At 58.6% G+C, this 113,894-nt stretch carries 106 protein-coding genes, 5 tRNA genes and 1 other RNA gene (1 of these 112 running past the window's edge); 83 read left to right on the top strand and 29 right to left on the bottom strand.

The genetic code is table 11. The features are described 5' to 3' along the window. The 9 genes in view from gspG to bamD are tightly spaced (at most 33 nt apart) and all read left to right on the top strand, a layout consistent with a single transcriptional unit that may run on beyond the window. On the top strand, positions 1–247 hold the 3' portion of the coding sequence (gene gspG / locus FZE95_RS08605) for a type II secretion system major pseudopilin GspG (protein WP_163983127.1). 209 nt of this gene lie to the left of the window's left edge; 247 of the gene's 456 nt are visible here — the last part of the coding sequence; its start codon lies beyond the left edge, outside the window; its stop codon occupies positions 245–247. Positions 248–249: 2 nt separating this feature from the next. Next, positions 250–792: a GspH/FimT family protein gene (locus tag FZE95_RS08600; RefSeq protein ID WP_150300451.1), complete on the top strand. Its 543-nt coding sequence runs from the start codon at positions 250–252 to the stop codon at positions 790–792. Then, positions 773–1,165, top strand: a complete 393-nt coding sequence (gspI, locus tag FZE95_RS08595; protein WP_150300450.1) for a type II secretion system minor pseudopilin GspI — start codon at positions 773–775, stop codon at positions 1,163–1,165. Before FZE95_RS08600 ends, gspI begins: the two co-directional genes overlap by 20 nt. After that, complete coding sequence (gspJ, locus tag FZE95_RS08590; protein WP_150300449.1) at positions 1,162–1,788, top strand: type II secretion system minor pseudopilin GspJ; 627 nt, start codon at positions 1,162–1,164, stop codon at positions 1,786–1,788. The genes gspI and gspJ overlap by 4 nt, the downstream gene beginning before the upstream one ends. Beyond that, a complete protein-coding gene (locus tag FZE95_RS08585; RefSeq protein ID WP_150300448.1) occupies positions 1,785–2,588 on the top strand; it encodes a type II secretion system minor pseudopilin in 804 nt (267 codons plus the stop codon). Before gspJ ends, FZE95_RS08585 begins: the two co-directional genes overlap by 4 nt. A gap of 18 nt (positions 2,589–2,606) precedes the next feature. Further along, the gene (gspL, locus tag FZE95_RS08580) at positions 2,607–3,842 is read left to right on the top strand and encodes a type II secretion system protein GspL (RefSeq protein ID WP_150300447.1); all 1,236 of its coding nucleotides are present in this window, start codon (positions 2,607–2,609) and stop codon (positions 3,840–3,842) included. Continuing rightward, complete coding sequence (gene gspM / locus FZE95_RS08575) at positions 3,839–4,321, top strand: type II secretion system protein GspM (RefSeq protein WP_150300446.1); 483 nt, start codon at positions 3,839–3,841, stop codon at positions 4,319–4,321. The genes gspL and gspM overlap by 4 nt, the downstream gene beginning before the upstream one ends. Further along, the gene (locus FZE95_RS08570; RefSeq protein WP_150300445.1) at positions 4,321–5,076 is read left to right on the top strand and encodes a type II secretion system protein N; all 756 of its coding nucleotides are present in this window, start codon (positions 4,321–4,323) and stop codon (positions 5,074–5,076) included. Before gspM ends, FZE95_RS08570 begins: the two co-directional genes overlap by 1 nt. Before the next feature lie 33 nt (positions 5,077–5,109). Beyond that, complete coding sequence (gene bamD / locus FZE95_RS08565) at positions 5,110–5,727, top strand: outer membrane protein assembly factor BamD (protein ID WP_150300444.1); 618 nt, start codon at positions 5,110–5,112, stop codon at positions 5,725–5,727. A 306-nt stretch (positions 5,728–6,033) separates the two neighbouring features. Here the strand turns inward: bamD and rdgC are convergent, their stop codons facing one another. Further along, a complete protein-coding gene (gene rdgC / locus FZE95_RS08560; RefSeq protein WP_150300443.1) occupies positions 6,034–6,951 on the bottom strand; it encodes a recombination-associated protein RdgC in 918 nt (305 codons plus the stop codon). A 208-nt stretch (positions 6,952–7,159) separates the two neighbouring features. Here rdgC and FZE95_RS08555 point away from each other — a divergent pair. From FZE95_RS08555 to FZE95_RS08545, 3 genes are all read left to right on the top strand, one after another. Next, positions 7,160–7,235, top strand: a tRNA-Val gene (locus tag FZE95_RS08555). Positions 7,236–7,248: 13 nt separating this feature from the next. After that, positions 7,249–7,325 (top strand) — tRNA-Asp (locus FZE95_RS08550). Between the two features lie 146 nt (positions 7,326–7,471). Further along, positions 7,472–8,227 carry an FKBP-type peptidyl-prolyl cis-trans isomerase gene (locus tag FZE95_RS08545; protein WP_150300442.1) on the top strand — a complete coding sequence of 252 codons (756 nt, stop codon included), beginning with the start codon at positions 7,472–7,474 and terminating at the stop codon, positions 8,225–8,227. Between the two features lie 722 nt (positions 8,228–8,949). Here FZE95_RS08545 and FZE95_RS08540 read toward each other — a convergent pair. After that, positions 8,950–11,058, bottom strand: coding sequence for a carboxy terminal-processing peptidase (locus FZE95_RS08540; protein WP_150300441.1), 2,109 nt, complete (start codon positions 11,056–11,058; stop codon positions 8,950–8,952). Between the two features lie 104 nt (positions 11,059–11,162). On the opposite strand from FZE95_RS08540, the gene FZE95_RS08535 reads away from it, so the two are divergent. Beyond that, positions 11,163–12,113, top strand: coding sequence for an NAD(P)H-quinone oxidoreductase (locus FZE95_RS08535; RefSeq protein WP_150300440.1), 951 nt, complete (start codon positions 11,163–11,165; stop codon positions 12,111–12,113). 45 nt (positions 12,114–12,158) lie between these two features. On the opposite strand, the gene FZE95_RS08530 is transcribed toward FZE95_RS08535, so the two are convergent. The 5 genes from FZE95_RS08530 to minC form a co-directional block, all read right to left on the bottom strand. Beyond that, a complete protein-coding gene (locus tag FZE95_RS08530; RefSeq protein WP_150300439.1) occupies positions 12,159–13,454 on the bottom strand; it encodes a M18 family aminopeptidase in 1,296 nt (431 codons plus the stop codon). Between the two features lie 42 nt (positions 13,455–13,496). Continuing rightward, a complete protein-coding gene (locus FZE95_RS08525; protein WP_150300438.1) occupies positions 13,497–14,132 on the bottom strand; it encodes an RluA family pseudouridine synthase in 636 nt (211 codons plus the stop codon). A gap of 41 nt (positions 14,133–14,173) precedes the next feature. Continuing rightward, complete coding sequence (gene minE / locus FZE95_RS08520) at positions 14,174–14,434, bottom strand: cell division topological specificity factor MinE (RefSeq protein ID WP_150300437.1); 261 nt, start codon at positions 14,432–14,434, stop codon at positions 14,174–14,176. Beyond that, on the bottom strand, positions 14,434–15,243 hold the full coding sequence (gene minD / locus FZE95_RS08515) for a septum site-determining protein MinD (RefSeq protein WP_150300436.1): 810 nt from the start codon (positions 15,241–15,243) through the stop codon (positions 14,434–14,436). The genes minE and minD overlap by 1 nt, the downstream gene beginning before the upstream one ends. Before the next feature lie 145 nt (positions 15,244–15,388). After that, complete coding sequence (gene minC / locus FZE95_RS08510; protein ID WP_150300435.1) at positions 15,389–16,156, bottom strand: septum site-determining protein MinC; 768 nt, start codon at positions 16,154–16,156, stop codon at positions 15,389–15,391. 110 nt (positions 16,157–16,266) lie between these two features. Between minC and FZE95_RS08505 the strand changes: the two genes are divergently transcribed. Next, positions 16,267–17,235 carry a lipid A biosynthesis lauroyl acyltransferase gene (locus FZE95_RS08505; protein WP_150300434.1) on the top strand — a complete coding sequence of 323 codons (969 nt, stop codon included), beginning with the start codon at positions 16,267–16,269 and terminating at the stop codon, positions 17,233–17,235. Next, entirely contained in the window at positions 17,232–18,416 is a 1,185-nt protein-coding gene (locus FZE95_RS08500) for a patatin-like phospholipase family protein (protein ID WP_150300433.1), read from the top strand. The genes FZE95_RS08505 and FZE95_RS08500 overlap by 4 nt, the downstream gene beginning before the upstream one ends. A 40-nt stretch (positions 18,417–18,456) precedes the next feature. Here the strand turns inward: FZE95_RS08500 and rapA are convergent, their stop codons facing one another. After that, positions 18,457–21,297 (bottom strand): RNA polymerase-associated protein RapA, encoded by a 2,841-nt coding sequence (gene rapA, locus FZE95_RS08495; protein WP_150300432.1) that lies wholly within the window; start codon positions 21,295–21,297, stop codon positions 18,457–18,459. A gap of 364 nt (positions 21,298–21,661) precedes the next feature. On the opposite strand from rapA, the gene FZE95_RS08490 reads away from it, so the two are divergent. The 18 genes from FZE95_RS08490 (at position 21,662) to FZE95_RS08405 (ending at position 39,760) form a co-directional block, all read left to right on the top strand. Next, a complete protein-coding gene (locus tag FZE95_RS08490) occupies positions 21,662–21,934 on the top strand; it encodes a hypothetical protein (protein ID WP_190324535.1) in 273 nt (90 codons plus the stop codon). A 325-nt stretch (positions 21,935–22,259) separates the two neighbouring features. Then, a complete protein-coding gene (ccoM, locus tag FZE95_RS19910; RefSeq protein ID WP_256669792.1) occupies positions 22,260–22,388 on the top strand; it encodes a cytochrome c oxidase subunit CcoM in 129 nt (42 codons plus the stop codon). Between the two features lie 158 nt (positions 22,389–22,546). Beyond that, positions 22,547–23,629 (top strand): PA0069 family radical SAM protein, encoded by a 1,083-nt coding sequence (locus FZE95_RS08480; protein ID WP_150300429.1) that lies wholly within the window; start codon positions 22,547–22,549, stop codon positions 23,627–23,629. A gap of 48 nt (positions 23,630–23,677) precedes the next feature. Next, positions 23,678–24,301 carry a tRNA-uridine aminocarboxypropyltransferase gene (locus FZE95_RS08475; protein ID WP_150300428.1) on the top strand — a complete coding sequence of 208 codons (624 nt, stop codon included), beginning with the start codon at positions 23,678–23,680 and terminating at the stop codon, positions 24,299–24,301. A gap of 164 nt (positions 24,302–24,465) precedes the next feature. Beyond that, positions 24,466–25,281 carry an SDR family oxidoreductase gene (locus FZE95_RS08470; RefSeq protein WP_150300427.1) on the top strand — a complete coding sequence of 272 codons (816 nt, stop codon included), beginning with the start codon at positions 24,466–24,468 and terminating at the stop codon, positions 25,279–25,281. A 155-nt stretch (positions 25,282–25,436) separates the two neighbouring features. After that, positions 25,437–26,420 (top strand): GlxA family transcriptional regulator, encoded by a 984-nt coding sequence (locus tag FZE95_RS08465; RefSeq protein ID WP_190324534.1) that lies wholly within the window; start codon positions 25,437–25,439, stop codon positions 26,418–26,420. 80 nt (positions 26,421–26,500) lie between these two features. Beyond that, entirely contained in the window at positions 26,501–27,715 is a 1,215-nt protein-coding gene (locus tag FZE95_RS08460; RefSeq protein ID WP_150300426.1) for an aspartate aminotransferase family protein, read from the top strand. 15 nt (positions 27,716–27,730) lie between these two features. Then, positions 27,731–28,753, top strand: a complete 1,023-nt coding sequence (locus FZE95_RS08455; RefSeq protein WP_150300425.1) for an arginine N-succinyltransferase — start codon at positions 27,731–27,733, stop codon at positions 28,751–28,753. 1 nt (position 28,754) lies between these two features. Beyond that, positions 28,755–29,774 carry an arginine N-succinyltransferase gene (gene astA, locus FZE95_RS08450; protein WP_150300424.1) on the top strand — a complete coding sequence of 340 codons (1,020 nt, stop codon included), beginning with the start codon at positions 28,755–28,757 and terminating at the stop codon, positions 29,772–29,774. Positions 29,775–29,957: 183 nt separating this feature from the next. Beyond that, on the top strand, positions 29,958–32,579 hold the full coding sequence (gene alaS, locus FZE95_RS08445) for an alanine--tRNA ligase (protein WP_150300423.1): 2,622 nt from the start codon (positions 29,958–29,960) through the stop codon (positions 32,577–32,579). An 81-nt stretch (positions 32,580–32,660) separates the two neighbouring features. Beyond that, positions 32,661–33,902 (top strand): aspartate kinase, encoded by a 1,242-nt coding sequence (locus tag FZE95_RS08440; protein ID WP_150300422.1) that lies wholly within the window; start codon positions 32,661–32,663, stop codon positions 33,900–33,902. A 224-nt stretch (positions 33,903–34,126) separates the two neighbouring features. After that, the gene (gene csrA / locus FZE95_RS08435; RefSeq protein WP_150300421.1) at positions 34,127–34,312 is read left to right on the top strand and encodes a carbon storage regulator CsrA; all 186 of its coding nucleotides are present in this window, start codon (positions 34,127–34,129) and stop codon (positions 34,310–34,312) included. A 59-nt stretch (positions 34,313–34,371) separates the two neighbouring features. Continuing rightward, positions 34,372–34,462: transfer RNA gene (locus tag FZE95_RS08430), tRNA-Ser, on the top strand. A 97-nt stretch (positions 34,463–34,559) separates the two neighbouring features. Next, positions 34,560–34,636, top strand: a tRNA-Arg gene (locus FZE95_RS08425). 176 nt (positions 34,637–34,812) lie between these two features. Further along, positions 34,813–36,234, top strand: a complete 1,422-nt coding sequence (gene mgtE, locus FZE95_RS08420; protein WP_150300420.1) for a magnesium transporter — start codon at positions 34,813–34,815, stop codon at positions 36,232–36,234. A gap of 283 nt (positions 36,235–36,517) precedes the next feature. Then, positions 36,518–36,769: an OadG family protein gene (locus tag FZE95_RS08415; protein ID WP_150300419.1), complete on the top strand. Its 252-nt coding sequence runs from the start codon at positions 36,518–36,520 to the stop codon at positions 36,767–36,769. A gap of 48 nt (positions 36,770–36,817) precedes the next feature. Beyond that, positions 36,818–38,611: a sodium-extruding oxaloacetate decarboxylase subunit alpha gene (oadA, locus tag FZE95_RS08410; RefSeq protein ID WP_150300418.1), complete on the top strand. Its 1,794-nt coding sequence runs from the start codon at positions 36,818–36,820 to the stop codon at positions 38,609–38,611. A 12-nt stretch (positions 38,612–38,623) separates the two neighbouring features. After that, the gene (locus FZE95_RS08405) at positions 38,624–39,760 is read left to right on the top strand and encodes a sodium ion-translocating decarboxylase subunit beta (RefSeq protein ID WP_150300417.1); all 1,137 of its coding nucleotides are present in this window, start codon (positions 38,624–38,626) and stop codon (positions 39,758–39,760) included. A gap of 54 nt (positions 39,761–39,814) precedes the next feature. Here FZE95_RS08405 and FZE95_RS08400 read toward each other — a convergent pair whose 3' ends face one another. Continuing rightward, positions 39,815–40,132, bottom strand: a complete 318-nt coding sequence (locus FZE95_RS08400) for an Arc family DNA-binding protein (RefSeq protein ID WP_150300416.1) — start codon at positions 40,130–40,132, stop codon at positions 39,815–39,817. A gap of 314 nt (positions 40,133–40,446) precedes the next feature. On the opposite strand from FZE95_RS08400, the gene FZE95_RS08395 reads away from it, so the two are divergent. From FZE95_RS08395 to FZE95_RS08315, 17 genes are all read left to right on the top strand, one after another. Then, positions 40,447–40,523, top strand: a tRNA-Arg gene (locus FZE95_RS08395). Between the two features lie 157 nt (positions 40,524–40,680). Then, positions 40,681–41,526: an IclR family transcriptional regulator gene (locus tag FZE95_RS08390; protein WP_150300415.1), complete on the top strand. Its 846-nt coding sequence runs from the start codon at positions 40,681–40,683 to the stop codon at positions 41,524–41,526. 302 nt (positions 41,527–41,828) lie between these two features. Beyond that, the gene (locus tag FZE95_RS08385) at positions 41,829–42,779 is read left to right on the top strand and encodes an AraC family transcriptional regulator (RefSeq protein ID WP_150300606.1); all 951 of its coding nucleotides are present in this window, start codon (positions 41,829–41,831) and stop codon (positions 42,777–42,779) included. Positions 42,780–43,003: 224 nt separating this feature from the next. Beyond that, positions 43,004–44,365 (top strand): benzoate 1,2-dioxygenase large subunit, encoded by a 1,362-nt coding sequence (gene benA, locus FZE95_RS08380; RefSeq protein WP_150300414.1) that lies wholly within the window; start codon positions 43,004–43,006, stop codon positions 44,363–44,365. Beyond that, a complete protein-coding gene (benB, locus tag FZE95_RS08375; protein ID WP_150300413.1) occupies positions 44,365–44,853 on the top strand; it encodes a benzoate 1,2-dioxygenase small subunit in 489 nt (162 codons plus the stop codon). The genes benA and benB overlap by 1 nt, the downstream gene beginning before the upstream one ends. Positions 44,854–44,863: 10 nt before the next feature. Continuing rightward, positions 44,864–45,874 carry a benzoate 1,2-dioxygenase electron transfer component BenC gene (gene benC / locus FZE95_RS08370; RefSeq protein WP_150300412.1) on the top strand — a complete coding sequence of 337 codons (1,011 nt, stop codon included), beginning with the start codon at positions 44,864–44,866 and terminating at the stop codon, positions 45,872–45,874. 38 nt (positions 45,875–45,912) lie between these two features. Then, positions 45,913–46,692: a 1,6-dihydroxycyclohexa-2,4-diene-1-carboxylate dehydrogenase gene (locus FZE95_RS08365; protein ID WP_150300411.1), complete on the top strand. Its 780-nt coding sequence runs from the start codon at positions 45,913–45,915 to the stop codon at positions 46,690–46,692. A 79-nt stretch (positions 46,693–46,771) separates the two neighbouring features. Beyond that, a complete protein-coding gene (locus FZE95_RS08360; RefSeq protein ID WP_150300410.1) occupies positions 46,772–48,100 on the top strand; it encodes an MFS transporter in 1,329 nt (442 codons plus the stop codon). A gap of 31 nt (positions 48,101–48,131) precedes the next feature. Beyond that, complete coding sequence (locus tag FZE95_RS08355; protein WP_150300409.1) at positions 48,132–49,253, top strand: muconate cycloisomerase family protein; 1,122 nt, start codon at positions 48,132–48,134, stop codon at positions 49,251–49,253. Between the two features lie 25 nt (positions 49,254–49,278). Next, the gene (gene catC / locus FZE95_RS08350; RefSeq protein ID WP_150300408.1) at positions 49,279–49,569 is read left to right on the top strand and encodes a muconolactone Delta-isomerase; all 291 of its coding nucleotides are present in this window, start codon (positions 49,279–49,281) and stop codon (positions 49,567–49,569) included. Positions 49,570–49,598: 29 nt separating this feature from the next. Then, complete coding sequence (gene catA / locus FZE95_RS08345) at positions 49,599–50,531, top strand: catechol 1,2-dioxygenase (protein WP_150300407.1); 933 nt, start codon at positions 49,599–49,601, stop codon at positions 50,529–50,531. A gap of 198 nt (positions 50,532–50,729) precedes the next feature. Continuing rightward, the gene (locus FZE95_RS08340; RefSeq protein WP_150300406.1) at positions 50,730–51,938 is read left to right on the top strand and encodes a benzoate/H(+) symporter BenE family transporter; all 1,209 of its coding nucleotides are present in this window, start codon (positions 50,730–50,732) and stop codon (positions 51,936–51,938) included. A 328-nt stretch (positions 51,939–52,266) separates the two neighbouring features. Further along, on the top strand, positions 52,267–53,124 hold the full coding sequence (locus tag FZE95_RS08335; RefSeq protein ID WP_150300405.1) for a CoA transferase subunit A: 858 nt from the start codon (positions 52,267–52,269) through the stop codon (positions 53,122–53,124). Next, on the top strand, positions 53,124–53,906 hold the full coding sequence (locus FZE95_RS08330) for a CoA-transferase subunit beta (RefSeq protein ID WP_150300404.1): 783 nt from the start codon (positions 53,124–53,126) through the stop codon (positions 53,904–53,906). The genes FZE95_RS08335 and FZE95_RS08330 overlap by 1 nt, the downstream gene beginning before the upstream one ends. Further along, positions 53,903–55,108 (top strand): 3-oxoadipyl-CoA thiolase, encoded by a 1,206-nt coding sequence (gene pcaF, locus FZE95_RS08325; protein WP_150300403.1) that lies wholly within the window; start codon positions 53,903–53,905, stop codon positions 55,106–55,108. Before FZE95_RS08330 ends, pcaF begins: the two co-directional genes overlap by 4 nt. A 135-nt stretch (positions 55,109–55,243) precedes the next feature. After that, positions 55,244–56,032: a 3-oxoadipate enol-lactonase gene (gene pcaD / locus FZE95_RS08320; RefSeq protein WP_150300402.1), complete on the top strand. Its 789-nt coding sequence runs from the start codon at positions 55,244–55,246 to the stop codon at positions 56,030–56,032. A gap of 393 nt (positions 56,033–56,425) precedes the next feature. Then, the gene (locus FZE95_RS08315; protein ID WP_150300401.1) at positions 56,426–57,745 is read left to right on the top strand and encodes an MFS transporter; all 1,320 of its coding nucleotides are present in this window, start codon (positions 56,426–56,428) and stop codon (positions 57,743–57,745) included. Positions 57,746–58,044: 299 nt separating this feature from the next. On the opposite strand, the gene FZE95_RS08310 is transcribed toward FZE95_RS08315, so the two are convergent. From FZE95_RS08310 to flgA, 4 genes are all read right to left on the bottom strand, one after another. Beyond that, the gene (locus tag FZE95_RS08310; protein ID WP_150300400.1) at positions 58,045–58,791 is read right to left on the bottom strand and encodes a flagellar brake protein; all 747 of its coding nucleotides are present in this window, start codon (positions 58,789–58,791) and stop codon (positions 58,045–58,047) included. A gap of 116 nt (positions 58,792–58,907) precedes the next feature. Next, positions 58,908–59,366 (bottom strand): flagella synthesis protein FlgN, encoded by a 459-nt coding sequence (locus tag FZE95_RS08305; protein WP_150300399.1) that lies wholly within the window; start codon positions 59,364–59,366, stop codon positions 58,908–58,910. A gap of 26 nt (positions 59,367–59,392) precedes the next feature. Continuing rightward, a complete protein-coding gene (gene flgM, locus FZE95_RS08300; RefSeq protein WP_150300398.1) occupies positions 59,393–59,713 on the bottom strand; it encodes a flagellar biosynthesis anti-sigma factor FlgM in 321 nt (106 codons plus the stop codon). A gap of 141 nt (positions 59,714–59,854) precedes the next feature. Further along, positions 59,855–60,565 carry a flagellar basal body P-ring formation chaperone FlgA gene (gene flgA / locus FZE95_RS08295; protein WP_150300397.1) on the bottom strand — a complete coding sequence of 237 codons (711 nt, stop codon included), beginning with the start codon at positions 60,563–60,565 and terminating at the stop codon, positions 59,855–59,857. 124 nt (positions 60,566–60,689) lie between these two features. On the opposite strand from flgA, the gene FZE95_RS08290 reads away from it, so the two are divergent. From FZE95_RS08290 to flgL, 14 genes are all read left to right on the top strand, one after another. Next, positions 60,690–61,628, top strand: coding sequence for a chemotaxis protein CheV (locus FZE95_RS08290; RefSeq protein WP_150300396.1), 939 nt, complete (start codon positions 60,690–60,692; stop codon positions 61,626–61,628). Positions 61,629–61,661: 33 nt separating this feature from the next. Continuing rightward, complete coding sequence (locus tag FZE95_RS08285; protein ID WP_150300395.1) at positions 61,662–62,489, top strand: CheR family methyltransferase; 828 nt, start codon at positions 61,662–61,664, stop codon at positions 62,487–62,489. A 114-nt stretch (positions 62,490–62,603) separates the two neighbouring features. After that, positions 62,604–62,822 (top strand): hypothetical protein, encoded by a 219-nt coding sequence (locus FZE95_RS08280; protein WP_150300394.1) that lies wholly within the window; start codon positions 62,604–62,606, stop codon positions 62,820–62,822. 10 nt (positions 62,823–62,832) lie between these two features. Continuing rightward, positions 62,833–63,237, top strand: a complete 405-nt coding sequence (gene flgB / locus FZE95_RS08275) for a flagellar basal body rod protein FlgB (protein WP_150300393.1) — start codon at positions 62,833–62,835, stop codon at positions 63,235–63,237. A 2-nt stretch (positions 63,238–63,239) separates the two neighbouring features. Then, the gene (gene flgC / locus FZE95_RS08270; RefSeq protein ID WP_150300392.1) at positions 63,240–63,680 is read left to right on the top strand and encodes a flagellar basal body rod protein FlgC; all 441 of its coding nucleotides are present in this window, start codon (positions 63,240–63,242) and stop codon (positions 63,678–63,680) included. A 13-nt stretch (positions 63,681–63,693) separates the two neighbouring features. Next, positions 63,694–64,380 (top strand): flagellar hook assembly protein FlgD, encoded by a 687-nt coding sequence (gene flgD, locus FZE95_RS08265; protein WP_150300391.1) that lies wholly within the window; start codon positions 63,694–63,696, stop codon positions 64,378–64,380. Between the two features lie 32 nt (positions 64,381–64,412). Then, positions 64,413–65,624, top strand: coding sequence for a flagellar hook protein FlgE (flgE, locus tag FZE95_RS08260; protein WP_150300390.1), 1,212 nt, complete (start codon positions 64,413–64,415; stop codon positions 65,622–65,624). 219 nt (positions 65,625–65,843) lie between these two features. Further along, on the top strand, positions 65,844–66,584 hold the full coding sequence (gene flgF, locus FZE95_RS08255) for a flagellar basal-body rod protein FlgF (RefSeq protein ID WP_150300389.1): 741 nt from the start codon (positions 65,844–65,846) through the stop codon (positions 66,582–66,584). A gap of 53 nt (positions 66,585–66,637) precedes the next feature. Further along, positions 66,638–67,423, top strand: coding sequence for a flagellar basal-body rod protein FlgG (gene flgG / locus FZE95_RS08250; protein ID WP_150300388.1), 786 nt, complete (start codon positions 66,638–66,640; stop codon positions 67,421–67,423). 16 nt (positions 67,424–67,439) lie between these two features. Beyond that, positions 67,440–68,117: a flagellar basal body L-ring protein FlgH gene (gene flgH, locus FZE95_RS08245; protein WP_150300387.1), complete on the top strand. Its 678-nt coding sequence runs from the start codon at positions 67,440–67,442 to the stop codon at positions 68,115–68,117. Between the two features lie 10 nt (positions 68,118–68,127). Further along, positions 68,128–69,228, top strand: a complete 1,101-nt coding sequence (locus tag FZE95_RS08240) for a flagellar basal body P-ring protein FlgI (RefSeq protein WP_150300386.1) — start codon at positions 68,128–68,130, stop codon at positions 69,226–69,228. 12 nt (positions 69,229–69,240) lie between these two features. Next, on the top strand, positions 69,241–70,332 hold the full coding sequence (gene flgJ, locus FZE95_RS08235) for a flagellar assembly peptidoglycan hydrolase FlgJ (protein ID WP_150300385.1): 1,092 nt from the start codon (positions 69,241–69,243) through the stop codon (positions 70,330–70,332). Positions 70,333–70,335: 3 nt separating this feature from the next. Next, positions 70,336–72,261, top strand: coding sequence for a flagellar hook-associated protein FlgK (gene flgK, locus FZE95_RS08230; protein ID WP_150300384.1), 1,926 nt, complete (start codon positions 70,336–70,338; stop codon positions 72,259–72,261). 13 nt (positions 72,262–72,274) lie between these two features. Then, positions 72,275–73,549: a flagellar hook-associated protein FlgL gene (gene flgL / locus FZE95_RS08225; RefSeq protein WP_150300383.1), complete on the top strand. Its 1,275-nt coding sequence runs from the start codon at positions 72,275–72,277 to the stop codon at positions 73,547–73,549. Between the two features lie 444 nt (positions 73,550–73,993). Here flgL and cueR read toward each other — a convergent pair whose 3' ends face one another. Next, a complete protein-coding gene (gene cueR, locus FZE95_RS08220) occupies positions 73,994–74,401 on the bottom strand; it encodes a Cu(I)-responsive transcriptional regulator (RefSeq protein ID WP_150300382.1) in 408 nt (135 codons plus the stop codon). Continuing rightward, positions 74,398–76,782, bottom strand: coding sequence for a heavy metal translocating P-type ATPase (locus FZE95_RS08215; RefSeq protein ID WP_150300381.1), 2,385 nt, complete (start codon positions 76,780–76,782; stop codon positions 74,398–74,400). The genes cueR and FZE95_RS08215 overlap by 4 nt, the downstream gene beginning before the upstream one ends. A gap of 351 nt (positions 76,783–77,133) precedes the next feature. On the opposite strand from FZE95_RS08215, the gene FZE95_RS08210 reads away from it, so the two are divergent. From FZE95_RS08210 to FZE95_RS08190, 5 genes are all read left to right on the top strand, one after another. After that, positions 77,134–78,090 (top strand): XdhC family protein, encoded by a 957-nt coding sequence (locus FZE95_RS08210; RefSeq protein WP_150300380.1) that lies wholly within the window; start codon positions 77,134–77,136, stop codon positions 78,088–78,090. After that, positions 78,083–78,748 (top strand): nucleotidyltransferase family protein, encoded by a 666-nt coding sequence (locus tag FZE95_RS08205; RefSeq protein ID WP_150300379.1) that lies wholly within the window; start codon positions 78,083–78,085, stop codon positions 78,746–78,748. Before FZE95_RS08210 ends, FZE95_RS08205 begins: the two co-directional genes overlap by 8 nt. Before the next feature lie 86 nt (positions 78,749–78,834). After that, complete coding sequence (locus FZE95_RS08200) at positions 78,835–79,404, top strand: (2Fe-2S)-binding protein (protein WP_150300378.1); 570 nt, start codon at positions 78,835–78,837, stop codon at positions 79,402–79,404. Then, complete coding sequence (locus FZE95_RS08195) at positions 79,401–80,387, top strand: FAD binding domain-containing protein (protein WP_150300377.1); 987 nt, start codon at positions 79,401–79,403, stop codon at positions 80,385–80,387. Before FZE95_RS08200 ends, FZE95_RS08195 begins: the two co-directional genes overlap by 4 nt. After that, complete coding sequence (locus FZE95_RS08190) at positions 80,384–82,597, top strand: xanthine dehydrogenase family protein molybdopterin-binding subunit (protein ID WP_150300376.1); 2,214 nt, start codon at positions 80,384–80,386, stop codon at positions 82,595–82,597. The genes FZE95_RS08195 and FZE95_RS08190 overlap by 4 nt, the downstream gene beginning before the upstream one ends. A gap of 42 nt (positions 82,598–82,639) precedes the next feature. Here FZE95_RS08190 and FZE95_RS08185 read toward each other — a convergent pair whose 3' ends face one another. Then, positions 82,640–84,385 (bottom strand): potassium/proton antiporter, encoded by a 1,746-nt coding sequence (locus FZE95_RS08185; RefSeq protein ID WP_150300375.1) that lies wholly within the window; start codon positions 84,383–84,385, stop codon positions 82,640–82,642. A 159-nt stretch (positions 84,386–84,544) separates the two neighbouring features. Here FZE95_RS08185 and FZE95_RS08180 point away from each other — a divergent pair, with 159 nt between their 5' ends. Together FZE95_RS08180 and FZE95_RS08175 are read left to right on the top strand one after the other, a co-directional pair. After that, positions 84,545–85,198 carry a thiopurine S-methyltransferase gene (locus tag FZE95_RS08180; protein WP_150300374.1) on the top strand — a complete coding sequence of 218 codons (654 nt, stop codon included), beginning with the start codon at positions 84,545–84,547 and terminating at the stop codon, positions 85,196–85,198. A gap of 8 nt (positions 85,199–85,206) precedes the next feature. Beyond that, positions 85,207–86,124: an AEC family transporter gene (locus FZE95_RS08175; protein WP_150300604.1), complete on the top strand. Its 918-nt coding sequence runs from the start codon at positions 85,207–85,209 to the stop codon at positions 86,122–86,124. Positions 86,125–86,254: 130 nt separating this feature from the next. Here FZE95_RS08175 and FZE95_RS08170 read toward each other — a convergent pair whose 3' ends face one another. Both FZE95_RS08170 and algB read right to left on the bottom strand, forming a co-directional pair. After that, positions 86,255–88,027, bottom strand: a complete 1,773-nt coding sequence (locus FZE95_RS08170) for an ATP-binding protein (protein WP_150300373.1) — start codon at positions 88,025–88,027, stop codon at positions 86,255–86,257. Then, positions 88,024–89,370: a sigma-54-dependent response regulator transcription factor AlgB gene (algB, locus tag FZE95_RS08165; RefSeq protein WP_150300372.1), complete on the bottom strand. Its 1,347-nt coding sequence runs from the start codon at positions 89,368–89,370 to the stop codon at positions 88,024–88,026. The genes FZE95_RS08170 and algB overlap by 4 nt, the downstream gene beginning before the upstream one ends. Positions 89,371–89,807: 437 nt before the next feature. Here algB and FZE95_RS08160 point away from each other — a divergent pair, with 437 nt between their 5' ends. Beyond that, positions 89,808–90,014, top strand: a complete 207-nt coding sequence (locus tag FZE95_RS08160; protein WP_150300371.1) for a hypothetical protein — start codon at positions 89,808–89,810, stop codon at positions 90,012–90,014. 74 nt (positions 90,015–90,088) lie between these two features. Continuing rightward, complete coding sequence (locus FZE95_RS08155; protein WP_150300370.1) at positions 90,089–90,253, top strand: DUF1328 domain-containing protein; 165 nt, start codon at positions 90,089–90,091, stop codon at positions 90,251–90,253. 4 nt (positions 90,254–90,257) lie between these two features. On the opposite strand, the gene FZE95_RS08150 is transcribed toward FZE95_RS08155, so the two are convergent. Next, positions 90,258–92,465 carry a glycosyltransferase gene (locus FZE95_RS08150; protein WP_150300369.1) on the bottom strand — a complete coding sequence of 736 codons (2,208 nt, stop codon included), beginning with the start codon at positions 92,463–92,465 and terminating at the stop codon, positions 90,258–90,260. Then, the gene (locus FZE95_RS08145) at positions 92,462–93,517 is read right to left on the bottom strand and encodes a lysylphosphatidylglycerol synthase transmembrane domain-containing protein (RefSeq protein WP_150300368.1); all 1,056 of its coding nucleotides are present in this window, start codon (positions 93,515–93,517) and stop codon (positions 92,462–92,464) included. Before FZE95_RS08145 ends, FZE95_RS08150 begins: the two co-directional genes overlap by 4 nt. 256 nt (positions 93,518–93,773) lie before the next feature. Between FZE95_RS08145 and ffs the strand changes: the two genes are divergently transcribed. The 5 genes from ffs (at position 93,774) to recR (ending at position 99,547) form a co-directional block, all read left to right on the top strand. Beyond that, an RNA gene (ffs, locus tag FZE95_RS08140) (signal recognition particle sRNA small type) lies at positions 93,774–93,870 on the top strand. 360 nt (positions 93,871–94,230) lie between these two features. Then, positions 94,231–96,192, top strand: coding sequence for an acyltransferase family protein (locus FZE95_RS08135; RefSeq protein ID WP_190324533.1), 1,962 nt, complete (start codon positions 94,231–94,233; stop codon positions 96,190–96,192). 127 nt (positions 96,193–96,319) lie between these two features. Continuing rightward, positions 96,320–98,338 (top strand): DNA polymerase III subunit gamma/tau, encoded by a 2,019-nt coding sequence (gene dnaX, locus FZE95_RS08130; protein ID WP_150300366.1) that lies wholly within the window; start codon positions 96,320–96,322, stop codon positions 98,336–98,338. 262 nt (positions 98,339–98,600) lie between these two features. Further along, complete coding sequence (locus FZE95_RS08120) at positions 98,601–98,927, top strand: YbaB/EbfC family nucleoid-associated protein (protein ID WP_150300365.1); 327 nt, start codon at positions 98,601–98,603, stop codon at positions 98,925–98,927. Between the two features lie 20 nt (positions 98,928–98,947). After that, the gene (gene recR, locus FZE95_RS08115) at positions 98,948–99,547 is read left to right on the top strand and encodes a recombination mediator RecR (protein ID WP_150300364.1); all 600 of its coding nucleotides are present in this window, start codon (positions 98,948–98,950) and stop codon (positions 99,545–99,547) included. A 7-nt stretch (positions 99,548–99,554) separates the two neighbouring features. On the opposite strand, the gene FZE95_RS08110 is transcribed toward recR, so the two are convergent. The 4 genes from FZE95_RS08110 to FZE95_RS08095 all read right to left on the bottom strand — a co-directional run bounded on the left by FZE95_RS08110 (position 99,555) and on the right by FZE95_RS08095 (position 102,449). Next, positions 99,555–100,406 carry a pirin family protein gene (locus FZE95_RS08110; protein WP_150300363.1) on the bottom strand — a complete coding sequence of 284 codons (852 nt, stop codon included), beginning with the start codon at positions 100,404–100,406 and terminating at the stop codon, positions 99,555–99,557. A 94-nt stretch (positions 100,407–100,500) separates the two neighbouring features. Next, positions 100,501–100,782, bottom strand: coding sequence for a hypothetical protein (locus FZE95_RS08105; RefSeq protein WP_150300362.1), 282 nt, complete (start codon positions 100,780–100,782; stop codon positions 100,501–100,503). Positions 100,783–100,887: 105 nt separating this feature from the next. Further along, positions 100,888–101,232, bottom strand: coding sequence for a hypothetical protein (locus FZE95_RS08100; protein WP_150300361.1), 345 nt, complete (start codon positions 101,230–101,232; stop codon positions 100,888–100,890). Positions 101,233–101,360: 128 nt separating this feature from the next. Then, positions 101,361–102,449, bottom strand: a complete 1,089-nt coding sequence (locus tag FZE95_RS08095; protein WP_150300360.1) for an NADH:flavin oxidoreductase/NADH oxidase — start codon at positions 102,447–102,449, stop codon at positions 101,361–101,363. Positions 102,450–102,550: 101 nt separating this feature from the next. Here FZE95_RS08095 and FZE95_RS08090 point away from each other — a divergent pair, with 101 nt between their 5' ends. Then, positions 102,551–102,850, top strand: coding sequence for an ArsR/SmtB family transcription factor (locus FZE95_RS08090; protein ID WP_150300359.1), 300 nt, complete (start codon positions 102,551–102,553; stop codon positions 102,848–102,850). A 26-nt stretch (positions 102,851–102,876) separates the two neighbouring features. Here FZE95_RS08090 and FZE95_RS08085 read toward each other — a convergent pair whose 3' ends face one another. After that, a complete protein-coding gene (locus FZE95_RS08085) occupies positions 102,877–104,085 on the bottom strand; it encodes a YbfB/YjiJ family MFS transporter (RefSeq protein ID WP_150300358.1) in 1,209 nt (402 codons plus the stop codon). Positions 104,086–104,238: 153 nt separating this feature from the next. Between FZE95_RS08085 and FZE95_RS08080 the strand changes: the two genes are divergently transcribed. After that, a complete protein-coding gene (locus FZE95_RS08080; RefSeq protein ID WP_150300357.1) occupies positions 104,239–105,774 on the top strand; it encodes a catalase in 1,536 nt (511 codons plus the stop codon). Between the two features lie 54 nt (positions 105,775–105,828). Here FZE95_RS08080 and FZE95_RS08075 read toward each other — a convergent pair whose 3' ends face one another. Further along, positions 105,829–106,248: a hypothetical protein gene (locus FZE95_RS08075; protein WP_150300356.1), complete on the bottom strand. Its 420-nt coding sequence runs from the start codon at positions 106,246–106,248 to the stop codon at positions 105,829–105,831. Positions 106,249–106,257: 9 nt separating this feature from the next. Beyond that, positions 106,258–107,709: a GMC oxidoreductase gene (locus tag FZE95_RS08070; protein ID WP_150300355.1), complete on the bottom strand. Its 1,452-nt coding sequence runs from the start codon at positions 107,707–107,709 to the stop codon at positions 106,258–106,260. Between the two features lie 316 nt (positions 107,710–108,025). On the opposite strand from FZE95_RS08070, the gene FZE95_RS08065 reads away from it, so the two are divergent. After that, positions 108,026–109,354 carry an aspartate aminotransferase family protein gene (locus FZE95_RS08065; protein ID WP_150300354.1) on the top strand — a complete coding sequence of 443 codons (1,329 nt, stop codon included), beginning with the start codon at positions 108,026–108,028 and terminating at the stop codon, positions 109,352–109,354. Between the two features lie 8 nt (positions 109,355–109,362). Further along, positions 109,363–109,926, top strand: coding sequence for a carboxymuconolactone decarboxylase family protein (locus FZE95_RS08060; protein WP_150300353.1), 564 nt, complete (start codon positions 109,363–109,365; stop codon positions 109,924–109,926). Positions 109,927–109,955: 29 nt separating this feature from the next. Here FZE95_RS08060 and FZE95_RS08055 read toward each other — a convergent pair whose 3' ends face one another. Further along, positions 109,956–110,192, bottom strand: coding sequence for a YheU family protein (locus FZE95_RS08055; RefSeq protein WP_150300352.1), 237 nt, complete (start codon positions 110,190–110,192; stop codon positions 109,956–109,958). Between the two features lie 200 nt (positions 110,193–110,392). Here FZE95_RS08055 and FZE95_RS08050 point away from each other — a divergent pair, with 200 nt between their 5' ends. After that, the gene (locus FZE95_RS08050; RefSeq protein ID WP_150300351.1) at positions 110,393–111,151 is read left to right on the top strand and encodes a sulfite exporter TauE/SafE family protein; all 759 of its coding nucleotides are present in this window, start codon (positions 110,393–110,395) and stop codon (positions 111,149–111,151) included. A gap of 6 nt (positions 111,152–111,157) precedes the next feature. On the opposite strand, the gene mnmC is transcribed toward FZE95_RS08050, so the two are convergent. Continuing rightward, positions 111,158–113,158 (bottom strand): bifunctional tRNA (5-methylaminomethyl-2-thiouridine)(34)-methyltransferase MnmD/FAD-dependent 5-carboxymethylaminomethyl-2-thiouridine(34) oxidoreductase MnmC, encoded by a 2,001-nt coding sequence (mnmC, locus tag FZE95_RS08045; protein WP_150300350.1) that lies wholly within the window; start codon positions 113,156–113,158, stop codon positions 111,158–111,160. Positions 113,159–113,894: the final 736 nt, after the last annotated feature.

The following is a 113,894-nucleotide window of genomic DNA, read 5'->3' as shown; positions in this document are numbered from 1 at the left end:
CGAGCAGGGCCTGAATGCGTTGGTAACCCGGCCATCAGGTGACGCGACCGCACGAAACTGGCGTACAGGTGGCTACATCGACCGTTTGCAGAAGGATCCGTGGGGTCGTGAATACCAGTATCGTCGCCCAGGTCGTGGCGACCGGGAGTACGATCTGTTCAGTCTCGGCGCAGACGGCCGCCCCGGGGGTGAAGACTCCAACGCTGACATCGGGAACTGGGATCCCGAACAGGACGAGCGGCGCTGAACATGTACCAACACCGGCATTCTTGGCGGCAAAGGCAGTACGGCTTTACCTTGATGGAATTGCTGGTTGTGCTGGTGCTGGTCGGGGTTGTAGCCAGCCTGGCGACGCTCTCGGTGGGTGATGGCGCGGAGCGCAAACTGCGAACCGAGGCCGAGCGACTTGCCGGGGCGTTGCGGCTGGCGCGCGATGAATTGTTGATAACAGGGGAGGCGGACCGGGCGTTAGGCCTTCGTCATGATGCATACAGCTTTCTTGAGCTGATGATTCTGGACGATGCCACGCGCGAGTGGCAGCCGGTGCGGGACCCTCAGCTCGGCCCTCGGCAACTGGAGCAAGGATTGATCGAGTTGGACCTTGAGATCGAAGGTGAACGGCGGGGGCTGCGTCAGACCAATGGCTGGGAGCCCCATATACGGCTAGGCGCAACGGGTGAGATGACGCCCGCGATCATTACTTTGAGGATTCCCGGCAACCAACTGGAGCGGTATATCAGAGTGGGCCTGGAAGGCAGCGTCGAGGTGCTTAATGAGCTCGAGGAAGAGTAATCGCGGCTTCACCCTGCTGGAGGTACTGGTTGCGCTGGCGATTCTCGGGGTTGCCCTGGGTGCGTTGGTGAAGGGCGGTGCGGACCATGCGCGCAATACGGCATACCTTCAGGAACGGACGCTTGCCCATTGGGCCGGCCAGAATCTCTTGGCTGAATATGAAACGGGCATGCGACCGCTGTCCGACAGCAAACGCTCGGGCGAGGTAGAAATGGGGCCCTATCAATTCGCGTACAAGATAGAAATTGGTGCATTCACACCAGATTCTCCTATCCCCTTGCCCCCGGTTCAGCGTATCGACATCCGTCTGTGGTTGGCGGAGCGGGGGGAGACGCATCAGCGTGCCTCAGTCAGCGGATTTGTACTGCCATGAATGGCCGGCGAAGCGAGGGTGGTTTCACCCTGCTCGAGATGCTCATCGCCATGGTCGTGTTTGCGATCATGAGCCTGGTTGCATACCAAGGCTTGCGCGCTGTTCTTGATGCCGATCACATCACTCGAATCCAGGCGCAAAAACTGGCGGATCTACAGGTTACATTGAGCGTACTGGAGCGTGATCTGGCGCAGTTGGTCGACATCGAATCGCGCGATGAATTTGGGGATCGGCTGCCGCCACTTCGCTTGCGACCAGGTGGTGACGAGACATTGCTCGAGCTGGTCCGGGCCGGCGCGGGAGGCGATCATCGGCTGCGCCGTACTGCCTGGGAGATAACTGAGCGCGGGCTGGAACGCCGCATGTGGGATGGTCTGGACGTAGTCGATCCTGACAGCATGCGCACCCGGCCATTTGCCGAGCTGGTGGGCGAAGACGAAAGGCTCGGCGTGGAGAGTGGATTTCTGTTCGTGGTGCGCACGCCTTCGGGGCTGGAGCGACTCGAGTCCTGGCCGCCGGCCGATGCAGACGAAGAAAGTAGCGCATTACCCATGGCTGTCGAAGTGGTGATCGACCTCCCCGGTCTGGGCGTGATTCGTCGATTGATGGCGGTGGGGCTATGAGGTCCCGGGCGGATCAGCAAGGGGTCGCGTTGATCACTGCGCTGTTGGTGGTGGCCCTGTCGGTCACCGCGGCCGTGGCAATGGCCTTGCGCAGCCAGGCGGATATCCGCCGTACCAGCGCTGTATTCGAGCGCGACCTGTCGCGGCATATCACCATGGGCGCTGAGAAAATGGTGCTGCAGCTGCTGGAACAAACCGAGGGGCCGGACGAACTCCTATGGGAGACGTGCCTGTCACCGGTACTGCCCTTCGAAGTCGATGGAATTCGCATGCTGGCAACGTTGGACAACATGCAGTGCCGTTACAACATAAACGCATTGGCGGGGGCTGACGAAGTTGAGCAAGGCTTTTTCGCCCGCCTGGTTGACAGGGTCTCTCAGGAAAGTGGTGTGACGATGCCATCCGGTGCCGAGCTGGCCCTGGCGGTAAGCGACTGGATGAATCCGGAAACGGATGACCCGGTATATCGCTTGGCCAAGCCGGCTCGGGTGTCTGGCAATCGGAGCATGCTGCTGGCTTCGGAATTAACAGCCGTTTCCGGCATGACTGATGAAGCCTGGCACGCGCTGGCTCCTTACGTTACGGCTTATCCCGGCACCGCCAGCCCTATCGACATGGAACGCAGTGCGGAGCTGATGCAGGAAGTCTTCGCCGAGCGTGGGGCTTCCGCTGAGGCGCCGTGGTTCATGCGGCTTCAGCTGACTGCGGAATTCGGCGAACGCCGGTTTTATCAATGCACGACGCTGGATGCTGCCAGCGGCACTGTCATCCTGCGCGAACAAACGGCCTGCGAGCCCTGAAGAAAAGCGGATCTGATCATGTTGATAGTCTTGTTACCAGAACACCTGCAGCCTGACAGTCCGGGCCCGGTTCGAATGCATTGGTGGCATACCGACCGTGACGGAAGTCTGGTTGATGCAGGGCATGACACGCTCGAGGCGTTGCATGACCAGTACCCGACGGAACGGATGCGCGCCTTGGTGCCGCCGTCCGCAGTGACGCTGTACCGGGTGAGAATTCCCGTGCGCAAGGCCTCTGCAGTCAGGGCGGCGTTGCCGTTCGCCCTGGAAGACTTCCTCAGTCAGGAGCTTGATGAGCTGCACTTTGCCGCCGGGCCGCGCCGGCCGGATGACCGTGTTGCGGCGGCGGTGGTCGAGCATTCCAACATGGTGTTCTGGCAGGAGCTGTTCGAGCAGGCAGGCTGGCGGCTTGAAGCCTTGATGCCGCTGTCGGAACTGCATGCGGAATTGCCACCGGCCGGGGTTTTGCGCGTTCAGCACTCTCCCTGGCCGACCGATATGCCGCTGGTCATCGTAACCGCTGCTGATCAGGAACCGGTGATGATGGAGGAGAGCCTGCTTGGTTTCTGGCTCCAGCGCCGCCTGGCTGATCGTGACCCGGAAGACCGCATTCTCGAGTTGTATGGAGTTGGGGCGGGTGCGTTGAATCAGGGCGGGGATACACAGGTTATTACTGGCCCGGATTTAAGGCCGGAATTGCTTGAGCCAGCGCTGCGCCGTGCCACTGATACGCGTCCGGTATTCAATTTACTGACGGGCCCTTACGCCTCGAGTATGGCCGCGCCCCCGTGGCGCAAGATGCGCACCACCATGATTGCTGCCGGGGTGCTGCTGGCCGTGCTGGCGACGCAGTTCGGTCTTGAAACCTGGACGCTGGTGCGCGAACGGGATCGTCTGCAGGCCGAGATCAACAGCCTGTTCGATACGACACTGCCCACCAGTCGCCGGGTGGATCCGGTCACGCAATTTCGCGAGGCGCTGGAAGGCGGCGGAAGTAGCGGCAACGGTGGCATGGGTGGGTTGTTATATGAAGTGCTGGCGGCAAGCAGCAAGGACGGCAAGGCAGAGATTCGTGAATTCAGGGCCACACCAGTGGACATGGAAATAGAGTTGCATGTGGCCTCGTTCGCCGAGCTCGAAACTATCCGGGCGAACCTCGCTGCCAAGCCAGCGCTGCGTGAGACCCTACAGGGCGCTGACTCCGGCACCGAAGGCGTCACGGCGCGTCTCAAGGTTGAAAGGAGCGAATCATGAAAGCTTGGTGGGCAGGACTGGTCCCACGCGAACAGCGCATAGTGCTGGCAGGACTGGTAGCGCTGGTGGTGCTGTTTCTGTGGTTGGGGGTATGGGAGCCTCTGGCCTCGAACCGTGCCGAGTTGCGCTCGGAGGTCGGCGCACTCTCAACTGACCTGGCGTGGATGCAGCAAGTATCTGATCAGGTTCGGCGCCGCGGGGCGCAGCAGCGTAGTCAACCCTCAGCGGGGGCGGGCGGTTCAGTACTCACGTTGATAGAAGTCTCTGCCAACGCGGCAGGCATCAAGCAAGCGCTCGGGCGTGTCCAGCCGGAAGGAAGCGGGGCGAGGCTTTCTTTTGAAGAGGTCGGGTTTGATTCGCTGGTCGGCTGGCTGAATGACCTCGAAAATCGTCACGGTTTACAGATAAGCCAGTTGGCGGTGGATGTAAGCAGCAGCCCTGGAATGGTTTCCGCGCGTTTGATGGTGGAGCCACGCTAATGCTGAAGTGGCTGACCCTGAAGAATACCTTGATCGCGGCTGTGGTCATTTATCTGCTGAGTCTTCTCTGGAACTTGCCGGCAGCCTTCGTCTGGAACCGTATATCCAATCAGCTACCTGCCGAGGTGACGCTGCATGGCCTCTCAGGGACCTTGTGGTCTGGCCATGTGCAGCGCATGGAAGTGAGCGGCATAGATCAGGGCGCGCTTTACTGGGACTGGAAGCCCGGACATATGTTGACCGGACGCATTGCGCTGGATCTGATCTGGCAACCTCGGAACGGGCATGTCGATGCGACCATGAAGCTCGGCTTTGGATCGGTCAGACTTGAACAGGTAAACGGCCGACTGGATGCTGCAAGCATGGCGGCTATCAACAAGGCGCCCTTTGTCTTGCGTGGAACCTGGCTGCTTGATGTGCCGGTGCTCGAGCTCAAGGATTTCGAGAATGTTGGTCGGGCGGAGGGCCAGCTGGTTTGGCAGAACGCCGCCGGTGGCTTGCCCAGACCGATGGAACTCGGGGATCTGACGGCAGCGTTGTCCGGCGAAGACGATTGGCTGGTCTTCAATCTGGGCGATCAGGGCGGGCCGCTTGGACTGCGCGGTGACGCCCGCTGGCGCCCCGGACAAGCAATGCAGATAGATTCACGCCTTCAGGCTCGCGCAAGCGCGGAGGACGCGCTAGCAGGCGGTCTGGGGATGCTTGGGAAACCCGACGCACAGGGCTGGATTGGCTGGCGTGCCCAGTTGCAATAGCGAATATTCGCGTTAATCCGAGGAGTAAATATAGTGAGTCGTAAATTCATGATGGTGTTACTGCTGGCTACTCTGACGGGTTGCTCGAGCATGAGCCAGAAAGATAGCCAGCGCGCCGAAGCAATTGCCGACGCCAGAGCGAAGCTGAGCATGGGGCGCTGCAGCATGGCGCTTGCTCGCCAGGTGGTCGACGTCAAGGAGCCTGCACTGGAGCAGGAGACAGCCTTTCTTTGTTTGCAACAAGGCGATCTGGACGCTGTGAAACACTTGTTGAGCGACTATGACTCGCGGCATGTCGATCCGCCGTTTCCGGATTATTCCGCCTATCTACTCGCGTTAACCGACTTTGTGCGATTCGAGTCCTCCGCAGGGGATGCGCAACAACGCTTGGCACTGGGCCGCCAGGCACATAATCATATGGCGCGTTTCGTACGGGCTTACCCCGAGTCACCCTATCGCCATGAGATTGCTCCACGGCTGGAACAACTGCATGAAGGGATGGCGCGGGCGGAATATCAGTTGGCGCAGAATGCGATAGAGGCGAATGACCTCGAGACGGGCGAGTCCCGTTTACGCTACGTGGTCAAGACCTATCCTCGCAGCGCGGCCGCCAAGGATGCCGCGCGCTGGCTGGAACATAATCGCCGGTGATGGTGGCGACATGTTGGAATGGTCTGCCCAGGCAGGTAGGCACCCAGGCCGGCATTTCAGCGCTTTTTCTGATGCGTGAGGGTTGACATTGTGCACAGCGGGATAATGAGTCGGAGTTATAGACAGGAAAAGACTTATAACGGTAGTAAATTGACTTGATATTTGTAACTTGTTGATTTTAATGAATAAAATCACTGGTTAATTTTTGATCATTCTAACTCGGTCTCCCGCCTTCTGTGCATTGGGAAGGGTTATTGAGAAGCTACCCACAGAGTTGTCCACAGAATCTGTGGATAGCTTTTCTGTTCAGATTCCCTGTGGAATATCTTCGCCGCCCAGCGCCGTTGTCAGCGCCGGTATCAGTTCGCTGAGCGTTTTCGACATGATGATGAACGTAGCGTCCAGCTGACTAGCCATATCATCTCCGCCCTGGTCGTCTACTTCATCCCGTAACAATTCTTCGAAACGCAGGCGTTTCACCGTCAGCTTGTCATCAAGCGTCAGGACGAGCTTGTCATGCCAGGCCATGGTCAGCTGGCTGACTTGCTTGCCAACGGTGAGGTGCTGTTGAATTTCGTCGCTCGCCAGATCCTGGCGCTTGCAGCGAATCACGCCACCGTCTTCGCCGGTGTCGCGCAACTCGCATTCATCAAGTACTACCAACCCTTCAGGCGCTTCGCCGTTCTTCACCCAGTCGGTCATGGCCGCGGCAGGGGCCATCTTCACGTTCATGGGTCGTACGGGAAGGCTTCCGGTGCACTCACGCAGCAGACTGAGCAGGTCCTCGGCGCGCTTGCTACTCGAACTATCGACTGCAATCCAGCCCTCGGCAGGTGCAATGCAGGCAAGCGTAGTCTGGGTACGGGTGAAGGCGCGGGGAAGCAACGACATGACAATCTCGTCCTTCAGCGTGTCGCGCTCCTTCTTGTAGATTTTGCGCGCGTCTCGTGCTTCGATCTCCTCAACCTTCTCTGCCAGCGCATCCTTGACGACGCTGCCTGGCAAAATGCGCTCTTCCTTGCGCATGGCGATCAACCAGTAGCCCTCTGCGACTTGTAGAAGGTTCTCGGAGTGTCTGCCGAAGGGAGTGGTCCAACCTAGCGTGTGCGTCTCCTGACTGGCGCAGGGACGAGCGGGGCGCTGTTCAAGCGCCGTCAGTAATTCGGCTTCGCCAAAGGGAATATTCTGGCTGAAGCGGTAGAGAAGAAGATTACGAAACCACATTATGCAGTCCTTGATTACCTGTACGTTTGGCCGACGGGGCATATGCACCGGGGCACGAAGCCGGGCAATATTGCCTGACAGCGCGGCTGGCGACCAGTCTTCTCGGGGGCTGCGAGTAAGATATTGAAAAAGAGTGAATTTATTTTCGAAAAAGGTGTTGCCAGAAGATAAAAACCTGCCTAGAATGCGCCCCACTTCGAGAGCAAACGGGTGATTAGCTCAGCTGGGAGAGCATCTGCCTTACAAGCAGAGGGTCGGCGGTTCGATCCCGTCATCACCCACCACTCGAGGTTACGCGCAGCGGTAGTTCAGTTGGTTAGAATACCGGCCTGTCACGCCGGGGGTCGCGGGTTCGAGTCCCGTCCGCTGCGCCATTTTTTACCTCCCCCTTGTTATATCCGTTCAATATTACCTTCCTCTTTGCTCAAACTTTGCCAGCCAGCTGGTAGATTGGGTTGTATTCCCCTGTTAAGCTTCCTGCTTTATTTCCGCCCTATGGGGCTTGTCAATTGAGGTAAGCATGAAGCGTAATCTGCTGGCAGCAGGTGTTGCCCTGAGTATTCTCACTCTTGTTGGTTGTGGCGGCGACAAGGAAACGGAAGTCGACATCAGTACCCCAATTCAGCAAGCGTCCTATGGTATCGGCCTGAACATGGGCGAGAGCCTGTTGCAGGACGGTCTCGACGACATTGATCCCAATGCGCTTGCCCTGGGTATGCAGGACGCTCTCTCCAAACAACCACCTCGCGTTGGCGAAGAAGAACTTCGGGCCGCTTTCACGGAGCTGCAGAGCCGCGCTGAAGAGCGGGCTACCGCCCTGGTTTCCGAAACGCGCGAAGCCAACGAAGAGTATCTTGCCGAGAACGCTGAAAAGGACGAGGTCACTACTACCGAGTCTGGCCTGCAATACGAGGTTCTCGAGTCTGGTCCGGAGGATGCCCCTCAGCCTGACGCAACCGATACGGTATCGGTGCACTACGAAGGCAAATTACTCGATGGCACGGTATTCGATAGCTCCATCAGCCGTGGCGAACCAGTCGATCTGCCTGTGAGCGGTGTGATTCCTGGTTGGGTGGAAGCGCTGCAGATGATGCGCGTGGGTGATAAATGGCGTGTGACCATTCCGAGCGATCTGGCATATGGCGAGCGTAGCCCGAGCCCGGTCATTCCTCCGAACTCGATTCTGGTGTTCGAGATGGAACTGCTGGGCATTGACGAAGCCGGTGCGGAATCCGACGGCGAAACTCAAGCCAACGAAACGGCTCCCGCCGAGTAATATCAAAGTAACACTTCCAAGCCCCAGCGCAGACGTATCGGGGCTTGGGTTGTTACCGTTATGCACATTCCTCCGTAACACTCAAGCACGTTTCCCTCCCAATCTCCTGTTTCCAGACGAACTGTAAATCACTGATTTATAAAGCTTTTTGTTTGATCAAAATTCACTCATTTCGACCTGAGCCTAGTTTAAACGGGCGTTTGCCACAGTTTCCCATACCTTGTTCACAGACTTATCCACAGAATATGTGGGTAACCCGTCACGTTTCCCATAACCCTGAATCGAGGGTGGAGGAACCAGCTATATCTGTGAGCCGAAACGCCAGGTATCCACATGAAATCGGAGAAGGGTTGAACGCTAAGACACAGGGGCTCGAGCTCAGTCAAACCTGGATTCAATCTAATCAGTAGTCGGTCAGGTCGCGTCCTGTTTCAGAAGGTCGGAGCAGATCGCCCACCGCCTGCCAGTCTTACGCAAGACGCCGTGAACCCGTCCCTGGGGCTTGGTGACATCCCTGTTTTCAACACTTGCTCCAGCCTTACAGCCGGCGAGCTTACAGGGACGTACTTGCAGCGTGTCGGCGCGGCCCTGCCGGCTCGCGGCAGCTGCCTCTGGCGTATAAGCCCAACAAAGGGTTGCAAGGTTTCTGACAGCTAATGCAAAACCGCCAGCGACCCTGGGGAGTCGCTGGCGGTCAGGTTGCGTGTGTTGCAGTTGTTATATCAGCTCGCGGCTGCGACCTGTTCGCGAAGACGTAGCAAGTCGATCAGAATGTGACCTGTTTCGGCGAGGAAAGGGTCGGTCTCATCGTCTTCTTCGTCCTGCTCTGCGGTCAGCGCAGAAATACCCTGTTCAAGCAGCGGATCATCTTCTTCGAGAGAGGTGATCAATTCTTCTCCACGCGCCGCCCGCCGTTTGTTTTCCAGCTCAAGCAGTTGTTTCTCGAACTTGTCCTTCTGCTCGCGTCGCTTGGTTTCATTCAGGGGCAGGAACTGCTGTTCCTTCATCGTGCGATTCAGCTCGACACGCGCCATGGTGTAGGCGAAATCGGGATCTTTTGCCGCACGCTTCTGATGTTGCTCGTTCAAGGGTTCAAGCAGTGGCGTAAGTTGACCAGCCATACGGTAGCGAGCCGGGGGGATGGTATCCCAGGGCAGTGCGCGGGGCAGGTTGCTTTCGCCAATCTCCGCGGTTTCCATCAGCGAGGGAAACTGGATATCAGGGATGACACCGCGGTTTTGTGTACTCTGACCCGAAACACGATAGAACTTGGCGAGCGTAAGCTTTAGTTCGCCGTGATTAAGCGGCTGAATGGATTGCACCGTGCCCTTGCCAAAGGTCGGTTCACCGATCACCACGGCACGACCGTAATCCTGCATGGCACCTGCAAAAATTTCGGAAGCTGATGCAGACAACCGGTTAACCATCACCGCTAGTGGGCCGGTATAGGTCGAGCCGGTTTCCGGGTCATCCAGAACCTGTACCTGTCCCTGCGCATCGCGCACCAGCACGGTCGGTCCCTGATCAATAAACAGCCCGGTCAGTTCGGTGGCCTCCTGCAGGGACCCACCGCCATTGTTGCGAAGATCCAGCACGATGCCATCGACCTTTTGTTCCTCGAGCTCGCCCAGCAGTCTGCGGACGTCCCGGGTGGTGCTGCGGTAATCCGGATCGCCACGGCGGTAGGCTTTGAAATCGATATAGAAGCCGGGGACTTCGATGACACCGATGCGGTAGTCCTTGCTGCCTTCACGAACGTCCAGCACCTCCGCATTGGCTGCCTGGTCTTCCAGCTTCACGGCTTCGCGGGTTAGCTTGACCTGGCGACTGGTGAGATCGGTGGTCGGATTGCTTGCCGGTATCACTTCAAGCGTGATGCTGGAGCCTTTCGGTCCACGGATCAGTTTGACTACCTCGTCCAGACGCCATCCCACCACATCGATCATTTCGCCTTTTTCCTGGGCGACGCCGACGATCCGGTCGGCAGGTGCAAGTTGTTTGCTCTTCTCGGCAGGGCCGGCCGGCACCAGCCGAACGATCTTGGTGAATTCGTCATCACTTTGCAGAACAGCACCGATCCCTTCCAGTGACAGACTCATATTGATATCGAAGTTTTCGGCATTCTCGGGCGACATGTACTGCGTGTGCGGATCGAACACCTGGGCGAATGCGTTGATGTAATTCTGGAAGATATCTTCGCTACGGGTTTGAGACAGCCGGGTCTGCTGACTCTTGTAGCGCTTTTCGAGCAGCTCTGCGATAGCGTCGGTGTCGCGTCCTGCGAGTTTCAGTCGAAGAACTTCATCCTTGAGCTGGCGGTACCAGAGCTCCTCGAGCGCATCCCGGTCAGCGACCCAATCGGCATCCTCGCGGTCCAGACGGATCTGCTGGTCGCTCTCGAAATCCATGTCTTCAAGTCCTTGGTGTAGCAGGCTCAAAGCGTAAATCACGCGCTCGTTGGCGCGCTGGATTTGCGTACGGTGGATATCAAAGCCAACGCTCAGATCACCGCTGAGGAGGAGGTCGTCGAGATTCAGTCGATGCTTTTCGAACTCCTGAATATCCTTCGCAGTAAACAGGCTGCGTTGCGGATCAAGCTGCTTCAGATAGGTGTCGAATATCTCGCTGGACAGTGCATCATCAAGCTCGATCTTGTTGTAATGATGGCGACGGAGCAGCTCGACCGTGTTCAGGCTGGCGATGCGTTGCTCGCGTGTGGATTGCAGGCTCTCCACGTCAAGAACCGGGAGTTTCTCGGCCGCGTATACACCGCCGCCGAGGGTCAGCAGTGCAACCAGGCAGGTATTGCGCAGGGATGGAGGGAGTCTCATGTAGGTATCGTGTCCGGAGAGATAGATAGGAAGTATGCTGTTAGGTCTTATAAGGGATCATGGGTTCCCTTTTCAACGGTTGACAAATGCACTATGGAGTCACTATGAGAGGATTGCAAGCCGGGGCGAAGTCCCTAACCTGGGGTGAACAGCCCGTTGCAGAGCTGTCGGATGGTCAGATACGGATCCGCGTCAAGGCCGCCGGACTGAATCGTGCCGATTTGTTGCAGAAGGCCGGGATGTACCCGCCGCCACCGGGTGTGACTGACATTCTTGGGCTGGAATGCGCGGGCGAAGTGGTCGAAGTAAAGGGCGAAAGTCGCTGGAAAGCAGGCGACCGGGTCTGTGCGCTGCTGGCCGGGGGCGGCATGGCTGATGAGGTGATTGTTGATGGCCGGCACGCGTTGCCGGTGCCTGACGGGTTCGATTGGGCTCAGGCTGCAGCGATACCGGAGGTATTCAGCACTGCCTGGTTAAACGTCTTCGAGCTGGGCGCCGCTCAGCCAGGCGAGAAGGTTCTGATTCACGCCGGTGCCAGTGGGGTTGGCACTGCAGCGATCCAGTTGTGCAAGGCCATGGGTAATCCCTGCTGGGTTACGCTTGGTAGCGAGGAAAAGCTGAAGGCGTGTCAGGAGCTCGGTGCAAGCGGTGGCGCGTTGCGTCAGAACGGGATCAACAGCCTCAAGGAGAATGGGCCATTCAATGTGGCACTGGATCCGGTTGGCGCAAACTACGCCAAGGATCATCTCGATCTGCTGGCGGTGGATGGGCGTTGGGTGCTGATCGGACTTATGGGCGGCCGCGAGGCAACCCTGGATCTGGCCAAGGTGCTGGCCAAGCGCATCAAATTGATTGGCTCGACCCTGCGTAGCAGAGATGCTGACTTCAAGGCCGGGCTGTTGAGTCGTATGGAGCAGCGCCTGTGGCCGTTGTTTGCCACGGGTGAGCTCAAGCCTCTGGTGGCGAAAACGTTCAGCTTTGAGGAAGCGGAAGCGGCCTTCGCCGAACTGGCATCCGATAAGGTAATCGGTAAGGTCATTCTGGTTAACGAGTAAGCAATCGGCCCGATCCTTGATCGGGCCTTGGTCCCGTTGGGTGCTCTAGATCAGCTGTTCGCTATCATAGAAGCGGGTCAGCACTGTTGTCAGGTACGCCGCATCCCGGCTGCCGGCCAGCTCGCGAATGGAATGCATGGCGAACGTGGGGACGCCCACATCCACCGTCCGTACGCCGAGCCGGCTGGCGGTAATCGGGCCGATAGTGCTCCCGCAACCCATATCGCTACGCACCACAAAGCTCTGCACCGGCACCTCGGCCTCGTTACACAGATTGCGGAAAAACGCAGCAGTCTCGCTGCTGGTTGCGTAGCGCTGGTTACTGTTGATCTTGATTACCGGTCCGGCATTGAGTCTGGGGCCATGGTTGGTATCGTGACGGTCAGCGAAGTTCGGATGCACGGCGTGGGCGTTGTCTGCCGAGACCATAACCGATCGCTGGATCACCTGGATGCGTTTGCTCGCATCGGGTATTACCCGGCTCAACACATCTTCCAGGAAGGGGCCGTCAGCGCCGCAGGCCGAGGTCGAGCCTACTTCTTCATGGTCGGTACATATCAGGAGCGAAGGCTGCTGGCCACTGCTGGCCAGCAACGCCTGCAGCCCAGCGTGGCAGGACAGCAGGTTGTCCAGACGCGCCGAGGCGAAAAAGTCGTCTTCCAGGCCGATGGTGGAGGGTGGTTGTGTGTCGAAGAAGGACAGCTCGTAATCGAGTACCTGATCCGCCTGGCAGTCGGGGTGCTCCTGAGCCAGCTGGGCACCGAGCAGCGCACGAAAGTTGCGCTGTGGCTCCAGCGCCATCGCAAGGATCGGCGGCAGATCGGTCTGCGCATTGATGGCCAGGCCATCATTAACACCGCGATTGAGGTGGATCGCCAGGCTTGGTATCACTGCTATAGGGCGTTCAAAATTGATCAGACGGCTGTCGAGTTTGCCTTCGCGGGTGCGGAAGGTAACTCTTCCGGCAATGGATAGATCACGGTCAAACCAGGGCGCCAACAGGGCGCCTCCATACACTTCAATCGCCAGTTGCCAGAGCCCTTGCTGGTTCAATTCAGGTTGCGGTTTGACGCGCAGGCAAGGGCTGTCGGTATGGGCACCGACCATCCGTATGCCTTGATCAACTGCGCCGCTGGCGCCCATGTGGAATGCAATCAGAGAAGAGCCGTTGCGGGTGACCAGGTACTTGCCAGCGGGCTGTAGGGCCCATTCATCACGTTCGTCCAGCTGCTCGTATCCGTTCGCAAGCAAGCGCTGAGTCAGGTTCCCGGTAGCATGGAAGGGAGTTGGCGAAGCCTGAATAAAATCTGCAAGGGCTTGATTGACTGAAGGTTGAGGCATGAAAAACTCCTGTAAAGAATCCTGCTGCTTAGGCTGCGGCGGTCAGAAGGGTGCTGGGGTGTCGAACACCATGCGCTCGCCGCTCTCTGGATGTTTCAATCCCAAACGGGCCGCATGCAGTGCCAGCCGTGGACAGGCTGCAAGCGCGTCGGCCTGGGCGTAGAGCCTGTCGCCAAGCAGGGGATGGCCGATGGCGAGCATGTGCACCCGCAATTGGTGCGACCGACCCGTAATGGGCGTCAGCTCAACACGGCAATAATCGCCCAGGCGTTCAAGCACGCGCCAGAAAGTCTGCGCTGATTTCCCCAGTTCATGATCGACGATATGTCGCGGTTTGTTCGGGGGATCATAACGCAGAGGCAGATCGATATGCCCCGAGTCAGTTTCAGGTTGCCCCCAGCACAGGGCGATGTAAGTCTTTTCGGTTTCCCGGTCATGAAACTGCCGCGACAGCTCGCGGTGGCTGTCCGGATTTCGGGCGATTACCAGCAATCCCGAGGTTTCCCAGTCGAGACGGTGCACGATGCGGGCTTCCGGGTAGCCATTATCCTGGAGACGGGTGATCAGGCAATCCTTGTTGTCCTCCGCGCGGCCAGGGACGGAAAGCAACAGGCTGGGCTTGTTGACGATTAGAAAGGTCGGATCCTCATGAAGGATGCCGATGTCGGTAAGTGGCATTCGGGTTCCATGGCACCCCCGGGACAGGGGCGCCGATCAGGTCAGGGCCGTTCGGGCAGCGTGACGTTCAGTTCAAGGATGGAGCAATCGTTCTGGTTATCCAGCGCGACATGCACCTGATCCCGGTCGATCTGGACGTACTTGCTGATCACATCGATGATTTCCTGCTGCAATTGCGGCAGGTAATCGGGCTGGGAGCGTTGGCCGCGTTCATGGGCGACGATGATCTGTAGACGCTCTTTCGCGACCGACGCCGTTTTGGCGGGCTTTTTCCGGTCTCGGAAATAGTCGAACAGGCTCATTATCGACCTCCGAACAGTCGCTGCAGCAGTGATTTCTTCTGAGCTTCGAGGAAACGGTGCGGTTTGGTTTCACCAAGCAGGCGATCTACGGCGTCGCCATAGGCCTGACCCGCGTCACTGATTTCATCCATGATCACAGGTACGCCCTGGTTGGAAGCCTTGAGCACGGCCTGCGATTCAGGAATGACGCCCAGTAGCGGAATTGAGAGGATATCCTCCACATCGCTGACGGTGAGCATTTCGCCCAGCTCTGCCCGAGCGGGGTTGTACCGTGTCAGCAGCAGGTGCTCCTTGATACGTTCGCCGCTTTCCGCACGACGGGACTTGCTTGAGAGCAACCCCAGGATGCGGTCGGAGTCTCGAACCGAAGACACTTCAGGGTTGGTCACGACGACTGCTTCGTCGGCAAAATACATTGCCAGGTGAGCGCCTTTCTCGATACCGGCCGGTGAGTCGCACACGATGTAGTCAAAAGTCTGCTTCAGCTCTTCCAGTACCTTTTCCACGCCTTCCTGGGTGAGTGCATCCTTGTCCCGGGTCTGGGAGGCGGGAAGGATGTACAAGTTGTCAGAGCGCTTGTCTTTGATCAGGGTCTGATTGAGGTTCGAATCACCGTTGATAAGGTTCACGAAGTCGTAAACCACACGGCGTTCGCAGCCCATGATCAGATCAAGATTTCGCAGGCCGACGTCAAAGTCGACGATCACTGTTTTGAACCCACGCAGAGCGAGCCCGGTACCGATGGCAGCGCTGGTAGTTGTCTTGCCAACGCCGCCTTTGCCTGATGTGATGACTATGATCTTTGCCAAGATGACCTTCCCGTCGGAGCGCGAATGAGTAAAAAAGAACACTCCGGGAGTGAATTCCGGCGTATTCGAGACCTAATTATTGAGGAGCCTGAAATGGCCATAGACCACGAAAATCGGGCTTCCTCGGATGGTTGAACAGTATCGGTTAAAGGGGGACTATCTTCAAGCTATCCCCGTCAAGGCTGATTTGTGTGGACTCTTTCCAAAGATGGCGACGCAGATCCTCCGCAACCTTGTACTGTCCAGCAATCGACACCAGTTCCGCTTCCAGCGACTGGCAGAAGATACGTGCCTCGGTATTCCCCCTTACACCTGCCAAGGCACGACCACGTAACGGGCCATAAACATGGATGTTGCCATCGGCAAGAAGTTCCGACCCGGGGCTTACCGAAGCCAGCACCACCAAGTCGCCACCGCGCGCGTAAACCTGCTGGCCGGAGCGAACCGGTTGGGTAATTACCTTGCTGGGCATGCTCTCGGCGGCAGCTGCTGCGGGTGCCTCGCGTCTGGCCGGCTCTGGTTTTTTCGGTGGTGGCGACGCTCGCCGCTCACCTTCACCGCTCTTGTCGCGTACGCGGCCCGGCAGCATCAGTACAAGCCCGCAATGTTGTGCCAGCGATCGGAAGGATTCGTTTCCGCGCAGGGCCATGGGCTGCATACCACTGTCGCGGCAGATCTGCAGTAGTTCGGCAAGTGTGGTGGCGTCCAGCTTGTCGCCCAGCTTGTCCAGACTGAAGACGACAGGGGTGTCCTTGAAGAAATTCGGCGCCTGCCTGACCTTTTCCGCCAGTTGACGGGCAAAACGTTCAGGCTCCTGCCGTATGAGTTCAATCACGGTCATGGTCAGCATGCCGCCCTTCAGATTGAACGCGAGATCATTATCGAGCTTGTCGGAGTGAGTTTCAGCAGTCATGTAGGATCCAGGAGCACAGTTTAGTGGGCACACTTATATAGATTGGCTGCGTTGATCGCAAGCCGCGCCCGGCTTCGGTAGAATGCGGTTTTTACCGTTATGGTTGGTGTATGCAACGTCCTGGTTTCAGCAGCGCCATGCTGCACCCCCGTTACTGGTTGCTATGGATGGGCATGGGCCTGTTATGGCTGCTGGTTCAACTTCCCTATCGGACCATTCTCTCAGTTGGGCGGCTGGTAGGTCGAGCCATGTATCACCTGATGCCCGAGCGCCGGCTGATTGCCGCGACCAATCTTGAGCTGTGTTTCCCCGACTGGTCCAACGAGCGACGCGAACAGGTACTGCGGGAAAACTTTGCTTCAAACGGCATAGCGCTGTTTGAAATGGCCATGGCCTGGTGGTGGCCGCCGCGCAGGCTGGCGAAACTCGCTACCATCGAAGGGCTGGAACATCTGCAGAATGCTGCCGCAGAGGGCAAGGGTGTCTTGCTTATGTCGATGCACTTCACCACGCTGGAAATCGGTGCAGCGCTGCTCGGTCAGCAGGCAACGATTGACGGGATGTACCGTGAGCATGCCAATCCCACCTTTGATTTCATTCAGCGCCGCGGGCGTGAGCGACATAATGCCGATGCGCTGGCTGTGGAGCGTGAAGACGTGCGCAGCATGCTCAAGTCGATGCGATCAGGCCGCGCCATCTGGTATGCACCGGACCAGGATTATGGCCGCAAGGCGAGCGTGTTTGTGCCTTTTTTTGGCGTGCCGGCCGCCACCGTTACCGCGACCGCCACCTTTGCGCGTTTGGGTAAAGCGAAGGTCGTGCCTTTTACCCAGACCCGCTTACCTGACGCCCAGGGTTACCGTCTGACGATCCACCCCCCGCTGGAAGGCTTTCCGGTGGGCGACGAAGAGGCCGATGCTTTACGCATCAATCAGTGGGTGGAGCAGGCGATCCTCAAGCAGCCCGAGCAATATATGTGGGTCCATCGCCGTTTCAAGACGCGTCCGGAAGGGGAGGAGCGGCCGTATCCGAAACGGCAGCGCCGTAAACGCCGCCACGCTGCCCGGACTAAGGGATGACCGCTCAGCCATGGACCAGGCCAACCGATTGCACCGCCCTGATCCTTTCAGGCGGCGGAGCGAGGGCGGCTTATCAGGTCGGTGTGCTGAGTGCCATTGCCGAGTTGCTGCCGGATCACTCGCAGAATCCATTCCCCATTATTTGCGGTACCTCGGCCGGTGCGATCAATGCAGTGGCGCTGGCGTCGAACGCTGCCGATTTCAATGTCGGGGTCGAGCGTATGCGCGCAGTCTGGGGCGGGTTTCGTTGTAACCAGGTCTACCGAACCGACTGGCCTGGTCTGGTTGCCCAGGCTTGGCGCTGGACCCGGGTCAACCTGCTGGGGCTGGGCGGAGCGCAGCCGACATCGCTGCTCGATAGCCGCCCCCTGCGCCACCTGCTGGGGAGTATCATGCAGTTCGGCAAGATTGATGAAGCCTTGATGATGGGCCAGCTGCGCGCGGTATCGGTGAGTGCATTCAATTACCAGACAGCCGAGTCGGTCTGTTTCTATCAGGGTCATCAACGCATTGAGCCATGGAATCGTCACCGTCGTATCGGCATCCAGACGCCATTGAAGCTTGATCATCTCGTTGCTTCCGCGGCGATACCGCTGTTATTCGAGCCGGTTCTGTTAGACCGCAACTGGTACGGCGACGGAGCAGTGCGTCAGCGGACTCCGATCAGCCCGGCGTTGCATCTTGGCGCGAACCGGGTATTGGTCATCGGCGTGTCGGACAATCCGGTCAATGAGCCGGTTACCAGCAGGCCCGGACGTCGGCGAAACCCGCCGCCGCCCAGTCTGGCGCAGATTGGCGGGCATTTGCTCAATAGCACCTTTGTCGACAACCTCGAGGCAGATATGGAGCAGATCGAGCGCATGAACCGTTTGGCAGCGCTGATGCCCCACGCCTCAGGACTATCCGGCAAGGCACTCCGCCCGGTTGACGTGTTGACGATTTCTCCGAGCGAGCCGCTGGATATTATTGCAAGTCGACACCGCAAGGCGTTACCCGCGGGTTTGAGGATGTTTCTGCGCGGTAGCGGCGCCACGCGTGCCTCGGGTGGCAGCGTCGTCAGCTATTTGCTATTCGAAGCGGAGTATTGCAACGAGCTGATCGCCCTCGGCCGGCGCGATGCGCTGGCCAAGCGTGACGAGTTGCAACGGTTTCTTGGCTTGGTTTTGCCCGATTCAGAATGATTGACGCTTCGTAGCAGCGACCAAGCGTCAATATTCCTGTTTACCCCGCCACCAGCATGCGCAGGGCATCCAGGCGTACCTTGGCATGTTGCAGCGAGATACTACCTTCGGATTTGTGCTTCTCCAGGGTTTCGATCTCGCTGTCGCGTACCAACGGATTGACCTGCTGTAGCGCCTTGAGTCGATTGATCTCTTCATCCAGATCGGAAGCAAAACGCTGGCTGGCCTGTTCCACCAGTTCGGCATGCTGTACGTCGGCCAGTGCTTCGGCGCGGTCCAGCAGTCGTTCGACGACGTCGCGCTGGCTTTTGGCGATCTTGCTGGCTAGGTGCTTGGGCAGATTTTCCACCTGCGCCTCCAGCGTCTCGAAGGCCACCTTGGCGCCGAGATCGGTGCCGTTGATATCGAGCAAACAGCGAATCGGTGTTGGCGGCAGGTACCGTTGCATCTGCAGCGCGCGCGGTGCAATAGCCTCGCTGACAAACAGACATTCCAGCAGCATGGTGCCTGGCTTCAGCGCCTTGTTTTTCAGCAACGCGACTGAACTGTTGCCCATGCTGCCTGACAACACCAGATCCATTCCGCCTTCGAGCATTGGATGCTCCCAGGTGATGAACTGCATGTCCTCGCGGGTCAGCGCGGTTTCGCGATCATAGGTGATGGTGACGCCTTCGTCGTCGCCCAGCGGGAAGCCGGCATCCAGCATGCGCTCGCCGGGGCGCAGGACCAGCGCATTATCCGAATGATCCTCGCTGTCGACGCCGAATACATCGAACAACCGCTCCATATAAATAGGCAGCTGGAAATCGTTGTCCTGCTGCTCAATGGCTTCGAGCATCTCTTCAGCGTCGCCGTGACCGCGTGAATGCAACTCCAGCAGGCGATCGCGCCCCTTGTGCATCTCTTCTTCCAATGCTGTGCGACGGGCCAGTGCCTGTTCGATCAGACGTGACCAGGCGGCGTCGTCAGGATGATCCAGCAGGTGCAGCAGCTGGGAGCCGAATTCATGCTGGATCGCACTGCCCGTCGGCGAGGTAGCCTGAAAAGCATTGAGGGCATCGTGATACCAATGGAACAGTCCTTCCTGGGCCGTGCCTTCCAGATAAGGAATGTGCAGCTGGATGACTTCGCGTTGACCGATACGATCGAGGCGCCCGATGCGCTGTTCAAGCAGATCGGGATGAGTTGGCAGATCGAACATCACCAGGTGATGGGCAAACTGGAAATTGCGGCCCTCGCTACCAATCTCGGAACAGATCATCACCTGGGCGCCAAATTCTTCATCGGCGAAGAAGGCTGCTGCGCGGTCCCGTTCGACAATGCTCATGCCCTCATGGAATACCGTCGCCGGGATGCCGCTGCGGACACGCAGGGCGTCATCCAGATCCAGCGCCGTCTCGGCATGCGCGCAAATCACCAGCACCTTGCTGCGCTTGAGCAGCTTCAGGGTGTCGATCAGCCAGTCGACGCGCGGGTCGTCCTGCCACCAGGCCGTTTCGACTGGTTCGAATTCGTCCTGCAGCCCCACTTCGGGATACAGTGCAGTGCGACCTTCCAGGTCCGCATAAATCTCGGGGCAGGGCAGGGGATGAGCATGCAACTCGCGCTCGGGAAAGCCGGCAATCGCGGCGCGGGTATTGCGATACAACACGCGGCCGGTCCCGTGGCGGTCCAGCAACTGGCGAATCAGGCTGGACCGCGCTTGCTCGGCTTGTGCGCCGGGCTGTTCGAGTGCATCGAGTAGCTGCTCTGCACTACCGCCCAGCCAATCGCTGATTGCCTGCCGGTCAGCCTGGGCCAGCGCGCCACCTTCCATCAGTTGTTGCACCGCTTCGGCGACCGGCTGATAGCGCGCTGTTTCTTCGCGGAAGGCCTGCAGATCATGGAAGCGGTCAGGATCAAGCAGACGCAAGCGGGCGAAATGGCTGGCTTGTCCGAGTTGCTCCGGCGTGGCTGTCAGCAAGAGTACCGCGGGTATCTGGGCTGCGAGCTGCTCAACCAGTGCGTACTCCGGGCTGGGAGCGCCTTCTTGCCAGACAAGGTGGTGCGCTTCATCGACCACCAGCATGTCCCAATCGGAGGCAAGCATATAGTCGCGGACCTTCTCGTCTTCCAGCAGTATTTCCAGGGAGACCAGCGCCAGTTGTTCTTCTTCGAAGGGGTTGTCCTCCGCACCGGCGCAGCGTTCCTGATTGAACAGCGCAAAGCGCAGATTGAAGCGGCGGCGCATCTCGACCAGCCACTGGTGTTGCAGGTTCTCCGGCACCACAATCAGCACGCGGCGTACCCGGCCAGTACGAATCTGCCGATGGATGACCAGGCCCGCTTCGATGGTCTTGCCCAGGCCTACTTCGTCAGCCAGCAGTACGCGGGGAGCGATGCGGTCGGCCACGTCACGGGCGATATGTAGCTGATGGGGAATCGGTTGCGTCCTCACACCGCCCAGGCCGAGCAGGGGAGAGCGCTGGATGCGGCAATAATGGCGCAGACTTTCATAGCGCAGGCCGAACCAGGGTAGCGGATCAATCTGGCTGGCAAACAGACGATCGCTGGCCAGACGGAACTGAATGAAGTTATCCAGCATGGTTTCGGAGAATTCGGCAGGGGTGCCGTCCTCTCGCAGGCCGCGATACTGCAGTAACCCGTTCTCTTCCGCCACGTCGCTAACGGTGAGTACCCAGCCCTCGTGATGACTGATGTTGTCGCCGGGAGTGAAGCGCACCCGGGTGAGAGGTGCGTTGCGCAGAGCGTAGTGGCGCGTTTCGCCGCTAGCAGGGAACAGGATGATGACCAGCCTGTCGTCCTGCGACAGCACCGTACCCAGGCCGAGTTCTGATTCGCTATCGCTGACCCAGCGTTGTCCTGGGGTGAATACCGTCATGCCTTACTCCTGCCGTGCTGAAAAGGCCGCTATATTAACTGATGCAGCAGCCCTCACAAACCTTAAGCAGTCGGCAAAAACGGCTCCGCTTGCCAAGCCAGGGTGAAATCGGGGCGAGCAGGCCTTTCGCCGGGTCGGTTTCGCCCGGTATCGGCTTGGATGGCTGCCTTCGGGTCTGCCAGATGGTGCCAAGGGTTCTTTCCAGCAGGCATGTTTAATGCGCATGCGTGCGAACAGAAGCGATGCGGCGTATAACTTGAGCGTGAACGATTTCTCAGGTTAGGGAATCAGCTGCGGTATTTGGTGGTCAATAGCTTCAATATGGACATGGCTAACCCTGAACCAGGGTCACGTGAGGCACAGCATGCTTATCCCAGGGCTCCCGCCACTTGGCGCACAACCAGAAGTAACCAGACCGAAGCGCGGCGTGACGCCCACTGAAAAAACACCAGTGGTGCATGAAACACTGGCCGAGCCGGTGGAGCGCCGCCGGCGCAATAAAAAGCGTGTGCCTGATCGCCGCCGCGGCCGTAAACGCGCAAGCTTCGCCGCGCAGACTGAATACTCGGCGGAGGGCGTAGCTGAAATGTCCCCCGAGCTGCCCGCCAAGGGGCTGCTGATAGATATCGAAATCTGATACTCTCCGCCTATGCCAGACGAATCAGAATCAGCTCCTGTGATAGATCTTGTCGAGGCGCGCCAGCGTCGTCGGCACGACCTATATGAGGCGCGGCTCAAGACCATGCGGGCCCGGTTCGAGCAGGCGCTGCCATTGGCTTCCGGACCTGGCAAATCGAAGTCGAAAAAATCCCGCAAGAAAAAGCCCAAACGTTGATGTCCACTCGTTGACCGGCACTTCGCCTACCTCGCTCAAATAAACCGCTCAATCTTGATCCGGGTCAATAGTTCACCCGCTGCCCCTGTGTATTCTTGAGTCTGGATCAGGTTCAGGAGCACCTCTCATGTTTATCGACGAAGCCGTAATCGCTGGAATATTGACTGTTGGATTGATGGTCGTGTTTCTGGGCGGAGTGGGTTTGTTTATCTGGCGTGACAGCCGCAAGCCAGCGCGCGCGATCAAGCGTCCCTGAAGCGCTGTAACCGGACGATATCTGAATGTGGGTCGATACGCTCGACCCGGCAAGGGCATGGCTCGCAAGGCCTTTGAGCGATCTTTCTTCGGACTGATCGCTTTTTTTTGCCTGACCGGTGGTTCACCGAGGTCGTTTCGGGCGGATATACTGTATGCATGAACAGTAAAGAAGCCAGTCTTATTCCCGTACGAATTCTGCGCGGCCGTGGCACCGCATCCAACCCCGTCAATCGGTTCGCCAGTACAGTCAGTGAGGCGGAGCACGACGGCTGGACTGACGATGCGCCGCTTACCGCTGCGACCGAAGTGCGTATCGAGCAATCGAAAAGCATCATCACCCGGAATCAGTCGCCGGATCTTCCGTTCGACCGCTCGATCAATCCATATCGCGGTTGTGAACATGGCTGTGTGTATTGCTATGCCCGGCCCAGCCACGCCTATTGGGATATGTCCCCAGGACTGGACTTCGAAACCCGCCTGATCGCCCGGGTCAACGCAGCCAGGCTGCTCGAGCGGGAGCTGAGTAAAGCGGGCTACCAGTGCGCGCCAATCAATATCGGCGCCAATACCGATCCCTACCAACCGGTCGAACGGGAGTACCAGCTGACCCGGGAGTGTCTGGAGGTGCTATTGCGTTTCCGGCATCCGGTGACGCTGGTCACCAAGGGAGCCCTGATTCTCCGCGACCTCGATCTGCTCGAAGAGTTGGCTCGCCATCGGCTGGTGCGGGTCATGGTCAGTCTGACGACACTGGATAATGAACTGAAGTGCACGCTTGAGCCCCGTGCTGCCGCGCCGGCTGCCCGACTCAAGGTCATCCGCGCCTTATCGGCCCGGGGCATTCCGGTGGGCGTGCTCTGCGCGCCTATTATCCCGATGGTTAATGATGTCGAGCTCGAGCGGCTGCTTGAGGCAGCCAGCGATGCCGGAGCAAGCAGTGCTGCCTATATATTGTTGCGGTTGCCCCGCGAGGTCGGTCCGCTGTTTGAGGAATGGCTGGAAACGCATATGCCGTTACGGGCGGAGCATGTGCTCAGCCTGATCCGCCAGTGCCGAGGTGGCGAGTTATATGACGCAAGCTTTGGCAAGCGGTTCAGGGGTGAAGGCGTGTTCGCCACGCTGCTGTCGCAGCGATTCGCCCTGGCGATCAGGCGACTGGGGCTGAATCGCCCTGAATTGAATAAGGATCTGGATTGCAGTCTGTTTGCGCCGCCCGGTTCACAAATGGATCTGCTATAGCGTCAGGCGCGTTACCATTAAACAATCCTCATGACGCCAGTTACACCAATGACACGCAGCGAATCCGATCGAAGACCCTGGTGTCGTGCCTGTGAACGGCCGGCCAGCCATTGTTTGTGCAGTCTGATACCGGACCTGGACTCGAACACCCATTTGTTGGTCATCCAGCATCCCAGCGAGCAGCGCCACCCGCTCAACACAGCGCGGCTGCTGGTGCGTGGCTTGAAGAATGCGCGGCTGTTGATCGCTGAGCAACTATCCGGGCAAAGCGATTGGTATCAGCAATTGCAGGATCCTGCCTGGCGCACCGAATTGTTATTCCCCGGTGCCGAGTCGGCGTTGCTCCTGGCTGCATCAGCCGACACGCGGCCACATCGGCTGGTGTTGCTGGATGGAACCTGGCGCAAGGCGCGCAAGATTCTGCACGTCAATCCAGTATTGCAGCATCTGCCGCGGGTGGCCTTGCCGGTCGGGCTGCATAGCCGCTATCGCGTACGCAAGGCGCCGATGGAGGGCGCATTATCCACTGTCGAGGCAGCCGTGGCAGCGCTGAATATTATTGAGCCCGATACTGACTTCAGCGCGTTACTTACTCCGTTTGAGGCATTGATCGACGGCCAGATCAAAGCGATGGGCGAAGAGCGCTTCCATCGAAATTACCGACCCAGCTAACCCTAAGCTAACCCTGGATGGCGTGCCGCCTATTCGCCGCGTTTATTTTGGGTCGCTCTGCAGGAGTTCCCGCTCCCCATGCCGCTAAACTGAGCGGGCATGACATAACAACAGCGGGTCAACGGAGCGTTCTGGCGCAGCGCCGCACGGAACCGGGAGCGATTATGCAGAATTCGGGGCAACGGATAGTCATCACAGGGGCGGGTAGCGGTCTGGGGCGCGAGTTGGCGCTACGTTACGCGCGGGAAGGGGCGCAGCTGGCGCTTGCAGATATTCACGACGAAGGCCTGGCTGAGACACTCGCAATGGTACGTGAGGCAGGGGGCTGGGCGTTCACACAGCGTTGTGACGTGCGTGATTTCAGCCAGCTGGCGGCGTTGGCGCAGAGCTGTCAGGAGCGTATGGAGGGTATTGATGTCCTCATCAATAATGCAGGCGTGGCGTCCGGTGGATTGTTCTGGGAACTCACGCTTGAGGACTGGGAGTGGCAGATAAGCATCAATCTGATGGGCGTAGTGAAGGGGTGCAAGGCGTTCGTTCCGATGCTGACCAGGCAACGCAGCGGGCGCATTATCAATATCGCATCGATGGCTGCGTTGATGCAGTCGCCGGGGATGAGCAACTACAACGTGGCGAAAGCAGGCGTGGTAGCGCTATCGGAAAGCTTACTGGCGGAGCTCAAGCCCTTGGGTGTTGAAGTGAGTGTGGCGTGTCCCTCCTTTTTTCAGACCAATCTGCTGGACTCTTACCGCGGCCCGGACCAGGCATCCAGGGAGCAGATCGCCAAACTGTTGCAGAGTTCGCCGATCTCAGCGGCAGAGGTGGCGGACAGCATCTACACCCAGAGCGAAGCGGGGCAGTTCATGATCCTGCCGCACGAGAGCGGCCGACAGGCCTGGGCGCTGAAGCAAGCCAATCCGGACGCTGTTTACGCTGAGATGACCCGGTTGATGGAAAAGCGGTTAGCAACCCCGTCTTGAGCGTTTCGCACAGGGGGGCAGCCAAAGGCGTACTCGGTGGGGTACGCCTTTTTTCGTTGTCTGCGCTGTGCCAGTTTCAAGCGCTTGTGGCACAATGCGTCGCTTGGGATTCGAGCGGAGTTTATTCGTGTTGACGAGTGCGCGCAGGTTGGCTGATGTCATCTGAGCAGCGAAAGATTGCCTTTCTGATGTGGCCGGGTAGTCATCCTGCGGCGATGATGGCTGGTCTCTCGGTGTTGCGGTCCGCGAATAGAATGGCGGGGTTCGAGTGCTATACGGCGCAGTGCCTGACGCTGGATGAAGAGCCAATCCTCAGTGACGACGGCTGGCAATTGCCGGCGCGGCCCTGGACCGAGGACATGGCGTTTGATCGTTTCTGGATCGTCGCCGATCTGTTTGCTCCACCTGATTCTCTGGCTCCGTCGATTATCCTGCGCTGGCGCGAAATGATTCGCGACGGCGTGATGCTTGGTGGGATAGAAGGCGGGGTTTTTCCGCTGGCCTTGGCCGGGCTGATGGATGAGCATCGCTGTGCTGTGCATTGGCGGGTGATCGATGAGTTCCGCGAGCGGTTCCCCGCCGTGCAGGCCACCACTCAGCTGTTCGAACAGGACCGCGCCCGACTTACCAGCAGCGGAGGGCAGGCTACCGCTGATCTGTTCCTGACCCTGGTCGCCGAGGACCACGGCGCCGAACTGGCGGCGCTGGTGGCGGAGGATCTGGTGGTCGAGCGTATCCGCGATGGCAGTGAACGTCAGCGCGTGCCGCTGCGTAACCGATTGGGAAGCACCCATCCAAAACTGACGCAGGCGGTAATCCTGATGGAGTCGAATATCGAGGAGCCGCTGACGACCGACGAGATCGCCCGGCATGTGTGCGTATCGCGGCGTCAACTGGAGCGCATCTTCAAGCAATATCTCAATAGCGTACCCTCCCAGTATTATCTGGAACTGCGCTTGAACCGGGCGCGGCAAATGCTGTTGCAAACCAGCAAGTCGATCATTCAGGTTGGCCTGTCCTGCGGCTTTTCTTCGGGTCCGCATTTTTCCAGCGCTTATCGCAATTGCTTTGGTGTCACGCCCCGGGAAGATCGCAATCAGCGCCGGGCCCAGCAAGTGGCCGACCTGGCCGCCAAATAGATCTTGGCCGCCGCCCAGCATGGTGGCGGATTCATCACGCTATGTGTTCACGCCGCAATGACGGCAGCAGGAGAGACGGAATGACAGAGTCGACGCAGGTCAGCCGGTCCGATTTCGATCGGGTCATGGTGCCAAATTATTCTCCGGTAGACATGATCCCGGTGCGCGGAGCGGGTGCCCGCGTGTGGGATCAGCAGGGCCGGGAATACGTCGATCTCGCCGGCGGCATTGCAGTGAATGCGCTGGGCCACGCGCACCCTGGCCTGGTTGAGGCCCTGACTGAACAGGCCGGCAAGCTGTGGCACGTATCGAACGTGCTGACCAACGAGCCGGCACTGCGTCTGGCCTCCAAGCTGATCGCGGCGACCTTTGCGGAAAAGGTATTTTTCGCCAATTCCGGTGGCGAGGCCAACGAGGCGGCGTTCAAGTTGGCGCGGCGGCGTGCGCATGAGACTGCGGGCCCGCAGAAGCACGAAATCATCGCCTGCACCAACAGTTTTCATGGCCGTACCCTGTTCACCGTCAGTGTTGGTGGTCAGCCGAAATATTCAGAGGGCTTTGGTCCCGCCATCGAGGGAATCAGCCACGTCCCCTACAACGACATCGATGCGCTGCGTGCGCAGATCTCAGAGCGTACCTGTGCGGTCGTCATCGAACCCATCCAGGGTGAGGGTGGGGTGATCGGTGCTAGCGAGGAATATCTCAAGGCTGCGCGGCAGTTATGTGATGAGCACGACGCGCTGTTGATCTTCGACGAGGTCCAGACCGGCATGGGGCGTACCGGCAAATTGTTTGCCTATATGCACAGCGCTGTGCAGCCGGACATTCTCACCAGTGCCAAGAGTCTGGGCGGTGGGTTCCCGATCGCTGCGATGTTGACCACCGACCGCGTCGCCCGGCATTTCGGCGTCGGTACGCACGGCAGTACCTACGGCGGTAACCCCCTGGGATGTGCGGTTGCCGAGCGGGTGCTGGATATCGTCAATACCCGTGAAGTGCTGGATGGCGTGGCTGAACGCAACAAGTTGCTGGTGGATGGGTTGATGGCCATCGCTGCCGATCTGGATGTATTCGAATCGGTACGTGGCACGGGGTTGTTGATCGGGGCTGTGCTGTCCCCTTCGTGGAAAGGCCAGGCCAGGCAGATACAGGAAGCAGCGCAGCGGGAGGGGCTGCTGGTGTTGCAGGCGGGCCCCGACGTGATGCGGATCGCGCCGAGCCTGATCATCCCGCAGCAGGATATAGAGGAAGCGCTGGAGCGGTTGCGCAATGCGTTAACCGGTCTGGTTGGCTAAGCTGGGGCGCCGCCAATGCTCGTTCAACGTTTATGCACCATGGCTGACCTGCCTGAAATAGAGCGGCTTGCCAGCGCCAGTCCGGTTGGCGTTACCGCGCTGCCGGCCGAGCGCCAACGCCTGGTGGAAATCATCGAGGCGTCTGAGGCTTCGATGGCCGAGGAAGTCGTCTTCAGTGGTGAAGAGCGTTACCTGTTTGTGCTGGAAGACAAGGCGTCCGGCCGCCTGGCAGGGTGCAGCAGCGTTATCGCGGCGGCCGGCTTCAGCCAGCCGTTCTATACCTTCCGTAACGAAACATTTGTGCATGCGTCGGGCGAGCTGGGCTTGCATAACCGGATCCACGTTCTGTCGCTCTGCCATGATCTGACCGGGCATAGCCTGCTGACGGGCTTTCATCTGGAGCCCGCGGCCAGGGCGCAGTCCACTGCCCGCGAGCTGAATGCCCTAGGGCGTTTGTTGTTCATGGCAAATCACCCGCAGCGCTTCGCAGAGTCCATTGCTGCCGAGATTGTCGGGATCAGTGATGAGCAGGGCAATGCGCCCTTCTGGGATGCGGTAGGTCGGCATTTTTTCGCGGTTGGTTACAGCGAAGCCGAGCAAATGGGCAGCAGCCGTGGCCGCAATTTTCTGGCAGAGCTGATGCCGGGTTATCCCATTTACGTACCAATGCTATCGGACGAAGCCCAGGAGGTGATCGGGCAGGTACATCCATCGGCTCAGGCGGTTTTCGATATCCTGATGCGTGAAGGTTTCGAAACGGACAACTACGTGGATATTTTCGATGGCGGACCCGTTGTTCAGGCCCGTACGGCTACGCTGCGTACGGTCGGCGAAAGTCAGACGGTAAAGGTGGAGATTGGCGTACCTGAGCCAGCCGACGGCTTGTGGTTGGCTGCCAATACCAGGGTGGCGGACTATCGCGCCTGCGCGCTGCGCCTGGCCTGCGGTGCCGATGAACCCCTGGTGCTTTCCCCCGAGCAAGCGGACTTGCTCAAAGTGGAAGCGGGCGACACCCTCAGACTGGTCAGGGAGGCTTGATATGCTGGTTCGTGCTGCACGCGTCAATGATCTGGCGAGCTTGACCCAGTTGGCGGTTACTGCAGGCGCGGTACTGACTACACTGCCCGCCAGCGAGGAGGACCTTGAGCGGCGTTTGCGCAATGTTGAAGCGAGCTTCCGTGGCGAAGTCGACAAGGCCGACGCCGACTACCTGCTGGTGCTTGAGGATGAGGGCGGCAATATTATTGGCACCACTGGCATGCTCGCCGCTGCGGGTCTGCGCGACCCCTGGTACAGCTATCGCCTCGGGCTCACTGTCACGGCCAGTCGCGAGCTGCAAGTCTATCGCCAGCACCCGACGCTGTTTCTGGTCAACGATCTGACCGGGGCGACAGCGCTGTGCTCACTGTACCTCGAGCCGCAGTTCCGCGAGGGTATGGTCGGCAGGCTGCTGTCCAAGGCGCGTTTCATGTTCATGGCTGAATTTCCGCAGTCGTTCTCCTCGCGGGTGATCGTTGAAATGCGCGGCATCTCCGACGAGCAGGACCGTTCACCTTTTTGGGAGAGTCTCGGACGGCACTTCTTCCGGATGGAATTTTCCCGCGCAAACTATCTTACGGGCATCGGCAGCAAGGCATTTATCGCCGAGATGATGCCGAAGTTTCCGCTGTACGCGTGCTTTCTCAGTGAGGAAGCCCGAAATGCAATGGGCAAGGTGCACCCCGAATCGGAATCGAATCTGGAAATGGCCCAGGAAGAGGGCATGAGCTATCAGGGCTATATCGATATCTTTGATGGCGGTGCAACACTCGAATCGCCCCTCGAGCAGATTCGGGCTATCCACGAGAGCCGGGTTCTGGTACTCGCCACCGGCACTCCCGGTGAGAGCGCCGAGCCTTTTCTTATCCATAACCGTGGGCGCGAGGACTGCCGCATCACCTGTGCGCCCGCACGCGTGGCGGCAGGGACCCTGGTGGTTGCGCCCGAAACGGCTGCCCGCCTGGGTGTGCGCGCAGGTACGCCTGTGCGGGCGGTATCGCTGTACGCCCGCTCACCCTGACGGGGCGCTGTGCGATGGCTTGGTCGCCACAATGGCCGGGTAACGCGCTATCAGCGCCATAGCTATTATCAAGTGCGCCGCTAATGCAAGCCCGGCGCGGATACCTATATAATGCGCGCTTTGTCCTGGTGAAAAGGCCTCAGGGTCTTCACTGTCCGGCTGACCTGTTTCGGTAAGGGGATTATGAAAAGCGCACAAATTCGTGAAGCCTTCCTTCGCTTCTTTGAAGGCCAGGGACACACCCGTGTCGCCTCGAGTTCGCTGGTGCCAGCGGACGACCCGACATTGCTGTTCACCAATGCCGGTATGAACCAGTTCAAGGACTGTTTCCTGGGGCTGGACAAGCGTGCCTATACCCGCGCCACCAGCAGCCAGAAATGCGTACGCGCTGGCGGCAAGCATAATGATCTGGAAAATGTCGGCTATACCGCGCGGCATCACACCTTCTTCGAAATGCTGGGCAATTTCAGCTTTGGCGATTACTTCAAGCGCGATGCGATCGTCTACGCCTGGGATTTCCTGACGTCCGAGCAGTGGCTGAATCTGCCGTCTGAAAAGCTCTGGGTCACGGTCTATGCCGATGATGACGAAGCCTACGATATCTGGACCAGGGAGATCGGCGTGCCGGTCGAGCGTATGGTGCGTATCGGCGACAACAAGGGGGCTCCCTATGCTTCGGATAACTTCTGGGCAATGGGCGATACCGGTCCGTGCGGTCCCTGCACTGAAATATTCTTTGATCACGGCGAGCATATCTGGGGCGGCCCGCCGGGTAGCCCTGAAGAGGACGGCGATCGCTACATCGAAATCTGGAACCTGGTATTCATGCAGTTCAACCGGACTGCTGATGGCGTGATGCATCCGCTGCCAGCCCCCAGTGTGGATACCGGTATGGGACTTGAGCGTGTGAGCGCGGTCATGCAGAAGGTGCATACCAACTACGATATTGATCTGTTCCAGAACCTGCTGACCGCTGCGGCTGCGGCCATTGGCTGTGAGCAGGATAATGCTGCCTCGCTGAAAGTCGTAGCCGATCACATCCGTTCCTGCAGCTTTCTCATTGCCGATGGTGTGCTGCCTTCGAACGAAGGACGCGGATACGTATTGCGTCGGATCATCCGCCGCGCATGCCGCCACGGGAACAAGCTGGGGGCGTCGGGCGCTTTCTTCTATAAGATTGTTGCGGGTCTGGTTGCCGAGATGGGCGAAGCCTTTCCCGAGCTTAAGGCTCAGCAGGCGCATATCGAGCGTGTGCTGAAGGCTGAGGAAGAGCAATTTGCCAAGACGCTGGAACAGGGCTTGCGGATTCTCGAGCAGGATCTGGCCGGCCTCCAGGGCAACGAAATTCCTGGCGAGGTAGTGTTCAAGCTATACGACACGTACGGCTTCCCCATGGACCTGACCGGTGATATCGCGCGGGAGCGCGGCTTGACGCTCGATGAAGCCGGTTTTGAAGCCGCCATGGACGCACAGCGTCAACGTGCCCGCTCTGCCAGCCAATTCGGTATGGATTACAGCAACCTGGTGAAGGTCAGTGCCGAAACCCGCTTCCAGGGTTACGAAGGGACGACCGGCGCCGGCAAGATTCTGGCGTTGTACCGTGACGGCCAGTCGGTCGACAGCCTGGCCGAGGGTGAGAAGGGCGTAGTGATACTGGATCAGACCCCTTTCTATGCAGAGTCCGGCGGACAGATTGGCGATACCGGTTATCTGGAAAGCGCGGGTGGACGATTCGATGTCCGCGATACCACCAAGGCCGGTAGCGCGCATTTGCACCACGGTATTGTGGCCAGCGGCAGTCTGAATGTCGGCGCGTCAATCAAGGCGATCGTCGAGGAGGGCGTGCGCCAGGCCACCAAGCTTAACCATTCCGCCACCCATCTTTTGCACGCCGCACTGCGTCAGGTCCTGGGCGAGCATGTGCAGCAGAAAGGCTCATTGGTGGATAGCCAGCGTCTGCGCTTCGACTTCAGTCACTTCGAAGCAATTACGCCTGAGCAGCTGCAGCAACTGGAAGACATCGTCAACGAGCAAATCCGTCTGAACACAGAGGTCAGGATCGAGCTGACTGATGTCGAGACCGCCAAGCGCAAGGGCGCCATGGCGCTGTTCGGCGAGAAGTACGGCGATGAAGTCCGGGTGCTGACGATGGGCGACGGCTTTTCGGTGGAGCTCTGCGGCGGTACTCACGTCAATCGCACCGGCGATATCGGCTTGCTGCGCATTACCAACGAAAGCGGTATCGCAGCGGGTATTCGCCGGATCGAGGCAGTGACCGGCAAGGCGGCTTTGGCACTTATGACCGGAGCAGAACAACAGCTTCAGCAGGCCGCTCAGCTTGTGAAAGGCAGCCGCGATAACCTGCTCGACAAGCTGACCGGGTTGATCGAGCGCAACCGCCAGCTGGAGAAGGACCTTGAGCAGCTCAAGGCCAAGGCTGCCAGCGCGGCGGGCGCCGATATGGCTGCTGAGGCTCAACAGGTCGGCGACATGCGGGTACTGGTCAAGCGAGTCGACGGTCAGGACGGAAAAGCGCTGCTGGCGTTGATCGATCAGCTGAAGAATAAGCTCGGTTCGGCAGTTGTACTGCTGGGCGGAGAGCTGGACGGCAAGGTCGTTCTGGTCGCAGGTGTGACCAAGGACCTCACTGGTCGTGTCAAAGCTGGCGATCTGATCCGCAACACAGCGGCTCGGGTAGGCGGCAAGGGCGGCGGACGTCCGGACATGGCGCAGGGTGGCGGTACCGATGTCGCTGCGTTGGATGGGGCGCTGGCTGAAACGCTGAACGACTTGCTGGCGCAGTAACAGTATTAAGGGCCCAGGCATCGTTGATGTCTGGAGGATGATCGGGATATCCGATTTCGCTATGGGGATTGGTGCAACACGATGGCGCTTATTGTCCAGAAGTTTGGCGGTACCTCGGTTGGCAGTGTCGAGCGCATTTGCCAGGTAGCCGAGAAGATCAAAGGTTTCAGGGCGCGTGGGGATGATCTCGTGGTAGTGGTATCGGCCATGAGCGGCGAGACCAACCGCCTGATTGATCTGGCGCGCCAGATCCAGGCCGATCCGGACTCACGGGAGCTGGATGTCATCCTGTCGACTGGCGAGCAGGTCACTATCGGCCTGTTAGCCATGGCATTGAAAGAGATTGATGTGCCGGCGGTTTCCTACACGGGATCCCAGGTCCGCATCGTGACCGATAACGCTTTCAATAAAGCGCGTATTCAGCACATCGACGAAGCCAGGGTGCGGGCTGACCTGGATGCCGGCAGGGTAGTGATCGTCGCGGGTTTCCAGGGCGTCGACGAGCAGGGCAACATCACCACGCTGGGCCGCGGCGGTTCCGATACCACGGGGGTCGCCCTGGCGGCGGCGCTCAAGGCAGACGAATGCCAGATCTATACTGACGTCGACGGCGTCTATACCACTGATCCGCGCGTTGTCGAAAGCGCTCGCCGGCTGGATAAGATCACCTTCGAGGAAATGCTCGAAATGGCCAGCCTGGGCTCGAAGGTGCTGCAGATTCGCGCGGTGGAATTCGCCGGCAAATACAGCGTCCCGCTACGGGTGCTGCACAGTTTCAAAGAAGGTCCCGGAACGCTAATCACCCTTGAGGAAGCCTCATCCATGGAACAACCTGTCATTTCCGGCATCGCGTTCAATCGTGACGAAGCCAAGCTGACTATTCGTGGCGTGCCCGACACCCCCGGCGTGGCATTCAAGATCCTCGGGCCGGTAAGCGCGGCCAATATCGAGATCGACATGATCGTGCAGAACGTGTCGAAGGATAATACGACTGATTTTACATTCACTATCAATCGTAACGATCTGCGCAAGACCGAAGATATCTTGCGCAGGATCGCCACCGAAATCGGCGCGCGCGAAGTAGCTGGCGACAGCAAGATCGCGAAAGTGTCGATTGTTGGCGTCGGTATGCGCTCGCACGCCGGGGTAGCGAGCAGAATGTTCGAGGCATTGTCGCGCGAAGGTATCAATATCCAGATGATATCGACTTCCGAGATCAAGATTTCCGTAGTCATTGACGAAAAATATCTCGAACTGGCGGTGCGTTCGCTTCACTCAGCCTTTGATCTGGATACTGAAGCGTCGGGTGCTGATCGGCTCTGAGATTTTGTTTTTATCAAACTGACCGCAAGCGTCCCTGCGACGCTTGCGAGGGCGCGTCCCTTTGGCTGACGTGCCCCTCTTGGCTTCCCAGCATGAGTTAACCCGCATATGTATCGAACCCCTGATGCATCGTGTGGTCAACATCCATGCCAGCAAGGCGGCCGACAGGCAACTAGCCGGTTTTTGCAGACTGCTGTGTGCTGATCAAAATCAAGGAGAAAGGAATGCTAATTTTGACTCGTCGGGTTGGTGAAACCCTGATGGTAGGTGACGAAGTAACGGTGACCGTGCTGGGTGTGAAGGGCAACCAGGTTCGCATCGGGGTGAATGCGCCCAAAGAAGTGGCGGTTCATCGTGAAGAAATTTATCAGCGTATTCAAAAAGAGAAAGGTGAAGAGCCAAGCGTTTAAATTTCTTAAAGTTTTTTATTGCATTGGGCGGAGCGCATCGGTAATATTCAGCGCGTTACGGAGAGGTGGCCGAGTGGCTGAAGGCGCTCCCCTGCTAAGGGAGTATATCTCAAAAGGGTATCGCGGGTTCGAATCCCGCCCTCTCCGCCACTTTGTGGTTGTAGTGGTGGTCAGACGTTAGCTTCTGAATTTTAAAGAAAAAAATGTTTGACAGTTGAAATTAACGCCCTATAATACGCCCCACAATGCACTCGTAGCTCAGCTGGATAGAGTACTCGGCTACGAACCGAGCGGTCGAAGGTTCGAATCCTTCCGAGTGCACCAAACGAAAAACCCACTGGTTAATGCCGGTGGGTTTTTTTTTGCTCCTCATTTGCTTGGCCAAGTCTTGGCCAGGCGCACAAGCGGCCAGGCTCCTGCTAGGCTGAAATCAGGTTTGCCGAACGCCGCCTCGCTTGGCTCATCTTGCTGACGCATCGCCAGACTATCGGGAAGTATCCATGTCAGACCCCAGCCTCAACTTGCCGGACAGCCTTCAGGATCGACTCGATCAGGTCGTGGTACTGCTTGAGCAGCTCGGTATCGGCGATCATCGCGGGCCCGGGCAGGTTGAGGATAGCGCGACCTATCGCCAGTCCCTCGTCGACTTACAGGCTCTGCTGGACGAGCTTCACCCGGCCGATATCGCCTATATCCTGGAATCCCTCCCGTTTGAAGAGCGTTTGGCGGTCTGGCGACGGGTGCGGTCCGAGCGAGACGGTGAGATTCTCCTCGAAGTGTCCGATGCGGTGCGTGAGACGCTCATCGCGGACATGGATGATCACGAAATCATTGCTGCGGCCAACACGCTGGATGCGGACGAGCTCGCAGACCTGGCGCCGGATCTTCCCCGTGACGTAGTGCGCGAGCTGATGGATACGCTTGATGCACAACAGCGCGAGCGGTTGCGCTCGGCATTATCCTATGATGCCGACCAGGTCGGGGCGCTGATGGACTTCGACATGGTCACCATCAGGGATGATGTGTCGCTGGAAGTGGTGATTCGTTATCTGCGCCGTTTCGATGTGCTACCTGACCATACCGACAAGCTCTTCGTGGTGGACGTGGACGGCGTGCTTAAAGGTGTGCTGCCGATCAAGCGCTTGTTGGTTGGCTCGCCCGATGAGCTGGTGCGTGACGCGATGGCCGTCGAGCCGGTCGTTTTTGGTCGGTTGGATGATGCAGGCGAGGCTGCTCAGGCATTCGAGCGTTACGACCTGGTCTCAGCACCGGTGGTGGATGCTCAGGGCGCGCTGCAGGGTCGCCTGACCATTGGTGTAATGGTCGACTATATCCGTGAAGAGAGCGAAGCCGAGGTGCTCAATGCGGCTGGTCTGCGCGAGGAGGAAGATATTTTCGCCTCAGTGTGGAAGTCGGTACGCAACCGTTGGGCCTGGTTGGCGGTGAATCTGTGTACTGCCCTGATAGCCTCCCGGGTGATTGGCCTGTTCGAGAATGCAATCGAGCAGTTGGTCGCGCTAGCGGCCTTGATGCCGATTGTTGCCGGGATAGGCGGTAATTCCGGAAACCAGACCATCACCATGATCGTGCGCGGCATTGCCACTGGTCAGGTTCAGGTCGCCCATGGCCGGCGCCTGATCCGTAAGGAGGCGTCTGTGGCAATGATCAATGGCGTGTTCTGGGGGGTGGTACTGTCCGTCATTGCCTATTGGCTCTATGCAAGCGTAGCACTGGCGGTCGTGCTGCTCGCAGCCATGACCTTGAACATGTTGCTGGCTTCGATCATGGGTGTGGTTATCCCGTTGGCAAGAATGCGCATGGAGAGCGACCCGGCACTGGGTGCGAGTGTGATGATTACCGCAATAACCGACAGTGGCGGGTTCTTTATCTTCCTCGGGCTGGCTACAATTTTTCTGCTCTAGAGTCTTGGTCTAGACGCTTTCGCCTGCTCTCGTCCCGCCGGACAGCAGCGGGGAAAAGCGGCCTGCGGCTCGCGACGAGCCGTCTACGAATCACCAGCTGGCCGCCTCTTATGCGCGGCTTATGATGTCGCCTGGATTGCCAAGAATGTCACATCAGGATACATTACACCGGTTTTGCGCGAGCAGAACCGGTCGAAACGAATGACCGGTGTCGCTTTTTCTGAACAATAAAACCGAATTTTCAACAGCTCGCTTCGCGAGCGTGCGAGGGCGGGAGACAAGAATGAATTCAACAGAAATGCTGATGGAAGGCGTCGATCTGATGATCATGGGGATGGGTGCGGTCTTTGCCTTCCTCGTTTCGTTGGTGGTTATTGTTACGCTGATGTCCAAGCTGCTGGGGAAATATTTCCCTGATGCCATTCCGGCGCCAAAGGCACCGTCTCGACCAAAGCCTGCTCCAGACGCAGTCGATCCCGAACTCATCGCCGTGATCAGTACTGCCATACGACAGCATCGTTCACGCGCTTCCTGAATACCTTGACGAAAACTTCATCCTAAAAATCAAAAAGGCCATACAACTATGACCGATACCAAGAAGCCCTTGGGCATTACTGATGTCATTTTGCGAGACGCCCACCAATCCATCCTGGCCACGCGCATGCGCCTCGAGGACATGCTGCCGATTGCCGGCAAGCTGGACCAGGTAGGCTTCTGGTCAGTTGAATCCTGGGGCGGAGCGACTTTCGACTCCTGTATCCGGTATCTGGGTGAAGATCCGTGGGAACGCATCCGCGAACTGAAAAAAGCAATGCCCAATACACGCCAGCAAATGTTGCTGCGTGGACAGAATCTGCTTGGTTATCGTCATTACGCAGATGACGTAGTGGAACGGTTTGTTGAGCGTGCCGCCGTTAATGGCGTCGACGTGTTCCGCGTATTCGATGCGATGAACGATCCGCGTAACCTCGAAACGGCGCTTAAAGCCGTCACGGCACAGGGTAAGCACGCCCAGGGCACGATTTCCTACACCACCAGTCCGGTACACACCGTTGAAATGTGGGTCGATCTGGCCAAAACCATTGAAGACATGGGCGCCGATTCCATCGCGATCAAGGACATGGCCGGTATCCTTAACCCGTACGTGGGTTTCGATCTGGTTTCACGCCTGAAAGCTTCGCTGAGCATCCCGGTGCACATGCAATGCCATGCGACCGCTGGTCTGTCCACTGCCGCTATTCTCAAGGCAGTCGAGGCGGGTATTGATAATGTCGACACTGCTATTTCTTCGATGTCGATGACCTATGGCCACTCACCGACCGAATCCGTGGTGGCGATTTTCCAGAATACCGAGCACGACACAGGGCTGGATCTGCTGCTGCTTGAGGAAGTTGCGGCCTATTTCCGTGAAGTACGGAAAAAATACGCCAAATTCGAGGGGAACCTGAAAGGCGTCGATTCGCGCATTCTGGTTGCCCAGGTTCCTGGCGGCATGCTCACCAATATGGAAAGCCAGTTGAAGGAGCAGGGTGCCGGCGACAAATTCGATGAAGTACTGGCAGAAATCCCCCGCGTGCGTGAAGACCTTGGCTTCATCCCTCTGGTGACCCCTACCTCGCAGATCGTTGGCACCCAGGCCGTCATCAACGTCCTTACCGGTGAGCGTTACAAGTCGATCACCAAAGAAACCTCGGGCATTCTCAAGGGCGAGTACGGCGCGGCACCGGCGCCCTTCAATGTTGAGCTGCAGCAGCGCGTATTGGACGGTGCTGAAGCCATCACTTGCCGCCCAGCAGACCTGCTCGAGCCGGAAATGGATAAGCTGAGTGCCGAACTCAGGGGTATCGCTCAAGAGAAAGGTATCAAGCTCGCCGACAACGAAATCGACGATGTATTGACCTATGCATTGTTCCCACAGATTGGCCTGAAATTCCTGGAAAACCGTGGTAACCCGGACGCTTTCGAGCCGGTGCCGACTGGTCAGGAAATGGTTGCCAAAACCACCAAGCCAGGCGAGCCGGAAGTCTATACGGTTACCGTGAACGGTAAGGAGTTCGTCGTTCAGGTCGCTGATGGGGGCGATATCACGGGTATCAAGCCGGTCGATGGCAACGCGCCTGCAGCCGCAACGTCGGGCGCAGCACCTGCTCCGGCAGCTGGCGCTGGCGAACCGCAACCCGCGCCGTTGGCGGGCAATATCTTCAAAGTGTTGGTCAGCCCGGGCGACGCGGTAGAAGACGGTGAGGTGGTGATGATTCTCGAAGCCATGAAGATGGAAACCGAAGTCTGCGCACGCAGATCGGGGACTGTCGGTACGGTCAATGTCAAAGTGGGCGACGCGGTCAACGTCGGCGACACTTTGCTGACGATCGGTTAAGGAGAGCCTTGAATGGATAAGCTTCAGATTCTTTGGCACTCCACCGGCCTGTATCACATACAGCCGGGTCAGCTGTTCATGATCTTCATTTGCTTCGGTCTGATTTACCTGGCGATCAAGAAAGGCTTCGAGCCGCTGCTGCTGATCCCGATCGGCTTCGGCGGTATGCTGGCCAACATCCCGGTCGCCAACATGGCCGAGGGTATGGGTATCCTCAAGCTGATCTATGAAGTGGGTATTCCGACCAGTGTTTTCCCGCTGCTCATTTTCATGGGTGTCGGGGCGATGACTGACTTCGGGCCTATGCTGGCCAACCCGCGTACGCTGTTGCTTGGTGCTGCGGCTCAGTTCGGTATCTTCGGCACTCTGCTGGGCGCTCTGGCTTTGACTGCCTGGGGCATACCTGGCTTTGAGTTCACCCTGAAGCAGGCCGCGTCCATTGCCATTATCGGCGGGGCCGATGGGCCGACTTCCATCTTTGTGACCTCCAAGTTGGCGCCTGAACTGCTGGGACCGATTGCCGTTGCCGCGTACTCTTACATGGCGCTGGTGCCGCTGTTGCAGCCGCCGATCATGCGCGCGCTGACCACGGAAAAGGAGCGGTCCATCGTCATGACTCAGCTGCGCGTTGTCAGCAAGGCCGAGAAGATCATCTTTCCGCTGGCGTTGGTGATGCTGGTCGGCTTATTGCTGCCAGATGCGGCGCCGCTGGTGGGTATGTTCTGCCTGGGCAACCTGATGCGTGAATCCGGTGTCGTTGAGCGCCTGGCTGATACCAGTCGCAACGCCTTGATCAACATCGTGACCATCGGTCTTGGTCTGTCGGTCGGTTCGAAGTTGTCATCGGAAGCCTTCTTGCAAATGACGACCCTGGGCATCCTGGTACTGGGTATGGTCGCTTTCTGCGTCGGTACTGCCACTGGCGTATTGATGGCCAAGTTGATGAACGCTGTCAGCAAGACGCCCATCAATCCTTTGATCGGGTCGGCGGGCGTTTCCGCTGTACCGATGGCCGCACGGGTTTCCAACCGCGTTGGGCTGGAATCCAATCCACACAACTTCCTGCTCATGCATGCCATGGGTCCGAACGTTGCTGGCGTGATTGGTTCGGCCGTAGCAGCAGGTGTGTTGCTTACCTTCGTAGGCTGATTGCTCCAGCCATAAAAAAACCCGCTCATTGAGCGGGTTTTTTTTGCCTGACGATCAGGACGCTTCGCTTACCAATAGTGCAAGCAGGGCGTTTTGCTGGCGACGGCTCATTTCGCGGAAGCGTAGCAAGAGTTCCTGTTCGGGATGGCTCAGCGACTCGAGCTGCTGATCGTTCAGCGCTTGCCGTGATGGTTGCTCTGGAAGCGTTGGCAGATCCAGCAAGCTGTGTTCGAGACGCGCGATAATTTCTGAATTCATGCTGCGGTGATGCTGCTTCGCGACCTCAGCTATACGGTCCCGCATGCCTTGCGGCAAACGTACGACGAATTTGTCTGCGGTCCTGCTGGTGTAGTGTTGGATTGCAGTTTTCATAAGGCAAGAATAATCGCTTTGTCTAGATATGGTCGATGGCGGCATCTGGAGCTGCGTGAATCTCCGTCAGGGTGATCGCCGGCTTTTTTTCAGGAGGAGCGGAACCCCCAATGTGATGCAGACAACAGATTGTGGTGCAATGCTCCTTTATACCGGGTTTTTTTAAATTTCCCACCTTTGCGACAAAAAAATGTCTTCAAGATGTGACGGGTTACAGACGTTGCGGATGAAACTGGCACTGAACTTGTTCTGGGAAGTGGCCAAGCTTGCGCTTGATCAGTTAATATGCCCGTCGATTTTGCACTCTGAAATCTGCGCTTGTAGCTCAGCTGGATAGAGCGACCGCCTCCTAAGCGGTAGGTCCCGGGTTCGAATCCCGGCTCGCGCACCATAACAAGATGCTGAAATCTGTGAATGTTCCTGTTCTCGCTGCGCATCTGCCATGCCAACCGTTCTTCGTCTCCAGCCCCAGAAACGTGTCGCGGGAATTGCGATAAGCGCACAGTCGTCCGATAATCGCCTACCTAACCAAACACCCAGGTTTGATGATGTCTGACTCGCTCCCACCCAGATCACCCCTTGCGCCCCCGGCCTATGTGTCGCCTGCCAAACGCATCGCTGCGCTGAGTGGCGATCCGAATTTCATGACCTCCATGGCGCGGGGGCTGGCTGTAATCAATGCTTTCCAGGAACGCAAGCGGCATCTGACCATTGCGCAGATAAGCCACCGCACCGAGATACCCAGGGCTGCGGTGCGTCGCTGTCTGTATACATTGATGAAGCTGGGATACGCCACGACCGACGGGCGAACCTATTCGCTGCTGCCGAAAGTGCTGACTCTGGGTCATGCCTATCTGTCGTCCACGCCGCTTGCCGTTTCTGCGCAACCCTATCTGGACCACCTCAGCGAGCAGCTTCACGAGGCATGCAATCTGGCTACGCTTGAGGGCGATCAGGTGCTGTATATCGCACGCTCGGCCATTCCGCAGCGATTGATCTCGGTGGACCTCAGCGTGGGTAGCCGTTTGCCCGCTTACTGTACGTCCATGGGAAGAGTGTTACTGGCTGCAATGGATGACGTCGAACTGACTGATTACCTGGCAAATGCCGAGCTGCAGCCCAAGACCAGTCGCACCCTAGCCACGCCAGAAGCGTTGTGGGAGTGCCTGCAACAGGTGCGACGCCAGGGCTGGTGCATGGTAGATCAGGAGTTGGAGCAGGGGCTGCGCTCGATCGCCGTGCCGGTTTTCGATTCGGCAGGTCATGTACTGGCAGCGATGAACGTCAGCACTCATGCCGGAAGAGTGCCTGCGGCGGATCTGGAAAAGAGAATTCTTCCGGTAATGCTGACAGCGAGCCAGGAGTTGAGCAGTCAGCTATTTAGCCCGATCTGATGGTGTCATTGATGTGAATCAACCCGACGGGCTTCTCTCGTTTGGCGCTGAATGATTGTGTTCGATTATCGGCCATATGCGACTTTGGTAGAATGCACGGCAAGGCGTATAAGGCACACTATCTGGCCTCGGTTCGGGCTTGCTGAGCGCTTGAGCTTGTTCCCATAACCCGTAACCGGCTTTGGCAGCGCTTCCTATCTGCCGGAGCTGTATGCGATGGATCGCCTGGATTGCCATGGATAGCAATGGACGACTCGCCAGACATCGAGTCGAGCGCCTTCACATACAAGAGCAACCTTATTATGGAAAGTCGCCTGCTTGGTGAAACGAGTCGTGTGTTTGCTAACGCTGACCCGTATTGCGTCTCAGACTATGTAAACCAGCATGTCGGTCTGCATAGCATCCAGTTGCCCAGGCGCGGTCAACCGAGCGCGGCACTCAGTCACCGTGAGTTCGGCAATCTCGATCTCTGTCGAATTCGGTATGGGGCGGGCGTGCACGTTACGTCGCCTGCCCTGGAAACCGTGTTCCATCTGCAGATTTTGCTCCAGGGTAATTGCCTGTGGCGTGGCAAGAGCGAGCAACACCATTTCAGACCGGGCGAGCTGCTGCTTATCAACCCCGATGACCCGGTGGACCTGACCTATTCTGATGATTGCGAGAAGTTCATCATCAAGGTCCCTGCGGCGTTTCTGGACAAGGCCTGCACCGAAAACAACTGGCGACGACCCGCAGAGGGGATACGTTTCGCTGCGCGGCACGACATGAACCAGCTGGACGGCTTCATCAATCTGCTGACGATGATCTGTCACGAAGCCGAGGGCGATCAGAGCATGCCCATGGTGCGTGAGCAGTACACGCGCATCGTCGCGTCGAAGCTGCTGGGGTTGCTGAGTAACAACGTCAGCCGGGAAGAGCTGAGCGAAAGCTGTCCGTCCTTCGAGCGGGTTGCCCAGTACATCGACGAAAACCTCAAGCAGGACATCAGTATCGACCAGCTGGCACAGGCGGTGCGCATCAGTCCGCGTTCGTTATATGCGCTGTTTGACCGTAACGCCGGTACAACGCCGAAGAATTATATTCGTGCCCGCAAGCTAGAGCGCGTAAGGGAGTGTCTGTGCGATCCGGCGGCCAGGGTGCGCAACGTCACAGAAGTCGCGCTGGACTACGGATTCATGCACCTGGGCCGTTTTTCCGAGAACTACAAAGGCGCTTTTGGCGAGCTTCCCTCTGAGACGCTGCGCCGCCGTTAAGAGTCTGATCGCTTCGTAACATACTGATATTCATATAGGTTCTCTCTGTCCATGTATGCGACAGAGAGACGCTTTTTCGTGTCCGACATTCCTCTAGCGGCCCCGTTCATCCACTTTCTGCAGTCTGCAGAAAACGGATAGCTTCAGTGCAGAAAGCGGATATTGCCAGGTCCTGTTGCCACATAGTCTTCATCTTGTTGAAACAATAATGTGGAGCCTTGGCCATGACCTTGCGACCCGAGTACCTTGATAGCCTGCTGGAAGACGATCACGAAAAGGGCACTTTTCGCTGCAAACGTGAAATCTTCACCAATCCTCGTCTGTTTGAATTGGAGATGAAGCACATCTTCGAGGGGAACTGGTTGTATCTCGCGCATGAGAGCCAGATTCCGGAGAAGAATGACTACTACACGACCTATATGGGTCGCCAGCCGATCTTCATCGCACGGAACAAGGACGGCGAGCTGAATGCGTTCATCAACGCTTGCAGTCACCGTGGCGCAATGCTGTGTCGCTACAAGAGCGGCAACAAGTCGACCTATACCTGTCCCTTCCATGGCTGGACCTTCAATAACTCCGGCAAGCTGCTGAAGGTCAAGGATCCCAAGGAAGCAGGCTACCCGGACAGCTTCAACTGCGAAGGCTCGCATGACCTGAAGAAGGTCGCGCGGTTTGAATCCTACCGCGGATTCCTGTTTGGCAGCCTGCGTGAGGACGTTGCATCGCTGGACGAATTCCTCGGCGAATCGAAAAAAATCATCGATATGGTCGTCGACCAGTCGCCTGATGGCCTCGAAGTGCTGCGCGGTGCGTCCACCTATGTCTACGAAGGCAACTGGAAGTTGCAGGCGGAAAACGGTGCCGATGGTTACCACGTCAGCGCGGTGCACTGGAATTACGCTGCCACCCAGAACCAGCGCAAGCTGCGCGAAGCGGGCGACGACGTGCGTGCCATGAGTGCTGGTGGCTGGGGCAAGAAGGGCGGTGGTTTCTATTCCTTCGAGAACGGCCATCTGCTGCTCTGGACGCGCTGGGACAACCCTGAAGACCGTCCGCTCTACAGCCGCCGCGAGGAAATGATCGAGGAGTTCGGCCAGGCTCGTACTGACTGGATGATCGAGAATTCCCGCAACCTGTGCCTGTATCCCAACCTGTATCTGATGGACCAGTTCGGCTCGCAACTGCGTGTTGCCCGGCCGATTTCGGTCGACAAGACCGAGGTCACCATCTACTGCATCGCTCCCCGTGGCGAAAGCGCCGAAGCGCGTTCACGCCGCATCCGCCAGTACGAAGACTTCTTCAACGTCAGCGGCATGGCGACGCCGGACGACCTGGAAGAATTCCGTGCATGCCAGGAAGGCTACAAAGGCACCGCGATGGAATGGAATGACATGTCCCGCGGGGCCAAGCACTGGATCGACGGCGCCGATGAAGGCGCGGCAGAAATCGGTCTGGAGCCGATCATGAGCGGCGCGCGCAGTGAAGACGAAGGTTTGTTCGTGCTGCAGCACAAGTTCTGGCAGGAATCGATGAAACGGGCTGCCGAGAAAGAACAGGACCAACTGATCCACGTGGAGGGCGCGTAATGACTATTTCCTACGAGACAGCGCGTGACTTCCTGTATCGCGAAGCGCGCTACCTGGATGACAAGGACTGGGATAACTGGCTTGAGCTCTATGCCTCTGACGCCACCTTCTGGATGCCTGCCTGGGACGATCAGGATCGTCTGACCGAGGATCCGCAGACCGAGATCTCGCTGATCTGGTACGGCAATCGCAGCGGACTGGAAGACCGCGTGTTCCGTATCCGTACGGATCGCTCCAGCGCCACCATGCCGGACACCCGCACCTCGCACAACATCAACAATCTCGAGCTGCTCGAGCAGGCTGACGGCATGTGCAAGCTGCGCTTCAACTGGCACACCCTGAGCTTCCGTTACAAGACCGTCGATCATTTCTACGGCACCAGCTTCTACACCCTGGACGTGCGTGGTGAACAGCCGCTGATCAAGGCCAAGAAAGTGGTGCTGAAGAACGATTACATCCGCCAGATGATCGACGTCTACCATCTCTGAGGACACTGTCATGACCCACATGATCGCACTGAATTTCGAAGACGGCGTTACCCGCTTCATCGATGCCAATCCCGGTGAAATCGTTTCTGACGCCGCTTATCGCCAGGGTATCAATGTCCCGCTGGACTGCCGTGATGGCGCCTGCGGAACCTGCAAGTGCAAGGCTGAATCCGGCAGCTACGACCTCGGCGAAGAATATATCGAGGACGCGCTGAGCGAAGAAGAAGCCGAGCAGGGCTATGTGTTGACCTGTCAGATGGTTGCCGAGAGCGATTGCGTCATCAGCGTTCCGGCCTCCAGCGAGGTGTGCAAGACCACCCAGGTCAGCATCGAGGCAGCCATCAGCGATATTCGCCAGCTGTCGGAGAGCACCATTGCGCTGTCACTCAAGGGTGAAGCGCTGCATCGTCTGGCGTTCCTGCCTGGGCAGTATGTAAACCTGCAGGTCCCTGGTAGCGATCAGACCCGCGCCTATTCCTTCAGCTCCATGCCGCGCGAGGGCGAGGTCAGCTTTCTGATTCGCAACGTGCCGGGCGGGCTGATGAGCAGCTTCCTGACGGGCATGGCCAAGGCCGGCGATACGCTGAGTCTGGCGGGTCCGCTGGGCAGCTTCTATCTGCGCGACATCAAGCGTCCGCTGCTGTTGCTGGCCGGTGGCACCGGTCTGGCACCGTTCACTGCGATGCTCGACAAGATTGCTGCCCAGGGCAGTGAACATCCGCTGCATCTGATCTACGGCGTGTCGCAGGATCATGACCTGGTGGAAATGGAAAAGCTCGACGACTTTGCCCAGCGCATCCCCAATTTCACCTACAGCACCTGTGTATCCAGCCCGGATACCGCGCACCCGCTCAAGGGCTACGTCACCCAGCATATCGAGCCGAAGCACCTGAACGATGGGGAAGTGGACGTCTACCTGTGCGGTCCGCCGGCGATGGTTGAATCCGTCAGCCAACACCTGCGTGAGCAGGGCCTCGAGCCGGTGAATTTCTTCTTCGAGAAGTTCGCCGCGAGCGCCTGATCTGTTCCCGGGTTTCACTCATTCATAGGACCGCTGACATGACACAACGTTTTTGTAACAAGGTCGCAGTCATCACGGGTGCGGCGCAGGGCATCGGCCGGCGCGTCGCTGAGCGCATGGCTGCAGAAGGAGGCCAGCTGGTGCTGGTCGACCGTTCAGAGCTGGTGCATGAGCTGTCCATCGAGCTCGGCGCGCAGGGAGCCGAAGTGCTGACCCTGACCGCCGACCTTGAACAGTTTGCTGACTGCAACCGGGTGATGAAGGCCGCGGTCGAGCGCTTCGGTCGTCTGGATATCCTGATCAATAACGTCGGCGGCACCATCTGGGCCAAGCCCTTCGAGCACTATCAGGAGCACGAGATTGAAGCCGAAGTGCGGCGTTCATTGTTCCCCACGCTCTGGTGCTGCCACGCCGCATTGCCGCAAATGCTGGAGCAGGGCGGCGGGGCCATCGTCAACGTTTCTTCCGTGGCTACCCGTGGCGTAAACCGGGTGCCCTATGGCGCGGCCAAGGGTGGCGTCAATGCGCTGACCGCCTGTCTCGCGCTGGAAACGGCCGGGCGTGGTGTGCGCGTGAACGCCACCGCGCCAGGCGGTACCGAAGCGCCTCCGCGCCGTATTCCACGCAACACCGCCGAGCAGAGCGAGCAGGAAAAGATCTGGTATCGGCAGATCGTCGACCAGACCGTCGACAGTAGCCTGATGAAACGCTACGGCACCATCGACGAGCAGGCTGGCGCGATTCTGTTCCTGGCCTCCGATGATGCCAACTACATCACCGGTGTAACCCTGCCGGTGGCGGGCGGCGATCTCGGCTAAAAGCAGCGTGCGGTAGATACCGGTGACACCGGCTCCGAACGGCGTGACCTCGACCTATAAAAACAAGAGAGACAAAGCCATGCGAAAAATTGATGTACACGATGTGATCGACAATGCGCGCTTCAACCGCTTCCACTGGATGCTGCTGTTCTGGTGCGCGCTGATCATTGTTTTTGACGGGTATGACCTGGTTATTTATGGCGTCGTGCTGCCAGTACTGATGGAAGAGTGGGGCCTGACCCCGTTGCAGGCCGGCGCGCTTGGTAGCTATGCGTTGTTTGGGATGATGTTCGGTGCGTTGATTTTCGGCACCCTGGCCGATCGCATCGGCCGTAAGAAAGCCATCGCAATCTGCGTGGTGTTGTTCAGTGGCTTTACGGTGCTGAACGGCTTCGCGCGTAATCCGACCGAATTTGGGATCGCGCGCTTTATCGCCGGGCTGGGGATTGGCGGCGTGATGCCCAACGTCGTTGCGCTGATGAACGAATACGCACCGAAAAAGATCCGTAGCACGCTGGTGGCGATCATGTTCAGCGGCTACTCGGTGGGCGGCATGTTATCGGCCGGGCTGGGCATGGTACTGATCCCACAGTTTGGCTGGTCATCGGTGTTCTTCGTGGCGGGTATCCCGTTGTTGTTGCTGCCGCTGGTGCTGCTGATGTTGCCCGAGTCGGCCGGTTTCATGCTGCGCAACGGGCGCGATGAGGAAGCACGGGCCATACTCAAACGGGTGAACCCCGAATATGACCTGGCTGTAGGCGAACTGCAGATGGGCTCGGAAATCACCGCAGGCGCTCCAGTCGTGCAGCTGTTTACCGAAGGCCGGATGCTGCGCACCCTGGCTCTGTGGGTGGCGTTCTTCTGCTGCCTGTTGATGGTTTACGCGCTGAGTTCGTGGTTGCCCAAGTTGATGGCCAGCGCCGGTTATAGCCTGGGGTCCAGTCTGTCGTTCCTGCTGGTACTGAATATCGGCGCGATCATCGGGGCGGTTGGCGGCGGCATCATGGGCGACAGGCTCAACCTGCCGCGCGTGCTGGCTGGCTTCTTCGTCGCGGCAGCGGCATCACTGACGCTACTCGGATTCAACAGCCCGATGCCGGTGCTGTATGGGCTGATCGCCATTGCCGGGGCGACCACCATTGGCTCGCAGATTCTGCTGTACGCCTGCGCCGCACAGTTCTATGACATGAATATCCGTTCGACAGGCCTTGGATGGGCCTCCGGAATCGGCCGCAACGGCGCGATCGTCGGACCCCTGCTGGGTGGTGCACTGATGGGCATCGCGCTGCCGTTGCAATACAACTTCATGGCCTTTGCCCTGCCGGGGGCGGTCGCCGCTATCGCAATGATGGCATTCGCCATCAGCAGCGAGCGCGGTGTGCGTGCCGAGCCGGTGGCGGTTGCCTGATACCAACAGTAAGCAAGAGAACTGGAAAGCTATGAACCAAGTACTGATCGAGAATATCGAGACGATCATCGTCGATCTGCCGACCATCCGCCCGCACAAGCTGGCGATGCATACCATGCAGAACCAGACGCTGGTGATCGTTCGCCTGCGCTGTTCGGATGGCATTGAAGGTCTGGGTGAGTCCACCACGATTGGCGGCTTGGCCTATGGCAATGAAAGTCCGGAAAGCATCAAGCAGAACATCGACAGCCATTTCGCGCCGCTGCTGATCGGTCAGGACGCCGCCAATATCAATGCCGCCATGCTGCGTCTGAACAAGGCTATCACCGGCAACACCTTTGCCAAGTCCGGGATCGAGAGCGCTTTGCTCGATGCTCAAGGCAAGCGGCTCGGATTGCCGGTCAGTGAACTGCTGGGTGGCCGCGTACGTGAGGGGCTGGAAGTGGCCTGGACACTGGCCAGTGGTGATACGGCAAAGGACATTGCTGAAGCCGAGCAGATGCTCGACATTCGCCGCCATCGGATCTTCAAGCTGAAGATTGGTGCCAACGAGGTAAGCCAGGACCTGCGCCACGTCATCGCCATCAAGCAGGCGCTGGGCGACCGCGCCAGCGTGCGGGTTGATGTCAACCAGTACTGGGACGAGTCGGTGGCTATACGCGCCTGCCAGGTGCTGGGCGATAACGGTATCGATCTGATCGAGCAGCCGATTGCGCGGATCAACCGCAGTGGGCAGATCCGTCTGAACCAGCGCAGCCCGGCGCCCATCATGGCTGATGAATCCATCGAGAGTGTTGAGGATGCCTTCAGCCTGGCCGCCGACGGCGCCGCCAGTATTTTTGCTCTGAAGATCGCCAAGAACGGCGGGCCGCGCGCTGTGCTGCGTACGGCACAGATTGCCGAGGCTGCCGGTATCTCGCTGTATGGCGGAACCATGCTGGAAGGCTCGGTGGGCACCATGGCTGCCGCACATGCCTTCGTCACGCTGAACAAGCTGACCTGGCACACCGAGCTGTTCGGTCCGCTGCTACTGACCGAGGAGATTATCGTCGAGGCGCCGGTGTACCGCGAATTCCAGCTTGAAGTGCCGCGTAATCCGGGCCTCGGCCTGACCCTGGACGAAGAGCGCCTGGCGTTCTTCCGCCGTAGCTAATCAATTACCAGCTGAGGAAATAAGTATGCTTTTCCACGTGAAAATGACCGTCAACCTGCCGCTCGATATGGATCCGGCGCAGGCCGCGAAGATCAAGGCCGAAGAGAAGGCCCTGGCTCAGGGGCTGATGCGCGAAGGCAAGTGGCGTCACCTGTGGCGTATTGCCGGTTTCTATGCCAACTACAGCATATTTGATGTAGCGAGCGTCGAGGAGCTGCACGACACCCTGATGAGCTTGCCGCTTTACCCCTACATGGATATCGAGGTCGACGGATTGTGCCGTCATCCCTCATCCATCCGTGACGATGACCGCTGATTTCCATTAGAACAAAAGAGGTAAACACCATGTCCGTGACAATCACACAGAACACTGAAATCCAGAAATTCCTCGAAGAAGCCAGCGGTTTAGGCAACGAGCAGGGCAGCCCGCGGGTCAAGGCGCTGGTGCATCGCATTCTGCAGGACACCGCCAGGATCATCGAAGACCTGGAGGTAACCCAGGACGAATTCTGGACCGCAGTCGACTATGTCAACCGCCTGGGCGCCAGTGGCGAAGCCGGATTGCTGGTTGCTGGTCTGGGTGTCGAGCATTTCATCGATCTACTGGAAGATGCCAAGGACGAGCAGGCCGGTCTGACCGGTGGCACGCCGCGCACGATCGAGGGCCCGCTGTATGTTGCTGGCGCGCCGATCTGCCAGGGAGAAGCTGTCATGTTTGAAGGCGAAGAGCAGGGCACGCCGCTGTTTCTCTCCGGTCGAGTGATTGACATCGACGGCAAGCCTGTTGCCGGCGCCACCGTGGACCTGTGGCATGCCAACGAGCAGGGCAACTATTCCTACTTCGACAAGAGCCAGCCGGAATATAACCTGCGCCGCCGGATCATCACCGATGCCGAAGGCTACTACCGCGCGCGCACCATCGTGCCATCCGGATATGGCTGCTCGCCTGAAGGCCCGACTCAGGAAGTCCTGGATCAGCTGGGTCGTCACGGTCAGCGCCCTGCGCACGTGCACTTCTTCATCTCGGCTCCCGGGTATCGTCACCTGACGACCCAGTTCAACTTCGCCGGCGATGAGCATCTGTGGGACGACTTTGCCTACGCAACCCGTGAAGGTCTGATCGCCGATATTCAGTTCGTTGAAGATGCTGCCGCGGCAAGCGAGCGGGGCGTCGAAGGTCGCTTTGCAACCATCGATTTCGACTTCCAGCTGCAGTCCGCGCCAGCGGCCGATGCTGAACAGCGCAGTGCACGCCCGCGCGCTTTGCAGGATGCCTGATTCGAGCCGGGCATCAGCCCGCTCTGTGTTCTGGCGTTGATCCACAAGATCGGCGTCTTTCTCCGGACAAGCCTGCGATACCCTTCGCAGGTTCTGGCCGGAGCCTGGTCAGGATCTGCTGCCATTTCGTTGCAACCGCGACGCAACGGCAGCAGACCCCAGCGTTACTCCCCCTCCTTGATCCTGTGACGAGATTCCATGAAAGCTCTGGTTAAGGATTTTTCTCTGTCCGCCGCGGTGGCTGGCCTGATCGCTACCATCATCTCCTACGCCGGCCCGCTGGTCATTGTGTTCCAGGCCGCAGAAAGCGCCGGAATGTCCCATGCCGTACTGTCCTCCTGGGTCTGGGCAATATCCATCGGCAGCGCCGTGCTGGGTATTGGCTTGAGCCTGCGTTACAGGGTACCGGTGATCATCGCCTGGTCAGCGCCGGGCTCGGCGCTTCTGGTTTCGCTGCTGCCTGAGGTCAGTCTTAACGAAGCGGTGGGCGCCTATATCGTCGCCTCGGTGATTATTTTCATTGTCGGGGTAACTGGCGCCTTCGACCGGATCATCAGCAAGCTGCCAGCAGCCATTGCCGCGGGAATGCTGGCGGGGATACTGTTTCGATTTGGCACAGGGCTATTCGTATCGCTGGAGTCGCGGCCGGTTCTGGTGCTGGCAATGTTCGTCACCTATCTGCTGGGCAAGCGCCTGATGCCACGCTATGCGGTCATGGCTGTGCTGGTGGTCGGTTGTCTGATTGCGTTGGCCAGCGGCGATCTGCGCCAGGATGCACTGGTAATCGGACTGGCTGTACCGGTCTGGATTACGCCTGAATTCAGTCTTTCTGCTGTACTGAACATTGCGCTGCCATTGGTGATGGTTGCGTTGACCGGGCAGTTTGTGCCTGGTATCGCCGTGATGCGTGCTTCGGGATATGCGACCCCCGCGAGTCCGATCATCAGTAGTAGTGCTGTGGGCTCGTTGTTGCTGGCGCCGTTTGGCTGCCACGGTCTGACCCTGGCGGCGATTACTGCCGCGATCTGCACCGGGCCCGAAGCGCATCCTGATCCGAAACGGCGATATGTTGCCGGCGTGGTTGGAGGGCTGACCTACCTGGTGCTCGGGCTGTTTGGCGCCACCTTGGTCTCGCTGTTCACTGCTTTTCCCGCTGAGTTGATTGCCGCGCTTGCTGGCCTCGCGCTGTTTGCCGCGATCGCCGGTGCACTTACCGGCGCCATGGCGGTACCGAGTGACCGGGAGGCGGCGCTCATCACCTTTCTGGTGACGGCGTCCGGGATGTCATTCCTCGGCCTGTCCGCCGCGTTCTGGGGGCTGATTTTCGGCGTAGCGGCTCACCTGCTGCTGAGCCTGCGCCGGCCTGCACCGGACCAGCACGTTGCGGAGCAGGAACCCGCTCGCTGATCTATGCAGGGCCGGGTTCCATCCCGGCCAGCGTACTGTTCAACGACGCTTCTGGTCGAGGTGGAACTTGATCCTCCACAGCGCTGCGTTTTGCTTCGGGCAGCACTGTCGGTGCTGCCGGGGGGCGAGTCCGATCGCGGCCCGTGATACTCGAGCTTCCCGCGTCGGGGCTCATCTCCGTTTGGCTGCCTCTCAACGCGGGAACTGTTGCGTTCGATAATCGAACGTTAATCCGATAATCGGATTGTTTGCAGGACTGCATCAGCATAAGGTAGAACTCACGCCACCCCTGTAGGTGGCTCCCCTCATTCAGTCGAGAGCTATACCGATGTCCAAGATCATTTCCCTTGCCGAAGCGATTGACCGCTACGTCAACGATGGCGACAGCATCGCCCTCGAAGGTTTTACCCATCTCATTCCGACCGCTGCGTCGCACGAGATCATCCGTCAGAACAAGCAGGACCTGACCCTGATCCGCATGACGCCCGATCTGGTGTACGACCTGCTGATCGGCGCGGGCTGTGCCAAGAAGCTGATTTTCTCCTGGGGCGGCAACCCGGGCGTCGGATCCCTGCATCGTCTGCGTGACGCGGTCGAGAAGGGCTGGCCCAAGCCGCTGGAAATTGAAGAGCACAGCCATGCTGATCTGGCCAACGCCTACATTGCCGGCGCCTCGAATCTACCCTTTGCCGTTCTGCGCGCCTATGCGGGATCGGATTTGCCCAAGGTCAATCCGCTGATCAAGAGCGTGACCTGTCCGTTTACCGGCGAAGAGCTGGCTGCAGTACCTTCGGTGCGCCCCGACGTCACTGTGATCCACGCGCAGAAGGCGGACCGCAAGGGCAACGTACTGCTCTGGGGCATCCTTGGCGTGCAGAAGGAAGCCGCGCTGGCCGCCAAGCGCTGCATCGTCACCGTTGAGGAAATCGTCGATGACCTCGAAGCACCGATGAATTCCTGCGTGTTGCCGCAATGGGCGCTGACCGCCGTCTGCCACGTGCCGGGCGGTGCGCATCCGTCCTACGCGCTGGGCTATACCGAACGGGACAACCGCTTTTACCAGAGCTGGGATCCGATCGCCCGCGACCGCGAGACCTTTTCCGCCTGGATTGATGAATACATCCGCGGCACCGCTGATTTCGGTGAGTTTCAAGCCAAGCTTGCCGCACCGCAGGAGGGCAAATAATGACTGCCTACAACACCAATGAAATGATGACCGTGGCCGCCTCGCGTCGCCTCAAGAACGGCGCTGTGTGTTTTGTCGGTATCGGCCTGCCATCCAAGGCCGCAAACCTCGCGCGGCTGACGACCTCGCCTGACGTGGTCCTGATTTATGAGTCCGGCCCGATTGGCTGCAAGCCCAGCGTATTACCGCTCTCGATCGGCGATGGTGAGCTGGCTGAAACGGCTGACACTGTGGTGCCCACTGGCGAGATTTTCCGTTACTGGCTGCAGGGTGGACGTATCGATATCGGCTTTCTCGGTGCGGCGCAGGTTGACCGGTTCGGCAACATCAACACCACGGTGATCGGGGACTACAACCAGCCCAAGGTTCGCCTGCCGGGCGCCGGTGGCGCACCGGAAATTGCCGGAAGCGCGAAGGAAGTACTGATTATCCTCAAGCAGTCGCATCGCACCTTTGTCGACAAGTTGTCATTCATTACCTCGGTGGGCCACGGCGATGGTGGCGACCACCGGCAACGGCTGGGTCTGCCCGGCGCCGGTCCGATGGCGATCATCACCGATCTGTGCATCATGGAGCCCGAGGAGGGCACCCGGGAATTCGTAGTGACCTCGCTGCATCCGGGTATCACCCGCGAGCAGGTCGTCGAAAATACCGGTTGGAAGATCCGTTTCGCCGACAATGTCGCCGAGACTGAAGCGCCGAAGCCCGAAGAGCTGGAAGCGTTGCGCGCGCTGGAAGCCCGCACCGCTGCCGCCCACGGTCAGGCCGGAGGTGAAGAGTGAGCCGCGATGTCTTTATCTGTGACGCGATACGCACGCCCATTGGTCGCTTCGGTGGCGGCCTGTCTGCTGTCCGTGCAGATGACCTGGCTGCTGCGCCATTGAAGGCACTGCTTGAGCGCAATCCGTCGCTGGATCCTGCTCAGGTGGACGAGGTATTCATGGGCTGCGCCAACCAGGCGGGCGAGGATAACCGTAACGTCGCGCGTATGGCGCTGTTGCTGGCCGGCCTGCCGGAAAGCGTTCCCGGTATCACACTGAACCGCCTGTGCGCCTCGGGGATGGATGCGGTGGGCGCTGCCTTCCGCGCCATCGCCAGTGGTGAAATGGAGCTGGCCGTTGCTGGGGGCGTCGAATCGATGTCCCGCGCGCCCTATGTCATGGGCAAGGCCGATACGGCCTTTGGCCGTGGCCAGAAACTCGAGGACACCACCATTGGCTGGCGCTTCATCAATCCATTGATGAAAGAGCAGTACGGTGTGGATTCCATGCCGCAGACCGCCGATAACGTCGCTGCGGATTACGGGATCTCCCGCGAAGACCAGGACGCCTTCGCACTGCGCAGCCAGCAACGTGCTGGGGCGGCGCAGGAGGCCGGATTTTTTGCCGACGAAATCGTGCCGATCACCATCAAGGGTCGCAAGGGCGACACGGTGATTGAGCAGGATGAGCATCTGCGTCCGCAGACTACGGCCGAAGCGCTGGCCAAACTCAAACCGGTGAATGGTCCGGACAAGACGGTAACCGCTGGCAATGCTTCTGGCGTGAACGACGGTGCGGCGGCCCTGATTCTTGCCAGCTCGGAAGCGGTGAAGAAAAATGGGCTGACGCCGCGTGCACGGGTGCTGGGTATGGCCAGCGCCGGCGTAGCACCCCGTGTCATGGGTTACGGGCCGGTACCCGCCGTGCGCAAGCTGCTGCAGCGTCTGGAGCTTCAGGTAACGGATTTCGATGTGATCGAGCTGAACGAAGCCTTCGCCAGTCAGGGATTGGCAGTCCTGCGCGATCTGGGTCTGTCTGACGATGCGCCACAGGTCAATCCAAATGGCGGCGCCATTGCTCTGGGTCATCCCCTGGGCATGAGTGGCGCGCGTCTGGTATTGACGGCCGTGCATCAGCTGGAAAAATCCGGCGGCCGTCGCGGTCTGGCGACCATGTGTGTGGGTGTCGGGCAGGGCGCCGCGTTTGCGCTTGAGCGCATCTGATCTCATTTGAATCGAAAGCTCTATCGCCCCGGACCCTCTTGTTCAGCGTCCGGGGCGTTTTACGTTCGGGCTGCTGTATCTGGCGGCTTGATAGAGTCTGAATACTATCCTTTCACCTTGTAGAAGGAGTCTCCTATGTCTTTTGTAGAAACTGCCAACGGCACCATGCATTACCAGCTAGAAGGTCCGGCCGGTGCGCCGGTTCTGGTGCTGAGCAATTCCCTGGGAACCGACCTGGGTATGTGGGATACGCAAATGCCCGCCTTCGCCAAGGACCTGCAGGTGCTGCGCTACGACACCCGTGGCCACGGCAAGTCTGTGGTCAGTGAAGGCTTTTACAATATCGAGCAGCTTGGACAGGACGTGCTGGCGCTGCTGGATACACTGGAAATCGAGCGCGCCTCGTTCTGCGGTCTCTCGATGGGCGGCCTGATCGGCCAGTGGCTTGGCATCAACGCCGGTCAGCGCCTCGACAAGCTGATCCTGTGCAATACCGCCGCCAAGATCGCCAATGACGACGTATGGAACGGGCGTATCGATACGGTGCTCAAGGGCAGGGAACAGGCCATGCGTGAGCTGCGTGATGGTTCGGTTGCGCGGTGGTTCACTCCCGATTACGTTGGGTCCAATCCGCAGACCGTTGAGCGTATTACCCAGATGCTGGCTGCGACGTCGCCCGAAGGCTACGCAGGCAACTGTGCGGCAGTCAGGGACGCCGATTTCCGCGGCCAGCTGGAATCAATCAAGGTGCCTACCCTGATTGTTGCCGGTACGGGCGATGAGGTCACCACCCCAGAGCACGCACGCTATATGCAGGCTTCGATCGAAGGTGCCGAGCTGGTTGAGTTCAACGCGGCGCATTTGTCCAACGTTCAGATGGGCGATGAGTTCACCCGCAGGGTGTTGGCGTTCCTGAAGAAATAAGCGGCTTGTTCATTACTCTGTGCGCAGAGTTAGCGGCCGGCAGGGCACCGGTCGCTGCTACCTTCATCGCATTGCTATCCGCTGAAATGGCATGCGCGCAGCCAGGCTTCGGTTGCTGGCGGACAGGGCGCCACCGGCTTCGTCAGAAAATTGTACCCCAGGCTCAAAGGGGACTATCTTCACTGCGGTACTGTCAGTAAGCTGCGCGGTTTTCCCGACCTGTCAGCTCCCGAATGCGACTCGTCAGATTCGGCATCTGCAACCTCAGCGTCAACCAAACCTGTTAAAGCTATTGGGCATAGCTCATGCGTCCGGGAACTCCCTGGCGATAGAGGCTATCCTCAATAGCAATTGAATCACCTGCCTGTTAATCAGATTGTACCTGGAGTATTAATGCCCAAAGCCCTTACTGCCTTCTCCTCCCTGTATTTCGCTACCTTGTTGATGCTCCTGGGCAGCGGCCTGCTGAGTACGTATATCGGCTTGAGTCTGTCTGCGCGCGGAGTGAGCGAGATATGGATTGGTGCGTTGATGACCTGTTACTACGTGGGCCTGGTTGGTGGCGCCTCGGTGGGCCATCGGTTGATTGCGAGGGTAGGGCATATACGTGCGTTCGTGGCCAGCGCTGGCGTAGTGACCGCCTCGGTGCTGGGGCATGCGCTGTCGGAAAGCGTTCAGTTGTGGTTGTTCCTGCGGGTCCTGGTCGGCATGGCGATGATGTGTCAGTACATGGTTCTGGAAAGCTGGCTCAACGAGCAGGCTGAATCCCACCAGCGCGGAACGGTGTTCGCCGGTTATATGGTGGTTACCTTCCTGGGTTTGATGCTCGGTCAGTTTGTGTTCACCCTGATGCCGGAGCTGAACATTCGCCATATCCTGTTCGTCGCCATGTGTTTCTCTCTATGCCTGGTGCCAGTCGCGGTAACCAAGAGCTTGCACCCGGCCCCCCTGCACCCCGCACCGTTGCGCATCGGTTTCTTTTTACGTCGCATCCCGTTGGCACTGGCAACTGTTGCCGTATCGGGTTTGCTACTGGGCTCGTTCTACGGGATGGCGCCGGTATACGCCTCGGGCGTTGGGCTGGAGACGTCTCAGGTCGGTGTGTTCATGGCTGTGGCGATTGGCGCGGGGCTATTGGCGCAGTGGCCGGTTGGCTGGATGTCTGACCGCCTTGATCGCAGCCAGATGATTCAGCTCAACGCCATTATCCTTACTGGCGTCACCCTGGTGATGGGGCTGGCAGTGGTCCCAGGCTATGCATTGCTGATACTGACGGGGTTGTTCGGCATGCTGGCGTTCACCCTGTACCCGCTTGCGGTGGCGCTGGCCAACGACCACGTCGGGCCGGAAGAACGGGTGTTGCTGTCGGCGATGCTGTTAATCACCTTCGGGCTCGGCGCCAGCGCCGGCCCCTTGCTCAGTTCGGCGCTGATGAAAGTCGGCGGCCCGGGAATGCTCTATGTGTTCATGGCGATATCCAGCATGTTTCTCGTTATCAACGTACGCCCGAGCCGTGTTACGGGAGAGCACCTGCAGGCCGAGCCGAGTCATTACATGCCTGCGGCGGGTAACCTGGCGAGCTCGCCACTTTCCGCAGCGCTTGATCCGCGTGTTGACGAGCAGTTTGTCGAGGATCATATGCGGGACGAGACTGATAGCTATCCAAGCACAGCGGACCTTGATGCCGACCAGGAAGACCATCGACCGGGGTGATCTGATCCGGGCGCACTGCTGGTCCTGCGGTGGGCATGCTTTTCGGGCGTATCGAAGGTACTGTCGTAAACATTGGCGTAGCGCAGGCGCGCTACACCCCCAGGGGGCGCCGAGCTGGCACGCGCTTCGGGCACGTTCGGGCGTGTTCACGGGTTCTGATGCTGCTGCAAATATCAACTGTAGTGCAGGCGCGCTCCTGGGGTTGGTGAGCGCCTGCTCGCCGACAGGGTCAGGGGCCCTGCAAATCGTGCCATAGCACAAGCGCGCCACACCCTCGAGGTGGGATGCCTTCGGCTACATCAGAACAGGTCGTCGCGCTTTTCCAGGCGGCGTGCTTCACGCTGCAGGTAGTTGACGAAGCGGTCCACCTGCCGCTGAGCCTGAGGGCCGGGCTGTCGAAATCTGAGACCGACATAGGATTCATCCCGGTTTTCGTCATACGACACGTGGCGGACTTCGACCGCAATATCCAGTGTTCCGGTCTCAGGCAGATAGAGCTGGCAGGCCTCGATGACGGCGCCCGGGTGTAGCGTCCGAGTCTGGTCTGAAGCAAGGAGCGCCTTGCACCCGGTAGCTGAGATATCGAACAGGTGGCCGCTCAGTTGAATTTTATCGCTTTCCAGCGTCACACCTGTTTCCAATGTCCGTTGGACCATGGCTCGGAATGCGCCACGCTTCTGGTGATAGATAAGCTGTCCTGGGAGGGCGGCGCAGTAAGCGGGTGCCCCTTCCAGAATAAGTCGCTGCGCTGCGGCGCAATGCCAGCGCAGGTGAACGCCTTCATGCCAGGCATCAATCCGAAATGACTCACCTTCTGTGATGTACCGATCGCCTTCCTTCGGGACCAGTTCATCTATCCAGAGTTGATGGTTTGCCGGGTCGACTGCAACGATGAAACTCTGGAATTTCTGGCTACGTTCGGGAAAGCTGACGATCAGCTGATCGCGCGATTGCAGCAAAGTCTTCAGCAGTGCATTGATCTCGACGGGCGAGCGGACTTCCCTGGGTGGCTGCGGGCCGGTTTCTGGCACTAATAAGCTGGACACTGGAGAATCTCGACAATAGGCATGGCAAGGGAAGCATTGTATAGCATGCTGGCTATGGGCTACCCACTCCTTATGCGCCTTGTTGCTGGCTAACCTGGTCTCGCCGTGGCGGGACCCTAAGCCTTGATTATTGGCCGCTGCGAATGGCTGCGCGTAGCGAGGCCCTGGCGGTCGTAAACAGCCTGGCTTGACTCGCCCTGGTTGCGCAACAGATCAAGCAGATGGCTGTTGGCATGCTGGCTGTGGCGTACCAGCCGCGCGTTGCGCAGATTGGCATCGCGGCAACGGGTCAGGTGCTGTCTGAGCGACTGGTAGCTTTCGATCAACTCCATCTGACCAAGCGACTCCAGAAAAGCTTCCATGGTTTGCTCGGGTGTTTTGCCCAGCTGACGCGCCTGATCGTTGATCTGCTGGTCATGGCTGTTCAGCGCAGACACCAGCGGAGCCTTGCTGGTGAGCAGCGACTCAAGCGTAACCATGTCGTTCTGTATCAGCGCCTGCTGTTCTCTGTCGAGCAGTTCGACGAACTGTTCGCAGTCACTGGCGGCCTGATCAAATAGCTGCTTGAGCGTCATCTACGTCTCCACCGACCCGAAGCCTCTCAGTCTTCGAGTCCCAACAATTTATCGGCAATGCGGCCGCTGTCCAGCTTGTAACTGCCGTCCGCTATCGCTTGCTTGAGCTGCGCTACCCGTTCGCTGTCCACTTCCGGCAAATCCTTTAGCCGTGCTTCGATCGATTTCATTTGCTGGGCCTGATCGCTCAGCTTGACTGACGACTCACCCGAGGCGGATTTATCCACGCCCGGCTTGTCAGCTGCGTTGTTTTCCACAGCCACGTCGCGTTTGCCTGCAGCCGCCTCGGCCTGGGCTGTGCGCCCGGCACTGTTGGCTCCGTTGGCAGTGTTGAAGTTGATAACCATCGCTTTATCCTCAGACTGAATGCTTCGCTAATAGCTGTAACGGCCGAGGCAGCTAAACCTTTAGTGATTGCGCGAAAACTATGTGGACTGGTTCGCATTTAGCATTCCGAATGCGCAGTATAGCCAAGTTCGCCAGAGGTATCACATTGCCACCGACACCTGGCCGGGGGCGACCACTCTCGCGCTGACCGTGCGGCCGGAGCGCGTATTCCTGACGCGAATCTGCGAGCCTACCGTTCCGCCCTCCAGCGCTTCTCCGGGCATTTTCACCGATATCTGCGTATTGGCGGCGCTGATCACGACCTTGTCGCCACGTTTAACAATTTCATCCTGCTCCAGTTGCGCTGGGCTGACAACGGTATCGGCGGCGATCGGCCTGCGCAGACGCATCCCCACGACCTGTTGTGGGTCGGTCAGATAAGCGCCGTTGAGCAGCCCGGTGTCGCGTTCCATCAGGGCGACATCACTCGCGCTGATAACATCCTGGCGGCCTAACGGACGCACCGCGACCAGAACATCCTCAAACAGGCTGACCTGCGCAGGAACGAACAATCGCCAGCGCACATCGCTTTCGCAGGAAAGGCGCACAGTGACGCGTCCCACCGGTACAGCAGGGCTTTCCAGGCTGGCTTTCAATGCATCGTCAGGGCAGACCGCCAGACGCAGGCGCGGATCCAGACGGTTGACCTCAATACTGTAGCGAGCCTGGCGGGTGCTCTGCTGCAGATGCGTTTGAATTTCGCGCTCAAGAAAAGCCGTAGTCGCGCCGATAAGCTGATCTATGAGCGGGCTGGCAGACAGGCTCGCGGAGAACAGCATCGTCAGCGCGGCGCAGTGTGTACTGAAACGCATACAGGAAACCTTAGAAGAGATGGCGCCGGGTTTATGTCGCTTTGCACCCCCTGAAGCAAGAAATGTGCCGCGCTTCAAAGCTGCACCCAATACAAGCCGTACCCTATAAAGTGAGGAGTCACCGATGGCTGGCGTAATGGACTCGGTCAACCAGCGTACCCAGCTGGTTGGCGAGAATCGCCTTGAATTGCTGCTGTTTCGTCTGGCCGGCAACCAGCTTTACGGCATCAACGTTTTCAAGGTCAAAGAAATACTGCAGTGCCCGAAGCTGACCGTCTTGCCACGGTTGAACCCGGTGGTGCGCGGCGTTGCACATATTCGCGGCGGAACCTTGCCGATCATTGATCTGCGCAAGGCGATCGGCGGACCGGGTCTGGCCGATCTGGCGAATACCTTCGTCATCATCACCGAATACAATTACCGCGTGCAGGGCTTTCTGGTCAGCGGCGTCGAACGCATCGTCAATCTGAACTGGTCGGAGATCCATCCACCGCCCCGGGGCAGTGGCCGTGACCATTATCTGACCGCAGTAACCAGGGTCGAGGATCGCCTGGTCGAGATAATTGATGTAGAGCGGATCCTGGCCGAAGTGGTGCCCTTGCAGGAGAATGTCAGCGCTGGCGTTATTGATGAGCAGGCTCAGGCTGCCGCAGTTTCACGCAGGGTGTTGATTGTTGATGACTCCTCAGTGGCACGAAAGCAGGTGTCCCGTTGTCTGCAAGAAGTAGGTGTGGAAATCGTTGCTCTGAATGACGGGCGTCAGGCGCTGGATTGGTTGAAAGCGTTAGCTGATTCCGGCGAAGACGTATCGCAGAGCTTGCTGATGATGATATCGGATATTGAAATGCCGGAGATGGACGGGTATACCCTCACCGCTGAAGTGCGGAACGACCCACGTCTCAAACGTTTGCACATAATTTTGCACACATCCTTGTCCGGCGTATTCAACCAGGCAATGGTAAAAAAGGTAGGAGCGGATGACTTTCTCGCGAAATTCAAACCGGACGAGCTTGCCCGTCGGGTTATCGACAGGCTGCACGCGCCGCGCGGCGGACCTGGCTGACAGGGCGCCTTATTACTTGATGGGGCGGATCGTTTGACGTCTGAACAGCAGTATTTCCATCAGTTTCGTGATTTCCTCGAGAAGTCCTGTGGCATCGTTCTGGGTGATAATAAACAATACCTGGTGGCCAGCCGGCTCAATCGGTTGATGGAGCAGCAAGGCATAAAGCATCTGGGGGAGCTGGTTCAGCGTATTCAGAGCCAGCCCCGCGGGGGTCTGAAAGAATCGGTCATCGATGCGATGACGACCAACGAAACCCTGTGGTTTCGTGATAGCTATCCGTTCGAAGTGCTGAAGAATCGTTTGATACCTGAGTTCATCAAGTCCAATCCCGGTCAGCGCTTGCGTATCTGGTCAGCTGCCTGTTCTTCAGGGCAGGAGCCTTATTCGCTAAGCATGGCGATTGACGAGTTCGAGCGCAGTAATCCGGGTCAGCTGCGCTCAGGTGCGAACATCGTCGCGACTGATCTGTCCGGCGGAATTTTGACGGCAGCCAAAAGCGCCGAGTATGACAGTCTGTCAATTGGCAGAGGGCTGGCCCAGGATCGATTGGTTCGGTATTTCGATAATCCCTTGCCGGGCAGGTGGAGGGTCAAGGCTCCCATCCGCAGCCGCGTCGAGTTTCGCGCGCTCAATCTTCTCGAAAGCTATGCGGCCCTGGGTAAGTTCGACATTGTGTTTTGCCGGAACGTACTCATCTACTTTTCTGCCGAGCGAAAAAAAGACATCCTCAGGCGCATCCACGCCACCCTGAAGCCCGGCGGCTATCTGATGCTGGGAGCCTCCGAAGCGTTGAACGGCCTGCCCGAGCTGTACCAGATGGTGCAGTGCAATCCCGGGATCGTGTACAAGACCAGGTAACAGATATCGCGGCGTTGGCAGCGTCGCGCTTGGTTCTTGTGTGCGTCTTCTGCTGTCCCAGCCGGCAGTGTTTCAAGCCAACTCTGGTTCGCGGCGTCAGTCAATCGAGCAAAGTTGTCCTGGTTAACTGGCGCAGAAACTTGCCGCCTGGCTTGTGGTGGCGCCGGTAAACCGTTGCCGCCTCCTGCCTATCAGTTTCCTATCCCTTTGAAAGCTAATGCATTGCAATTATGGCATGCGATTTGCTTTGTCACTCTCAGTTACGAAAACGGCGGCAATTTGCCGGGTTGGGAAATAATGAACTCAGAAAGAAAGAGTTCAGAAAAAGAGTGAGGAGGCTGGGATGAGCTTGAGTTTCGACCGAGCACTTGGGTTGCATGAAAAGGCGCTGGCTTTCAGAGCCGATCGTGCCGCCGTGCTTGCCAATAACATTGCCAATGCCGATACCCCCGGTTACCAGGCGCGGGATCTGGATTTTGGCAGCATCCTCGAAGCTGAAAAAACCGGAGCAGGCAAACCTTTTCAGGCAAGCCAGACCCATTCTCAGCATATGGCAGTGGATGGCTTTATCGACCAGGCCGCCGGTTTGCGGTACCGCACCGCAGCGCAGCCGTCCATTGATGGCAACACGGTCGACACCCAGGTCGAGCAGGCCAAGTACGCCGAAAATGCGATCGAGTTCCAAGCCAGCTTTACCTTCCTCAACAGCAAATTCAAAGGGTTGATGACAGCCCTGCGCGGAGATTGATCATGTCCCTTAGCCAGGTCTTCAATATTGCCGGTTCCGGCATGAGTGCCCAGTCACTGCGGCTCAATACTGTCGCCAGCAACATTGCCAACGCCGAAACGGTTTCCAGCAGCGTCGACGAAACCTACCGTGCGCGCAATCCGGTATTCGCCACGGTATTCAGTCAGCAGCAGAATGGCGGAGGCTCGCTGTTTACCCCCGAGCACGAAGCGGGAAGCGGGGTGGAAGTGCGTGGCGTCGTCGAATCCGATGCCGAGCTGCAGCCACGCTATCAACCTGATCATCCGATGGCTGATGAGCAGGGCTATGTGTTTTACCCCAACGTAAATGTGGTCGAGGAAATGGCGAACATGATGTCTGCCTCCCGCTCCTACCAGACCAACGTCGAAATCATGAATACCGCCAAGACCATGCTGCAGCGCGTGCTGACGCTGGGCCAGTAAGGAGTTTTACTCTATGAGCGTCAGTAACAATCTCGCCGTTGGCGACAGCTTGCTGGATCAGTACAAGGTAGACCAGTCGCGTTTCGCCAAGGGCGACGAGCTCGGCAAGAACGAGTTCATGAACCTGCTGGTCGCCCAGATGAACAACCAGGATCCGCTGTCGCCCCAGGACAACGGCGAATTCATTGCTCAGCTGGCGCAGTTCAGTACCGTCGAAGGCATTGAAAACATGAACACCAGCATGGATTCATTGCTCAGCGGTTATCAGTCCTCCCAGGCCTTGCAGGCTTCATCGCTGGTCGGGCGCAGCGTCATCGTGCCGACCATGAATGCCATGGTCGATACGCAGGAAGGTATCGAGGGCCAGCTGGCGCTGACCCAGCGCAGCGACAACGTCTCGGTCAACGTCTATGACGAAAAGGGCAGCCTTGTGTCAAACGTGAACATGGGCGCGAAGGAAGCCGGCATGCTGGATTTCAAGTGGGATGGCAAGAACGGCAGCGGCGAAACCTTGCCGGCCGGCAAATACAAGTTTGAAGCGCAGGCCTCGATCAATGGTGAAAACAAACAGCTCGCCACGCTGTTGCCGGCCAATGTCGACAGCGTGTCGCTTGGCATGGGGCAGGGCGGGGAAATGGTTTTGAACCTTGCCGGCCTCGGCAGTATCGGGCTTTCTGAAGTACTGACTATCAGCAAATAAACGTCGTCCGAACACGGGACAAGGAGTACAGCATGTCTTTCAACACAGGTTTGAGTGGTATCCGGGCGGCGGCATCTGAACTGAATGTCACCGGCAACAACATCGCCAACGCTGGCACGGTTGGCTTCAAGGGCTCGCGGGCGGAATTTGCCGATGTGTATGCCGCCTCGGTGCTTGGCACGGGCAGTAATGCGATGGGTAGCGGGGTGATCACGGGAGATGTTGCGCAGCTGTTCAACCAGGGTGGCATCAACTACACGGAAAACAGCCTCGATCTAGCGATCAACGGTAACGGTTTTTTTGTCACGAGTAATAATGGCGCGCTGAGCTATACCCGGGCTGGCTATTTTGGCACTGACAATCAAGGCAATATTGTCAATAATTTTGGTGAGCGATTGCAGGGTTATGGGGTGAATGAGGCCTCCGGAGAAATACAGGGTGGGGTTCCGAAAGATCTCAAGATCAATACCCGTGCGGCGGAGCCCAATGCAACGACTGTCGTCAATTCGACGTTGAACCTGAATTCGAAAGACTTGCCTCCAGCCGGCAATCCGGAATTCCTGCCGTCTGATTCGTCAACCTATAACAGTTCAACATCCGTTAACGTATTCGACAGCTTAGGAAACCCTCATGTCCTGACAAAATATTTCGTCAAGACCGGTGGGGCGGAGTGGGATATGCATCTACAGATCGATGGAGAAATGATAGGGACAGAGAAGTTAGAATTCTCTGATACCGGAAAGCTAACTTCGGGCACCAAAACCGAAATTACTCTCGAGGGTTTGGCGACAGGCGCCAAAGATCTCAAGTTCGATCTCAACCTTGAAAATTCCACTCAATACGCAGCCAGCTTCGCGGTCACTGCAGTTGCTCAGGATGGCTACACCACAGGTGATCTCGCCGGGCTGGAGATCAACGACGAGGGTCTGATGGTAGCGCGCTACACCAACGGCCAGACCAAGGTGCAAGGACAGCTGGCCTTGGCCACCTTTGCCAATCAGCAAGGGCTGACGCCAGTGGGCAAGACTGGCTGGGCTCAATCTTCTGAATCCGGCGAACCGGTCATCGGCAAGGCTGGCTCGGGTACGCTTGGACGAGTGCAATCCGGTGCGCTTGAACAATCCAACGTCGATCTTTCAGAACAGTTGATCAACCTGATCGTTGCCCAGCGTAACTATCAGGCAAACTCAAAAACCATCCAGACCGAAGATGCCGTCACTCAGACGATCATCAATCTGCGCTAAAGTTGATAGACGCTAAGCCCCTCGGGCGCAGCGATCCCCGCGGCAATAGCTGGCATCCACCTGCCAGCTATTGCCGTTTTGCTGTCCGCGCCAACGATAACTCATTGGTTTTATGTCTAATTCTGTATAGGTCGGATGTGGCATGAACTGTGCTTGATACTCCCTAGAGACGTTAAAAGCGGCAATTCCTTGTCGCAGTGGTCGAAACGGGAGTTATGCATGGACAAATCCTTATTCATCTCCATGACCGGCGCCAGCCAGAACATGCTGGCGCAGGGTGCGCATGCCAACAATCTCGCGAATGTCAGCACGCCCGGCTTTCAACGGGATTTCGAGCAGGCCCGGTCGATGCAGGTGTTCGGCGAAACCCACCCGACCCGCGTCTATGCCATGACTGAACGAGCCGGCACCGACATGTCCGGCGGACCCTTGATGGAAACCGGCCGCGAGCTGGACGTCGCCATTGAAGGCGATGGCTGGATTGCAGTCCAGGCACCGGACGGCGGAGAGGCTTATACCCGTGCCGGCAGCCTGAATATTGACACCTTCGGCATCTTGCGCACGTCTAGTGGGATGCCGGTACTGGGCAATGGTGGTCCGATTGCCTTGCCGCCGTCAGACAAGGTCGAGATCGGTACCGATGGCACCATCACCGTACGTGCGCAGGGCGAAGCCCCCAATGTGCTGGCCGAGATCGACCGCATCAAGCTGGTGAATCCGCCGGGCAACCTGATGCGCAAGGGTGACGACGGATTGATGCGCCTCGAGGGCCAGCTCGAGCAGCCAGCTGATGGCGCGATCAAGATCACCACAGGCTTTCTTGAGGGCAGCAACGTCAATGCGGTGGAGGAGATGACCTCCATGCTGTCACTGGCGCGGCAGTTCGAGCTGCACATCAAGATGATGCGCACCACCGAAGAGAACGCACAGTCCACCAACAAGATTCTGCAAATCAGCTAAGGCTCTTTTGACGATGAAGCTGTGCCGGCTTTTCGGCACGCAAGGAGAACACCATGCATTCAGCACTTTGGGCAAGCAAGACCGGGCTAGCGGCTCAGGACACCATGCTTACCACCATTTCCAACAACCTTGCCAACGTCGGCACTACCGGCTTCAAGCGTGATCGCCCGGAGTTCGAGGACCTGCTTTATCAGGTCAAGCGTCAGCCTGGCGCGCAGAGCACCCAGGACACCCAGCTGCCCTCAGGCCTGCAGACCGGTACCGGTGTAAAGGTTGTCGGCACCCAGAAAATCTTTACCCAGGGCTCGCTACAGACTACCGAGCAGCCGCTTGACCTGGCCATCAACGGCAAGGGTTTTTTCCAGATCCTGATGCCGGACGGCAATATGGGTTATACCCGTGACGGCAGTTTCCATCTGGACTCGGAAGGGCAGGTGGTGACGTCCAATGGTTACCCGCTCGAGCCGGGCATTCAGTTGCCCGAAGACGTCCAGTCATTCACCGTGGGTGAAGATGGCACGGTCAGTATTACGGTATTTGGCGATCCGGGCGTGCAGGAAATCGGCAATCTGCAAACGGCTGATTTCATCAACCCCGCCGGACTTCAGGCCATCGGCAGCAACCTGTATATGGAAACCGCCGCCAGCGGTGCGCCATTGGCCGGCAATCCTGGTGAAAACGGCCTGGGCACTGTGCTGCAGAACACCCTGGAAAATTCCAACGTCAGCGTCGTCGAGGAGCTGGTCAACATGATCACCACCCAGCGTGCCTATGAGATGAATTCCAAGGTGATCTCCACTGCTGACCAGATGCTGCAATACGTCAGCCAGAATCTGTAACAGGAGTAACCGACTGATGAATGCTCTGCGTTCCGTTTTGCTGGTAGCGACTGTGTCGAGTCTGGCTGCCTGCGTTCAGGTGCCGCCCAAGCCCAATGATCCGGCTTATGCGCCGGTGATGCCGCGCACGCCGATACCGCAGGCGTTGAACAATGGCGCTATCTACCAGTCCGGATTCGAGGTCAGCCTGTATGGCGATCGCAAGGCACATCGCGTCGGGGACATCATCACTATTACGCTGGAAGAACGTACCGCAGCGCGTAAAAGCGCGGACAACGAGATAAGCAAGAACAGCGAGGCGGAGATTCTCAATCCGACGCTGCTGGGTAATGTAGTGGGGGCCAAGGGGCTGGATCTGGGCGTCAGCATGGGCGGCAGCCGCTCCTATGACGGCGACGCACAAGCCAACCAGTCCAACAGCCTGACCGGTTCGATTACCGTCACCATCAGCGAAGTGCTGCCTAACGGCCTGATGCAGGTGCGTGGCGAGAAGTGGATCACCCTGAACAACGGCGACGAGCTGATCCGGATCTCCGGTCTGGTGCGCAGTGATGATGTCGGCCCAGACAACACAGTGCCCTCTACTCGCGTAGCCGACGCACGGATTACCTACTCCGGAACCGGCGCCTTTGCCAACGCCAGCCAGCCCGGTTGGATGAGCCAGTTCTTCCTCAGCCCGCTGTGGCCTTTCTAGGAACATGATGATGCGTACATTGATGGTATGCCTGTGCGTTCTGCTGCTCAGCCCGCTCGCCCATGCCGAGCGGCTCAAGGATATCGCCAGCATTGCCGGCGTGCGTAGCAACCAGTTGATCGGCTATGGCCTGGTGGTGGGTCTGGACGGTTCGGGTGACCAGACCAGCCAGACCCCTTTCACCGTGCAGACCTTCAACAACATGCTGACCGAGTTCGGCATTACGGTTCCGCCGGGCACACGCATCCAGACCAAGAACGTGGCCGCGGTGGCAATTCACGCCGATTTGCCGGCCTTTGCGCAGCCGGGCCAGACCATCGATATCACTGTCTCGTCGATTGGTAACTCGAAGAGCCTGCGCGGCGGCAGCCTGCTGATGACGCCGCTCAAGGGCGCAGACGGTCAGGTCTACGCCGTGGCCCAGGGCAATCTGGTGGTGGGCGGCTTTGGCGCCGAAGGCCGGGATGGTTCGCGGATTACCGTGAACGTCCCCAGCGTCGGACGCATCCCTAGCGGAGCAACAGTCGAGCGTGCGGTCGCGAGTCCTTTCGCCTCCGGCGATCACCTGACCTTCAACCTGAACCGTCCGGATTTCACCACTGCCAAGCGCGTGGTTGACCGCATCAACGAGACCTTCGGGCCGGGCGTGGCGCAGGCGCTGAATGGCGGTTCGATCCGGGTGCGCGCACCGCTGGACCCCAACCAGCGCGTCGATTACCTGTCGATGGTAGAGAACCTGCAGGTGGAGCAGGGCAATGCGACCGCCAAGATCATTATCAACTCGCGTACCGGCACCATCGTGATTGGTCAGGATGTACGGGTGCAGCCCGCTGCGGTTACCCACGGTGGCCTGACGGTGACCATCTCCGAGAACCCGCAGGTGAGCCAGCCGAATGCGCCGTTCAATGACGGGCAGACGGTTATCACGCCGAGCTCGCAGATCGATATCGAAGAGGGCGACAGCCGCATGTTCGTATTCAATCCAGGAGTTTCTCTGGATGAGATCGTGCGGGCGGTGAATCAGGTGGGCGCCGCACCGGGCGATCTGATGGCCATCCTCGAAGCGCTCAAACAGGCCGGCGCGCTGAACGCTGACCTTGTGGTTATCTGAAGGGACACGCCCATGAACATGAATAGCAGCAATATGAGCTATACCGATCTGAACGCCATGAGCCAGCTCAAGGCGGGCAGCAAGGCCAACAGCCCGGAGAACCTGCAGCGCGTGGCAAAGCAGTTCGAATCGCTGTTCATGAACATGATGGTCAAGAGCATGCGCGATGCCAACGCGGCCTTTGCCGAGGGCAACCCGCTGAACACCCCGCAGACCAAGTTCTATCAGGGCATGTACGATAATCAGATGACTATGCATTTGTCTGATAAGCAGGGCGTAGGCCTGGCGGATGTGATGATGCGGCAATTGTCGCCGAACAAATCACCGGCTTCGGCTTCGGCTTCGGCGCAGCGAGCATCGGCCGAGGGCGAGGCTGTGCAGGCCGCAGATCAGTCCGTGCAGCTGGCGCGTCGCCGCCTGGGGATTTCCAGCTACCGCGCCGTTGCTGCCGAAACCGCCCAGCCCGACGCCGCGCCTAAAACCGAGCCGTCAAATGAATGGCAGCCAAGGCGTGCTCTGCGCGGGGTGAAGACAGGGCCCGGCAGCATGCAGGCATTGACGCAGCAGGCTTCTGCTGGCCGCGCACCCGCGCATTTCAACAACCCGGCCGAGTTCACCGCTGCAATGCTGCCCATGGCTGAAAAAGCGGCCGCGCGGCTGGGTGTCGACCCGCATTATCTGGTAGCCCAGGCAGCGTTGGAAACCGGCTGGGGCAAGTCGGTCATTCGGCAGGGTGATGGCAGCAGCAGTCACAACCTGTTCGGCATCAAGACCCACGGCGTCTGGCAGGGTGACTCCGCCAGCGTGATGACCTCGGAATACCGTGAGGGTGTGAAAGGTCAGGAGCGCGCCAGCTTCAGGAGCTACGACTCCTACGAGCAGAGCTTTGAAGACTACGTCAGCTTTCTGGAAAGTAACGGACGCTACAGAGAAGCGCTGAGCAACACCGCTGACCCGGATCAGTTTTTCCGCGAACTGCAACGTGCCGGCTACGCCACCGATCCGCAGTACGCGCGCAAGGTATCTCAGATCGCACAGAAACTGTTGAGTGATGACGGGCTAGCTAACGCTGCCACCGGTGTCCTCGATCAGGATAGGGCATAAGTCATGGCAGACCTGTTCAATATCGGCCTCAGCGGTCTCAAGAGTTCGCAGACCAACCTGTCGATCACCGGCCAGAACATCAGCAACATCAACACCCCTGGCTATACGCGGCAGACCGCCCTGCAAGCCGCGCGTGATCCGAGCTTTACCGGTGCGGGTTACATTGGCAACGGCACCAACATTGTTGATGTGCAGCGCATTCATAACCAGTTTCTGACCAATCAGGTACGCACCAGCACTTCCATGAACGCTGAGATCACTGCGTTCCAGACACAGATTGAAGAACTGAACGGCCTGCTTGCGGGCAGTGCGACCGGGATCAACCCGGCCATGCAGAGCTTCTTTGATGCATTGCAAACGGCAATCGAGGACCCGAGAAGCCTGCCGGCGCGGCAGTTATTCTTGACCGAAGCAGGAGGGATGGCCAGCAAGTTCAATGCTGTTGAGGAGCGACTGACTGTTCAGAACGAATTCATCGGACAGCAGATGGGGACTGTCACTGAACAGGTCAACCGGCTGGCCAGCAATATCGCATCCTATAACAACTCTATTGCCACAGCGTCATCCCAGGGGGCACAGCCTAACGATCTGCTGGATGCACGGGACGAGGCAATCCGCCAGTTGAGCGAATACGTTGGTGTAACGGTAGTGGCGCAGGATAACAATACGGTCAACCTGTTTGTAGGAACTGGCCAACCGTTGGTGGTGGGTAATGATGCCTCCAGCCTGATCGTTAAGCCTGGTAGTTCGGATCCGAACCGCGTAGAAATACGACTTAAGAGTGGTAACTCTGAGCAGGATATCACCGGCCTGGTTAGCGGGGGCGAGCTCGGCGGACTGCTGCGTTATCGCGGTGAACTGGATAACGCTTTGAACTCGGTAGGTCGACTGGCTCTGTCGATGGCCAGTGAATTCAACCAGCAGCTGGCGCAGGGGCTGGATCTGAACGGGAATCTCGGTGGAGAGTTGTTCACTGACATCAACAGCGACCAACTGATTAAAGGCCGTAGTGTTCCGATTGGCGATAACGTTACCGGCTCTTTGGCAATTACGATAGAGGACACGTCGAAGCTGACGACGTCTGATTACGAAGCGACGTCTGATGGAGAGGGCAATTTTAGCCTCCGTCGTTTATCCGACGGAAAAATAGTCGATGCAGTTGCCGAAGGTTTTTCGATAAATTTAGAAGGAGGGGAAACTCCTGCCAATGGTGACCGGTTTCTGATCATGCCGACTCGCACCGGCGCCGGCGCGATTGGCGTTCAGATGAAAAATCCCCAGGAGCTGGCCTTTGCGGCGCCAGTGTCCGGCGAAACGAGTCCGGGTAATCGTGGTACGGCGGCTATAACGCAGCCGGTAATTACTGCCCCCCAGCCATTGAGCCTGGATGTGTTGAAGGATCTGGACGCAAAGATATTATTTGACGGCGACAAGTTCACACTTGATGGAGACGTGGTAACTACTGTTCCCGAAGATTACAAGCCTGGCTCCATAGCCACGTTAAATTTCACGGTTGATGGTCACTCCTTCGAAATTGAAATGACGGGCACGCCATTAAATGGAGATAGTTTCGAACTCGCTTTCAACTCGGGTACCTCTGATAACCGCAACGCCTTGGAACTTTCGAAGCTGCAGAGCGATCGCGTGATGGGACAAACTGGTGAGAATAAAAAGGGTGCTTCCTTTGCTGATGCATACGGAACGCTGATTCAGCACGTTGGCACCCAAACCGCTCAGGCGCGAGCGGAGAGCGAAGCCAGCGGTGCCGTGCTCAAGCAGGCAACCAATAATCGCGACTCGGTTTCAGCGGTAAACCTGGACGAAGAAGCAGCCAACCTGATGAAGTTCGAGCAGTACTACAACGCCTCGGCTCAGGTGATCCAGATCGCACGTTCAATATTCGATACATTGATCAGCAGCATTCGCTGACAGGGAAACGGCCATGCGTATTTCGACAATACAGGCATTCAATAACGGCGTGCAGGGAATGCAGAATAACTACAGCAACGTGACGCGCACCCAGGAGCAGATCAGCTCCGGCAAGCGCATCATGACGCCTGCGGACGATCCGGTCGGGAGTGTGCGCCTGCTGCAGTTGGACCAGCAAGCCGGCAAGCTTGAGCAATACAAGGGAAACCTGACCGCTGCCAATAACAGCCTTATGTTGGAAGAAGCGACGTTGGGTTCAGTAAATAATATTCTGCAGCGGATTCGTGAAATTGCTCTGGAAGCTGGAAACGGTGCTTTGGATAAGGGCGGCCGCGAAGCGCTTGCCCAGGAACTTGCGGGCCGCGAGGAAGAGCTATTTGGGCTGATGAACTCGAAAAATGCCCGTGGCGAATATCTGTTTGGCGGCTATATGAGCGAAAATCAGCCTTTCGTCAGGGAAGCTAACGGTAGTTATAAGTATGAGGGAGATGAAGGGCAGCGCTTCATTGATATTGCCGGCTCGACGTCCATTGCGATCAATGATAACGGGAAGGATCTGTTTGTTGATGTACTGAATGTGGATAAGGTTGTTACGGACACAGTCTCCGGTGAGGCGCGCATCTCAATCGGGACGGTGGAGGATAAGAACGCATACGATACAAAGTTTTATCCGCATAAAAACGTCAGCATCGAAATAGGTCAGGCAGCTGACGGCAGTCTGGAATACGAAATATTCGGTCACGACCCGGTATCCGCTGACGGCGAACCGTTAGAAAAAGGGACCATCAACGAAAATGCTGAGCAGAGCTACCAGATCCGCTTTGCCGGGGTGGTCGTCAATCTCGATGGAGAGCTGGCTGACGGTGATGAGTTCACAATCACTCGTGGCGATGTTTCTAGCGAGCCGGAATCAGAAAAAACAGAGAAGCGCAGTCTTCTTGAAAGCGTTCGAATGTTACGTGAAGAGCTTGAAACAGGTGGTGATAAAGCGGAGGACAAACTGCAGCGGCGCGATGTGCTCTCTTTCAGTCTGCAAAATATCGACAATGCTATGAACAAGGTTCTCGGCGTGCAAACCTCAATCGGGGCGCGGATGAATGTTATCGAGTCCACTCAGAACGAACACGCCGAGGTGGAGTTGATCAATACGACGGTCAAATCGGGTATCGAGGATCTGGACTATGCCGAAGCGCTCAGTCGGCTGAGTCTGGAGTCGGTCGTGCTGCAGGCGGCGCAGCAGAGTTTCGTCAAGATTAGCGGGATGAGTTTGTTTAATCTGCTGCGCTAGTAGTCATCCCTGGGGTTGTCGAGCGCCTGCTCGACGACTGGGTCGATGTGGCGCAAGGCCTTGGCGTAGCGCAGGCGCGCTACACCCCCAGGACGGCGCTGGTTTTTCCTGGGGTTGGCGCGCGCCTGCGCGCCGACGGGTTCAGAACAACGATTGACTCTGTGTTGAACATGAGCGTGTGGCAAGGCCTTGGCGTAGCGCGGGCGCGCTACACCCCCAGGGGGCGCTGGCGTAGCGGCGCCAGAAGGGTTTTTCGTGAGGTTGGCGTGCGGCTCGGGCCGCGTTCGGACGCGCCGACAGGTTCGAACTCGCCGACGGGTTCAGGCTAGCGACTGGTCTAGCAATGAACATGAGCGTGCGGCAGACCTTGGCGTAGCGCAGGCGCGCTACACCCCCAGGGTGACGCGGCGAGTTCCAGGCGGACGCGGTCCTCTGTAGTTACCTTCAGTGTTTCCTCTCGCATTCATTGTCAGCCAGATTATCCAGAATCGGGCATTCGGGCCGCGAATCGCCGCGGCAGCAATTTGCCAGATGGGCCAGGGAGTCATGCATGGCCTGTAATCCGGCGATCTTTTCTTCCAGTTCCACCAGGTGATCCCTGACTAGCGATTTGACCTCGGCGCTGCTGCGTTCGCGGTTCTGCCAGAGCGCCAATAACTGACTGATTTGCTCGATGCTGAACCCAAGCGTGCGTGCGCGGTGAATGAAGCGCAGCGTGTGCAGATCCTGGTTGTTGTAGCGCCGATAGCCCGCCGCACTGCGTTCTGCAGAGGGCAACAGGCCAATGCTTTCGTAGTGACGGATCATCCTCGGCGTCAGCCCGCTGGCCTTTGCGGCTTCACTGATATTCATGCGATCTCCGGCTTCCAGCGTTTGAGTAACAACGCGTTGGCGACGACGCTGACGCTACTTGCGGCCATCATGGCGCCGGCCAGCATGGGGTTCAGCAGGCCAACTGCCGCGAGCGGAATCCCTACGCTGTTATAGACGAATGCCCAGAACAGGTTCTGCCGGATCTTGTGCCAGGTATGACGCGAAATATCCAGCGCCGCCGGGACCAGCTGCGGTTCGCCGCGCATCAGCGTGATGCCGGCGCTGTGCATTGCCACATCCGTACCGGTCGACATGGCCATTCCGACGTCAGCAGCGGCGAGCGCTGGCGCATCGTTGATCCCGTCGCCGATCATGGCAACCACCCGGCCCTTGGCGCGCAGTGCTTCAACGTGCCTGGCTTTATCTGCAGGTAATACCTGCGCCTCGACGTGGCTGATGCCCAGTTCACGGCCCACGGCTCCGGCGGCTGCCTGACTGTCTCCGCTGATCAACCAGCTTTCGATACCCGCCGCAGTCAGTTGATCCACGGTGGCCCGGGAAGTAGCCTTGAGGGTATCGGCAAACGCCATGAGGGCGACCACTCTGGGCTGACCATCATCGATGCCGAGCCAGGAGATGGTCCGACCTTCGGCTTCGTGCTGTTCGATAGTCTGCTCCCAGGCGGACAGATCCATTCCTTGTTCGCGCATCAGCAAAGCATTGCCGAGCCAGGCCTTGTGCCCCTCGACCATGCCGCTGGCGCCACGCCCTGCATGCACGCGGAAATCCTGGGCAGGTTCTGCTTTCACGTCCTGATCAGCAGCATGATTCAGCAGCGCCGTGGCCAATGGATGCTCGGCATGTTTCTGAATCGATGCGGCCCAGGCCAGCGCCTGTGTGTAGGGCGTATCGCCGGTTTCGAATGCTTTCAGTTCCGGCTTGCCTTCGGTGAGCGTGCCGGTCTTGTCGAACACGACACTATCGACCCGATGCGCCAGCTCCAGCGCCTGGGCATCGCGAATCAGAATGCCGTGCCGGGCAGCGATGCCGGTACCCACCATGATCGCAGTGGGCGTTGCCAAGCCGAGGGCGCAGGGGCAGGCAATTACCAGTACAGCGATGGCATTGAGCAGGGCCTGCTCAGCGCCGAACCAGAGGCTGCCAATGCCCCAGGCCAGTAGCGCAATCACCACCACAATCGGGACGAACACCGCGCTGACGCGGTCCACCAGTCGCTGGATCGGTGCCTTGGAGGCCTGTGCGCTTTCCACCAGGCGCACGATGCGCGATAGCATGGTGTCGTGGCCGACAGCGGTGGTTTCCAGTATCAGTACACCGTCCAGATTCATTGCACCGGTGCTGACCAGTTCGCCGGGCTGGCGACTGACTGGCAGGCTCTCGCCGGTGAGCATGGATTCATCGACGTGGCTGCCGCCTTCCCGCACCATCCCGTCGACCGGGATACGTTCACCCGGTTGCACCACTATCAGGTCAGTGGGTTTGATCTGATCAAGCGGCACCATGCGATCTCCCTCGGGGGTTCGCAGGCGTGCCGTGTCCGGGCGCAGTGCGGTGAGCGCACGGATGGCTTCAAGCGTCTGCCCCTTGGCCCGACTCTCCAGATACTTACCAAGCAGCACGAAGGTGACGATGACCGCGGACGCTTCGTAATACAGCACGGGCATCTGCCCGGCGGGGGTACTGATGACATGCCATGTGCTCAGTGCCCAGCCTGCGGACGTGCCCATGGCGACCAGCAGGTCCATGTTCCCGGTGAAGTTGCGCAGGGCATGCCAGGCGCCACGATAGAAGCGGGCGCCGAAACCGAATTGCACGATGGACGCCAGCACCAGCTGGATCATGGGCGGCAGCATCAGGTCATGCCGGCCGAAGAGCTCAGGCACCATGCCCAACGCGAGCGGGGCGCTAAGCAGCGCTGCGGCGATCAGGTGCCAGCGCTGGTGACGCAGCTTCGCCGATTGCTGTTCGGGATCTTCAGCGCGACCTTCATCCAGCCATTTGCCCGGGTAACCGGCTTTGTCCAATGCAGCAAGAACAGCCGAATCATCTGTGCTCGGCAGCAGGGTGATACGCGCCTGCTCACTGGCCAGATTGACCTGCGCACCCACTACGCCGGGAACGCTGAGCAGCGCTTTTTCTACCCGGCTGACACAACTGGCACAGGTCATGTCAGCAATGGCGAGCTGTCGGTGTTCGGTTGTGACGCCATAGCCGGCCTGGTCCAGCGCTTCGCAGGCGGGACCGAGCTGCTTCGGATCGTCGATCTCCAGACGCGCGGCCTCTGAGGCCAGGTTGACCTCCGCCGAGCTGATGCCGGTCGCTTTGTCCAGCACCTGCTCGATGCGGCGCACGCAACTGGCGCAACTCATGCCGTTTATATGAAGGGTAACAGTGCTCATGTGCGGTTCCTCGTAACCAGTTACCAGAGCATGGCGCTTGACATGATGTCAAGGTCAAGCCGGCGGGCTCTGAACAGCACACGAACTTACACCGGTAAGGGTCGGTCACAAGCAGGACGCCGCCGTTGCTGGGCAGCGGTGAATAGGGCGGACGGGATCGTCGAGGTGAAACTTGATATTCCATGATACGGCGTGTGATGGAGGGCCGGTCTCGGCCGGCGTAGCTGTCGAAGATAGCTGTGCCGAGGTGGAACTCGACAGTCCCTCGACCGGCGCTGTAAGCAAGTTCAGTGGGCCAATCGTGACTCACATATCGGCTTCGAGTCTGGTCATGCAAAAAACAGGAGCGGGATGGATACGGTAGATCTGGGCGTCCTGCGCCGAGCCAGAGAATGGCTGCGTGAAGGACATGATGTGGTGCTGTATACGGTAATCGAGACCTGGGGTAGCGCGCCGCGCCCAGTCGGTTCGTTATTGGCGCTGCGTGACGATGGCCGGGTCGAGGGTTCGGTTTCTGGCGGCTGCATTGAGGATGATCTTTTAGCCAATCCGCCGCCTCACGACCCGCAACAGCATTGCCAGATCATCAATTACGGCGTCAGCAAGGAAGAATCCGCGCGCTTCGGATTACCCTGCGGCGGTACCTTGCGTCTGCTGCGCGAGCCGCTGACCGATTCCGGCTGGCTTGATGTGTTGCTAGGGCGCTGCGCCGCACATGAGCGTGTGCTGCGTGAAGTTGAGCTGGAGAGCGGCGCTGTCACTCTGTTTCCGACGAATGAGCGTGAATCCCTTCAGTTCGACGGCGAAAGACTTCGTGCGCCTTTCGGGCCGGCCTGGCGTCTGTTGCTGATCGGCGCCGGTCAGTTGTCGCGCTACGCCGCAGAGCTGGCCGTCGGTCTGGGTTTCGAGGTGCTGGTCTGCGATCCGCGTGAAGGTTATCAGTATGACTGGCCGGCGCTGGGTACCCGTTTCGTTGCAGGTATGCCGGATGATGCGGTGGTAGCGATCGAGCCGGACGCGCACACCGCTGTGGTCGCTCTGACCCACGATCCGGTGCTCGACGATCTGGCGCTACTCAAGGCGCTGGAGTCCGAAGCCTTTTATGTAGGCGCGCTCGGCTCGCGGGTCAACAACGACAAACGCAGGACGCGCCTGGTGTCGCTGGGTCTCGCCGAGTCGGCGGTGGCACGCCTGCACGGACCGATCGGCCTAGCCATTGGCAGCCGCACACCAGCGGAAATCGCGCTGTCGTTAATGGCTGAGATCGTGGCCATCCGTAACGGTGTCGGGGCGCGGTTCAATGTCTGACCTGCGCTCGGACGTCTGCACGATAGTCCTTGCAGCGGGGCAGGGCAGTCGCTTTCGCGAGCGGCATGACACTGACAAATTGCTAGCTAACTGTGAGCGCACATCAGACTCCCGGCTCGTGATCGAATCTACGCTTGGGGCGCTGCGAGGCGTTGCCGAGAAGCTTGTTGTCGTTGTGCGGCGTGACAATCGTGAATTGCTCGCCTGGCTTGATCAAGAAGCGGCGCATTTTGATGCAGCGGTGCTTACCGTTCGTACCGATGGGATGGGCCACAGTCTGGCTCAGGCGGTAGCCCAGTACCCAGCGCAACGCGGCTGGCTGGTGGCGCTTGGTGATATGCCTTATGTCAGGCCCGATACGGTTCAGCGTATTGCTGAAGCGATTCGCCCGGAAAGGGCGGTGGTCCCGGTGAATCAAGGACAGCGCGGTCATCCGCGCGGGATTGGCACGCTGCATCAGAACACACTGCTCGGACTGAAGGGCGACCGGGGGGCACAACAGCTGTTTGCGCAGAGTGATGTCGTTGAGTTGGCCGTGGATGATCCCGGGGTGTTAGTGGATATCGACCGGCCGGAAGATGTGCTGCAACGCAGTCAGCGTTCGACAACACCTGAACGATCCGCTTTCTTCCGGGGTCGTACGTCACTGAAACCCTGATAAAACACGCATTCAGCCTGGGCGTAATGCCGGGCTTTGCGCAACGCACGGATAGCGGACTCCAACAAATATGCTGTGAGGCTGCCATGACTGAAGCATCTGCGAACGCGGATGGCATCGCCATCTGTTCCATCACCATCAAACTGAACGGAGAGCCCAGGACGCTGGAGGTGTATCCCTGGACCACTCTGCTCGACATGCTCCGCGAGCAACTCGACCTGACCGGTACCAAAAAAGGCTGCGATCATGGTCAATGCGGCGCCTGCACCGTGCTGCTCAATGGCAAGCGCATCAATGCCTGCCTGACCCTGGCGATCATGCATGATGGAGCCGAGCTGACAACAATTGAAGGCCTGGCCAGCGAAGACGGATTGCATCCGATGCAGACCGCATTCGTTACCCATGATGCCTTTCAGTGCGGGTATTGCACGCCGGGGCAGATTTGTTCGGCGATCGGAATGGTGGCAGAGGGCAGGGCGCAGAGCGCCGATGATATCCGCGAGCAGATGAGCGGCAACCTGTGCCGCTGCGGTGCCTATCCCAACATTCTCGCGGCGATCGAGGCAGCCATGCCGGAAACGCGCAATAGGGTCGGCGTATTCGAGGCGGGCGCATCAGCGGATGGGCATGACGGTGTGCGGGAGGTGAAGCCATGAACCCGTTCAGCTACGCGCGCCCCACCCGCATAGATGAAGCCATCAGCCTGTTCGGTCCGCAGAGCCGCTATATCGCCGGCGGTACCAACCTACTGGACCTGATGAAGGAAAACGTCGAGCGGCCAAAACAGCTCATCGATATCACCGGCCTGCCTCTGGATTCCATCGAAGAGACGGCTGACGGCGGCGTACGGATCGGTGCGCTGGTCAGCAATGCCGATCTTGCCTGGCATGCATTGATTGAGCGGCGCTATCCGCTGTTGGCCAAGGCGATACTGGCTGGCGCCTCCCCGCAGCTGCGCAATATGGCCAGCACTGGCGGCAATCTGCTGCAACGTACCCGTTGTTATTACTTCTACGACAGCACCGTGCCCTGCAACAAACGGGAGCCGGGCACCGGCTGTCCGGCGCGCGACGGACTCAACAGGATGCACGCCATTCTCGGCCACAGCGAGCAGTGCATTGCGGTGCACCCTTCGGACATGTGTGTCGCGCTGGCTGCGCTGGATGCAGTGGTCCATGTCAGCGGTCCGCAGGGCGAGCGCCGTGTGGACTTTCGGGACTTCCATCGTCTGCCCGGCGACGAACCGGAGCGTGACAACACACTCGCCGAGGGTGAGTTGATCACAGCGATTGAATTGCCAGCCGCTGGTTACGCTGAACACAGCGCCTATCTCAAATTGCGCGATCGCGCCTCCTATGCCTTTGCCCTGGTGTCCGTCGCAGCCGCTCTGGATATCGATGGCGGGGTGATTCGCTCGGCACGTATCGCCCTCGGCGGCGTGGCGCATAAACCCTGGCGCGACGATGCCGCCGAAGCGTCGCTGATCGGTGAGGCGGCCGAGCCACCGGCCTTCGACCGGGCTGCGCAACTGCTGTTACAGGGCGCCAGTGGTTTCGAGCACAACGCCTTCAAGATCGAATTAGCGCGCCGGGCGATCAAACGCGCCCTGGCCGAGGCAGCAAGGGGGACCGCAGCATGAATCATTCACCCGTAGGACAGCCGCTGGATCGGGTCGACGGTCCGAAGAAAGTTACTGGTCAGGCGCGTTATGCCGCCGAGTTTCCCGAAGCGGGCCTGCTGTATGGCAGTGTCGTCAACAGCCGCATCGCGAAGGGTCGAATCATTCGTATCGATGCCAGCGCCGCCGAAGCGGTGCCCGGTGTGGCGCTGGTGCTGACTCATCAGAACCGCCCGCCGGTAGCCAGTTACGACGAGCCATACGAGGATGACGACGCGGGCGATGGCTCACCCTTTCGGCCGCTGTATAACGACCGGATTCTCTATAGCGGTCAGCCGGTCGCGTTGGTGGTGGCCGATAATCTCGAACTGGCGCGTTATGCCGGCAGTCTGGTCGAGATTGAATATGCCGCTGAGCCGCACCACACCGATTTGCGCGCTCGACTGGATACCGCGCATCAAGCAGAGGTCGATCTGCCGCCGGCCCGGGGCGATGCAGCCCAGGCGTTGAGCGAGGCGGATATCCGGCTGGATCTGGAATACAGCACGCCGGTCGAACATCACAATCCGATGGAGCCGCATGCCTCGACGGTTCACTACCTGGCGGGCGGGCAGCTGGAAATCCACGACAAGACCCAGGGTGTTCAGAACTGCATGCGTTACCTGGAGGGCGTGTTCGGCATGGAGGGCCAGATCCGCATCCTGTCGCCCTTTACTGGCGGCGCGTTCGGCTCTGGCTTGCGACCACAATATCAACTGGTATTGGCAACCATGGCGGCGCTGAAGCTGAAGCGCTCCGTACGCGTTGCGCTCAAGCGTCAGCAGATGTTCACCTTCGGTTATCGACCGCGCAGTATTCAGCGGCTGAGCGTCGGTGCGGATAGCAGTGGCCGGTTGCGGGCATTGACCCATCAGGCAATCGGGCAGACGTCTTCCTTCGAGGACTTCACCGAACATGAGGTCGAGTGGACGGGCATGCTGTATGACTGCCCGAATGTAAAACTGAATTACCAGCTTGTTCCGCTTGATGTGTACACGCCGCTGGATATGCGTGCGCCAGGCGCCGCCATCGGCGTATACGCACTGGAGTGCGCGATGGACGAGCTGGCCTACGCGGCCGGCGTCGATCCGGTGCAGTTGCGGCTGAGCAACTACAGCGAGCGCAACCAGAATCAGGACTTGCCTTACTCAAGCAAGGCCCTGCGTGAATGCTACGAGCAGGGTGCCGAGCGTTTCGGTTGGTCGCAGCGCTCGCCTGAGCCGCGCAGCATGCGCGAGGGCAATCAACTGATCGGCTGGGGCATGGCTACCGGCGTATGGGAGGCTCTGCAAATGCCGGCCAGTGCCAAGGCTCGCATGGGCGGGGACGGCAAGCTGGTGGTCAGCAGTGCTACCGCAGATATCGGCACGGGGACCTACACAGTCATGACGCAGATCGCCGCTTCAGCGTTGGGATTGCCGATGGAGCGGGTGGATTTCCAGCTGGGCGACTCCAGCCTGTCGACTGCGCCGTTGGAAGGTGGCTCGGCCACGGTTTCTTCGGTAGGTAGCGCGGTGCAACAGGCCTGTGCCGGGTTACAGCAAAAGCTATTGGATGCGGTGCAGCAGATGCCCGCTTCGGCTTTTGCCGGGGCAAGGTTGGAGGATGTTGACTTTGCAGACGGCTCCATGACGCTGAAGGCCGATCCGCAGCAGGCCGTTGAGCTCGAGAAGATAATCGCCGCAGCGGGTGAGCTGGAGGTGGAGGTCAGCATTGAGCCAGGCGAGCAGCGCGACAACTACGCCACCGCAACGCATTCTGCAGTCTTCATCGAGGTGAAGGTCGATGAGGCGCTGGGCACCGTCAAGGTCAGCCGCGCGGTCAGTGCCATCGCGGCCGGGCGCGTGATCAACCCCAAGACCGCTGGCAACCAGATCGTGGGCGGGGTGGTATGGGGCATCGGCATGGCATTGCATGAGGAAACCCAGATGGACCATAACCTGGGTCGCTTCATGAACCACAATTTGTCCGAATACCACATTCCGGTAAATGCCGACATTGGTGAAATTGACGTGTTGTTCGTTGAGGAGCATGACGAGGTGGTTAACCAGCTCGGCTCCAAGGGCGTCGGTGAGATCGGCATTGTGGGCGTCGCAGCGGCGGTAGCAAACGCCATTTACCATGCGACGGGGAAGCGTGTGCGCGGGCTACCCATCACGCTGGACAAGCTGCTCCAGGACGCCTCTGAATAACTGCGGCGTTCGGCTACGCCAGGTTTTCAGAGCCTTCCCGGGTTAGAAGCCAAGCGGTGGCTTGCCCGAGCCATCGCGCAGCTTGAGACCGATCTTGAGTATCCTGTCTTTCTCCACGGCAGCGACCACCCATGTGTGGTCCTGCCACTCAACACTGTCGCCGATTACCGGGTGACCGCCCAGCTGTTTGCCGAAAAAGCTCGCGAGCGTTGCTTCGGCGATATCGGGGTCGACCTTGAAGCCATAAAAGGCCCCAACGTCGGCGAGATGCGCCTCGCCTTCGAGGATGAAGTCACCGAAAAAATGCCGGTTCTCCAGATAGCTGGGGGTGCGTGTCTGGCTGAATAGCTTGGAAAGCGCCGGCAGATCCCGGGGCCGGCCTATCACACACAACACGTCATTCAGCGCCAGACGCGTGCTACCCGTCGGATGCAACAGATGACGCCCGCGGAACAGCGCGGCGATACGTGTGTCATTGGGCATATTCAGCGCGCGCAGCGGGATACCCACGCACCAGTTGGCGTTATCCAGCTGATAGATCAGCAGTTCGTAATTGTTGTCGACGGCGAGATCCAGGCTGGTACGCTGCAGCGGCTCAGGTTCCGGGGGGATCTCCACCCGACACAGGCGCGCTGCGATCGGCAGCGTGGAGCCTTGCAGCAATAGCGATACCAGCACCACCACAAAGGCCAGGTTGAATAGCAGCTGCGCCTGCTCCAGGCCGGCAAGCAGGGGGAAGATCGCCAGAATGATCGGCACCGCCCCACGCAGGCCGACCCAGCAGATGAACATTCGCTCGCGCCAGGAGAAGGTGAAGGGCGACAGGCAAACAAGTACCGCGATCGGCCTTGCGACCAGAATGAGAAACATGGCGATGAACACTGCGGGCCAGACGATTGGCAGCATTTCGCTTGGGGTTACCAGCAGCCCAAGCATGAGGAACATGCCGATCTGGCTCAGCCAGGCCATACCGTCCTGCACATGGAGAATGTTCTGCAGGTTGCGTACGCGCCGGTTGCCCAGGACCACGCCAGTGAGATAGATCGCCAGGAAACCACTGCCACCGACATGGTTGGTCGCCGCGAAAACCAGGATGGCCCCGCTGGTGATCAGCAGCGGATAAAGGCCGGTTGCCAGATTCACCTTGTTCACCAGCCAGGCCAGCAGCACGCCGCCAATCAGTCCGCACACACCGCCGATACCAAACTGCTGGATCAGTAGCAAGGCGAACGACCAGTCAAAGGATTCCTGGCCTGAGCGCAGCATCTCCACCAGTGTGATGGTCAGGAAAATCGCCATCGGATCGTTGGAGCCGGATTCTATCTCCAGCGTCGCGCCGACCCGCTGCTTGAGGTTGAGCCCTTTGCCCTGGAGTAGCGAGAACACGGCAGCGGCATCGGTGGAGCCCACAATCGCGCCGAGCAGCAAACCCTGCAGCCAGTGTAGATCCAGTAGCCATGCGGTGAGTACGCCCGTTAGCGCAGCGCTGATCAGAACGCCGAGACTTGCCAGCGATATGGCCGGCCACAAGCCTACGCGAAAGTTCTCCACCCGGGTGCGCATGCCACCGTCGAGCAGAATGATTGCAAGCGCCAGGCTGCCTATCAGGAATGCAGTGTCTATATTGTCAAAGACGATGCCACCCGGACCGTCGACGCCGGCGAGCATGCCAATGATCAGGAAGATCAGCAGCAGTGGGATGCCCAGGCGGGAAGACAACGAGCTGGCGAGAATGCTGGCGCCGATCAGCAGCGCGCCGATCATGAAGAGGGTGTTGATGTAATCCATCGGGCGGGGGTCCGTCCTGTCGTGAGTTGCGCGAATCACTATACCCTGTGCTTCGCCGCTCACGGCCCCACCGGTGAAAAAAATCTGTTGTATAGTCAGCGCATTGCACAGCGGAGCGAAGCAAACGCTGCACATGATTGCCACAGAGGAGCAAAGCTGATGGAAGCGGATTTCTGGCACGAGCGCTGGGAACGGGGCGAGACCGGGTTCCACAAGGCAGATATCAACCCGTTACTCAGCCGCTGGTGGCCTTCGCTTGAGCTGGCGGCTGACTCCGCTATATGGGTGCCGCTGTGCGGCAAAAGTCTGGATATGATCTGGCTCGCTGAGCGCGGTCATCGCGTCATCGGGGTGGAGCTCTCGCGCACTGCACTGGAAGCCTTCGCCGAGGAAGCGGGTATCAGCCTGCAGTGGCAGGCATGCGGACAGTTCAGAGAGGCACAGGCGCAGCCATATCGGTTCTACTGCGGTGATTACTTCGCCTTGTCTGAAGAAGACGTCGTATCGGTCGCGGGGGTGTATGACCGGGCGGCGCTGATCGCACTACCAGAACCCATGCGCGCCGACTACGTCGAGCATATGCGGCGCATTCTGCCTTCCGGCTGGAAAATGCTGTTGGTGACGCTGGATTATCCGCAGCACCAACGCCCAGGCCCGCCCTTTGCGGTATCAGACAACGAGGTTCGGCGGCTTTTCGCGGGCTGCAGCATCAGCTTGCTGGAGGACCAGTCAGTGCTCGAGGACCATCAGGTATTCAAGCAGCAGGGCATGACGCGTCTGAACGAGCGCGTCTATATGATCAGTCAGGGCTGACGGTTGTGCTGGCCGCGGTGCTGGGATTGTTTTACAAGCTGCTGCCGCTGTATGTGACAGTCGCGCTGGGTTGGATTGCGGGGCGCTATTTGCAGGCCAGCGGCCGGCACATCGCCGGCATCATGTTGTACATCGTCACACCTTCTGTTGTGTTTTCCGGCGTGATGAGCGCGCCGCTGAGTCTCGAGGTGGTGCTGCTTCCGTTCCTGGTGCTCGGCTTCTGCTCGATAATCGGCATCGGTCATCTCGTTGTCGCGCGACGCGTGCTGACCGATGGCAGCGCGAGTCTGATCCCGCTGTCAGTCGGTACCGGCAATACCGGCTATTTTGGTGTGCCGGCGGCGCTGCTGTTGTTTGGTGAGCAGGGCCTCGGTTTGTACATCGTCTGCATGCTTGGTACAACGCTCTACGAGAGCTCTGTAGGATTCTATCTTGCAGCACGTGGCCGCTTTGGCGTGCGCGACTGCCTGATCAAGGTATCCCGGTTACCCTCGCTCTACGCCTTCTTCCTGGCTGTGCTGCTTAACCTTAACCAGGTCGCCATTCCGCTGGCGTTCGTGCCCTTGTTCGACAATCTGCGCGGGGCATACAGCGTGTTCGGCATGATGATCATCGGGATGAGCATCCTCAGCTTTCAGGGTCTCGCCGGGAATGCACGCTTCACCGCACTGGCGTTCTTCGGCAAGTTTGTTGCCTGGCCGGTGCTGGCGCTGTGTTTCTGGTGGATTGACAGCCAGTTTCTGCATATCTACAGCACGGCTGTGTATCAGGCAGTGCTGCTCATCTCCTTTACGCCGATTGCAGCCAATACGGTGGTGATTGCCACCTTGCTGGATATTGCGCCGCAACAGGTAGCAGGCACGGCTCTGCTGAGCACCCTGTTCGCGCTGCTGTACATTCCGTTTATGGTGTCCTGGTTGCTTTGAGTCGTGTCCGGAGAAGGCGGCGGCATGGCTCGCGATCGGACTCGATGGGCATGCACGCCGTGACTCCGCGCTTTCATCGCCAAACATGCGCAATCTAACTCCTCCAGCTTCCAGCTTCCAGCTTCCAGCTTTAGAGCGGCAGAGCGAGATAGAACTGGGCGCCTTGTTCCGGCCGTGAATGCACGCCGATGTGGCCGCCGTGCAGCTGCACAATTTCCTTGCACAGTGCCAGCCCGAGACCGGCGCCGCCTTTCTTGCGACCGACCTGCACGAACGGCTCGAATACGCGGGCCTGCTGGCTGTAGGGAATGCCTTCGCCGTCGTCCTTGACGCTGATGATCACCCGTTCGCCCTGGCGCCACGCCTGCAGTGTGATGCAGCCACAGGTCTTGCTGTGCCTGAGCGCATTGCCGATCAGATTGTCGAGCACCCGCTCGATCTGCAGGCGGTCCATTGGCACATGGGGCAGTGGCTCAGGGATATCCACCTCAAGCTCAACGTCATGCTCCGCGACCTGAGTCGCGTTGCGTTGGCGGGTATGTTCGAGCAGTTCGACAACATCACAGGGGTGCAACTCGATCTTCTGCACGCCGTTCTGATAGCGGGAGAAGTTCAGCAGGTCGTTGATTAGCTTGACCAGACGGCGCATCTCCTGGTCGACGGTTTGCACCAGTTCGAGCTGGCGTGGGCCGACGTCCTTGATTTGCTCCTGCAGCAGCGAGAAGGCCATGTGCATCCCGGTGACCGGGGTGCGCAATTCGTGGGATGCGCGCAGAACGAATTCGCTACGGACCCGCTCGAAGGCACGTTGTTCGGTAACGTCGCGCATCACCATCACTGCACCCTGAATCTGCCCGTGTTGCTGTCCGAACGCAGCCAGGCTGTAGGCCAGCAGGCGCGTTTCACCGTTAGCTTCTATGCACAGATCTTCAATCGCATGGTCGAGCAGCCCTGCATTGAGCACCTGATGGAGTTGCTCGTCGAGCTCGGGCTTGCTCAACGCAGCACCCGGACTCAGGCCGATGTGCTCGCTGTCCCAGTCAAGCTGACGTTGGGCTACCGGATTGAAATGCTCTACGCGGCCGTCGCGACCGATGATCAGTAACCCGTCGTTGATACTGTCGAGTACCGCGCGCAAGCGCCGCTGTTCGGACTGCAGCGCCTCGAAATCGCTGTGCTTGAACTCGCGCAGCGCCTCGGCCATGCTGCCGAAACGCCGGCTCAATGCGGATAGTTCGGCGATGGGAGAGAGCGGCAGGATTACCTTGAAATCACCGCGACCGATCTGGTCTGCTGCCTCGGCGAGTGCTTCAATCGGCCGCCCGAATCGCTGGGCGATGCTGTGCGCGGTAATGAAGCCGATCAGCAATACGGCAAGACCAATCAATCCGAGAAGCGAGGCCATCAGCCAGGCGCGCTCCCTGGATCGGGTCTCAGCGCGCTCGATGTCGGACAGGTAGTGTGCCTGCACGCGGTTGATGCGCTGACGAAGAGCAGCCAGCGCCTGACTGAATTCATCGGTGCTCAGCAGCGACTGTCTGGCACCAACCGGGCGATCCATCAATTCGCTGAAGTAGTCGTAACTGAGTGCGATCTCCTCGATTTCAATCTTGTCAGCTTCATTCATCGCGCTGCGTCGTGCCAGCTCAAGCGATTCCCGGAAAGCCTCATCGGCCGCTCTGATCGCTTCGGGTTCAGCGTCGTCAGACACCATCAATACCGTCTGATTGCCGACCTGCTCGTGCATGTTCATCGTCGCATGGATGAACCCGACGTTGCGGGTCATCGCCTGCGTCTGGGCCTTGGTCAGCTGCAGAACCCCGAAGATACCCAGAAGCAGGCCCAGCAGAGCAACAGTCAGCAGTGCACTGGTACTCAGGAAGAGGCGGTTACGCAGATTCATAGATCCAGTTGCTTACGCTTGCGGTAGAGCGTCGAGGCGTCGATACCCAGGGTCTTCGCTGCCTGTTCGAGGGTCGAGCTGTTGGCCAGGACTGCAGCGATATGGGCGCGCTCAAGTTCGACCAGGCTCATTTCGGCACCGATACGCGGAGCACTGCTGGCAGCAGGCTCCGCTAACCCGAGGTGGCTCAGTTGAACCAGGTCTTCGCTGCAGATGATGGTCGCGCGTTCGATGACGTTACGTAACTCGCGAATGTTGCCTGGCCATTTATAGGTCAGCAATGCCTGCCTCGCTTGCTCGCTGAAGTTTTTTGCGGGCCGCGCATATTCACCGACAAAGTGAGCGAGGAACCGGTCTGCCAGATCAAGAATGTCCTCGGGACGTTCGCGTAGCGGCAGCAGGGTAATGGTGATTACGTTGAGACGGTAATAAAGGTCCTCGCGGAACTGACCGGTCTGTACCATTTCCGAGAGGTCAAGATTGGTGGCCGCGAGAATCCGTACGTTGGCATGCCGGGTAACCGGGTCACCAATGCGCTCATATTCCTTGTCCTGAATAAAGCGCAGCAGTTTCGGCTGAATTGCCAGCGGAAAGTCGCCCACCTCATCGAGAAACAGGGTGCCGCCGTCAGCCTGGCTGACGCGTCCCAGCGTGCTTTCGTTGGCGCCGGTAAATGCACCACGGGTGTGGCCGAACAACTCGCTTTCCATCAGGTCGCCAGTCAGGGATGGACAGTTGATCGTGACAAAAGCCTTGGCGGCGCGCTTGCTCCACCCGTGTATCGCTCTGGCAAGCTCGCCCTTGCCGGTTCCTGATTCGCCAAGGATGAGAATGTTAGCGTCCGTGGTAGCGACCTGACGGGCGGTTTCGATAATCCCCATCATCGCCGGGCAGCGTGATGTAACGCTGTCGCTGCGTTTGCGCACTTCGCCTTCAAGGGCTTCGAGCCGCGCAGCCAGCTGGCGTACTTCAAGCTGCTTGGCGGCGGCCAGACGCAGCTGATCAGGGCTGCAGGGCTTGACCAGATAATCCGTTGCCCCGGCGTGCATTGCGTTAACAGCGGAATCGACAGCCGAATGCGCGGTAACGATCACCACGCGCATCCAGGGTGCCTGTATACGCATATGAGCGAGGACATCCAGTCCGTTATCTTCACCAAGTCGCAAATCGAGGAAGCAGAGGTCAAAAACCTGCTGTTGAATCACCGCTTCAGCCTGCGCCGCGCTGCTCGCGGTGATGACCTGGTAACCCTCATCTTCCAGGCAGTAGCGGAAAGTGCGAAGGATTGCTGCTTCGTCATCTACAAGAAGAATACGTCCGCTTTTTTGTTCCATCGTCTCCATTGTTCCTGTTCGGGCCGGATATCTGACGGCGAGCATAAGGCTATCATGCAAATTGCATGGCGACAGGGACAGGGTCATGCATGCTGCATGCTGGCCTTGTGCGACTGATTATTTAAGTAATTGATTTCATTACAATAAAAGTAGTTTCGAAGATGGCATGCGAATTGCCAGTATTATCCTGTGTTAATCCATATGGTCATCGTCCCGCATACCTCCAGGCGCAGCACTCCGGGATTCGACTGGGCGACAGACGAAGGATGTTACATCAGATGAGGCGTGAAGGAACCCGCTTGTTGCATCGGCTGTTCAACCGCCGGAGCGCCGCCTCAAGGGCAGTGAGCGCCAGAAAGAGCGAGTAGAGCCAACGACTGGCTCGCATCACCAATGCATTTACCCGGCCAGGAGGGGTCGCCTGGCCAGGCAGAAGGAGAATGAGCATGAAACAGCGTGACTGGGGGATTTTACTGCTGGGCAAAGGTCTTTTTGCCAGCGCTGCCTTGTTGGTGATTCTAGGAGCTGAGAGTAATGCAAGCACACAGGCGCCGCAGGCTTCGACGCTTTCCCAGCAAATCGTGTATTCGCGGGCGGCGAGCGCCACTAGCGAGGTGCCTGAGCAATCAGCCGGGCCGCGCTGGGTTTTTTAGCTGTCAGGTTGATCCAATTCAGCTCAGAGGCCCGCCTGACTATCCTGCCTGCAGCGCCGATTCAAGGAGCAAGAATGCTTAGTTGGGCTGTCGCATTTCTGGTGATTGCCATCGTGGCCGCTGTGCTGGGTTTCGGTGGCATTGCAGGGACCGCAACCGGTATCGCCAAGATACTCTTTGTGGTGTTTCTGGCGATGTTTATCCTCGCCTTTGTTGCGAGTTATCGACGGCGGCTGTAGTGAATCAGCTGCGGGCCAGGATCTCGGCGTAGATACTTTTCACTTCACGGGCAAAACGCTCCACCGAATAGTCGCGTGCAAAGTCTCGGGCATTGATTCCCAGGCGGCGACGCAGCGTTTCGTCCCGCATCAGCTCATCTACCTTCGCAAGCCAGGCTGATTGATTGCCAGGGGTCTTGAAGCCGTTAACGCCTTCCCTGATCACATCGTCGGTCCCACTGGAGCGAACGGCTACAACCGGCAATCCCGCAGCCATTGCCTCGAGCAATACCATGCCTTGGGTTTCTGATTTGGATGTAAATACGAACAGCTCACCGAGGCCGTAGTAGAGGGGCATCTCGGCGGGCGCGACGCTGCCCAGCAGGGTCACGTTCCTGTTCAGATCGAGATTGTCGATGCGTTGCTGGAGTCGTCCGCGCTGGTGGCCGTCACCGATAATCAGGAGTCGAAATGCTCTTTCACTGGTTTGTGCGAGCGTGGCGGCGGCGTCAATCATGAAGTCCAGATTCTTCTCGTTGGACAGTCGCGACACGGTCAGTAGCACGATTTCGTCTGTAATCCCGAGTTGTTGACGCAGCTGGCGAACGCGCTCGGGCGCCGTTTGCAGAAAACGCTGATACTCGATGCCGGTTGGCTGGACAAAAGTTGGCGTCCTGACGCCTATCATCCTCAGGTATTCCTCCGCCGAGTAGGTCGGCACGATGATCCCGTCGCACTTGTTGGCAAAGCGTTTGATCAATGCGTGCGAAATGAAATTGCGAAACAGCCCGCCGGGCAACGGCACAAAGTGCGCGTAGTGCTCAAGGCGCGTGTGATAGGTGTAAACCACCGGAATCTTCAGCCGTTTGCCCAGGTACAGACCGAGTGAGCCGACCCATATCGGATGGTGAACATGAATGATGTCCGGCTTGAACGCTTGCAGATGCCGGCGCACGCGGGGCAGGAAGATATTCGCCAGCCTGAAGTCGCCTGGTTTACCAAAGGCCAGCAGCGAAGGCAGGCGCAGTGTGTCCTGCTCGACCCCGGGCTGGTCACGATAACGCGGGGCAACCAACAATACCTTGTTGCCGAGATCCTGGAGTCCCAGGCGTAGCCGCTCGATAGAGATCGGCACGCCACCTATGAACGGAAGGTAATTATTGGTAAACATGGCTACGCGCAGGGGTTTGTTGAGCCAGGGTGCCGGGTTGATATCGAAGTCCCGGTAATAACTGCGCTCTGAAAACAGCAGCAGATACAAGCGGATCGCGATCAGGCTCAACAGCGATACGAGCAGCATGAAATTGACAAAGCCGACGTAGAACAGCGAGTAAAAGAAGAACCACAGGCTTTCGAGGGTGGCCCAGAATGGGTGCTGCCCGATAACCAGCGGTACCAGTCGCGTCGTAACCGATTCGGGTGTGACCGACACCTCTATATAATGATGAAAACTTTCTGAATCGTTCAGAATCAGTCCGCCGGCGCCCCCCGTGATGATGTGGCGGGTCCCGTCGAGGACCTGCTCGGAGAACACCGGAAGATTGGCCGAAAACACGACATCGACCTGATATTGGCGCAACAGCTTGAGCAATTCAGTCCGAAACGCATCGGGCTGCAGGTAATCGCCGTCACGCACAAAAAACCGGTTTTGCTTGATCGGCAGCAGAGGATGGCCGGTGAATACCAGGGTATGCGCGGCATCGCTCTGCTCAAGCAGGTCGCCAAGCCAGTGCAGCTGCCAGCGATAGGGCGTCTTGCCAGTGCTGTCGAGGAAGATGAGCCGGGTGTTGGCCGCGCGAACCGAATACAGGTGCGGCCCGAAATCCTCATAAAAGCGAAAGCTACCAAAGTTGGAATACTCATTGGCACCAAAGGTCAGTAGAAAAGGAATATCGAGCTTTTCGAGGGTGCCATGCAGGGAGCGGTATTTGTCTTCGCCGCCGCTGCTGACGGCGTTTCCGGCAGATACCACAAAATCCAGTCCTGACTGATTCAGCTGCGGTATGAAACTCCTTTCAAAAATGCCCACGGAATTGTTCATGTTACCGACCACGGCGAAGTTGAAGCTGTCCCGGTCGTGTAGCCGTGAATCGATTTCCAGCAGCTGTTCGGTATGCACGGCCTCGACGTCAGGCTTGTACAGCGCCAGATAGACCTTGTAACTCACCAGTATCAGGAGTGTCAGAACGTTTACGTAAAACAGGGCCTTGAGCCGAATGTTGCGGCGCTTCATGATTGCCCTTTGCGGCTGAGTTCGCGTTGCATGACCAGTAGCCCGACAATCATCCCCAGATAAATCGTAAGCACGCGCCAGCCGATCGTTACCAGCACCAGATGGTTGGCCCCGAGGATGCTGCTGAAAAAGCTGCCGAAGAGTCCTTCCGATATGCCCGATGCGCCTGGAGTCGGCGAGAAGTACATGACGAAGGTAGTGACCACCAGCAGGCCCACGGTGACCAGGTAGTCGACGTCGTAACCCAGCGCGAAAATCAGCAGGGCAGGGAAGCTGAAAAGACTGAGGAGAAAGACAAAGGTCGCGAGAACCGAAAGCACCACGTTGAGTTTGGAGCCGCGCATATAAATGCTGAACGAGTGGGAGAAACGGAGCATCTCCCTGCGTAACTTGTACTGCCAATGGCGGTGTCGCGCTTCGTTGAGCAGACCGATGCTATGCGCCTGCCGCAGCACGGCGCTGATCGGCAGGATCAGCAGGCGCGTACGCAATAGCAAAACAGCGAAAAAGCTCAGATAAGCCATTATCACCACCGCCAGCAGGCCACCCACCCGGCTGATGATCGTCTGATTGTTGAGGTGATCGAGCGTCAACAGGAAAATCGGCGTAAATCCGAAGATGAAAATCACCGCCAGAATGGTTCGGATGGTGGTGGCTGCGGTGGCGGTGCCAAGGCGTACCCCATGCCGACGCAAGTACCAGATTTGTGCTACCCCTCCGCCAGTAGCCATTGGCGTTATGTTGGAAAAGAAGATATTTACGAAAACCAGACGAAATACTTCCTTTAACGCGATCTGCTGATCCAGCGCCTTCAGGGTGTAGTACAGGCGCAGCGCATCGGACAGATAGTAAATGCCGAGCAGGCCAGTTACGGCAAGCAGCGTCTGCCAGCTGATCAGCCTGAAGTCGAAGGTCAGGCTGGTATCCGGCACCTGGAGGTAAACGGCCCAGATGCCGAGGCTACTCAAGCCCATAAAGAGCAAGCTAAGCCCCAGCAGGCGTTTCGCTGAAGCATTAGGCAGGGTGTCGCGCGCATTGCGTGGGTCGGACATCAAAGGCCTGTAGTGTTTCGCCGGGCTCGAGTTCACCGGTATCTGTGCATGAGTTGGTTATCGCCATGATAACGCTGGCAGGCGCTCCCGCCAGCTTCGCAGCCTGCCCTGTCTGGCGAAGCTGGAGCGGGAACGAGCTTTTGAGAGGCATGTTTAGGAGAGGTTCCGCAGTTTCCAATGGGACAGCGGGTTGTAAGTTCCGGCCAACTCGTTACAATAGCGCGGCCCGTCAAGCACGGGCACGCTATGGTGGTCCTGTCGGTCCCCTCGCAATGATTCGCCGTGAACCTGGTCAGGCCCGGAAGGGAGCAGCCACAGCGGTTACATCGTGTGCCGGGGTGTGGCTGGCAGGGCCGCCACCCATAGCCTTCTTCTCAGTCTTTTCCGCCCCTCGTTATGCCCCCAGATCGCCGTTTGGTACCTGGTCGTCACTTCGCGTCTGACCTGTTTCACAGGCTTAGAACTCAAGCGTCTTTGGCGTTGCATCCTAATAATTCAAAAAGCTAACCTCCGGGCATCATCGTCTGAACCGATGGCTTTCGGGATGGGTCATAACTTTGTAACGCTTTGTTCATCCCAGGCGGGGCCAGCCCCGGGGACATCCCCTTAAAGGACGAAGAAGATGACTATCTCTCCACCATAGTTGCTCTTGCACTCTCGAATAAATCACCTGTTTGAGATGGTCGCATTTTGCAAAGTGGCGGGAGAGAGCTGTGGAATTCAGAAGAGATATCAACGGACTTCGGGCCGTGGCAGTCGTGCTGGTCGTGCTGTTTCATTTCGGTCTGCTCGGCATGGAAGGCGGCTTCATCGGAGTCGACGTGTTTTTCGTCATCTCGGGTTTTTTGATGACGGGCATCATTTACTCCAGGATGGAAAAGAACACTTTTACCATCCCTCAGTTTTATCTTGATCGCTGCCGTCGCATCATTCCAGCGCTAGCCTTCGTCTGTCTGTTTTTGCTGATCGTGGGCTGGTTCCTGCTGTTACCGGGTGATTACGCGTCACTTGGCAGGGAGGTGCTTGGCAGCCTGGCGTTTGTATCCAACCTCCTGTTCTGGAAACAGGCCGGTTATTTCGAGCAGGCCTCGCACGATCAATGGTTGCTGCATACCTGGTCGCTTTCCGTTGAATGGCAGTTCTATATCTTCTATCCAGTGCTGATCGTCGCGCTGCGCAAGCTGGTCTCTGCTTCGAATACGCGCTGGTTTCTATGGGCGCTGGCTGCCTTTTCCTTCGGATTGTCGGTGTATGCCTCGGGCAAATGGCCGACCTCGGCGTTCTTCCTGCTGCCCACGCGCGTGTGGGAGATGCTTGCGGGGAGTTTGATCTATCTATACCCCATGACTGTGGGCAAGCGTACCGGCAAGACGATGGAGATTGCCGGACTGGCAATCATCGTTGTCTGCGCAGTGAGTTTCAGCGAGAACACCCACTGGCCGGGCTGGTTGGCCGCGCTGCCGGTGTTCGGTGCGGTACTGGTTATCGCATCTTCCCAGGGCGAATCGCTGATTACCGGCAACCCCGTCGCGCAATTCCTCGGCAAGACCTCTTACTCCTTGTATCTCTGGCACTGGCCGATAGCGGTCTGGTTGTATTATTTCGGCCTTGAGCACGATATGCGCTGGGTTCTGTTCGCGGTCGGCACCTCTGTGCTGGCCGGTTGGCTGTCCTTTACCTTCATAGAGGGCATGGCGTGCAAGAAACCGCGTTACGCCCCGGCACTGAAGCCGCGTTCGGTAATTGGTGGTCCGGTTGTCGCTGCCTGCGCTCTGGCTTCAATCACCTTTGTGGCGAACGGGTTCCCCGACAGGATGACCGAGCAGTTCAGGCGTACCACAGCGGATCTCGTGATGCCCTGGAAACAGAGTGGATGGTGCTTTCACAGCGTCGAAACCTTTCCTGAGCTTGAGGTGGGTGAGGCAGGTTTGGGCTGTGAATTGGGAGATAGATCGGCAGAGGTGAACGGCCTGCTGTTCGGTGATTCCTTTGCGGGACATTACGATCCTTTCTGGGATGACATTGGTCAGCACATATCGATGAAGATCGATTCGGTGTCCACTGACTGGTGTTATCCCAGTCTGAGCGAGGAATACACAGGCCCTTACACTGGGCGCGGTTATCAGCAGTGTCTGTTCAATCGTGAATATCTGGTTGCTAACCTTTCCGACTATGATTTCGTCGTCTTCGCCGGCCAGTGGGGGGCGGTTCACGCCAAACAGCAGATGCAGGGCGTGTTCGATATCGTCGCCATGGCCGCGGAACAGTCAGCGCTGGTAATCCTCATGCCGGCACCAACCAATTTCGATGTCAACGTCAAGAATATGTATCAACGCAGCCTGTTATTCGACACCTCCTTCGATATCTCGCGCTTCCACAAGGAACGGGACGAGTCGGCGCGTGCTGCCAATCGGGAGCTGTCCCAGTTGGCCTCACAGTTTGCCAACGTGCTGTACTTCGATCGCGATGCGCTATTCAACGTGGATGGTGTGCCGTCAGATGTAACACGTGACAATATTCCCTTCAGCCTGGATGAATCAGGTCACATCAGCGTCTATGGCGCGAAAATGGCGGCCCGTGCATTTCGCCAATCCAGCCTGTTCGAGGAGTTTGCTGACATGGCTACGGGCGGCAGGCAGGGCGAAATACCGGAAAGACGCTACGTCGGAAATTGATTGCCGCCGGGATGCGCGAGCGATGTGCTGGATGAGGCAGGCGCGTCGGGCGCGTCTCGCATTGTCGGTCTGCTTTGGTTAAAGTACCGGATTGCCCCAACGATCAGAGCGGACTGCAGATATCCCGATGAGTTACCAGGTTTTAGCCCGAAAATGGCGTCCGCGCCTGTTCCGCGAAATGGTCGGCCAGACCCATGTGTTGCAGGCTCTGATCAACGCTCTGGACCATGATCGCCTGCATCATGCCTATCTGTTTACGGGTACCCGCGGTGTCGGCAAAACAACGGTCGCACGTATTCTCGCCAAGTGTCTGAATTGCGAATCGGGAGTCAGTTCGGAGCCTTGTGGCGTCTGCTCGGCCTGCAAGGAAATCGACGAAGGCCGCTTCGTTGACCTGATCGAAGTGGACGCAGCCAGTCGCACCAAGGTCGAGGACACCCGTGAGCTGCTCGACAATGTCCAGTACGCTCCGTCGCGGGGTCGTTTCAAGGTCTATCTGATCGACGAAGTGCATATGCTTTCCAGCCACAGTTTCAACGCCCTGTTGAAAACGCTGGAAGAGCCGCCTGCCCACGTCAAGTTCCTGCTGGCCACTACCGATCCGCAAAAGCTGCCGGTAACCATTCTTTCACGCTGTCTGCAGTTCTCCCTGAAGAACATGCTGCCCGAGAAAGTCGTCGAGCATCTTCGCTTCGTGCTGGGTGAAGAGAATGTTCCTTTCGACGAGGAGTCGTTGTGGCTGCTGGGCCGCGCAGCTGACGGCTCGATGCGCGATGGACTGAGCCTGACCGACCAGGCTATTGCCTTTGGCAATGGCGCGCTGCGTGTTGCCGAGGTGCGCAATATGCTGGGCACTATCGATCATAGTCAGGTGTTTGGTCTGCTTGAAACATTGGCCCGAAGTGATGCCAAAGCATCGCTGGCCCTGGTAGCCGAGCTGGCAGAGCAGGGCGCGGATTTTGCCGGCGTGCTGGCCGAGCTAATCTCCACCCTGCAGCGGCTCGCTGTTGCGCAGGTTGTCCCCGAAGCCATTGATAACAGTCTGGGCGACCAACACCGGATTGTTGAGCTTGCCGGCCAGATCAGCGCAGAGGATGTCCAGCTGTTCTATCAGTTGGCATTGCATGGCAGAAGAGATTTACCACTATCGCCCGATCCGCGGGGTGGCTTCGAGATGGCTTTGCTTCGCATGATGGCCTTCAGGCCCGGCACACTGAGCGACGCCGCCGCGCCGCCGCAGGCTGCTCCCTCGTCGGGAAAGTTGCCGGGGTTCAGCCAGGCCAGGGCTGAACCCGAACCGGGCCGGCCAGCCGCTCCCGGTGTTGCTGGCCGGTCCCATGCTACGCCAGGTTCCAATGACGCTGCGCCGCAGGAATCGTCTGTACCTGCGCAGACTGCGCCCGCGCCAGCTATGCCCAGCCAGGCTACAAAGCCCGTTTCGGCTGCTCCGCAGCTGGATGCCCCGAAGGTAATCGAGCAACCGGTTGCTCCGGCACTTACCGCGGAACAGGTCTTATCGCCGATAGCCAGCCGGCCGCTGAAAAGCGGTACGCCGGTCAAGCCGCCTTACGATGAGGCACCGGCTGAATGGCTGCACGTTCCGCCAGCGGACGATACTGCAGAGCGGGGCGATTATGATGACGAGGAACAACTGGACGTCAGCCAGTATCTCAATGATTGGCAGGTTGCAGAAAACACTGGAGCAGCCACAGAGGCCGCTGCGGAAATTGATGAGGTCAGCGATCTGCCACCCGCGACAGATGTTGCAGCGCAGTGGCTGGACATTTTCACCTCGCTGCGGCTCAGTGGCCTGACCCAGAGCATTGCTGCGCATTGCCAGCTGATAAAGCGCGAGCCAGACACATGGGCGCTGCATCTGGACCCGGGGCACAGCGCGCTATATAACGAGAATCATCGGCTCCGTATCGAGCAGGCGGTGGCAGACCATGTCGGTGCGCCGGTGACGATAATGATTGAAGTGGCCGCACCTACCCAGGAGACGCCAGCAATCGCGGCGGCCCGACGTAAGGTGGCGCGACAGAAGGAGGCCGAGACCAGCATCCAGACCGACCCGCTGGTGCAGAGCCTGGTACGAGAATTCGCGGCGCAGATATGCGATGACAGTATCCGCCCGCTTGATGCTTAGGGTCTGTTAACGTTTCATCGCGGCCGCGACGGAGGCCCGTTTGGCGCAGAACAAGGCGCGAGGAATGAAGTTTGGTTGTTCCAAATGAATGACGAGCAACGCAGTGCTGCACCNTGCGGCGTTGCGGGACTTGGCAAGGGAACAACCATTACCTGCGTCCCGCGCCTTGCGGATCGCCGCCCGGCCTTGCGCCATTTGACACAGCAACGCGGCTCGCGACGAAACGTCAACAGCCCCTAACAACTTAAATGAGGACGCGATCATGATGAAAGGTGGGATGGCAGGCCTGATGAAGCAGGCTCAGGAAATGCAGGAAAAAATGCAGAAAATGCAGGAAGAGCTGGCCAATGCCGAGGTTACCGGCCAGTCCGGGGCCGGATTGGTTTCGGTGGTCATGAACGGTCGCCACGATGTGCGTCGCGTCAGCATTGACGACAGCCTTCTGACTGAAGACAAGGAAGTGCTTGAGGACCTGATTGCAGCGGCCTTTAACGACGCCGTGCGCAAGCTTGAAGCCCAGAGCAAGGAAAAAATGGCGGGCATGACCTCGGGCATGAACTTGCCTGAAGGTTTCAAGATGCCGTTCTGAAGTAACCAGCAAGGACTTCGATGAGTTTCAGCCCCTTGATTCGCCAGTTGATCGATGCCCTGCGGGGACTGCCGGGTGTCGGTCCAAAAACAGCCCAGCGTATGGCGTTGAATATGCTGGAGCGTGACCGCAACGTCGCGCGCCATCTTGCGCATGCCCTGGAGGCAGCGATGGATGGGGTGGGTTATTGCTCACGTTGCCGCATGCTGAGCGAGACGGAAATCTGTTCGCTGTGTTCGGATCCGCGGCGTGATGATGGCCTGCTATGCATTTTGCAGAGCCCGGCCGACGTCTGGGCTATCGAGCAGGCCGGCGGCTTCAACGGCCGCTATTTCGTTTTGAAAGGACACCTGTCACCTATCGATGGTCAGGGGCCGGAGGAGATCGGTATTCCGGCGCTGCTCGAGGCGCTGGAAGGCAGAGAGGTGACCGAAGTGATATTGGCCACCAACCCCACTGTGGAGGGCGAGGCGACCGCCCATTATATTGCCAGTATGTTGAGGCCGAGGGGCATCCGGGTATCGCGACTGGCCCACGGCATTCCGTTGGGGGGTGAGCTGGAATTCATTGATGGCGGTACTCTGGCGCACGCCCTGGCGGGACGCACGCCAGTCGGCTGATGCGCAGTCAGCCGGCAAGCCGACCGTCCCGATAGTCGCGCAGCGCCTGTTCGATTTCCTCGCGGCTGTTCATTACGAATGGCCCGTACTGCACTATGGGCTCGCCAAGCGGCTTGCCTGCCAGAATCAACAACCGCGCTCCGGCTGCCCCCGACTCGACTGAAAGCTGCCCGCTTTTGCTCAGCCGACCGAGCTGACCGGCCCGTAATGGCGCCTCGCCAACCCTGACATCCCCTTCGTACACATATAACAGCACATTCAGATGATCGGCTATCGCCGTGCTGAAAGCCTGATTCGGCTTGAGATGCACGTCGACATACAAGGGTTCGGTGGGTTTGTTCTGAACCGGACCGGCCAAGGTTTGGCCTGCTACTTCAAGGGAGCCCGCAATAACCTTGAGCTGGCCGCCGGAGACGTCGTGAAAGGGGAATGCTTCAGCAGGCATGTCGCGATAGCTGGCTGGTTGCAACTTGTGCTCGGCGGGCAAGTTGACCCAGAGCTGGAAACCACGCATCAGACCAGAGCTCTGCTGCGGCATTTCCGAGTGGATTATGCCCCGGCCTGCGGTCATCCACTGCACGCCGCCAGGCTCGAGCAGGCCCTGGTTGCCCAGATGGTCCTGATGGAGCATCCGGCCTTCAAGCATATAGGTAACCGTTTCGAAGCCGCGGTGTGGGTGAGACGGAAAGCCACCGATATACTCCGACGCTTCGTCGGAGCCGAACTCATCCAGCATCAGAAACGGGTCGAAACGTTCGGCCCCTTGTCCGCCGAATATTCGCGTGAGCTTGACCCCGTCACCGTCGGACGTGGCTCGACCGACGATCGTTTCAATCAGCTCTCTTTTCTGTTCGGACATAAAGCACCTCCATTAAGGATATGCTTGATATTCTATGGCCGGATAAGTCGATTTAATAACGCGAAAAACGCAGGAAACCTATCGATAAGATCGATTAGTTGGCTAGCTCGTCTTCACGTTCAAGTTCAGCGATGATGCGGTCATAGGCCTCGCAAGCGCTGTGGCGATCCCGTGTGGGGTCCCGTTCCTGGAACTTCAGCAGCTTTTCATGGAGCGCAGCGGCCTTTTCGGGATTGTTGTCTGCGATGCGGTTGATGGTTTCCGCAGCCACTTCTGCCCGGTGCATGGCGTCTTCAGGGGTACATGTCTGTGCAGAAACGGGGAGGGCGAAGGCAGAAAGCACACAGGCTAGCGCCAGGTTATTACGAATTGTCATTTTGAACCTCGTGTACCCATCAAGGGCTTTATAAGGCTGTATGTTAGCGCTTAGCCGCTTCCTGTCCAAGCCGCCCGGGGAGCACTGCGGCGTTTGGGCGCAGGGTCAATTGGGCTGACAATCCAGGGTGGCGGTGGATTTCACATCCCGATAGCTGCCTTGCAAGCGCAACGTTGCCTGTTCGCCCGGCGCTACATCTGTTGGCCGGGACGGATTCATATTGGGCTCGTCCGGAGCCGGCTTCAGCTGGCAGAGCGCGTTCACATCGCTGTTATTGGTGACCTGAACCAGATCCACACCGGACGCATCCGGGCCGCGTGTGGGATCGGTAACGAGGATACGGCTATCAATATCGAGCCCGTTCAGCTCCTGATTCAAGGAAGCTTCATTAGCCGTGACCGCGAGGGGCAGGCAGAGGACGGCCCCGCAGGCTTTGATCAAGGTATTCATAATGGTCTCCGGCTATCCGTATGCATGTAGTGCTTTGAAAGCCGTGCTTTAGCCATAGTTCCTCGATCCCTGCGGCTATAACGCAGCAAGGCGGCCGAAGCCGCCCTGGTGCGTGTTACCGAAAGCGCCTAGTAGCGTTCCAGCCAGTGCGCGTAGGGCGCCGGCAGCGTCCAGGAGGGACGTTCGACCTCCAGCTCCCGTGCTGCCTGGTAGCTCCAGTGCGGGTTGGCCAGATGCGCCTTGCCAATCAGCGCCTGATCCAGCTGGCCTGTGGCAATGGCCTGTTCGGCAACTTTTGGATCGCCGAAGCCCCACGCCGAAGAGACCGGTATGCCGGCTTCATCCCGGACCCGCTGGGCAATCGGACCCATAAATCCGGGTGCCCAGGGCACGCGTCCGCCGGGAATCGTAAAGCCGATGCTGACGCTGAGCAGGTCCAGGCCACCGGCCTTCATGCGTCGGGTCAGTTCGATTGACTCGGACAGGGTCTGCTCGTCGCGGCCATCAAATTCGATCACGCCGAAACGCGCGGTAAGAGGCAGATGCTCGGGCCATACTTCGCGCACCGCCGCCAGGGTTTCTAGCAGGAAACGACTGCGGTTTTCGAAGCTGCCGCCGTATTGGTCGTCACGCTGGTTGGAATGCTCGGAGAAAAAAGACTGCGCCAGATAGCCATGGGCGAAGTGCAGTTCGAGCCACTCGAATCCGACGTCACGAGCGCGAATAGCCGCGTCAACAAAGTCCTGACGCACGCGGGCGATGTCATCCAGCGTCATGGCCCTGGGCTGCTTCGGCAGGTTGGCACCGAAGGCAATAGCGGAGGGTGCGATGGTTTGCCATCCGTTTGGATCGTCGTTGGGGATATGGTCATCACCTTCCCATGGACGATTGGCGCTGGCTTTGCGTCCGGCGTGCGCAATCTGGATGCCGGGTACCGAGCCGGCCGCCTTGATTGCTTTCACCGCAGGGATGAATGCCTGCGCCAACTGGTCGTTCCAGATGCCGGCACAGCCGGGGGAGATGCGACCTTCCGGCGACACGGCAGTGGCTTCTACTACCACCAGACCCGCGCCGCCACGGGCCAGCGAGGCGAGATGCACCTGGTGCCAGTCATTGATCAGACCGTCCTCGGCTGAGTACATGCACATGGGTGGAACCGCAATCCGATTGCGTAGGGTGACGTCCTTGAGCTTGAAAGGCTGGAACAGTGCGGACATGAAGACTCCTTCGGAGTGTGCAGGTGGATACTTGATGGTTCTGTAGTTCGATAATATTGGAACTATGGTCCTTTAGCAAACCCCGGTGTATTATTCGCCCTATGCGACCCTACAAACATCCGCCTGCCAGTGATCTCGTTCTTGAACGCGTGCTTTATGCGCTTAGCGATCCGGTGCGTATGGAAATTGTGCGCAAATTGTCCGCAGTGGGGGAAGCCAGCTGCGGCGAGCTGGACGGCGGTCGTCCTAAATCCAGCATGTCCCATCATTTCCGGGTGCTGCGCGACTGTGGCCTGGTGTGTACCCTCGCAGTGGGCACCATGCATATGAATTCGCTTCGCCGGGAAGAACTGGATCAGCGCTTCCCAGGTTTGTTGGATGCGATTCTCTCAAGCGGCTGATCCGGCTCCGTAGATATCTGCCGCGATCAACAGGCGGAGGTCAGTTCGCGTCGCTCCTGGCGCATGATGAGCAGCAACAGCAGCATTCCCACTGCCATAAGCCCCGCTGCTATGAACAAGGCTCCGCGATAGCTGCCGCTGATCATCGCGATGTAGCCGGCCATGGCAGGGGCTATAACCTGCGCTACCCCATAACTCAATGTAAGGCGCGCCATGGCTTTGGACGGATTGGCGGGAAAGTGACGGCCGATAATCGATAGCGTCAGGCTGACAATGCCTACAAAGGTGATACCGAACAGCCCGGCGCTGAGCAGATTGGCAAAAGCGCCGCTACTGATGGCCGGGAGCAGGATCGAAAGAATTTGTAACCCGTAGGCCAGCAGCAAAGCAGTTAGCCCTCCGACCAATCCCGCCACGCGGTCCCACAGGAAACTTGCCGGTGCCGCCGCCAGGCCAACTACCACCCAGACCCAGGGACCATTGCCAGCGAACACAGGTAACTGTTCCACAATCGCGACAATGAAGGTGGCACTGATCACGAATCCGACCCCGGCGCAGAAATAGGCAGCGATAAACAACCACATCCAGGTCGAGGAGGGCGCAGACGGCGGCTGCTCAGTCGTGCCCTCAGCGGATCGCACCGGGACTGGCGCCGGCAGCCAGAACCAGGCGGGCAGAAAGAACAGGATGCCAAGCAAGCCCAGCCCGATCCACTGACTGTCCCAGGCGAGGGTGCCCACCATGGCGCTGACGGCCAGACCGGATACGACGATCCCGGCACCCAGGCCGGCGAAGTGCAGCCCCAGCTCTGGTTTATGGCCATGGTTGATCAGCCAGTTGAGCACCAGCCCCGAGGCAATCAACAGGCCGCCAGCGCTGGAAACCCCCGCGATAAAACGGAACGTAGCCCACAGGTAGAGATTATCGGTCAGCCCCATGGCAGCCGTGCTGAACACTGCAATCAGCAGACCCGCGCGATAGAAGAGAAATTTGCGTTGCAGGTCGTTGGTGGTTGCAGCGAGGAGCGCCCCGGCCATGTAGCCCATGTAGTTGAAGGTAGCCAGCCAACCACCGGCGAGATCGCTCAGGCCTGCGCCGTCGCGCATGACCGGCAGCAAGGGTGTATAGGCGAAGCGGGCCAGGCCAACGGTCAGAATCAGCGCGCAGACGCCGGCAAGTATTACCCGGGTGCGGTCAACGGAGCGGGTGGCACACAGAACGGTAGATGACGACATGCAGTTCTCGTTTATCTGACAGGCTTACAAGGATCGCGATTTTCGTTGCATACGGCTATTCGACCAAGGACGGCCATGTCATTAGTCAGCGCGGCCGAACTGTCTCGGCTTAAGTCCCTCCAAAGAGGGCACATTGAGCTTAGGAGTACAGCCATGAATGAGGATCAGAAGAAACTCACCAACCGTCAGGGCCATCCCGTCCACGATAACCAGAGTTTGCGTAGCGTAGGCGAACGCGGACCCGCGACGTTGGAAAATTATCAGTTCATCGAGAAAATTACCCATTTCGATCGAGAACGTATACCGGAGCGCGTCGTCCATGCCCGGGGTACCGCAGCGCACGGTTATTTCGAGGCGTACGGCAAGATCGGCGACGAGCCGGCAAGCAAGTACACCCGCGCCCCGGTAATGGCGCAGGCGGGCGAGAAAACTCCCGTGTTTTTGCGTTTTTCCACCGTGATTGGGGGTAAGGAGTCGCCAGAAACAGCACGCGACCCGCGCGGCTTTGCCATCAAGTTCTACACGCGTGAGGGCAACTGGGATCTGGTCGGCAACAATCTGAAGATTTTCTTCATCCGCGATGCGATCAAGTTTCCCGACATGATCCATGCGTTCAAGCCCGACCCGATCAGCAATCGCCAGGAAGCCTGGCGCTTCTACGATTTCGTCCAGCATCATCCGGAATCGCTGCATATGGTCACCTGGGTCAAAAGCCCCTGGGGCATTCCGGCCAACTATCGGCAAATGGAAGGCTCCAGCGTCAATACCTACAAGCTGGTCAACGAGCAGGGCGAGGCGGTGCTGTGCAAATTCTCCTTCGAACCGAAACTGGGGGTGAAGAATCTGACCAGCGAGCAAGCGGCGGAAATACAGAAGCATGACGTGGGTCACGCTACCCGTGATCTCTACGATGCCATCGAGCGCGGCGAGTACCCCGAGTGGGAGATGTGCGTGCAGGTTATGGCTGACGGCGAACACCCTGAGCTGAATTTCGACCCGCTCGATGACACCAAGCGCTGGCCTGAGGAGCAGTTTCCCTTGCTGCCGGTGGGCCGGTTGGTGCTTGACCGCAACCCCTCGAACTTCTTCGCCGAGACCGAGCAGGCTGCTTTCGGTACCGGCGTGCTGGTAGACGGGATCGACTTTTCGGATGACAAGATGCTGCAGGGCCGGACGCTGTCGTACTCCGATACCCAGCGCTACCGGGTCGGCGCCAACTACCTGCAACTGCCGATCAATGCGCCCAAATGTCCCTTCGCCACCAACCAGCGTGACGGGCAGATGGCGCACTATGTAGACAGCGGCGGTGAAAACCCGCATGTCAATTATGAGCCCAGCTCGCAAAACGGGCTTGAGGAGGCACCCTATCCGGGCACCGAGTACAAGCAGTGGATCGAGGGCCATCTGGGCCGCTACCAGACCACCAAGACCGAGGCTGATTACAGTCAGGTGGGGGAGCGCTATCGAAGTTTCGAAGACTGGGAGCGGGACGATCTGATCAACAATCTGGTTGCGGACATGAAAGAGTGCCCGGAAAACATCCAGCTGCGGATGATCTGGCATTTCTGGCATTGCGATGAGGATTACGGCCGCCGCGTAGCGGAGGGGGCCGGGGTTGATCTGGAAAAAGCCAAAGCGTTGCCACCGCTGGAAACCCGGCCCGCGCCGGGACAGAACTTCACCGGCTAACGCCTACCGCAAGGGCACCATGACGCTTGCTGCGCCATGGTACCCGCCTTGTTTTCAGCTCAAGCCGTCAAAGGTTGCATAGGGGTTATTGCAGGGAATTCTGAAACCAATGAAGTTTACCTGCGCGTTCGGTTCGCCCTGTTTTTTCAGGTAATCGGTCGTTACCAGAAAGTCCGTTACCAGCTTGCGCTCGAATTCATCCACCTTGGCGTTGGTGTAGCCCGTGCCAAGCCCCGTACCCGAGCGGATCCGGTAGAGTCCGATGACGGCGGCGAGTTTTTCTTCGCCATATTCTTCGGCAAACGCATCAACGAAGTTGTTCTCCTGTTCCTCCGTCATCTGGTAATCACCGATGTATTCGTGCAGCAGCGCGGGAATAAAGCTGTGGCTGTCCTCAAAGACGATAGCTGCCGACCCAAGCGCTGCCACACTCACCGTGGCGGCCGATAAAGCCAGAAATTTCCGACGATTCATGGGCGCTCCTTAACTGTAGAGTCTGTCTGCCGCGCGGATCGACAGCGCCGCCGCGGTCAGGCTGGGGTTGGCCGGTGAGCAGCTCGGGTAGGTTGAGGTTCCGACCACCATCAGGTTCCGCTTGCTATGGTGGATCATGTTGCCATCGACCACCGAACCGTCTCCCGCTTCGCCTATTCGCAGCGTGCCTTGAACATGGGATTCAGTGATGCGCTTCCTGCGGTAGTGAATGGATTCGACCGGTAGCGGCTCGAGCAGCTCACCAAGGTGCTCCAATGCATACTCAATGCCTTTCTCGGCGTACGCTGACTCGCCGTGATAGTTGATGATGGCGTTTCCGGTTGCGGCGTCCAGCGTAATGCGGTTATCCACGTGCGGCACGTCTTCGGTGACCAGCATCAGCGGCAGCGTTTCGTTCCAGCGGCCACGCTCGGTACGGAGCCCATGCGGCCAGCGGTTCTCGAAGTAAATCAGGCAGGCCGAGCGCTCCTTGCGGAAATCCCCGTCATAGAATGCGTAGTTCAGGCCGGTGGTAATAGTGCTGCCATCAAAGTTGCCAAGCCCGTCCAGATACACTTCGATATCCGCGCCTACCTGCTCATGCAGACCCATGCCGGTCTGGCCATGGGTGATATCCGAGCGAAGCAGGATGGCGGGGCTCTGAATGGCATTGGCGCCGAGCACGAACAGATCACCGAACACCCTGAACTGCTCACCGTCCGAAGAAATGGTGGCGCCGCTGATGGTGTCGCCTGAGTACTCAAGCGTGCGCACTTCGCTGTTCAGGCAGACATCCACTTTCGGATGGCTATAGAGTTCGGCGAAACCGTTTTCGGCCGTGAACTTTGCATTGACCGGACACAGGTTGCAGGTGGCGGTCGCGCAGCATGCATTACGCGTGTTCGTCGCTACCCGGGCACGGCCGGTGGGCATGATGAAGTGATGATCAGGCATGGCCGTCTTCATCAGCCTGTCGATAGCCGAGCCTTTGTGCGGTGGCTGAGGGAAGTCCTGGCTGCGCGGCAGCATGCGGGCCATATCAGGATCGCCGGCAATCGACATGATGTTCTCGGCGCGGCAATAGTAAGGCTCCAGCTCGTCATAGCCGAATGGCCAGTCATGCCCGACCCCGTAGAGAGATTGGGTGTGAAAATCGTTGGGATGAAAGCGCGGGGTTTGCGAATACCAACAGTTCATGCCGCCGCCCAGCCCGATGGTCATGTTCCAGGGCTTTTCGCCGCGGTTGGTGTAGGTGTTCTCGGGGCTGATCACGGAATTGCGTTGTGCTTCAATCTGCCACGCCCAGGGGTGAAAGTCGCCCCATTCGATGATCAGGGCGCGGCCTTCGAGATGCTTGAGAGCTTCGTTGAGAAAAAAGGTAGAGCCGAATCCGGAGCCAATAACGATCAGTTCATAGTGTTTCTCATGTATTGCTCGTGCGCTTACTCTGTTTATATCCATGAATATCCTTGCCGGCAGGTAACCAGTCGGTCGCCTACCTTTTTGATTTTTATCACAAAAAACAGCGCATCGATCCTTTGTGTCCGTCGCGCCATTGCCTTAGAGCATGCTCGGCCGCGTGGGTTCACCTAAAAAGGTGATGAACAGGACATACGGCATCTGAACCGCGCGCCCCGAACGCTGAACCCAGGACCTTGGACGGTGGACGACGGGTCGAAGAAAAGGGCGATAGCGTGTCGAAAATTTATCCGTCACACCGTTAAGCAGTTGGCGTCCGGGTTTAAACTGGGTGAAAACCGTTCCACGGGTGAATGCAATGAGCCATGTTTTGCACCGCAGTCTCGTCCAGTCCTATCCGGTTGCCGTGAAGGGCGAGGGCGTCTATCTGATCGACTCGACAGGCAAGCGCTATCTGGATGCCTGTGGCGGGGCAGCGGTGTCCTGTCTCGGTCATAGTGACCCGGCCGTGATTCCCGCGATCCAGCGACAGGTTGGCGAACTGGCTTACGCACACAGCTCTTTCTTCACGTCCGAGCCGATGGAGCAACTGGCGGCCTTTCTTGCCGCCAGAGCGCCCGGCTCGCTGGATTACGTGTATTTCGTATCGGGTGGTTCGGAGGCCGTCGAGTCAGCGCTGAAACTGGCACGCCAGTATTTTGTCGGGAAGGGCGAGCCCGAGCGCAGGCATATCATTTCCCGGCGGCAGAGCTATCACGGTAACACGTTGGGCGCCCTGGCCACCGGGGGCAATGTGTGGCGCCGGGCCCAGTTCGAGCCGTTGCTGGTCGAGACGCATCAGGTCAGCCCCTGCTATGCCTATCGCGAGATGCGTCCGGGCGAGACCGAAGCGGTGTTCGTCCGTCGCCTGGCTGACGAACTTGAGTCCAAAATCCTTGAACTGGGTCCGGATCAGGTCATGGCATTTATTGCCGAGCCGGTCGTCGGCGCTACCCTCGGTGCGGTGCCGCCGGTGGCTGATTACTTTCGTCTGATCCGACAAGTGTGTGATCGCTACGGTGTGTTGCTGATTGCCGATGAGGTGATGTGCGGCATGGGGCGCACGGGTAGTCTGTTCGTTTCGGCCCAGGAGCAGGTCGAGCCGGATATTCTGTGCATCGCCAAGGGGCTGGGGGCAGGCTATCAACCCATTGGCGCTACCCTGGTCAGCGAGCAGATTGTCCGGACACTCCGGGAAGGCAGCGGGTTCTTCCAGCATGGGCACACCTATATCGGACACGCGACTGCCTGCGCTGCGGCGCTGGCAGTGCAACAGCAAATCGAGTCGCGTCAGCTGCTGTCTCAGGTGGTGAGCATGGGACGTAAGCTGCATGCAGGTTTGCAGTCTCAGCTTGGCGATTTACCCTACATCGGTGATATCCGTGGGCGCGGGTTGTTCCGCGGTATCGAGCTGGTGCGCGATCGCGATACCAAGGCACCTTTCAGCTCAGAACTTAAGCTGCACGCACGTATCAAAGCAAAGGCGATGGAGCTGGGGCTGATGTGTTACCCCATGGGTGGGACGGTCAACGGCCGCGACGGTGACCATATTCTGCTGGCGCCGCCTTTCATCATCGAAGATACCCATGTCGAAGAGATCGTTGAGCGACTGAGCGAGTCCATCCGTTCGGTCATGCGCGGCATATGAATGAGACAATGACTATGTATTCCCGGCTGAGCGAGTTACGTCCCGAAGCAATGAGCTTGAAGCAGAAGGAAGTCCTTGAGGAAATACTGCGCGGGCCAAGGCAGAATCTCGATGGCCCGTTTCTGGCGTGGATTCACAGTCCCGAACTGGCCAACCAGGCACAGCGGCTTGGTGCATTCTGCCGCTACCATTCGTCCATCCCGTTGCGTTTTAGCGAACTGGCGATTCTTACCACTGCTGCGCTCTGGCAATCCCAGGCCGAATGGCTCATCCATGAACCCATCGCTCTTGAGAACGGCTTGAGCCCGGATATTGTGGATGCGTTGCGTGTCGGTCGAGAACCTCACTTCGAGGATGAGAAGGAGCGAACCGTCTATCAATTGACCCAGTCGCTATATCAGCATCGCCGGGTGCCGGACGCGCTATATAACCAGGCTCGGGAGCTGTTTGGCGAGCCGGCGCTGGTCGAGCTGGTGGGCATCCTCGGCTACTACGCCATGGTCGCCATGACCCTGAATGTGTTTGATGTCAGGCTGCAAACCGATCGGCCGCTGCCTTTTCCCGAGCCCTAGGGTCTATTGCCGTTTCATCGCGAGCTGCACTATTCGAGCTCGCTGAGCATGTCCGGCGGAACATCCCTGCGGTGGGCGAGGCTGGTGTCGCCCGTGTCAGGGTGAAACACGATCAGTATGTCGCCCCGTTCAAGTTGCTTCCTCAGTTGAGTCACACGCTGCTCCAGGGGCGCGTCGAAACCGTTGTCAGTGCCGTCGCGCGTAACGAAGTCCTCAAGCATGTTTTCCAGAATTGTTGGGTCGAGCATGTGGTGGGGTATCAGCATGACGTCTAACTCTCATATGACTGTCTGATTGGGTGCAGATGGTACACTGCCGCCTTTTTATGGGTAGGTCGCCCGGGAAATCGCTTGCAAGGTTAACTGTTTTGGCCCGCGCTATCGCTCGCTTGTTCCCCGAACGACCAGCTCTTCGCCCTGGCAGATGCCTGCCGTTAGGTCCCTCAGAGGTTCTCCGAAGTTAATTCATGATTACCGATCCGCTGTTCTATCTGTGCGCCATTCCCGCAGTCCTGCTTTATGGTGTTGCCAAAGGCGGTTTTGGCGGCAACATTGCCATCCTCTCCGTGCCGCTTATGTCCCTGGTGATGGCTCCGCAGACCGCCGCTGCGATTCTGTTGCCCATTCTCTGCACCATGGATCTGGTCGCACTGCGTACCTTCCGCGGACGCTGGAGCACGCCCAATCTGCGGATTATCGTGCCGGCTGCGATGCTCGGGATAACACTGGCTGCGCTGACCTTTCGCATGATGAGCGAAGCTCATATCCAGGTAATGATCGGTGTCATTGCGCTGGCCTTCGTGCTGAATATCTGGCTGCGCCGCAGTGAGCCGCCTGTCAAGCAGATCAGCCGGGTCCGCGGCGGCTTCTGGGGCCTGGTCTCCGGCTTTACCAGCTTCGGTATTCATGCCGGCGGCCCACCGATCAATGTGTACCTGCTGCCGCAGAAAATGGAGAAAACCCTGCTGATGGGCACCATTGCGGTGTTCTTTGCCGCGGTAAACTTCGCCAAGGTGCCTGGCTACATTCTGCTGGACCAGTTCACTCCAGCCAATCTGTGGACGTCGCTGGTGTTGTTGCCGCTGGCACCGATTGGCGTGCGCATGGGCTTCTGGATGCTCCACCGAACCAATGAAAAGCTTATCTATCAGCTGTGTTACGTCTTCCTGTTTTTCACCGGCGGCAAGTTGCTTTACGAAGGGACGATGGCCCTTGTGAGCGGTTGATGACTGTCAGTTTGATGTGTTCCGACGTTTGCCGCGTATCAGGTCGCGCAGCAGAAAGCGGTTAGGGTGTACTGCTTCAGCTAGCTCTCTTGGCAGTGGTAAGGGTTCGCCCTCGATCCAGGCTGCCAGCAGCTCACCACTGAGTGGACAGCTGATCAGGCCGCGGGAGCCATGCCCTGCATTGACATACAACCCATGGTGCCAGACCGTGGGTTCGGTAGGCTTTTTCGAGGCGTCCTTGCTTAGCACCGCGTAGTCCTGCACAAATGCTTCCGCGTCCGCCAGCGGGCCGATCACCGGCAGATAATCGGGCGTGGTACAACGCAGTGCAGCCCTCGCAACAAGCTGATCCGGTTGCAGCGCGGCCGCATCAAGACCTGTTGCCAGCGCCGGGCTCAGCGACTCGAGCAGAGACAGGTTGCTCTGGTTTTCCTCGATGCTGGGTTCGGTATCCAGCCTGTCAAAACGGAAACTCGCTCCCAGATGATGCTCGCCGCGTCGCGCGGGTGATACGTATCCTTCAGAGCACAACACGGTGCTGAGCGCGCGGCTATGCTCGGTCGCTGGCAGGTGGGTGATCTGGCCGCGGATCCGTTTCAGCGGCAGGTGAGCGCTTGGCGTAAAGCGCTGGCTGTCTGCTGCGGCGCAAATAACGGCGATCTCTGCCCGCGCTATTACGTCGTCTTCTTCATTCAAGGCCTGCCAGGTACTGTCTTCTCGAGCCAGCTGCAGGGCTTCGCTACAGGCCATCAATTGAATGTTGGGATGCTGTAACAGCGCTTTGCACAGTGCCGGCGGGTTAACCCATCCCCCCTGCGGGAAGAACAGGCCCCCTGCATTCAGCGCCACGCCGGCTAGCTCACTGGCTCGCTGCGCATCAACGCCTTGCAGAAAATGGTCGGGATAGCCCTGATCGGCAAGGGCCTTCAGACGCGCGCTTTCCTTCGGCTCAGCGGACAGCTGAAGCACTCCACAGGCCGCCCAGTTATCCTCGTTCTGAGCAAGCGTTTCGTGTAGTAAGCGGAGGCTGTAGGCGTAGCTTGTTTGAATGAATCGTGAAAGTGGCGTCTGGTGTGGTGACAGCTTGCAGTACAGGATGCCCTGCGGATTGCCGGATGCTTCCTGCGCTTCGCTGGCGTGGCGTTCGATCAGTGTCACCTGCCAACCGCGGCGGGCCAGGGAGAACGCGGTACAACATCCCGCCAGGCCCGCTCCGATTATCAGTGCCCGGCGTCCACCTGTAACGGGCCGGGCGGGGCGGGCATACCAGGGTGCGTGCCAGGGTTGGTCCGGGGCGCCAGTAAAGGCACCGGCAAGCATTTCACGCTTGCGGCCGAAACCCTTGACCTTGCGCATCTCGAAGCCGGCCGCTTGCAGCCCGCGGCGTACGGCGCCCACACTGGTAAAGGTCGCAACCGTGGCCCCGGAAGTGGAAAGCCGGGCCATCTGGTCATACAGCGGTTGCTGCCACATGTCCGGGTTCTTTGCCGGGGCAAAACCATCCAGGAACCAGGCGTCCACGCTTGCCTCAAGCTGCGGCAGTGTTTCCAGCAGATCACCAACGAGCAGCGTCAGGGTCACCCGACCGTCAGCGAGACTGAAATGCTGCCAACCCGTAGCGAGATCGGAATACTGTGCCAGCATTTGCGCTGACCAGAACCCAAGCTCGGGCCAGAGGGCCAGGGCGCGCTGCATATCGGTCAGGCTGAGCGGAAATCTTTCGGTGCTGACGAAGTGCAGCCTGGCGCCGGCGGGCGCGAGGGAATCCCATAGTTGCCATGCGCAGAGAAAATTCAGTCCGGTACCGAACCCTGTTTCGGCGATGCAGAAGCGGCTGGTATCGCTCAGCTGCGCCCAGCGCTCGGGCAAGGCGTTGTGCTGAAGAAATACATGACGGGTTTCTTCCAGTCCGGACTCGCGGGAAAAATACACGTCATCGAATTCGACCGAAAAGGGCTGGCCATCGTCAGCCCATGCAAGGTTCGCAAAAGAAGGGGTGGGGGTCACTGAGGCTCCGCTGATCGATTAACGGCGCCATTGTACTCCCGGTGAATCAGCTTCGGCAGTGCTCAACCCAGGTTCGGCAATATCAGCAATAATCCGGTCGCAACGAATACGAGGGCGACACTGGTCAGTTTGGTTCTCTGGAAACGTTTCATGATTCACCCACCTTTCTTGTTTTTGTTCGCAGGACTACTTCCAACCCTGCCGCACCAACTCTTCGGTTGATGCTGTCAATGTGTCAGACCAATCCAGCGGTCCCGACAAGTCTTGGCATTATGCCCGTTCTTCGAGCCTAGCTGCATTCCAGACGTCGGGTTAGATGGTTTTGTTACAAGGAATGGGCGCTATGTCGCGGCTGGAAGTCAGACGAGATGTCAGCAAGCTTGAGTACGCATGGATATGAACGGGACATCGCTACTATCAGGCAACACGGATCAGTTCCCCCTTGGTGAACGAGGGCTAGGGGTATTCACCTGCAATCGTCCAGCTGAATCCGGAGCCCACCTCCCCCACCGGCTGTCAGGCTTGCGCAAGACGCCGTGGACCCATCCCTGGGGGCTTGGTGAAAACATCCCTGTTTTCAACACTTGCTCCAACCTGACAGCCGGCGGGCTCGTTCTGACTCCAGTGTGGTGATGAGCTTTGAGTGTTTTTTCGAGCCGGCAACGAGAATCTCTAAGCGAAGCGTGGCGACAGGCTTGAGCCGACCGTGCGATGACAGGGATGTCATCGACGAGCT

Origin of the sequence: Pseudomonas profundi (assembly GCF_008638305.1) — a bacterium.
Lineage (GTDB): Bacteria > Pseudomonadota > Gammaproteobacteria > Pseudomonadales > Pseudomonadaceae > Halopseudomonas > Halopseudomonas profundi.
Note: the sequence above shows the minus strand (reverse complement) of the source record. Positions and strands in the feature narration are given on the sequence as shown.

Coding starts and splice junctions, on each gene's coding strand:
- FZE95_RS08600 (WP_150300451.1), top strand. CDS start 250: ATGTACCAACACCGGCATTCTTGGCGGCAAAGGCAGTACGGCTTTACC.
- gspI (WP_150300450.1), top strand. CDS start 773: ATGAGCTCGAGGAAGAGTAATCGCGGCTTCACCCTGCTGGAGGTACTG.
- gspJ (WP_150300449.1), top strand. CDS start 1,162: ATGAATGGCCGGCGAAGCGAGGGTGGTTTCACCCTGCTCGAGATGCTC.
- FZE95_RS08585 (WP_150300448.1), top strand. CDS start 1,785: ATGAGGTCCCGGGCGGATCAGCAAGGGGTCGCGTTGATCACTGCGCTG.
- gspL (WP_150300447.1), top strand. CDS start 2,607: ATGTTGATAGTCTTGTTACCAGAACACCTGCAGCCTGACAGTCCGGGC.
- gspM (WP_150300446.1), top strand. CDS start 3,839: ATGAAAGCTTGGTGGGCAGGACTGGTCCCACGCGAACAGCGCATAGTG.
- FZE95_RS08570 (WP_150300445.1), top strand. CDS start 4,321: ATGCTGAAGTGGCTGACCCTGAAGAATACCTTGATCGCGGCTGTGGTC.
- rdgC (WP_150300443.1), bottom strand. CDS start 6,951: ATGTGGTTTCGTAATCTTCTTCTCTACCGCTTCAGCCAGAATATTCCC.
- FZE95_RS08545 (WP_150300442.1), top strand. CDS start 7,472: ATGAAGCGTAATCTGCTGGCAGCAGGTGTTGCCCTGAGTATTCTCACT.
- FZE95_RS08540 (WP_150300441.1), bottom strand. CDS start 11,058: ATGAGACTCCCTCCATCCCTGCGCAATACCTGCCTGGTTGCACTGCTG.
- FZE95_RS08535 (WP_150300440.1), top strand. CDS start 11,163: ATGAGAGGATTGCAAGCCGGGGCGAAGTCCCTAACCTGGGGTGAACAG.
- FZE95_RS08530 (WP_150300439.1), bottom strand. CDS start 13,454: ATGCCTCAACCTTCAGTCAATCAAGCCCTTGCAGATTTTATTCAGGCT.
- FZE95_RS08525 (WP_150300438.1), bottom strand. CDS start 14,132: ATGCCACTTACCGACATCGGCATCCTTCATGAGGATCCGACCTTTCTA.
- minE (WP_150300437.1), bottom strand. CDS start 14,434: ATGAGCCTGTTCGACTATTTCCGAGACCGGAAAAAGCCCGCCAAAACG.
- minC (WP_150300435.1), bottom strand. CDS start 16,156: ATGACTGCTGAAACTCACTCCGACAAGCTCGATAATGATCTCGCGTTC.
- FZE95_RS08505 (WP_150300434.1), top strand. CDS start 16,267: ATGCAACGTCCTGGTTTCAGCAGCGCCATGCTGCACCCCCGTTACTGG.
- FZE95_RS08500 (WP_150300433.1), top strand. CDS start 17,232: ATGACCGCTCAGCCATGGACCAGGCCAACCGATTGCACCGCCCTGATC.
- rapA (WP_150300432.1), bottom strand. CDS start 21,297: ATGACGGTATTCACCCCAGGACAACGCTGGGTCAGCGATAGCGAATCA.
- FZE95_RS08490 (WP_190324535.1), top strand. CDS start 21,662: ATGCTTATCCCAGGGCTCCCGCCACTTGGCGCACAACCAGAAGTAACC.
- ccoM (WP_256669792.1), top strand. CDS start 22,260: ATGTTTATCGACGAAGCCGTAATCGCTGGAATATTGACTGTTGGATTG.
- FZE95_RS08480 (WP_150300429.1), top strand. CDS start 22,547: ATGAACAGTAAAGAAGCCAGTCTTATTCCCGTACGAATTCTGCGCGGC.
- FZE95_RS08475 (WP_150300428.1), top strand. CDS start 23,678: ATGACACGCAGCGAATCCGATCGAAGACCCTGGTGTCGTGCCTGTGAA.
- FZE95_RS08470 (WP_150300427.1), top strand. CDS start 24,466: ATGCAGAATTCGGGGCAACGGATAGTCATCACAGGGGCGGGTAGCGGT.
- FZE95_RS08465 (WP_190324534.1), top strand. CDS start 25,437: ATGTCATCTGAGCAGCGAAAGATTGCCTTTCTGATGTGGCCGGGTAGT.
- FZE95_RS08460 (WP_150300426.1), top strand. CDS start 26,501: ATGACAGAGTCGACGCAGGTCAGCCGGTCCGATTTCGATCGGGTCATG.
- FZE95_RS08455 (WP_150300425.1), top strand. CDS start 27,731: ATGCTCGTTCAACGTTTATGCACCATGGCTGACCTGCCTGAAATAGAG.
- astA (WP_150300424.1), top strand. CDS start 28,755: ATGCTGGTTCGTGCTGCACGCGTCAATGATCTGGCGAGCTTGACCCAG.
- alaS (WP_150300423.1), top strand. CDS start 29,958: ATGAAAAGCGCACAAATTCGTGAAGCCTTCCTTCGCTTCTTTGAAGGC.
- FZE95_RS08440 (WP_150300422.1), top strand. CDS start 32,661: ATGGCGCTTATTGTCCAGAAGTTTGGCGGTACCTCGGTTGGCAGTGTC.
- csrA (WP_150300421.1), top strand. CDS start 34,127: ATGCTAATTTTGACTCGTCGGGTTGGTGAAACCCTGATGGTAGGTGAC.
- mgtE (WP_150300420.1), top strand. CDS start 34,813: ATGTCAGACCCCAGCCTCAACTTGCCGGACAGCCTTCAGGATCGACTC.
- FZE95_RS08415 (WP_150300419.1), top strand. CDS start 36,518: ATGAATTCAACAGAAATGCTGATGGAAGGCGTCGATCTGATGATCATG.
- oadA (WP_150300418.1), top strand. CDS start 36,818: ATGACCGATACCAAGAAGCCCTTGGGCATTACTGATGTCATTTTGCGA.
- FZE95_RS08405 (WP_150300417.1), top strand. CDS start 38,624: ATGGATAAGCTTCAGATTCTTTGGCACTCCACCGGCCTGTATCACATA.
- FZE95_RS08400 (WP_150300416.1), bottom strand. CDS start 40,132: ATGAAAACTGCAATCCAACACTACACCAGCAGGACCGCAGACAAATTC.
- FZE95_RS08390 (WP_150300415.1), top strand. CDS start 40,681: ATGTCTGACTCGCTCCCACCCAGATCACCCCTTGCGCCCCCGGCCTAT.
- FZE95_RS08385 (WP_150300606.1), top strand. CDS start 41,829: ATGGAAAGTCGCCTGCTTGGTGAAACGAGTCGTGTGTTTGCTAACGCT.
- benA (WP_150300414.1), top strand. CDS start 43,004: ATGACCTTGCGACCCGAGTACCTTGATAGCCTGCTGGAAGACGATCAC.
- benB (WP_150300413.1), top strand. CDS start 44,365: ATGACTATTTCCTACGAGACAGCGCGTGACTTCCTGTATCGCGAAGCG.
- benC (WP_150300412.1), top strand. CDS start 44,864: ATGACCCACATGATCGCACTGAATTTCGAAGACGGCGTTACCCGCTTC.
- FZE95_RS08365 (WP_150300411.1), top strand. CDS start 45,913: ATGACACAACGTTTTTGTAACAAGGTCGCAGTCATCACGGGTGCGGCG.
- FZE95_RS08360 (WP_150300410.1), top strand. CDS start 46,772: ATGCGAAAAATTGATGTACACGATGTGATCGACAATGCGCGCTTCAAC.
- FZE95_RS08355 (WP_150300409.1), top strand. CDS start 48,132: ATGAACCAAGTACTGATCGAGAATATCGAGACGATCATCGTCGATCTG.
- catC (WP_150300408.1), top strand. CDS start 49,279: ATGCTTTTCCACGTGAAAATGACCGTCAACCTGCCGCTCGATATGGAT.
- catA (WP_150300407.1), top strand. CDS start 49,599: ATGTCCGTGACAATCACACAGAACACTGAAATCCAGAAATTCCTCGAA.
- FZE95_RS08340 (WP_150300406.1), top strand. CDS start 50,730: ATGAAAGCTCTGGTTAAGGATTTTTCTCTGTCCGCCGCGGTGGCTGGC.
- FZE95_RS08335 (WP_150300405.1), top strand. CDS start 52,267: ATGTCCAAGATCATTTCCCTTGCCGAAGCGATTGACCGCTACGTCAAC.
- FZE95_RS08330 (WP_150300404.1), top strand. CDS start 53,124: ATGACTGCCTACAACACCAATGAAATGATGACCGTGGCCGCCTCGCGT.
- pcaD (WP_150300402.1), top strand. CDS start 55,244: ATGTCTTTTGTAGAAACTGCCAACGGCACCATGCATTACCAGCTAGAA.
- FZE95_RS08315 (WP_150300401.1), top strand. CDS start 56,426: ATGCCCAAAGCCCTTACTGCCTTCTCCTCCCTGTATTTCGCTACCTTG.
- FZE95_RS08305 (WP_150300399.1), bottom strand. CDS start 59,366: ATGACGCTCAAGCAGCTATTTGATCAGGCCGCCAGTGACTGCGAACAG.
- flgM (WP_150300398.1), bottom strand. CDS start 59,713: ATGGTTATCAACTTCAACACTGCCAACGGAGCCAACAGTGCCGGGCGC.
- flgA (WP_150300397.1), bottom strand. CDS start 60,565: ATGCGTTTCAGTACACACTGCGCCGCGCTGACGATGCTGTTCTCCGCG.
- FZE95_RS08290 (WP_150300396.1), top strand. CDS start 60,690: ATGGCTGGCGTAATGGACTCGGTCAACCAGCGTACCCAGCTGGTTGGC.
- flgB (WP_150300393.1), top strand. CDS start 62,833: ATGAGCTTGAGTTTCGACCGAGCACTTGGGTTGCATGAAAAGGCGCTG.
- flgC (WP_150300392.1), top strand. CDS start 63,240: ATGTCCCTTAGCCAGGTCTTCAATATTGCCGGTTCCGGCATGAGTGCC.
- flgD (WP_150300391.1), top strand. CDS start 63,694: ATGAGCGTCAGTAACAATCTCGCCGTTGGCGACAGCTTGCTGGATCAG.
- flgE (WP_150300390.1), top strand. CDS start 64,413: ATGTCTTTCAACACAGGTTTGAGTGGTATCCGGGCGGCGGCATCTGAA.
- flgF (WP_150300389.1), top strand. CDS start 65,844: ATGGACAAATCCTTATTCATCTCCATGACCGGCGCCAGCCAGAACATG.
- flgG (WP_150300388.1), top strand. CDS start 66,638: ATGCATTCAGCACTTTGGGCAAGCAAGACCGGGCTAGCGGCTCAGGAC.
- flgH (WP_150300387.1), top strand. CDS start 67,440: ATGAATGCTCTGCGTTCCGTTTTGCTGGTAGCGACTGTGTCGAGTCTG.
- FZE95_RS08240 (WP_150300386.1), top strand. CDS start 68,128: ATGCGTACATTGATGGTATGCCTGTGCGTTCTGCTGCTCAGCCCGCTC.
- flgJ (WP_150300385.1), top strand. CDS start 69,241: ATGAACATGAATAGCAGCAATATGAGCTATACCGATCTGAACGCCATG.
- flgK (WP_150300384.1), top strand. CDS start 70,336: ATGGCAGACCTGTTCAATATCGGCCTCAGCGGTCTCAAGAGTTCGCAG.
- flgL (WP_150300383.1), top strand. CDS start 72,275: ATGCGTATTTCGACAATACAGGCATTCAATAACGGCGTGCAGGGAATG.
- cueR (WP_150300382.1), bottom strand. CDS start 74,401: ATGAATATCAGTGAAGCCGCAAAGGCCAGCGGGCTGACGCCGAGGATG.
- FZE95_RS08215 (WP_150300381.1), bottom strand. CDS start 76,782: ATGAGCACTGTTACCCTTCATATAAACGGCATGAGTTGCGCCAGTTGC.
- FZE95_RS08210 (WP_150300380.1), top strand. CDS start 77,134: ATGGATACGGTAGATCTGGGCGTCCTGCGCCGAGCCAGAGAATGGCTG.
- FZE95_RS08205 (WP_150300379.1), top strand. CDS start 78,083: ATGTCTGACCTGCGCTCGGACGTCTGCACGATAGTCCTTGCAGCGGGG.
- FZE95_RS08200 (WP_150300378.1), top strand. CDS start 78,835: ATGACTGAAGCATCTGCGAACGCGGATGGCATCGCCATCTGTTCCATC.
- FZE95_RS08195 (WP_150300377.1), top strand. CDS start 79,401: ATGAACCCGTTCAGCTACGCGCGCCCCACCCGCATAGATGAAGCCATC.
- FZE95_RS08190 (WP_150300376.1), top strand. CDS start 80,384: ATGAATCATTCACCCGTAGGACAGCCGCTGGATCGGGTCGACGGTCCG.
- FZE95_RS08185 (WP_150300375.1), bottom strand. CDS start 84,385: ATGGATTACATCAACACCCTCTTCATGATCGGCGCGCTGCTGATCGGC.
- FZE95_RS08180 (WP_150300374.1), top strand. CDS start 84,545: ATGGAAGCGGATTTCTGGCACGAGCGCTGGGAACGGGGCGAGACCGGG.
- FZE95_RS08170 (WP_150300373.1), bottom strand. CDS start 88,027: ATGAATCTGCGTAACCGCCTCTTCCTGAGTACCAGTGCACTGCTGACT.
- algB (WP_150300372.1), bottom strand. CDS start 89,370: ATGGAGACGATGGAACAAAAAAGCGGACGTATTCTTCTTGTAGATGAC.
- FZE95_RS08160 (WP_150300371.1), top strand. CDS start 89,808: ATGAAACAGCGTGACTGGGGGATTTTACTGCTGGGCAAAGGTCTTTTT.
- FZE95_RS08155 (WP_150300370.1), top strand. CDS start 90,089: ATGCTTAGTTGGGCTGTCGCATTTCTGGTGATTGCCATCGTGGCCGCT.
- FZE95_RS08150 (WP_150300369.1), bottom strand. CDS start 92,465: ATGAAGCGCCGCAACATTCGGCTCAAGGCCCTGTTTTACGTAAACGTT.
- FZE95_RS08145 (WP_150300368.1), bottom strand. CDS start 93,517: ATGTCCGACCCACGCAATGCGCGCGACACCCTGCCTAATGCTTCAGCG.
- dnaX (WP_150300366.1), top strand. CDS start 96,320: ATGAGTTACCAGGTTTTAGCCCGAAAATGGCGTCCGCGCCTGTTCCGC.
- FZE95_RS08120 (WP_150300365.1), top strand. CDS start 98,601: ATGATGAAAGGTGGGATGGCAGGCCTGATGAAGCAGGCTCAGGAAATG.
- recR (WP_150300364.1), top strand. CDS start 98,948: ATGAGTTTCAGCCCCTTGATTCGCCAGTTGATCGATGCCCTGCGGGGA.
- FZE95_RS08110 (WP_150300363.1), bottom strand. CDS start 100,406: ATGTCCGAACAGAAAAGAGAGCTGATTGAAACGATCGTCGGTCGAGCC.
- FZE95_RS08105 (WP_150300362.1), bottom strand. CDS start 100,782: ATGACAATTCGTAATAACCTGGCGCTAGCCTGTGTGCTTTCTGCCTTC.
- FZE95_RS08100 (WP_150300361.1), bottom strand. CDS start 101,232: ATGAATACCTTGATCAAAGCCTGCGGGGCCGTCCTCTGCCTGCCCCTC.
- FZE95_RS08095 (WP_150300360.1), bottom strand. CDS start 102,449: ATGTCCGCACTGTTCCAGCCTTTCAAGCTCAAGGACGTCACCCTACGC.
- FZE95_RS08090 (WP_150300359.1), top strand. CDS start 102,551: ATGCGACCCTACAAACATCCGCCTGCCAGTGATCTCGTTCTTGAACGC.
- FZE95_RS08085 (WP_150300358.1), bottom strand. CDS start 104,085: ATGTCGTCATCTACCGTTCTGTGTGCCACCCGCTCCGTTGACCGCACC.
- FZE95_RS08080 (WP_150300357.1), top strand. CDS start 104,239: ATGAATGAGGATCAGAAGAAACTCACCAACCGTCAGGGCCATCCCGTC.
- FZE95_RS08075 (WP_150300356.1), bottom strand. CDS start 106,248: ATGAATCGTCGGAAATTTCTGGCTTTATCGGCCGCCACGGTGAGTGTG.
- FZE95_RS08070 (WP_150300355.1), bottom strand. CDS start 107,709: ATGGATATAAACAGAGTAAGCGCACGAGCAATACATGAGAAACACTAT.
- FZE95_RS08065 (WP_150300354.1), top strand. CDS start 108,026: ATGAGCCATGTTTTGCACCGCAGTCTCGTCCAGTCCTATCCGGTTGCC.
- FZE95_RS08060 (WP_150300353.1), top strand. CDS start 109,363: ATGACTATGTATTCCCGGCTGAGCGAGTTACGTCCCGAAGCAATGAGC.
- FZE95_RS08055 (WP_150300352.1), bottom strand. CDS start 110,192: ATGCTGATACCCCACCACATGCTCGACCCAACAATTCTGGAAAACATG.
- FZE95_RS08050 (WP_150300351.1), top strand. CDS start 110,393: ATGATTACCGATCCGCTGTTCTATCTGTGCGCCATTCCCGCAGTCCTG.